The 115,343-nt window shown below is 60.3% G+C and carries 95 protein-coding genes and 4 pseudogenes (1 of these 99 only partly in view); 51 read left to right on the top strand and 48 right to left on the bottom strand.

Going from position 1 to position 115,343, the window contains the following annotated elements:
• The 6 genes from JNK74_06515 to JNK74_06490 all read right to left on the bottom strand — a co-directional run.
• Positions 1-597, bottom strand: partial view of an ABC transporter permease subunit gene (locus JNK74_06515; GenBank protein MBL7645829.1) — the 5' portion only. 279 nt of this gene lie to the left of the window's left edge; 597 of the gene's 876 nt are visible here — the first part of the coding sequence; it begins with the start codon at positions 595-597; its stop codon lies off the left edge, out of view.
• Positions 598-1,539, bottom strand: coding sequence for an ABC transporter ATP-binding protein (locus tag JNK74_06510; GenBank protein MBL7645828.1), 942 nt, complete (start codon positions 1,537-1,539; stop codon positions 598-600).
• Positions 1,540-1,758: 219 nt separating this feature from the next.
• Positions 1,759-4,743: a carboxypeptidase regulatory-like domain-containing protein gene (locus JNK74_06505; protein MBL7645827.1), complete on the bottom strand. Its 2,985-nt coding sequence runs from the start codon at positions 4,741-4,743 to the stop codon at positions 1,759-1,761.
• A 114-nt stretch (positions 4,744-4,857) separates the two neighbouring features.
• Positions 4,858-5,325, bottom strand: coding sequence for a hypothetical protein (locus tag JNK74_06500; GenBank protein ID MBL7645826.1), 468 nt, complete (start codon positions 5,323-5,325; stop codon positions 4,858-4,860).
• Positions 5,318-5,923 (bottom strand): RNA polymerase sigma factor, encoded by a 606-nt coding sequence (locus JNK74_06495; GenBank protein ID MBL7645825.1) that lies wholly within the window; start codon positions 5,921-5,923, stop codon positions 5,318-5,320. Before JNK74_06495 ends, JNK74_06500 begins: the two co-directional genes overlap by 8 nt.
• The gene (locus JNK74_06490) at positions 5,920-6,834 is read right to left on the bottom strand and encodes a DUF4097 family beta strand repeat protein (protein ID MBL7645824.1); all 915 of its coding nucleotides are present in this window, start codon (positions 6,832-6,834) and stop codon (positions 5,920-5,922) included. The genes JNK74_06495 and JNK74_06490 overlap by 4 nt, the downstream gene beginning before the upstream one ends.
• A gap of 162 nt (positions 6,835-6,996) precedes the next feature.
• Between JNK74_06490 and JNK74_06485 the strand changes: the two genes are divergently transcribed.
• Positions 6,997-7,416, top strand: coding sequence for a hypothetical protein (locus tag JNK74_06485; GenBank protein MBL7645823.1), 420 nt, complete (start codon positions 6,997-6,999; stop codon positions 7,414-7,416).
• A gap of 39 nt (positions 7,417-7,455) precedes the next feature.
• The gene (locus JNK74_06480; protein MBL7645822.1) at positions 7,456-9,441 is read left to right on the top strand and encodes a VCBS repeat-containing protein; all 1,986 of its coding nucleotides are present in this window, start codon (positions 7,456-7,458) and stop codon (positions 9,439-9,441) included.
• 141 nt (positions 9,442-9,582) lie between these two features.
• Here JNK74_06480 and JNK74_06475 read toward each other — a convergent pair whose 3' ends face one another.
• On the bottom strand, positions 9,583-10,380 hold the full coding sequence (locus tag JNK74_06475) for a PIG-L family deacetylase (protein ID MBL7645821.1): 798 nt from the start codon (positions 10,378-10,380) through the stop codon (positions 9,583-9,585).
• Between the two features lie 278 nt (positions 10,381-10,658).
• Here JNK74_06475 and JNK74_06470 point away from each other — a divergent pair, with 278 nt between their 5' ends.
• The 5 genes from JNK74_06470 (at position 10,659) to JNK74_06450 (ending at position 15,303) form a co-directional block, all read left to right on the top strand.
• On the top strand, positions 10,659-11,195 hold the full coding sequence (locus JNK74_06470; GenBank protein MBL7645820.1) for a dihydrofolate reductase: 537 nt from the start codon (positions 10,659-10,661) through the stop codon (positions 11,193-11,195).
• Between the two features lie 49 nt (positions 11,196-11,244).
• Positions 11,245-11,532 (top strand): hypothetical protein, encoded by a 288-nt coding sequence (locus tag JNK74_06465; GenBank protein MBL7645819.1) that lies wholly within the window; start codon positions 11,245-11,247, stop codon positions 11,530-11,532.
• A 31-nt stretch (positions 11,533-11,563) separates the two neighbouring features.
• Positions 11,564-11,929 carry a DUF1311 domain-containing protein gene (locus JNK74_06460; GenBank protein ID MBL7645818.1) on the top strand — a complete coding sequence of 122 codons (366 nt, stop codon included), beginning with the start codon at positions 11,564-11,566 and terminating at the stop codon, positions 11,927-11,929.
• Positions 11,930-12,071: 142 nt separating this feature from the next.
• A complete protein-coding gene (locus JNK74_06455; GenBank protein MBL7645817.1) occupies positions 12,072-12,854 on the top strand; it encodes a DUF3800 domain-containing protein in 783 nt (260 codons plus the stop codon).
• A 286-nt stretch (positions 12,855-13,140) separates the two neighbouring features.
• Positions 13,141-15,303 (top strand): sulfatase-like hydrolase/transferase, encoded by a 2,163-nt coding sequence (locus JNK74_06450; GenBank protein ID MBL7645816.1) that lies wholly within the window; start codon positions 13,141-13,143, stop codon positions 15,301-15,303.
• Positions 15,304-15,369: 66 nt separating this feature from the next.
• On the opposite strand, the gene JNK74_06445 is transcribed toward JNK74_06450, so the two are convergent.
• The 3 genes and pseudogenes from JNK74_06445 to JNK74_06435 all read right to left on the bottom strand — a co-directional run bounded on the left by JNK74_06445 (position 15,370) and on the right by JNK74_06435 (position 16,948).
• Entirely contained in the window at positions 15,370-15,759 is a 390-nt protein-coding gene (locus JNK74_06445; protein ID MBL7645815.1) for an ankyrin repeat domain-containing protein, read from the bottom strand.
• Between the two features lie 136 nt (positions 15,760-15,895).
• Positions 15,896-16,540, bottom strand: a complete 645-nt coding sequence (locus JNK74_06440) for a hypothetical protein (GenBank protein ID MBL7645814.1) — start codon at positions 16,538-16,540, stop codon at positions 15,896-15,898.
• 237 nt (positions 16,541-16,777) lie between these two features.
• Positions 16,778-16,948 (bottom strand): annotated as a pseudogene (locus JNK74_06435) (prepilin-type N-terminal cleavage/methylation domain-containing protein).
• Positions 16,949-17,526: 578 nt separating this feature from the next.
• Here JNK74_06435 and JNK74_06430 point away from each other — a divergent pair.
• From JNK74_06430 to JNK74_06415, 4 genes are all read left to right on the top strand, one after another.
• The gene (locus tag JNK74_06430; GenBank protein ID MBL7645813.1) at positions 17,527-18,492 is read left to right on the top strand and encodes a polysaccharide deacetylase family protein; all 966 of its coding nucleotides are present in this window, start codon (positions 17,527-17,529) and stop codon (positions 18,490-18,492) included.
• Between the two features lie 331 nt (positions 18,493-18,823).
• Entirely contained in the window at positions 18,824-20,770 is a 1,947-nt protein-coding gene (locus JNK74_06425) for a hypothetical protein (protein ID MBL7645812.1), read from the top strand.
• Between the two features lie 33 nt (positions 20,771-20,803).
• Entirely contained in the window at positions 20,804-22,081 is a 1,278-nt protein-coding gene (locus tag JNK74_06420) for an NAD(P)/FAD-dependent oxidoreductase (GenBank protein ID MBL7645811.1), read from the top strand.
• Between the two features lie 26 nt (positions 22,082-22,107).
• A complete protein-coding gene (locus tag JNK74_06415; protein MBL7645810.1) occupies positions 22,108-22,743 on the top strand; it encodes a class I SAM-dependent methyltransferase in 636 nt (211 codons plus the stop codon).
• Between the two features lie 73 nt (positions 22,744-22,816).
• Here the strand turns inward: JNK74_06415 and JNK74_06410 are convergent, their stop codons facing one another.
• Positions 22,817-26,059: a HEAT repeat domain-containing protein gene (locus tag JNK74_06410; GenBank protein MBL7645809.1), complete on the bottom strand. Its 3,243-nt coding sequence runs from the start codon at positions 26,057-26,059 to the stop codon at positions 22,817-22,819.
• Positions 26,060-26,293: 234 nt separating this feature from the next.
• Between JNK74_06410 and JNK74_06405 the strand changes: the two genes are divergently transcribed.
• The 8 genes from JNK74_06405 (at position 26,294) to JNK74_06370 (ending at position 38,421) form a co-directional block, all read left to right on the top strand.
• Positions 26,294-28,393, top strand: a complete 2,100-nt coding sequence (locus JNK74_06405) for a DUF1080 domain-containing protein (GenBank protein ID MBL7645808.1) — start codon at positions 26,294-26,296, stop codon at positions 28,391-28,393.
• 85 nt (positions 28,394-28,478) lie between these two features.
• Positions 28,479-29,837, top strand: a complete 1,359-nt coding sequence (locus tag JNK74_06400; protein MBL7645807.1) for a hypothetical protein — start codon at positions 28,479-28,481, stop codon at positions 29,835-29,837.
• A gap of 350 nt (positions 29,838-30,187) precedes the next feature.
• Positions 30,188-30,817, top strand: coding sequence for a transposase (locus tag JNK74_06395; protein MBL7645806.1), 630 nt, complete (start codon positions 30,188-30,190; stop codon positions 30,815-30,817).
• A 483-nt stretch (positions 30,818-31,300) separates the two neighbouring features.
• Complete coding sequence (gene pbpC, locus JNK74_06390; protein MBL7645805.1) at positions 31,301-33,586, top strand: penicillin-binding protein 1C; 2,286 nt, start codon at positions 31,301-31,303, stop codon at positions 33,584-33,586.
• Positions 33,587-33,730: 144 nt separating this feature from the next.
• Positions 33,731-35,668 (top strand): hypothetical protein, encoded by a 1,938-nt coding sequence (locus tag JNK74_06385; GenBank protein ID MBL7645804.1) that lies wholly within the window; start codon positions 33,731-33,733, stop codon positions 35,666-35,668.
• Between the two features lie 2 nt (positions 35,669-35,670).
• A complete protein-coding gene (locus JNK74_06380) occupies positions 35,671-36,378 on the top strand; it encodes a glycosyltransferase family 2 protein (GenBank protein MBL7645803.1) in 708 nt (235 codons plus the stop codon).
• Positions 36,379-36,380: 2 nt separating this feature from the next.
• Positions 36,381-37,478, top strand: a complete 1,098-nt coding sequence (locus JNK74_06375) for a DegT/DnrJ/EryC1/StrS family aminotransferase (protein MBL7645802.1) — start codon at positions 36,381-36,383, stop codon at positions 37,476-37,478.
• Between the two features lie 343 nt (positions 37,479-37,821).
• The gene (locus JNK74_06370; GenBank protein MBL7645801.1) at positions 37,822-38,421 is read left to right on the top strand and encodes a hypothetical protein; all 600 of its coding nucleotides are present in this window, start codon (positions 37,822-37,824) and stop codon (positions 38,419-38,421) included.
• Positions 38,422-38,427: 6 nt separating this feature from the next.
• Here the strand turns inward: JNK74_06370 and JNK74_06365 are convergent, their stop codons facing one another.
• A complete protein-coding gene (locus tag JNK74_06365; GenBank protein ID MBL7645800.1) occupies positions 38,428-39,225 on the bottom strand; it encodes an ankyrin repeat domain-containing protein in 798 nt (265 codons plus the stop codon).
• A gap of 92 nt (positions 39,226-39,317) precedes the next feature.
• On the opposite strand from JNK74_06365, the gene JNK74_06360 reads away from it, so the two are divergent.
• Complete coding sequence (locus JNK74_06360) at positions 39,318-40,043, top strand: class I SAM-dependent methyltransferase (protein MBL7645799.1); 726 nt, start codon at positions 39,318-39,320, stop codon at positions 40,041-40,043.
• Here JNK74_06360 and JNK74_06355 read toward each other — a convergent pair.
• The gene (locus JNK74_06355) at positions 40,040-40,954 is read right to left on the bottom strand and encodes a sulfatase-like hydrolase/transferase (GenBank protein ID MBL7645798.1); all 915 of its coding nucleotides are present in this window, start codon (positions 40,952-40,954) and stop codon (positions 40,040-40,042) included. The genes JNK74_06360 and JNK74_06355 overlap by 4 nt on opposite strands.
• 628 nt (positions 40,955-41,582) lie before the next feature.
• Here JNK74_06355 and ltrA point away from each other — a divergent pair.
• A complete protein-coding gene (ltrA, locus tag JNK74_06350; GenBank protein MBL7645797.1) occupies positions 41,583-42,824 on the top strand; it encodes a group II intron reverse transcriptase/maturase in 1,242 nt (413 codons plus the stop codon).
• Here ltrA and JNK74_06345 read toward each other — a convergent pair.
• Positions 42,788-43,753, bottom strand: coding sequence for a sulfatase-like hydrolase/transferase (locus tag JNK74_06345; protein ID MBL7645796.1), 966 nt, complete (start codon positions 43,751-43,753; stop codon positions 42,788-42,790). The two genes, ltrA and JNK74_06345, sit on opposite strands and share 37 nt — an antisense overlap.
• Positions 43,754-44,447: 694 nt before the next feature.
• Positions 44,448-45,071: a hypothetical protein gene (locus JNK74_06340; GenBank protein ID MBL7645795.1), complete on the bottom strand. Its 624-nt coding sequence runs from the start codon at positions 45,069-45,071 to the stop codon at positions 44,448-44,450.
• A 127-nt stretch (positions 45,072-45,198) separates the two neighbouring features.
• Between JNK74_06340 and JNK74_06335 the strand changes: the two genes are divergently transcribed.
• Complete coding sequence (locus tag JNK74_06335) at positions 45,199-46,215, top strand: hypothetical protein (GenBank protein ID MBL7645794.1); 1,017 nt, start codon at positions 45,199-45,201, stop codon at positions 46,213-46,215.
• A 24-nt stretch (positions 46,216-46,239) separates the two neighbouring features.
• Here JNK74_06335 and JNK74_06330 read toward each other — a convergent pair whose 3' ends face one another.
• Together JNK74_06330 and JNK74_06325 are read right to left on the bottom strand one after the other, a co-directional pair.
• Positions 46,240-47,433, bottom strand: coding sequence for a zf-HC2 domain-containing protein (locus JNK74_06330; protein MBL7645793.1), 1,194 nt, complete (start codon positions 47,431-47,433; stop codon positions 46,240-46,242).
• Between the two features lie 41 nt (positions 47,434-47,474).
• A complete protein-coding gene (locus JNK74_06325; protein ID MBL7645792.1) occupies positions 47,475-48,077 on the bottom strand; it encodes a sigma-70 family RNA polymerase sigma factor in 603 nt (200 codons plus the stop codon).
• A gap of 178 nt (positions 48,078-48,255) precedes the next feature.
• On the opposite strand from JNK74_06325, the pseudogene JNK74_06320 reads away from it, so the two are divergent.
• Positions 48,256-48,695 (top strand): annotated as a pseudogene (locus JNK74_06320) (DUF1016 family protein).
• A 348-nt stretch (positions 48,696-49,043) separates the two neighbouring features.
• The gene (locus JNK74_06315) at positions 49,044-50,174 is read left to right on the top strand and encodes a Fic family protein (GenBank protein MBL7645791.1); all 1,131 of its coding nucleotides are present in this window, start codon (positions 49,044-49,046) and stop codon (positions 50,172-50,174) included.
• A gap of 79 nt (positions 50,175-50,253) precedes the next feature.
• Here JNK74_06315 and JNK74_06310 read toward each other — a convergent pair whose 3' ends face one another.
• Entirely contained in the window at positions 50,254-51,831 is a 1,578-nt protein-coding gene (locus tag JNK74_06310; protein MBL7645790.1) for a sigma 54-interacting transcriptional regulator, read from the bottom strand.
• A gap of 219 nt (positions 51,832-52,050) precedes the next feature.
• Between JNK74_06310 and JNK74_06305 the strand changes: the two genes are divergently transcribed.
• From JNK74_06305 to JNK74_06285, 5 genes are all read left to right on the top strand, one after another.
• A complete protein-coding gene (locus JNK74_06305; GenBank protein MBL7645789.1) occupies positions 52,051-52,989 on the top strand; it encodes an alpha/beta hydrolase in 939 nt (312 codons plus the stop codon).
• Positions 52,990-53,060: 71 nt separating this feature from the next.
• On the top strand, positions 53,061-53,612 hold the full coding sequence (locus JNK74_06300) for a carboxymuconolactone decarboxylase family protein (protein ID MBL7645788.1): 552 nt from the start codon (positions 53,061-53,063) through the stop codon (positions 53,610-53,612).
• A gap of 51 nt (positions 53,613-53,663) precedes the next feature.
• On the top strand, positions 53,664-54,011 hold the full coding sequence (gene trxA, locus JNK74_06295; protein ID MBL7645787.1) for a thioredoxin: 348 nt from the start codon (positions 53,664-53,666) through the stop codon (positions 54,009-54,011).
• A gap of 119 nt (positions 54,012-54,130) precedes the next feature.
• Complete coding sequence (locus JNK74_06290; GenBank protein ID MBL7645786.1) at positions 54,131-54,394, top strand: type II toxin-antitoxin system HicA family toxin; 264 nt, start codon at positions 54,131-54,133, stop codon at positions 54,392-54,394.
• The gene (locus JNK74_06285; GenBank protein ID MBL7645785.1) at positions 54,391-54,744 is read left to right on the top strand and encodes a type II toxin-antitoxin system HicB family antitoxin; all 354 of its coding nucleotides are present in this window, start codon (positions 54,391-54,393) and stop codon (positions 54,742-54,744) included. The genes JNK74_06290 and JNK74_06285 overlap by 4 nt, the downstream gene beginning before the upstream one ends.
• Positions 54,745-54,748: 4 nt before the next feature.
• On the opposite strand, the gene JNK74_06280 is transcribed toward JNK74_06285, so the two are convergent.
• The 5 genes from JNK74_06280 to JNK74_06260 all read right to left on the bottom strand — a co-directional run bounded on the left by JNK74_06280 (position 54,749) and on the right by JNK74_06260 (position 61,551).
• The gene (locus JNK74_06280; protein ID MBL7645784.1) at positions 54,749-57,040 is read right to left on the bottom strand and encodes a copper-translocating P-type ATPase; all 2,292 of its coding nucleotides are present in this window, start codon (positions 57,038-57,040) and stop codon (positions 54,749-54,751) included.
• A 119-nt stretch (positions 57,041-57,159) separates the two neighbouring features.
• Positions 57,160-58,530 carry a dipeptidase gene (locus JNK74_06275; protein ID MBL7645783.1) on the bottom strand — a complete coding sequence of 457 codons (1,371 nt, stop codon included), beginning with the start codon at positions 58,528-58,530 and terminating at the stop codon, positions 57,160-57,162.
• Between the two features lie 78 nt (positions 58,531-58,608).
• The gene (locus tag JNK74_06270; GenBank protein MBL7645782.1) at positions 58,609-59,013 is read right to left on the bottom strand and encodes a hypothetical protein; all 405 of its coding nucleotides are present in this window, start codon (positions 59,011-59,013) and stop codon (positions 58,609-58,611) included.
• Positions 59,014-59,017: 4 nt separating this feature from the next.
• Positions 59,018-60,337 carry a Gfo/Idh/MocA family oxidoreductase gene (locus JNK74_06265; GenBank protein ID MBL7645781.1) on the bottom strand — a complete coding sequence of 440 codons (1,320 nt, stop codon included), beginning with the start codon at positions 60,335-60,337 and terminating at the stop codon, positions 59,018-59,020.
• A 182-nt stretch (positions 60,338-60,519) separates the two neighbouring features.
• Complete coding sequence (locus tag JNK74_06260; GenBank protein MBL7645780.1) at positions 60,520-61,551, bottom strand: virulence RhuM family protein; 1,032 nt, start codon at positions 61,549-61,551, stop codon at positions 60,520-60,522.
• A 200-nt stretch (positions 61,552-61,751) separates the two neighbouring features.
• Between JNK74_06260 and JNK74_06255 the strand changes: the two genes are divergently transcribed.
• Positions 61,752-62,333 carry a hypothetical protein gene (locus JNK74_06255; protein MBL7645779.1) on the top strand — a complete coding sequence of 194 codons (582 nt, stop codon included), beginning with the start codon at positions 61,752-61,754 and terminating at the stop codon, positions 62,331-62,333.
• Positions 62,334-62,405: 72 nt separating this feature from the next.
• Positions 62,406-64,241 carry a hypothetical protein gene (locus tag JNK74_06250; protein ID MBL7645778.1) on the top strand — a complete coding sequence of 612 codons (1,836 nt, stop codon included), beginning with the start codon at positions 62,406-62,408 and terminating at the stop codon, positions 64,239-64,241.
• 244 nt (positions 64,242-64,485) lie between these two features.
• Here JNK74_06250 and JNK74_06245 read toward each other — a convergent pair whose 3' ends face one another.
• Complete coding sequence (locus JNK74_06245; GenBank protein MBL7645777.1) at positions 64,486-65,061, bottom strand: hypothetical protein; 576 nt, start codon at positions 65,059-65,061, stop codon at positions 64,486-64,488.
• A 167-nt stretch (positions 65,062-65,228) separates the two neighbouring features.
• Here JNK74_06245 and JNK74_06240 point away from each other — a divergent pair, with 167 nt between their 5' ends.
• A complete protein-coding gene (locus tag JNK74_06240) occupies positions 65,229-67,943 on the top strand; it encodes a bifunctional YncE family protein/alkaline phosphatase family protein (GenBank protein MBL7645776.1) in 2,715 nt (904 codons plus the stop codon).
• A gap of 576 nt (positions 67,944-68,519) precedes the next feature.
• Here the strand turns inward: JNK74_06240 and JNK74_06235 are convergent.
• A complete protein-coding gene (locus tag JNK74_06235; GenBank protein ID MBL7645775.1) occupies positions 68,520-68,993 on the bottom strand; it encodes a GNAT family N-acetyltransferase in 474 nt (157 codons plus the stop codon).
• 399 nt (positions 68,994-69,392) lie between these two features.
• Here JNK74_06235 and JNK74_06230 point away from each other — a divergent pair, with 399 nt between their 5' ends.
• Complete coding sequence (locus tag JNK74_06230; protein ID MBL7645774.1) at positions 69,393-70,739, top strand: Gfo/Idh/MocA family oxidoreductase; 1,347 nt, start codon at positions 69,393-69,395, stop codon at positions 70,737-70,739.
• Positions 70,740-70,879: 140 nt separating this feature from the next.
• On the opposite strand, the gene JNK74_06225 is transcribed toward JNK74_06230, so the two are convergent.
• Positions 70,880-71,752, bottom strand: coding sequence for a DUF89 family protein (locus tag JNK74_06225; GenBank protein ID MBL7645773.1), 873 nt, complete (start codon positions 71,750-71,752; stop codon positions 70,880-70,882).
• Positions 71,753-71,976: 224 nt separating this feature from the next.
• Entirely contained in the window at positions 71,977-73,386 is a 1,410-nt protein-coding gene (locus JNK74_06220; protein ID MBL7645772.1) for a hypothetical protein, read from the bottom strand.
• Between the two features lie 930 nt (positions 73,387-74,316).
• Between JNK74_06220 and JNK74_06215 the strand changes: the two are divergent.
• From JNK74_06215 to JNK74_06200, 4 genes and pseudogenes are all read left to right on the top strand, one after another.
• Positions 74,317-74,661: pseudogene (locus tag JNK74_06215) on the top strand (prepilin-type N-terminal cleavage/methylation domain-containing protein).
• 57 nt (positions 74,662-74,718) lie between these two features.
• Complete coding sequence (locus tag JNK74_06210; protein ID MBL7645771.1) at positions 74,719-75,387, top strand: hypothetical protein; 669 nt, start codon at positions 74,719-74,721, stop codon at positions 75,385-75,387.
• A 267-nt stretch (positions 75,388-75,654) separates the two neighbouring features.
• On the top strand, positions 75,655-76,203 hold the full coding sequence (locus tag JNK74_06205; GenBank protein ID MBL7645770.1) for a DUF456 domain-containing protein: 549 nt from the start codon (positions 75,655-75,657) through the stop codon (positions 76,201-76,203).
• A 15-nt stretch (positions 76,204-76,218) separates the two neighbouring features.
• Positions 76,219-76,368 carry a hypothetical protein gene (locus JNK74_06200; GenBank protein MBL7645769.1) on the top strand — a complete coding sequence of 50 codons (150 nt, stop codon included), beginning with the start codon at positions 76,219-76,221 and terminating at the stop codon, positions 76,366-76,368.
• Positions 76,369-76,379: 11 nt separating this feature from the next.
• On the opposite strand, the pseudogene JNK74_06195 reads toward JNK74_06200, so the two are convergent.
• The 7 genes and pseudogenes from JNK74_06195 to JNK74_06165 all read right to left on the bottom strand — a co-directional run bounded on the left by JNK74_06195 (position 76,380) and on the right by JNK74_06165 (position 86,095).
• A pseudogene (locus JNK74_06195) lies at positions 76,380-76,490 on the bottom strand (hypothetical protein).
• Positions 76,491-76,554: 64 nt separating this feature from the next.
• Positions 76,555-79,164, bottom strand: a complete 2,610-nt coding sequence (locus tag JNK74_06190; GenBank protein MBL7645768.1) for a DEAD/DEAH box helicase — start codon at positions 79,162-79,164, stop codon at positions 76,555-76,557.
• A gap of 96 nt (positions 79,165-79,260) precedes the next feature.
• Positions 79,261-80,082, bottom strand: a complete 822-nt coding sequence (locus tag JNK74_06185) for a hypothetical protein (protein MBL7645767.1) — start codon at positions 80,080-80,082, stop codon at positions 79,261-79,263.
• Positions 80,083-80,365: 283 nt separating this feature from the next.
• Complete coding sequence (locus JNK74_06180) at positions 80,366-81,925, bottom strand: hypothetical protein (protein MBL7645766.1); 1,560 nt, start codon at positions 81,923-81,925, stop codon at positions 80,366-80,368.
• A 144-nt stretch (positions 81,926-82,069) separates the two neighbouring features.
• Positions 82,070-83,164 carry a hypothetical protein gene (locus JNK74_06175; protein ID MBL7645765.1) on the bottom strand — a complete coding sequence of 365 codons (1,095 nt, stop codon included), beginning with the start codon at positions 83,162-83,164 and terminating at the stop codon, positions 82,070-82,072.
• A gap of 301 nt (positions 83,165-83,465) precedes the next feature.
• Entirely contained in the window at positions 83,466-84,536 is a 1,071-nt protein-coding gene (locus JNK74_06170) for a family 10 glycosylhydrolase (GenBank protein ID MBL7645764.1), read from the bottom strand.
• Positions 84,533-86,095 (bottom strand): hypothetical protein, encoded by a 1,563-nt coding sequence (locus JNK74_06165; GenBank protein ID MBL7645763.1) that lies wholly within the window; start codon positions 86,093-86,095, stop codon positions 84,533-84,535. The genes JNK74_06170 and JNK74_06165 overlap by 4 nt, the downstream gene beginning before the upstream one ends.
• A 714-nt stretch (positions 86,096-86,809) precedes the next feature.
• Here JNK74_06165 and JNK74_06160 point away from each other — a divergent pair.
• The 3 genes from JNK74_06160 (at position 86,810) to JNK74_06150 (ending at position 89,013) form a co-directional block, all read left to right on the top strand.
• On the top strand, positions 86,810-87,208 hold the full coding sequence (locus tag JNK74_06160; protein MBL7645762.1) for a hypothetical protein: 399 nt from the start codon (positions 86,810-86,812) through the stop codon (positions 87,206-87,208).
• 94 nt (positions 87,209-87,302) lie between these two features.
• The gene (locus JNK74_06155) at positions 87,303-88,427 is read left to right on the top strand and encodes a hypothetical protein (protein MBL7645761.1); all 1,125 of its coding nucleotides are present in this window, start codon (positions 87,303-87,305) and stop codon (positions 88,425-88,427) included.
• Positions 88,428-88,455: 28 nt separating this feature from the next.
• Positions 88,456-89,013: an antibiotic biosynthesis monooxygenase gene (locus tag JNK74_06150; protein MBL7645760.1), complete on the top strand. Its 558-nt coding sequence runs from the start codon at positions 88,456-88,458 to the stop codon at positions 89,011-89,013.
• A 29-nt stretch (positions 89,014-89,042) separates the two neighbouring features.
• Here JNK74_06150 and JNK74_06145 read toward each other — a convergent pair whose 3' ends face one another.
• Positions 89,043-89,666: a GNAT family N-acetyltransferase gene (locus JNK74_06145; protein MBL7645759.1), complete on the bottom strand. Its 624-nt coding sequence runs from the start codon at positions 89,664-89,666 to the stop codon at positions 89,043-89,045.
• A 135-nt stretch (positions 89,667-89,801) separates the two neighbouring features.
• Between JNK74_06145 and JNK74_06140 the strand changes: the two genes are divergently transcribed.
• Positions 89,802-90,170, top strand: a complete 369-nt coding sequence (locus tag JNK74_06140) for a cupin domain-containing protein (GenBank protein MBL7645758.1) — start codon at positions 89,802-89,804, stop codon at positions 90,168-90,170.
• A gap of 8 nt (positions 90,171-90,178) precedes the next feature.
• Here the strand turns inward: JNK74_06140 and JNK74_06135 are convergent, their stop codons facing one another.
• Positions 90,179-90,577, bottom strand: a complete 399-nt coding sequence (locus tag JNK74_06135; protein ID MBL7645757.1) for a hypothetical protein — start codon at positions 90,575-90,577, stop codon at positions 90,179-90,181.
• 328 nt (positions 90,578-90,905) lie between these two features.
• On the opposite strand from JNK74_06135, the gene JNK74_06130 reads away from it, so the two are divergent.
• On the top strand, positions 90,906-92,780 hold the full coding sequence (locus tag JNK74_06130) for a sigma 54-interacting transcriptional regulator (GenBank protein ID MBL7645756.1): 1,875 nt from the start codon (positions 90,906-90,908) through the stop codon (positions 92,778-92,780).
• 185 nt (positions 92,781-92,965) lie between these two features.
• Here JNK74_06130 and JNK74_06125 read toward each other — a convergent pair whose 3' ends face one another.
• Entirely contained in the window at positions 92,966-93,634 is a 669-nt protein-coding gene (locus JNK74_06125; GenBank protein MBL7645755.1) for a hypothetical protein, read from the bottom strand.
• A 480-nt stretch (positions 93,635-94,114) separates the two neighbouring features.
• Here JNK74_06125 and JNK74_06120 point away from each other — a divergent pair, with 480 nt between their 5' ends.
• The 3 genes from JNK74_06120 to JNK74_06110 all read left to right on the top strand — a co-directional run bounded on the left by JNK74_06120 (position 94,115) and on the right by JNK74_06110 (position 97,307).
• Positions 94,115-95,635: a hypothetical protein gene (locus tag JNK74_06120; protein MBL7645754.1), complete on the top strand. Its 1,521-nt coding sequence runs from the start codon at positions 94,115-94,117 to the stop codon at positions 95,633-95,635.
• Between the two features lie 186 nt (positions 95,636-95,821).
• Complete coding sequence (locus JNK74_06115) at positions 95,822-96,847, top strand: C1 family peptidase (GenBank protein ID MBL7645753.1); 1,026 nt, start codon at positions 95,822-95,824, stop codon at positions 96,845-96,847.
• Between the two features lie 22 nt (positions 96,848-96,869).
• Positions 96,870-97,307, top strand: coding sequence for a hypothetical protein (locus tag JNK74_06110; GenBank protein ID MBL7645752.1), 438 nt, complete (start codon positions 96,870-96,872; stop codon positions 97,305-97,307).
• A gap of 19 nt (positions 97,308-97,326) precedes the next feature.
• Here the strand turns inward: JNK74_06110 and JNK74_06105 are convergent, their stop codons facing one another.
• The 5 genes from JNK74_06105 to JNK74_06085 all read right to left on the bottom strand — a co-directional run bounded on the left by JNK74_06105 (position 97,327) and on the right by JNK74_06085 (position 101,959).
• Entirely contained in the window at positions 97,327-97,701 is a 375-nt protein-coding gene (locus tag JNK74_06105; GenBank protein ID MBL7645751.1) for a hypothetical protein, read from the bottom strand.
• Positions 97,702-97,799: 98 nt separating this feature from the next.
• Complete coding sequence (locus JNK74_06100) at positions 97,800-98,534, bottom strand: hypothetical protein (protein ID MBL7645750.1); 735 nt, start codon at positions 98,532-98,534, stop codon at positions 97,800-97,802.
• A 275-nt stretch (positions 98,535-98,809) separates the two neighbouring features.
• The gene (locus JNK74_06095; GenBank protein MBL7645749.1) at positions 98,810-99,907 is read right to left on the bottom strand and encodes a hypothetical protein; all 1,098 of its coding nucleotides are present in this window, start codon (positions 99,905-99,907) and stop codon (positions 98,810-98,812) included.
• A gap of 49 nt (positions 99,908-99,956) precedes the next feature.
• Complete coding sequence (locus JNK74_06090; protein MBL7645748.1) at positions 99,957-100,226, bottom strand: hypothetical protein; 270 nt, start codon at positions 100,224-100,226, stop codon at positions 99,957-99,959.
• 293 nt (positions 100,227-100,519) lie between these two features.
• Positions 100,520-101,959, bottom strand: coding sequence for an ISNCY family transposase (locus tag JNK74_06085; protein MBL7645747.1), 1,440 nt, complete (start codon positions 101,957-101,959; stop codon positions 100,520-100,522).
• A 42-nt stretch (positions 101,960-102,001) separates the two neighbouring features.
• Between JNK74_06085 and JNK74_06080 the strand changes: the two genes are divergently transcribed.
• From JNK74_06080 to JNK74_06065, 4 genes are read left to right on the top strand one after another with little or no spacing between them, the layout of a single operon-like run.
• Entirely contained in the window at positions 102,002-102,538 is a 537-nt protein-coding gene (locus tag JNK74_06080; protein MBL7645746.1) for a CDP-alcohol phosphatidyltransferase family protein, read from the top strand.
• Positions 102,535-103,491: a phosphatidate cytidylyltransferase gene (locus tag JNK74_06075; protein MBL7645745.1), complete on the top strand. Its 957-nt coding sequence runs from the start codon at positions 102,535-102,537 to the stop codon at positions 103,489-103,491. Before JNK74_06080 ends, JNK74_06075 begins: the two co-directional genes overlap by 4 nt.
• A 9-nt stretch (positions 103,492-103,500) precedes the next feature.
• The gene (locus tag JNK74_06070) at positions 103,501-104,226 is read left to right on the top strand and encodes a 1-acyl-sn-glycerol-3-phosphate acyltransferase (protein ID MBL7645744.1); all 726 of its coding nucleotides are present in this window, start codon (positions 103,501-103,503) and stop codon (positions 104,224-104,226) included.
• Positions 104,219-105,391, top strand: a complete 1,173-nt coding sequence (locus tag JNK74_06065) for a DUF1016 family protein (protein ID MBL7645743.1) — start codon at positions 104,219-104,221, stop codon at positions 105,389-105,391. The genes JNK74_06070 and JNK74_06065 overlap by 8 nt, the downstream gene beginning before the upstream one ends.
• Positions 105,392-105,395: 4 nt before the next feature.
• Here the strand turns inward: JNK74_06065 and JNK74_06060 are convergent, their stop codons facing one another.
• The 3 genes from JNK74_06060 to JNK74_06050 all read right to left on the bottom strand — a co-directional run bounded on the left by JNK74_06060 (position 105,396) and on the right by JNK74_06050 (position 109,761).
• Positions 105,396-106,124 carry a response regulator gene (locus JNK74_06060; protein ID MBL7645742.1) on the bottom strand — a complete coding sequence of 243 codons (729 nt, stop codon included), beginning with the start codon at positions 106,122-106,124 and terminating at the stop codon, positions 105,396-105,398.
• A 1-nt stretch (position 106,125) separates the two neighbouring features.
• Positions 106,126-108,075: a HAMP domain-containing protein gene (locus JNK74_06055; GenBank protein ID MBL7645741.1), complete on the bottom strand. Its 1,950-nt coding sequence runs from the start codon at positions 108,073-108,075 to the stop codon at positions 106,126-106,128.
• Between the two features lie 297 nt (positions 108,076-108,372).
• The gene (locus tag JNK74_06050; GenBank protein ID MBL7645740.1) at positions 108,373-109,761 is read right to left on the bottom strand and encodes an IS1380 family transposase; all 1,389 of its coding nucleotides are present in this window, start codon (positions 109,759-109,761) and stop codon (positions 108,373-108,375) included.
• A 128-nt stretch (positions 109,762-109,889) separates the two neighbouring features.
• On the opposite strand from JNK74_06050, the gene JNK74_06045 reads away from it, so the two are divergent.
• Together JNK74_06045 and JNK74_06040 are read left to right on the top strand one after the other, a co-directional pair.
• Positions 109,890-111,443, top strand: a complete 1,554-nt coding sequence (locus JNK74_06045) for an alkaline phosphatase family protein (protein ID MBL7645739.1) — start codon at positions 109,890-109,892, stop codon at positions 111,441-111,443.
• 271 nt (positions 111,444-111,714) lie between these two features.
• Complete coding sequence (locus JNK74_06040; protein MBL7645738.1) at positions 111,715-112,827, top strand: glycosyltransferase family 4 protein; 1,113 nt, start codon at positions 111,715-111,717, stop codon at positions 112,825-112,827.
• Here the strand turns inward: JNK74_06040 and JNK74_06035 are convergent, their stop codons facing one another.
• The 3 genes from JNK74_06035 to JNK74_06025 form a co-directional block, all read right to left on the bottom strand.
• Complete coding sequence (locus JNK74_06035; protein ID MBL7645737.1) at positions 112,828-113,268, bottom strand: hypothetical protein; 441 nt, start codon at positions 113,266-113,268, stop codon at positions 112,828-112,830.
• Positions 113,269-113,468: 200 nt separating this feature from the next.
• Positions 113,469-114,848 (bottom strand): arylsulfatase, encoded by a 1,380-nt coding sequence (locus JNK74_06030; protein MBL7645736.1) that lies wholly within the window; start codon positions 114,846-114,848, stop codon positions 113,469-113,471.
• Between the two features lie 83 nt (positions 114,849-114,931).
• Entirely contained in the window at positions 114,932-115,276 is a 345-nt protein-coding gene (locus JNK74_06025) for a type II toxin-antitoxin system HicB family antitoxin (protein MBL7645735.1), read from the bottom strand.
• Between the last annotated feature and the right edge of the window lie 67 nt (positions 115,277-115,343).

Below are 115,343 nucleotides of genomic sequence, written 5' to 3'. Positions count from 1 at the left end.
GGCGGAGCAGGCCAGCACACCGAGGGCGCAAGGCACGACGAGCACCAGGGAAAATCCGGTGACTTCGAGGGGCCACCAAAAGGTTTCGGTGAACGTCTCCCAACTTGGGGCCAGCATGTTGTGCAGGACGACCAGCGACACGCCCGGCAGCGCGGTGAAGGCCAGGCCGATCAGGATGAGGCTGAGCACCTTACCCAGGGCGTAGTCCCGCCAGGTGATGGGTTTTGAGAAATAGACTTCCATGAGATTGTTGCGGAAATCGTTACAGATCATGCCGGAACCCGCGTAAAGGCAGGTCAGCAGGACCAGCGGGGCCTGGAAACGGAGGAAATCGAAGAAACTCTCCTCCTTCACCACGATGAACTGGGCCTGCTGCAACATGGCGGCCGCGGGATGGTTCGGGTCCTGCATGATGATGTCGTAGGACACAACCTGGAGGAGGCGTATGAGAAAGTGGAGGAATGCGCAGAGGCACAGAAACATGAAGATCTTGGTCTTGGCCAGGATACGCAGTTCCTGCTCCACGATGAGGGCCCACCGGGCGTGGCGCCTGAATTCGCCGTCGTAGTGACGGTAAGTGCGGGTATACACGGGCATCTAGGCGGCGTCCTTGTCGGTCGGCGCGGGCGCGCTCATGGCTTTCATGAAAACTTCCGCCAGGCTGCTCTTGGCGGGCTCGATGCGGCGGATCTGCGTGCTCGCCTCCTGCGCCGCCAGGAAGAGCACTTCGTTACCGTGGCCCTCGGGCACCTGGAGGAGCATCAGGTCGTCCTTATGGCGGATGCACTGGCCGCCCCGCTTTCCCAGAGCTTCCAGAAAGCTCTCCATGCCGCCGTTTACCTGCACCTCGTACTGGTTCTCCCGGGGCGCGGTCAATTCTTTGATGGTCCCGTCTTCCACGATGCGGCCATGTTGCACCATGATGACCCGCTCGCACACATGCTGCACGTCGGGCATGAGATGGGAGGAGAGCACTACGGTGACCTTGCGGTTCCGGCCGATATCCGCAATCAGATCCAGCATCTCCTGCCGTCCCTCGGGATCGAGGCCGTTGGTGGGTTCGTCCAGCAGGAGGAGTCGCGGATCGTGGATGAGGGCCTGGGCCAGTTTTACACGCTGGAGCATTCCGGTCGAGTAGGTCTCCATCTTGCGATAGCGGTTTTCCCCCAGGCCCACATAATTCAACACTTCATGGGTCCGCTCCATGGCGTCCACGCGGATCATGCCAAAGAGCCGGCCCACGTAGGTCAGGAAGGAGACCGCGCTGACTTTGGGGCTGACCACCTCGCGCTCGGGCATGTAGCCCAGCTCCTGTCGCACCCGCAGCGCGCTCTGGGGCATTTCGTGGCCCAGGATCTTGACCGAGCCGGCCGAGGCGCGATTGAAGCCCAGGAGGGTCTTCATCAGCGTGCTCTTACCCGCGCCATTGGGGCCCAGAAGGCCCACGGCCACGCCCTCTTCGATGGCGCAGGTCACGCCATTGAGGGCCTGGAAATCACCGTAGCGAACTTCCAGGTTTTCGATTTCTATCAGTGCCATGGTTTCCCCCGCGGTTGGGATGGTCAAAGGGTCTTATGGGTCTTATGGGTCTTATGGGTCTTATGGGTCTTATGGGTCTTATGGGTCTTATGGGTCTTATGGGTCTTATCGCCTGGGTTCATATTGACCCATAGGACCTATACGACCTATAAGACCCATTCCACTGCGGTGTGAGACGCCATTACCGAATTTTTCGAGAAATGTTTCGTCAATTGACTATCACTCAATAAATATCATCACATCAATCTCCGGTTCTTCACCCGTCACCTCCACGTCCTGGGTGCCTCGCCACCGGTAGGTGCCGTCCTGGGCCAGACTGTAGTAGTCCACACGCCACGATCCAATGGTGACATCGGGGATGGAAATCGTCCCGCCGATGACGGTGTAGTGATCGCCGGGAATCATACCCGCGTCGAGGCCCGTGCCTACGGCCGGGATGACGGTGGCCGGATTGAGGACCACGCGGCCGCCGAAGTTATCAAAGTTCGCGGGCAGTGTGGCGCCGGTGGATCCGCTCGCCACCGTGACGTTCACGGTGATGCCATTGAATTCACCGAAGTTGTGGAAGGTGGCCGAACCGCTGAAGATCGTCACCGGGTAACCTTGACCGTTCAGCGCATCCAGGCTGAGCCCCGCGGCGGGATTGTTCACAAAGGCCTGCCAGGTGCCCGCCGGAATATTCCGGACTTCGTAAGCCCCGTTCGCCGTGGAGGTGCCCGTGTAGGGCTGGCCATCGGCCACCACCGTAACAATGCGTCCTTCCACCGGTTTGCCCTGCTCGAATACAAAGCCTTCCAGTGAGCCGCCGGGTCCCATGATAATTTCCACGCCGCTCTGGGTGCCCTGGGCCTCCAGCACGATGGACGGGCTCATGGCCTGGGGATAGGAGGGGTGGCGGGCCACGGCGTAATAGGTGCCTTCGCCGAGACGCTCAAAAGTGAAAGCGCCGTCTTCGCCGACCTGCATGCTGTTCGTGCCGCCGCCGTCCTGGGCGAACGACGTGAGCGCCTGTGAGGCGGTGGACGCCTCAATGAGCGAGACCGTGGCGCCCTGGGGGCTCTGTCCGTCGGTGATCAGTACATTGCCTTCGATCGTGCCGCCGTCGGCATCGAGGATCAGGTCGATATTCTCCAGAACTTCGCCCGGTTGCAGGGTGATCTGCTTCCGCGCAGGGGCCAGGGGGGAGGCGCTGCCCTCCAGCAGCCACGTTCCCGAGGAAAGGGTCAGCTCATACGCGCCCGTCGTGTCGTTGAAACTCTCGCTCTTGTCGCCCGATTCCGCATTTTCCAGGAAAGAGAGGAACCCGTTGCTGTCGTCGGCCTCGAGGGTGTCGCTCTGGACCAGACTCGCGCTCACGGTATAGCCGTTCTCCGGGGCGGCATTGGTGGACTTCACGAGCACGCGCCCGCGCACGTAGGACGCGGCCTCCAGGACGACATCGTTCTGCTTGTCGAGGAGCACCTTGCTCACGGTCTTGCGCGCGAAGCCCTCCATATCGACTTTGAGCACATAGGTGCCGATTTCCACCCCGTCAAAATTGAAGTCGCCGCCGGGTCCGCTTTCGGTTTCTCGTTCCACGCCGCTGAGGCTTTCGGTGCCCAGACCCGAGAGGGCGACTTTGGCTCCCGAGAGGCCGTTGCCCGTGGAATCGGTGACCGTTCCGAAAACTCTATAGTTGCCGGCTTCGATGGAATCAATCACCACGCGGACATTCTTTACTTCGTGGTAGCCGTTTGAGTAGAGCGGGGTGCCGTTCAGGGTGTGCTTGTAGCCTTCCTTGTGCGCCATGACCTGATAGTTGCCCGCCGGAAGCTCTTTCAGCTCGAAATAACCTTCCTCGTCGCTGCGGCCGTCCCGGGCCACCTGGGGCTTGTCCATGGGGCTCATGAGCTGCGTGTAGCTCGGAAAACACGCGATCTGCGCGTCGGGCACGGGCTTGCCCCTGCCGTCCACGACCTGCCCGTAGACGTTGGAGCCCGTGAACATCGTGATGTCCACCCGGACTTCCTTTTCGCGCGGAGTGAGGACAAAGGCGTCCGCCAGTTGGGGCGCCGTGTCTTCCGCAGTGGCGTAAACGCGCCACTCCTCGTTCAGCGGCACCCCCGTCAATTCGTAATAGCCGTCTTCCTTGCTGGAATTGTCGTTGAGCGGCGGCGCCCGTTTCACCATGGCGGTCAGGGCCTGGGACAGGACACTGTCCGAAGTGCAGAGCACCACATCGGCCGCCACCGGTTTTTCATCGGGCGTGGTGACGTAGCCCCAGACCACCCCGCCTTTGTCGAGCTTGAAGTCGATGCCGCGAACGGCCTGGTCCGCCGAAGCGATGGAGGTGCGCTTGAAGGGGAGCACTTTGGTGACACGGTAGACGGTGTTTTCGATCTCGGCGACCACGCTGTAGTCGCCGGGGGACAAGCCGCCGACGGTGTAGTTGCCCTCTTCATCGGTGGTGGCTTCGTTCCGGTACTTGTCGGTTTCCTCGGTCGAGTACACCGTGATGCCGGGAATTCCCTTGTTGTCGAAGCTGTCCGTGATCCGGCCCGAAATGGTGGCGCCACTCTCCAGCTTCACGTCAATCTTCCATTCTGGACGGCTCTCGCCCACGAATTCCTTGTCCACCGTCGTCCGGAGGTGGCTTCTCGGCACGACCGTGATCTTGTACTCGCCCTCGTGCTCAATGGGAAGCTGGTACCGCCCCGCCGCGTCCGTACGGGCCGAAGCGTCCGCCCAGAGCCGCTGTTTCTCATCGATGACTGCGTCGATGTCTTCGCTGCGCTTTTCCTCAATGGCGATCCGGTCTTTCTCCCGGTAGGCGCTTTCCTCCGCCTCGGTGGGAACCCGGCTCGCGATGACACCCACATCGCGGACCGGCTCGCCGGTCTTTCCATCGGTCACGGTGCCCGAAATCGAATACAGGGCCTCCTCGACGCTCTCGACGGGTGTTTCCGAGTTGGACGCCGCGACGGCTTCCACGGCCCCGCCCTGTTTCGCAATTTCTTCCCGGTCACGTTCAAAGCGGCGCAGACGGAGGTCATCGTGCTGACGGCCTTCCGGGCGGGGCTCATAGCTCAGGGTGGAGACCGGGGGCGCGTCTTCCTTTTGAGGGGTGAGAAAAATAGCCATCACCACCACGACCCCGAGCAGAAAGAGGATCATCAATACGGATTGGAGGGTGGAAAAACTGCCTTTGCCCCGGCGATGCTTCATGAACGGACTGCCTTTCTTGCTGAAAATACGCCCACCCATGGGGCGGAAGCGCCAGACCTCGTACCGGGAGCCCGGCGCTCAAACGGGACCCTGGCAACGTCGCGAACCCCATGCTCAGGGGGTCTGAAAGGGACCTGGCGCCACGGGCTTGCGCGACTCCCGCCCATGGACGGCGTCAATCCACCGAAGCGGCATCAGGCCGGCCCAGACCGTGGCGCCGCCCAGGCCCAGCACCAGCGCCAGCGCGAAGGCCTCCAGGTAATAGGGCCAGGACAGGGCAAAGGTGGCCGCGTAGGAGTCCAACAGGCCCTGTCCGCCGGAAATGCCATGTTTCAGGAGCACATCAAACTTTGTAAACAGCACGAGCGCCGCCAGCGTCGCAATGATACTGACGGAAGCCGCGAAGCCGGACAAGAGGGCATTCCGGAATCGGGCCAGTTCCCGCTGCTGCAGCGCGGCCAACTGGATCCGTTCGCAAACCCTGGCGTGCAGATCCCGCGGCACGGGGAGGACGACATCCTCCGCGAGGGCGGCCTCGATCAGCGCGTCCAGCTCCGCATCGCTCGGCAGCCGTTCAACCATTGTTGAAGAGCTCCTTCTCCACGATCCGGCGCAGTTGCTTGCGGGCACGGAACATCCACGTCTTCAGGGTGCCCATGGGTATGTCCAGGGCCTCCGCGATCTCGTCGTAAGAAATACCCTTCAGGTAATAAAGTGTCACAATCTCCGCATAGCGATCAGACAACTTGGTAACGCATCGGCGGATGTGTTCCGGGAGGTCCCGACCGTCGGAGGGGTGGAGCGCGGCCGTGTTGTAGTGCACCGGCTTCAGTTCCACTTCACCCCGACGCTTGCGTCGGCCCAGCTCGGTGAGGCACACGCTGCAGGTGACGCGGTACAGCCACGTGCTGAAACTGCTGTCGCCCCGGAAACCGGCCAGCAAGCGGAAGGCTTTGATAAAGGCTTCCTGGGCCATATCCTCCGCAAGGGCGGGATCGCGCATGAAGCGATAGGCCAGGTTATAGGTCATCTGTTGATGGCGCCGCACCAGCTCCGAGAAGGCCTCGGTATGCCCCTGCTTGGTCAGCTCCACGAGTTCCAGATCGCTGGTCTCCACGCCGTCCGTATCTGCGGTGCCTGCGTACTGCGCCGGAATCGCCAGTCGGGCTGCTGGTATCATGGTTCGCTCCTCGCGATGTTGATGTCGCCATTTCGGGAATAGAGGGTGGCGCGGGTCCGGCCAATGCCCTGGGTGCCGATGATCTTCCGGCGCCGGGGGTAGCCCTCCGCGTACTCCAGCGGCAGCGTTGCGTTCACTGTGCCGCTGTCCGTGGTGGCTTCCAGTGCCAATTCGCAGGATTCCACCGCGCAAAGTGTAATGCCTCCATTCAGGGACGTCAAGTCGCACGAGGTCGTTTCTCCGTCGGAAAGATCCACCTTCACCGTGCCATTGGTGGTCTCCGCCCGCAGGCGCCCACCGCGCATGCGGGCGTAAATGTTGCCATTAATGGTCTTAAGCTCGGTCTCGCCGGGAGCGTTCTCCACTTTGATTCGACCATTGTTGGTCTCCGCCCGGACCGCGGCACCGGGGCTGACAATCCTGATATCGGTGTTGTTTCCGGTGATGTAAATGGCGCCACAACCCTCGCGGACGAGTACGTTGCCGTTCACGCCCTCGACGGAGAGGTTGGTTCCGCGTGGAACCGTAAGTACGTAGTCCGTGCGTAGATCGAGCGGCTCCGGGCGCTGGCCGGACTCCGTCTGGATCCGGATGCCACCCCCATCTTTCACGCCCGTGACCATCGTATCCATGTACGCCACCGCCTCGTCCCGGAGTCGGTCCCGACCGTAGGCGCGAATTTCCGCCTGAACGAGAAACTGGGGCGCGTTGTGGGTAAAGACTTCCACCGAGCCGTCGCTGTGGGCCAGACGCAGGAAATTGCCCCCCTCAAAGTGGAGGGAGCGGCTGGCCTGGGCCAGGGGCGGGCTGGCCTCGCGGGGCAGCACATCACACAGCAGCCCCATGGTGAAGGCGTGGACGCCCACGGCGATGCCGAGGGCGGTGACGATACTGCGTTGAAACGTATTCATATTGGCCGGACTCGTGTGAATGTTTGGACCGGCGCGTGCGCCGAAGGGTTTCCCGGCGTTACAATGGCCCGCGCCCGTCGGGCGGATTGTCGAAACCCTTGTGGCCGGGGCCGCTGTCCAAGTAGTGGGGGCCAACGACAGGAATAAACGGGAGCGAATTCTTTGGAAACCTTCTTCATACTTGCCCCCTTGCTCGTGGGTATTATAGCACTCGGGTATGTCATCGCCGCGAATCTGCTTCGCGTGTGGCTCAAGCACCGTCTGAAATTGGCGCTGCTCGAAAAACTTCAACACGATCCGTCGCACGGGGAGACACTGGAAGAATTACAGGCGCTGCTGGACGAGAGCGCTTCGACAACCGGCGGATCTGTCCGTGTCGATTATCGGATACTCGGCGTTACGCTGGCCGCCCTCGGCTTGCTGAGCCTGCTTGCAGCCTGGCTTTTCGGCGAACCGGAGTGGATGACCGGCCTTTACTTCGGTGGGGTGATCTGTCTGGCGGCAGGGTTTATCCTCGCCTTGCTCGGGCTGGTGGTCCGGTATGTGGAAAGGATCGTGGCGGAGCCGCTGCATAAGATGTGAGAACGGGCGGCATCGCCCTCGATTCCGGGAGTGTGATTGGTGATTCGATTCATTTTCCTGCTGGCGGGCGGTCTGGCCCTCTCGGTTCATGGCGGGGCCTGGCGGAGCGGGGAGCAGATCCCCGTGGGTACGGCCGATGGCATCGGCCCTCTGGCGCCCCATGCGGTCATGTCCGTGCCCCTGGGTGCGATCCGGTTGACCGAAGCCCCCAATCCCGAGATTGTCGTCGCCACCACGAAATACGGAACCGAATCGGGGATCTGGCGTTATCGGTGGAGCGGCGAGCGTGACGGTGTTCCCATCTTCGAAAAAGTCCACCGCATCACCCACCCTTTTGCGGATCCCTGGCCGCCTCCAGGCTGCGTCGTGCAGCGCCGGAGTGGCGAAATCTTCGGGCTTTGGCTCTCCGACGGGATGCTGGTCTGGACGCGCTACGACCGGGATGCGAAGTCCTTCGTGGAGCCCAGGCCCCTGGCCCTGAGCGGTCTGCCCCGAAGCCCCGACGCGGTGGGAGCCGCCGAGAAGCCCGACGGCACGTGGGCGGTCTACCTGGGCGTAGGGGATGGAACACCTTACAAGACTTCGAAGGCGGGTTCACGCGACGGCGATTATTTTCCCTACGATGGCGCGGGCATCTGGCATGGCGGCCAGCCCTACAGCGCCCTGTATACCCTGACGGTCTCGGACGACGGCAGCGCGCAGCTCGGCGACGCGGTGCGCGCCTCTCACCGAGATCGGGACGTTCGTATGGGCATGAACCAGATCGCGGCGGTCCACTTTGGGGCCGACGCGGCGATTGTCAGTGGTTCATGCTTTGGCGAACTCCATGTATTCCAAGAAAAGGCGACGGGGGACTGGGCGCCCCGTGCCATGGCCGTCGGCGAGGACGGAATTACGCTGCGGCATCCGACCATTTACCCCCGCCCCATGACCTACCCGAATGGGGACGGAAACTGGTGCGATCTGCTGGTGGGTGGCGAGGGAGGACTCTATTACTATGCCTGGACCGGCCGCACGATGGAGCATGGCCAGCCCGTGTATACCCAGCCGACGTTCGCGCTGGAGGCCAACGCGAAGCTCTATGGGGGGACCCTCCCCGTGACCAATGTGGTGGACTGGGACGGCGACGGTGACCTCGACCTGGTGGCCGGGAATTCCGAGGGGCTGGTGCAGTTCTTCGAGAACACGGGCGACAACGAAGTGCCCGCCCTGCTCCCGGGCGTGCCCCTTCATGCGGGGGACGAGATGATCCACGTGCAGCCCGGATACAAGCTCGATATTCAGGGGCCGGGCGAGGCGCGCTGGGGCTATACCTGTCCCACCGTGATCGATTGGAACAGCGACGGGACGCTCGATATCGTGATGAGCGACAGCACGGCGCGCCATCATGTTTATCTGAATGTTGGGTCCGCAACGGCGCCGAAACTGGCCCCGGCCCGCGCGCTGTACTACGAAGGGCTGGACATGCACGGCACCTGGCGCGTGCAACCCGCCGCGGGCAGGCTCGATGGGCGCATGGCCTATATAGCCCTGGACGAGGAAGACCAGTTTCACCTGTACTGGCAGGTGGACGCCTTCAACCTGCTCGACGGCGGGAAGCTCCTGCTGGATACGGGCGAGCCAATCTTCGCGAACTACCTGAAGGCGGGCGGAACGGGACGGTTGAAGCTCTCCCTCGTGGACTGGGATCGGGACGGCGCGCAGGACCTCCTGGTGGGTACGCCCCGCCATGCTTCCGTACCTCACCCGAAGACGGGTCTGCCCCAATCCCTGGGGCTTCCCGGGGCTGCGGTATTGCTGCTCAAGAATACCGGAACGGACGCCGCGCCGAAATTTGCATTTCCCAAACTCATGGCCTTCAAAGGCAAGCCCATCTTTCTCGGGCAGCACGCCTGTGGCCCCGCGATTGCTCCCTTTCGCGGGATGGACAACGCCGATCTGATCGTGGCCGAAGAAGAAGGGCGCTTTCGCTACTACCGGCGCGAGGACTTGAGCCTGATGGACGCGAGCGCAGTTGACAATTGACAGGTGATAGTTGACGCTGGACCGAGACACTTGCAGCCCAGCCCGCCGATGGATCCGTTAATGCAGCGACGGACAGGACCAAACGTGTTGGGCCTGTCCGTCGGGCTTTTCTGAATGTTTCGTTGTCAATTGTCCATTGAATTACGGCCATTCGACGCGGCGGAATTTCTCCACCATCTTACCGTCTTCCTCGCTGAGTTTTGTCATCCAGTCCTTCACCGCATTGAAGGCGTCTTCGCCCATCTCGGGGGTGTACTTGCTGAGGGAGGGTTCGAACTGGCTGGTATGAGCGGCGGAGGCCTTCACCTTGAAGTCGAAGACCTTTGTAATATCAATGGTCACGTTGGGCTCGACCGTGTAGTAAAAATACGCGAGGGGCACGTGGTAGGGCTTGAGGTTTTCGTCCAGCAGGTGCTGCGGATAGTACAGGTGCCACTCGGAGGCGATAAAGGCGTCCTGGGTGATGAAGGCGGCCATACGGTGGTCGGTCTTGATCCAACGCTCGTGGGTGGAGCCCGGATCAATGCTGAAGACCGCGTCGGGCCGGTGCAACTTCATCTGACGCGCGACTTCACCGCGAACGCGCTGGGGATCGGCGTACTCCAGATTGCCGTCCTCATAGCCCAGCCACGTGATGTTCTTCTTGGGCACGCCCAGGATTTCGCAGGCCTTTTCCTCTTCCGCGCGACGGATTCGGGCCAGTTGCTCACTGGTCATTTCGAGGTCCAGCGAACCCTTGTCGTCGTTGGTGAATATAACGATCTGTACATTGTTTCCGTTGTCCGCAAGGATCTTGATGATACCGGCGCACTGGAAGGTCTCGTCATCGGGGTGGGGCGTAAAGAAGAGGACGGTCTTGCCTTTCCACGTCTCAATCGGGGTGCTTTCAGGCTCGGCGGCGGTGGCCGTTGCACTGAGCGAAACAAAGATTGCAGCCAATGAAAGAAGAATCCTGATCATGTGTCGGGCCTTTCTGGTAAGAGTTTCCAATACTATACGACAAGACCCATTGGGTTTGAAAGTCGTTTCGCGGCGCCATGGCCCGGAACGGTCAACCCCGCCCGCGTCGCGCCACAGCGTTCGCACGTTATTGGCATGTAATTGCTAGTAGAGAACAGAGATGTCATTTTAATCGCGATTCGGGTAGGATAGGGACACAGATTCCGGTGGTATCCGCGCGTGGCTGCGTGCGGGCAAGGCAGTGAATGAGGTGCCCGATGAAAAGAGTGGTGTATTACGCGGCGTGCTCGCTGGATGGGTATATCGCGGGAAGAAACGGCGACATCAGCATGTTCGTGAAGAAAGGTTCGGTCTCCGAGCACTATCGACGGGAAATGGAATGCTTCGACACGGTCATCATGTGCCGGCAGACCTACGAGTTCGGCTACGGCTACGGACTCCGGCCGGGCCAGCCCGCCTGTGAGAACATGAAACACTTCATCTTTTCCAATTCCCTCACCTTTGACGAAGCCCATCCCGATGTAAAGGTGCTCCCGCCTACTCCGGAAGCGGTCGCGTTACTCAAAGAAGGCGCCGGGCGGGACATCTACCTCTGCGGCGGCGGCCCCTTCGCGGGCTGGCTGCTCGAGAGCGGCCTGATCGACGTGTTGAAGCTGCGCGTGAACCCCGTCATACTGGGCGGCGGTGCGCCGCTTTTCGGCAACTCACCAAAAACGGCGCGCCTCGATCTCGTCCGCTCGATCGCCTGCGACCACGGCGTGCAGATCAACGAATACCGGGTGACGGCCTCGTAAGGGGCTCAGGGCACTCGGGTCGGTCAAGGTTCAGCGAAAGGGCGTCATCATGGTGAGAGTCAAGCGTTTTGGAGTCGTGCGGACGGCAAAGGTAGTTGCGGCGCTTTACTTCGCCGTGACGGTCGTCATCGGTGTGCCGCTCGGATTGGTTCTCCTGCTCACCGGTCTGCTGCTCGGTCAAGGCGAGAGCATTCTGTCGGGACTCGCGGCCATGTTTATCATGCCCGTGCTTTATGGCGTATTTGCGTTCATCGGAGGCATTATCATCTGCTTGGTCTACAACTTCGTAGCCCGGTACACAGGGGGCATCGAAATCGAATTGGAACCTGAAAGGTGAACACCGCGACGTCAAGTCGCAAGGAGGAACGGTGGTACAGAAAGTTGTTGCCGGCGCACTGGTAGTGGGTATCGTGGCCGCGGCCTTTGCATTCGCCCAGACCACGGCGGACATGGAAAAGGATGCCGGGGCGGCGCTGGAAAAGGCCGATGCCGAGCTCAATAAGGTCTACAAGCAACTCCGCGAAACGCTCACCGAGGAGGAGCAGGCGCGACTGAAGGAAGTGCAGAAGCTCTGGATTACCTTCCGCGACAAGGAGGCGGAGTTTGCGGCATCGCTTTATGAAGGTGGCAGCATCGCGGGCATGGTGAAAGTTAACACCATGACCACGGCGACGGAGGCCCGCGTGCAGGGCTTGAAGAATCTGTTCCTTGAAGGCTATCCGGAAGGGCAATAGTCGCGTTGAATGCCGGCACTGAGTGATGATGGGTTACTTCGAGCAGTCGTTGGTCGCAACCGATGGGGCGGAACCACATAGCTCTGCAGATTCTCGCAGCTTAATGGGTCTGAATTATCGACGCTGACGGAAAGTTGGGGCAATGAAATATCGAATGTATATCGACGAGGTTGGCACCTCGGACATGAAATCTTCGAGCAACCCCAACCATCGCTTCCTAAGCCTTACGGGTGTGATCATGGAGTTGGAGCATGTACGGACCGATGTGTTCCAGCGCCTTGAGGGCCTCAAATCAAGGTACTTTGAATCTCATCCCGATGAACCTCTGGTGCTTCACCGGAAGGAATTGGTCAATAAGCGGGAGCCTTTCGGGGCTCTTCGGGATCCGATCGTCGAGGCGAGCTTCAATGGGGACCTCCTGAAGCTCCTGCATGAACTGGAGTACACCGTGGTCACCGTGGTGATTGACAAGCAGGCCCACGGCGAGAAGTATACGGTCTGGAAATATGAGCCCTATCACTATTGCCTCGCCATGCTCGTAGAGCGCTACACCCGCTGGCTTACACGTCGAGGGGGGACCGGAGACGTGATGGCGGAATCCCGCGGCGGGAAAGAAGACATGCGACTCAAGAAGTCCTTTCGGGGGCTGCTGGAACAGGGGACGAGCTTCATGGATGCATCGCAAATTCGGGGCCCGCTTACGTCGATCGAACTCAAAGTGAAGCCGAAATCGAACAATATCGCCGGGCTTAAATTGGCCGATCTGCTGGCGCACCCGTCCTACAGCTTCTTAAGAGCCCAATACGACGGGCAGCCCCGGCCCACAAATTTCGGAGGAAAATTGACCGATATCCTGCGGGCATCAAAATATGACCGTTCAAGCAGAGGTGAGATTGAGGGGTGGGGGATCAAATGGCTACCATAAAAAAGGCCCCCCGGGGATAAACCCTGGGAGCCTTCGAAGGCAATGCCTTCCACCTCCAGATAACTGGATTGGCTCTAGTTTATCAGCGTGGGGTCGGGAGGTCAAGAATAACGAGGAGCGCGCGCCCACATCACGGTCTCCCTCTGAGTTTGTTGTAGTACCATAGTGGTGAAAGACAGTGTCGACCATTCTCTGGTGGAATGATTGTTCCTGATGAAGAGGAGAGTGGCGGATCGTGGTACGATACGGGACCGAAGTTGATCGACAACCTGCGGGGAACTTACCCATGCGCCGTCGTACGTTCTTGAAATCTGGAATTGCATCCGCCGCGCTGCTCGCGGGCAGCGGCGAGCTCCACGCCCAGGAGGCGCCCCTCAAGCCGCCGAATATCCTGTGGTTGAGCGCGGAAGACCTGAGCCCGGATCTCGGCTGTTATGGCGATACCTATGCGACCACGCCGAATCTGGACGCTTTCGCGAAGCGCGCGATTCGTTATGATCGCGCCTTTTCTCATGCGGGCGTGTGCGCCCCGAGCCGTTCCGGCCTCATCACGGGGATGTACCCGACCACCATCGGGACCCAGCACATGCGTTGCTCCGGTATTCCCCCGGCGGGCGTGAAATGCTTTCCAGAGTATTTGCGGGCCGCGGGCTATTACTGTACGAACAACAGCAAGACGGACTATCAGTTCGAGCCCCCCTTGAGCGCCTGGGACGAGAACAGCAAGAAAGCGCATTGGAAAAACCGTCCTGAGGGCGCACCCTTCTTCTCGGTCTTTAATTCTGTGACGACCCATGAAGGACAGGTGCGGAGTCGCGATCCCGAGCGGCTTGCCCAGATTGAGGCCCTGGGCGACCTGCGGCATGATCCGGCGGGCGTCACCCTGCCACCCTACCACGCCGACACGCCGGCGACCCGAAAGGACTGGGCCCAGTATCACGACTTGATCACCCTCATGGATCGGGAAGTGGGGGAGGCGCTGGCGGAGTTGGAAGCGGCGGGCCTGGCGGAAGACACTATCATTTGGTTCTGGGGCGATCACGGCCGTGGCCTCACGCGGTGCAAGCGCTGGCTCTATGATTCGGGCACGCGGGTTCCGCTGCTGGTTCACGTGCCGGAAAAGTACCGCGCCTGGGTATGTCCCGATGCGCCGGATTCGCTGGCTCCCGGCAACACGGACCGGCTTGTGAGCTTCATTGATTTTGCGCCGACCATTCTTTCGATCGCGGGGGTTGCGCTTCCGGGGCACTTCCAGGGGCAGGCCTTTCTCGGCAAGGAAACGGCTCCACCCCGCGAGTATGTTTTTGGCGCGCGGGACCGGATGGACGAGGCCTATGACTGCATCCGTACCGTTCGCGACAAGCGCTTCCGTTATTTCCGAAACTACATGCCCTGGCTGACCTACGCGCAGCGCATCGAATACATGGACCAGATGCCCATGGCGCAGGATCTTCGCCGACTGCATGGGGAGGGGAAACTGGACGCCGTGCAGTCGCTGTGGTTCGCCGGAACGAAGCCGGAGGAGGAGCTGTATGACCTCGACGCCGATCCCCACGAGATCAACAATCTTGCCGGAGATCCGGCATTTGAGGGAGAGCTCCAACGGCTGCGAAAGGTTCACCTCGAATGGGCGCATGAAACGAAGGATTTGGGGTACTTGCCCGAGCCTGAAATGGACGCGTTGAAATGGCCCGGAGGCAGGGCGCCGCGATGCGCCCGGCCGGCTTTGTGGGAGACGCCGACGGGTCTTGCCCTGGCTTCGGGGACGCCGGGATCTTCCGTGTTATATCGGTTGAAGGGAGAATCCAGTGGCTGGCGGTTATACACCACGCCGCTGGATTTCGCGCTCGGCGACGGTCTTCTCGCGGTCGCCTGCCGGATCGGCTTCGAAGACAGCGAGGCGGTGACTTTTGCGCCTCAGTCCATCGGTGTGTTCGGACCACCCACACAACGGGTTGACGAGTGGAACGCCTCGTTGCAGAGCGGCTTTCAATCCTGCCCGCTGCTTAACCCGTGGCGTTGCGAACAGTCGCGCAAGCCTATTGCGGATTTCGCGCGTCGGTTCCTTGGATCTTCGGTCGCCGCCGACCGCTATTGGGCCGTCGTCAGTCTGCATCGGCGGGGATGGTCGACGAGCGAGGACCAATCGGAACTGCTCCGCCTTCTTGATGATCCCAGCCCGGTGGTTCGCATTGCGGCGGCCCAGGCGGTGCATGATGGGGAAAAGAGTGACCTCGCCTTACCCGTGCTGATCGCCGGGCTCGCCGACCCCAGCCAGAGCGTGCGGCTTCATGCCGCCATTGCGCTCCGCGATCTGGGAAAAGACGCGCTGCCCGCGCTGGATGCGTTGAAGGCGGCCACGAAAGATCCCTGGACCTACGTGGCGCGCGTGAGTCTGGACGCTGTTGCGGCGCTTGAGCCCGAACGGGAGTCTGAAATCACGCAATAAAACGCCCCCCAAAGGCAACAGACGTTGCACGGTGGAGGGCTTCAAACTGCGAGATAGTGTAAGCGGTTACTGGGCGGGCTGCAGCAGCGCTAGAACGTCCTCGCCCAGCCCGGCGGCGCGCCCTTTATCAACGGGATACTCCCCTTCGTCATTCTGCACGGCGGGGATGGCTCCCTTGTCCAGGAGCAACTTCACCATGGCGGCATTCCCGGAGGCCGCTGCGACGTGCAGGGGGTATTGTGAGCCCACCGGAAGTGGCTCGTTCAATAACAGAGGCTCCGTATTCAGCAGTTCATTTACTTTCGCCTCGTCCCCCGCCGAAATGGCCTGGGCAAAGTCATCCCGGAGATCGCCCATACCTTCGGGGGGCGGCGGCAGGCTCTTGTCCATGCACCCCGCGAGGAGCGCCGTGACGGCGAGAACATACATCAATATAGCAGAACGACCCAGACTCATCTTGGATACTCCGGATAATACGTTGAACGGATAAAGGCAGGTGGACCCAATGTATAAGATTGGGAGGGCTTTGCAGCCCTCCCAATGTCGTTTAGAGGTGTTCAGACGTTGCGCGCCACAAAGGCGCATAACGGGATCACGGTCCGAGAGAGTTACCGTCTTTGTGCGCTTCCTGGGTCATCATCCAGGCTTTGCTGCCGATGGGCTGGGGATACTTCGCCCATTCCACGTGGCCGTCCATGTACAGCACATTCGCGCCGCCGGGAACGTGGTTGAAGCTGTTCATGTCCGTAAGGGCGCCTTCGTTCGTGTAGGAGTTATCCCACATGACCGCGGCATCCGTCTGGGCGGAAGAGCTGGCGCCCGCATTGTTGATGTCGGTAATAACGAAGCGCTCGATACCTTCGCGCAACGCCAGCATGGTCACGGCGCGGCCCGTCGAAGGCATGGTGAAGGCCGCGGGCTGTTCGCGGTTCGCCACCCAGCCACGACCCTGCGTACAGGCGGCGGCGCGGCAGTCGAGAGACTGGGGCGCGGCGATGGCCGCGTTCGAGCTGAAGACCCACGTGAAGTCGGCGGCCGTATTGAAGTACTTGCCTTCAATCATGTAGCCCCAGTAGTTGTAGGACCAGTAGCCGCCGTGGTAGTAGCAGTTCAACGCCGGGTTAAACAGGGCCGGATCGCAGTACTGGCTGCCACCGCCCGCCGGAGAGACTTTCTGCTTCACCAGGGCATCGTTGGACGTATCCCAGCCGGTACCGATGGTCCGGTGCAGCTTCATACCAACCGTGGGGCTCCAGGTATAATCCTTCTGCTGTGAGCGGGGATAGTCGCCGTCCGAGGGGCAGAACTGGATCTGGAGGTCGGTAACGTATTCGGGATACAACTGTTCGAGCTCGTAGGCCCGTTCCAGCGAAGCGCCAAAGCCAACCGCGGCGCTGCTGTAGTTGTTCCAGAAGCGGGTGCCGCGGCGGGGCCACGCTTCACCCTTGCTCTCATTTGCAAACATTTTGAAGATGACGCCATGCTGCTTCAGATTGTTCTGGCAGCTTGCCCGGCGCGCTGCTTCCCGCGCACGGGCGAGGGCCGGGAGAAGAATGGCCGCAAGGATACCTATGATTGCAATCACCACCAGCAATTCGATCAGGGTAAAGCCTTTGCGGTATTTATGGGGTACAGCTTTAATCATAATTGCATTTCCTCAACGTTGTCGTAGATTGCCAATGAAAAACACGACCCGGGCATCGCTCCCGATGCCTCCTTGCACCTCCCTTCGTTCAGCGTGGGTTGCATTACGACCGACCCCCGGATCGGACGAAGGTCCGACACCGGGATATTGCAGACCGGCGGATATGGAATATAAATGCCGGGGCAAGAACGGAATAAAACGAAACGACTCCACAAACTGCGACTACCCTGCGGGAACCACGCCTGTTCCCTCGAACGCCAACTGACCGCTCGGAACTGCCACCCGGCGTCCTGCGCAAATTGCTCATTGCGTTCGAATGACTTTCTTATATTCAATTAAATCTCGTTTGTCAACCCCTTTATGCTTTGTTGCAGTATCCACACCTTTGCGAAACTCTCAGTAGACGGCCGGGGCCATTTTCAGGAAGCCCCGCTTTTAAAGCCCGAACGCCAATTCAGACGGACATTACACACCGATTCTATCGGGTCGCCCCCCGCGCGCCGCGATCTGCTACAATAGCCCTCTCCGCCCCGCCGGGGGCCCCATCAAACCATGTACTCACACGGAGAATACCATTCATGCTCAAGCCTTGCCTGGCGCTCGCCCCGCTCTTCCTGCTTTTCGCCATCGATGGACAAAGCGCCGAAAAAACCTATGCCGAACGTCTTGGCTGGCCCGAAGGCGCACGGGTCGTCATATTCCACAGCGACGACCTCGGCATGAGCCACCAAACCAACCAGGGCACCATCAAGTCCCTGAAGGAAGGGGTGGTCACCTCCACGAGCACCATGATGCCCACACCCTGGGTCCCCGGATGGCACGCCTTTCTGGAAACCAGCCCCGACACCGACAACGGCCTGCACCTCACATTGACCTCGGAGTGGGACCACTACCGCTGGGGGCCCGTGGCGGGCAAGCCGGCGGTGCCGACGCTGGTGGACAAGCAGGGATGTCTCTGGGACAATGTCGGCCTGGTGAATCAGCACGGCACGCCGGACGATGTGGAGCGGGAGATCCGCGCACAGATCGACAAGGCGCTGGAGATGGGGCTCATCGTGACCCACATGGACTCCCACATGGGAACGCTCTTTTCCAATCTGGAGTTCTACAAGCGCTACGTGAAGGTGGGCATCGAGTACAAGATCCCCATGCTGATCACGGGGCCAAACGGCTATCTCATGACCAAGTACGAGGGCGACCTCGCCCAGACGCTCACCGCCGAAGCGCTTCACGAGAAGGTCTGGGCGGCGGGTCTGCCGGTCATCGACGACGCCACGGGACAATCCTACAGTTGGAAGACATTTGAAGAGAAGAAGAAGATGTTCATGGAGACGATCAAGGAGATCAGGCCGGGCGTGACCGAGATCATTGTCCACTGCACCATCCGTGACGAAAACTTTGATGCGATCTCGCCCTCGGGCGAGACGCGCCAGGCGGATTTGGACGTGACGACGGACCCGGAGATTATTCAGCTCGTGAAAGACGAGGGAATCATCTTGACGACATGGCGTGAGTTGAAAGAACGCCGCGACAAGGTGAAATAGGCGATTTCGCCGCTGGAAACGCAAAGCGCGCAAAGAGGGTGTTGCAACGGGACGGTCCTGAACGCAAGGGCACCCAAGCAACGGGGCTTGATCGCGAATCAGCCGGGCGAACATCAGCGCGCCGCAGCTTGCTTGGCGTTCGGGACCGTCCCGCGCTTTAGAAATCGGGGGACGGTCCCGCACGTTGGGGTGTGCCGCTTTCGGGCGTAGGATTCCCGCACGCGGCAATGCACTTTTGCGGATCGAGTGCCCTTACGTGCAGGACGGTCCCCCTGGGGCCGCGCGACTTTCCTTGCAGATATGTTTATACTCTGCACTGGAAGGAAGTCTCGTGCTGGATAAAGCAACTTCATTACAATCTAATATTTATCCCGTGTGGCGCGGTGCGGGGGCCTGTGTGTTGTTTACCGTCGTCGCGGTGGCGGTGCGCGGCGTTCGGTGGGACGAGACCTGGGAGCATGCGCAGATTCTAACGGGGCAGGTGGTGTATCCCGAGGGGCATCCGCTGGCCCTCTACGTGCACAACGCCTTCAGTCTCCAGACTTATATTTCGGCAGGGATGCTTTACGCGGGGGCGGGTCCGGCGCTGGTTTGCGGATTCCGGAATGTACTGTTTCTGCTCGCGAGCGTGCTTCCGGTCTACGCCCTGACCGCCACGCTGACCCGCTCGGTTCTGGCGGGCCTCCTCGCGGCTCTGCTCATGATGCAGGGGGTAATGCTGGAGTTTGACGGCAGCTACCCGACCATGGTCTGGCCGGAGATCTACTCCAATGGTCACATCGGGGGTGGTGTCGTGCTGCTGGCTCTCGCGGCGCTCGTGGCCGGGCGATTTCGCAGGGCTTTCTTCCTGCTCGGTCTTATTCCCTGTATACACGTGGGCCAGTGGCCGCCGCTCGCGGTGACGGTGGGCCTCTTCGGCGGGCATGCGCTGATGGTGAGTAAAAAGGCGGCCGCGCCTCGTGCGGTGCGCTGGGCGGGCGTGTTTCTTCTCGGTCTTTGCCTGACCGCGTTGTTCTGGGTGGTTCATCGCCAGTTCACCCTTCCCCTGCCCGCGTCCGGTCCTTTTGCGGCGGGCGGTGATACGGAAGCAGTCTGGCGGGGTTACACCACGCTACACGATCCCCACCGTCGCTTTCCGCCGGGCAACGGCCACGTCATTCTCGCCGGGACGATCCTGCTGGCCTGGCTACTCGCAATCTGGGGAGGGGAGCATCGACTGCGCCGCACCGGGCTTGGCCTCGCGCTTTACACCAGCATCATTGGACTGGTCGTATGGGGCACCATGGCGGTTCATGCGGTGCTTGGCCCCGATATTCCTTTTCTGCTGATCGCGTGGATGCCGTACCGAATGATTAACCACGTGCCCGCCATCGCGCTTTCCCTGATGGTTGCCCTGATCCTTACCCGCTGGCCGACGCGGGGCTGGCGCCTGCTCGCCGGTGCGGCGGCGATTGGCATGCTGCAGCCCCTGTGGCCGTGGGTGGTGGGGGAGACTTTCCATCGCCGCTATCTGGCCGGCGGCGAGTGCGTTCCCTTCTTGCTGTACGGAGCGTCGCTCTTCGCTGTTCTGGTCGTCGCGGTGGGCCAGGGGGCGCGCTGGAGGGCCATCGCCCTCGCGGCGGCACCGATCATGCCCCTGGCCATGTATCACCGCTTTGGTGCGGCCTGCGTGGTGGCGGGAATCTTCATCGCCTTCGCGCTGGACCGGAAGTTCGAGTCCATTGCGGGATTCCCGAAATTCTATCGAAGCGGCCGATGGGCAATCTGGAAGCAGGCGGCGAGGCGCAGCAGGTTCAGGATTCCCGTCCCGCTGATCGTGGCGGGCTGCGCCCTGATCCTGATTCACCAGGCCGGCCACCGCCAGCAACTGCCCGCTTCCGCTCTTCAGGAGAGAATGGAATCCGCGCTTTTCGCCCGGGGTGACGTCTGTCTTCTCGCGCCGCCGGATAGTCTGTTACTACAGGCCACGACCAACTATCCCGTGCTTGCGGATGTGGCGACACCTTCGCTTATTAGCTACGTACCGGCGATTGGTCCTTCGATTGAATCCATGTATAGCGATATCTACGGCATAAGCTTCCGCCTGCCCGAGCCCGGCATGCGCCAGGAGCCAACCACGCCCTGGCAAAGGCTGTGGCGGGAACGGGATCAGGCAACGTGGGTTGAACTTTCCAGACGCTATGAATTTACCCTTGTGCTGGCACCGGTCGATTTGCCGCTGCAACTGACCGAAATACTTGCCGACGAGAGCTACGCGCTGTATGCTGTGGGCCGTTGAATGAGGAATGACGCAGAAAGCAGGACGTAACGCATGCGCGTAGGCATTATAGGCGCCGGGATTTCCGGTTTGAGCACGGCTCTGGCCCTGGCAAAGGCCGGCCACGAGGTGGACATCTATCAGCGCGAGAACGAGCTCGGCGGGCTTATCGCCACCTTCGACTTCGGCGGCTTTGATATCGAGCACTTCTACCACTTTCTCTGCACCTCCGATATTGGCTATTTCCGGCTCTGCCAGGAGCTTGAAATTGCAGATCAGTTGCGCTTTGAGGAGACCACCACGGGCTTCTACTACAACGGCACCTCCTACAGCTTCTGCACGCCGCTTGATCTCATTACCTTTCCCGGAATCTCCTTTCGCGACCGTATTCGCCTGGGACTTTTCGCGCTGGATGCGCGCAAGCGCAAGGACTGGCGCGCGCTCGATGCCGTGGCCGCGAAACCCTGGCTGATTGAACAACTGGGCGAAAATACCTACAACGTCATCTGGAAGCCCCTGCTGGAGATGAAATTCGGTGCCTTCCACGATCAGGTGTCGGCGGCGTGGATCTGGCACCGTGTTCACCGCGTGGCGAAATCGCGGGGCAAGCTGGGCTACCTGAAAGGCGGCACGAAGCTGCTGCTGGACACGCTCCACGCGCGCTTGAACGAGCTCGGCGTGCGTATCCACCCGGGCCAGCCGGTGAAGCGGATCCTGGCGAAGGAGGGCCGAGTCACGGGCCTCTCCTTCGACGGTCACGAGGCTGTGGACTGTGATCGCGTCGTTTCCACCGTGCCCCTTTCGGTGCTGGCGAAGCTGCTGCCCGCGGGCTGGGAAGAATATGCGGCCGAACTATCGCGCATCGACTACATCGGTGTGGTCTGCGCCTGTTTCAAACTGCGGCGTCGGGTTTCGCCCCATTTCTGGTACAACGTGCACGATCCCCGAATCCCCTTCAACGGGATTATCGAATACACCAACTTGAATCCGATGCCGGAGCACGACCACAGCATCGTCTATGTGCCCTACTACGTGGCCACCAGCCACCCCACCTTTGTAATGCCGGACGAGGCCGTGGTCGAGCAGTCGTGGTCGGCCTTGAAGCTCATGAATCCCGCCCTGGTCGATGAAGATCTCGTGGACAGCCATGTGGCCCGAACGCCCTTTGCCCAGGCGGTCTGTCCCACGAACTTCTTGAATCTGCTTCCCGACCACCTGTCGCCGCTCCAGGGGCTTCGCCTGTTGGATTCCACATTTCTTTACCCCGAAGATCGCACGCAGGCGGGACATATTCGCCTGGCCAACGAGTGCGCACTCCACATCGAGGCTTGATGACGACCGGGCACCGCGCGGAAGACGTGCGCGCACATTACGCGACGTTGGCCAAAACCTACGACGATAAGGCCAATCGCGCCTGCAAACGCTATTATGAACAATTGATCGCCCGCAGCCTCGGCGGATGCCGCCGCGTACTCGAAATTGGCGCCGGGTCGAGTCCCTCGTTGGAGGTGTTGTCGTCATCGTTCGGAGTCGCGTGTGACCTTTCCCTGCCCATGCTGGCGACGCGTCGTGCCGCTCCTGAGCGGCCCCGGGTCGTGGCCAATGGCCAGCAGCTTCCCTTTCGCGATGGTGTGTTCGACGGCGTCTTCTGCGTGAACGTGCTGGAGCACGCGCCCGAACCCGCGATGCTCGTGGCGGAGGCCGCGCGGGTGCTGTCTCCCGGCGGACGGTTTCTCGCCATCACGCCCAACGGCGACGCCGAACGACTCCTCGATCTGCTGGAGCGCTTGAAACTGAAGTTACCTGAAGGCCCCCACCAATTTGTGACCTTCGGAGGTCTCGCCGCACTCGCGGGGGACGACTTCACGCTGGTGGAGCACCGCAAATGCCTCGCCTTTCCCGCCGGCCCCGAAGCGCTGGTGCGCTGGGTGGACAACCTCGGCGGCGAGCCCGGCTGGGGGCTTTTTCAGTATGCGGTGATGCGAAAGCGCTGAAGGGGTTCATGGGTCGTATGGGGCCGGCGACATACGACCCACACGACCCATAAGACCCATAAGACCCATTCACTCAGTTCCGCGCCACCGGTATGAGCCAGTCGTCGTTGTTCAGCGATTTCAGGAAGGTAATCAGATCGATCAGCTCCTCCCGCGAGATGGCCAGATCCAGGCCCTCGGGCATTTTCGAGATCGGAGACGGCGTCATCGATGTAATATCGCTGCGATTGATGCGCACTTCCTCGCCCACGCCCGTTTTCAGCGTGATGGCGTCGTTATCCTGACGGGCGATGATGCCGTCATAGGTCTGCCAGTCCGTCTCTACGGTGTAGGTTTCATAGTCCTGCACCAGGCTCGCATTGGGGAAGAGCACCGACTCCAGGATATCGTGGGAGGTGCGGACCACGCCGACAGTCGTCAGATCGGGACCGAGGTGACCGCCTTCATCCCCAATGGCGTGGCAGGTGTAGCAGGCGGCCTTCTCGCCGAAGAAAACGCGGCGGCCCCGGCCCACATCGCCCGACATGGCCAGGGGCTCGAGATCGAGAAGCTTGGCCACGCGGGCCTCTTCTTCCGCCTTCTGCTGGGCCAGGAGCGGCTCAGCCGCGGCGCGTACCTCTTCAGGGAAGGCGGCGAGGACCGGCTCCAGGATGGCGGGGGTGCGCATGTGGGCCGGGAAGCTGGGGCTGCCCAGGCTCGCCACGAGCGCCTGACCCACGGCGGGATCCTGCTTGCCGTTGAACGCCTTCAGCAGGTTTGGCACGGTAAGCACGTCGGCATCGCTCAGGATGTCGGAGGCGATGGTGAAAAGCTGGGCGTCGCTGAGGTGAGACGCCGCGAGAATGCGCCCGGCGGATTGGCGCAGCGCGGGGTCGCCCTCCCGGTCCTTCAGCACACCGAGGATTAACTCCGCCGATGCGGGATCCAGCTCGGGCATGCGCCCGGCGATGGTGCTGAGCGCGTGGAGTCGGTAGCCGATGGGCAGGGCTGCGTCCGCCGCCTGCTGCGCGAGAATCGCATCGTGTTCCGCCAGATTGCGGCTCTGCACAAGACCGACAGCGGGCCAGCGAAGCTCTTCAGGGCCCTGGGCAATAAGCGTGCCCAGCACCGAAATCCACGCCTCGGGCAACTTGTCCAGCGGGGCGGCCTCTACGATTTCGAGTAGGAACAGTTTGCGGCTCGTATCGATTTCAGCGTCGCTCAGAAGACCGGCGATGGCCTCCTGGGCCGGTCCGGACGTGGCGTAGGTCAGCAGGATGGACCGGAGCCCACTTGCGCTCCCCGGCTCGAAGGACGGGCTCCTGAGGACGCCGGTCATTTGCTCCAGCAGGCGCTCCGACCATTCGGAATGGCGGGAAGCGATGAACAGCGCCGTCTCGCGCAGGGAATCGTCCCGCGAGGCGAGCAAGGGCAGCACATCGTCCACCGCGATGAGTTCTTTGCCCATCTGGTCGAGACTTATGGCCGCGGCGGACTGAATCCTGGGATTGGTGTGCTTCAACAGGTTCTTCGCAACTTTATCCATGTGCATCTGGATTGCGGCCATCGTGATTGCGTGGGTTTCGAAAGGATCGACCGCATGGGCGGCCGCCATGTACAAGGGGAAGACGGACTCGATGGCGCGGAGCGAACCGAGGCTGGACGCGGCCTGGCGGCGCACGGCGGGCTCCGGATCAAAAAGCAGATTGGTCAATGCGGGGCCCGCGTCGCGGTCCCCCGTGAGGCCGGAAATCCGTGCCGCGGCGATGCGAATATCGGGATTCTCGTCGCGCAGTGCAAAGCGGATGGCGTAACCCGCGTCCTCGCCGCCCAATTGGCCGATGGCCCAGACCGCCTGAAGCCGGATGTTGTCGCCGCCGCTCAGCGCGGGATTGGGCTTGTAGAGACGTTCGGGGCCGCCGTGCTCCTCTTCCTCCTCCTCGTCGATTGGAACGCCGGAGGCCTTTCGCTGGGCTTCAACTTCCGCCTCGCGCTTCTTGTCTTCCACCTCCAGCTTCAGCAGTTCCGCCAGGGGCGCGACAGCGCCCTCGCCCTGGGCGATGAGCAAACTGAAGGCCTGGCACCGCACCTGGGGGCGTTCATCGCCAAGATAGTGAACAAGCTCCTCGACCGGCAGGGCGCCAAGCCCGAGGTCACGGCCCCAGGGGTCGGCCACCGGGGTCGCGTCCGCCTTGCGCACGCGGTAGATACCGCCCACAATCTCGGGCTTGGATATGCGGGATACCGGACACGCGTCCACATACCAGCCGCCGGTATCGCAAACGAGCAGGCTGCCGTCGGCGTCCTGCATCACGTCCGTCGGGTGAAAGTCAGGATGCGACGAGGTGAGGAAGTCGCTGTCCTCGGTGCGATAGGTCGCGCCATCCCGGAAGAGCTTGTGGCGCTGCACGCGGTGGGGGTTGAACTGGGCGCTGAAAAGATTGTTGGTGTATTCCTCGCCCCAGACGGCGCCTTCAAAGCGCACGAGGCCCGCGGGCGCGATACGGGCGAATTTGGTCATGGTGGGGAGCAGCGGGCCGGTGCGGACGAACTCGGACATGCTCGGGCCGGGTTTGGGGAAAACACCACCTTCCACCCAGTGCATGAGGGCGTCGCGCTGACCCTGAGCGGGGTCGCGGAAGTAGGTCATGGTGCCGATGGTCTCGCCGGCGGGAGTGAAGATGATTTCCACGGGGTTGTCGAAAGCGCCGCCCGCCATGCGCTCAAGCTGGGTACCGTCGGGGCGGCAACGCCAGATGCGCGAAGCTTCGCCCTGGAGGCGTTCGCCTTCTTTTGTGGTGATGTCGTAGCCATGGCGGCCGTGGGTCAGGTAGAGCCAGCCGTCGGGGCCGAGGAAGGGGCCGTGGAGGCTTGCCGAATTCCGCATGTTCCAGCCGGTGAGGATGACTTCCCGTTCGTCGGCCACGCCATCCTGATCGGTGTCTTTCAGGCGGACCAGATCCGGCGGCGCGGATACATAGACCGAGCCCTGGTGGCAGAGCACGCCCATGGGAAAGGTCAGTTTGTCGGCGAAGACACTCTTGGAATCGTACACGCCGTCCTTGTCCGTATCCGAGAGGCGCAGGATCATGAACGACGGATTGGCGATCATCGCGGCGGCCTTCATGTCGCTGCCGGTGGACTCCGCCGTATAAAGGTTGCCGGCTTCGTCGAATTCCATGAACATGGGATAGGACGAGAGGCCCGGTGTGGCGGCGAGCTCCACCGTGAATCCCTCGGGCACCGTGATGGATTCAAGTCCAGTGGGGGACTCGGCCCGCGCGGTGGCGGAGAGCAACACAAGGCCGAAGGCGGCAATCGCTGTACTTCTGGTCATAAGTCTATTCCCTTGTTACATGGCAGCATCGCCCGAGGGGCGCCGGGGGGTTAACGGGTCGCCCATCTTAGCACAACCCAAGTCACTTTTCTTCCCGGCAGGGGCCGGAGGCGGCGGCCGATTTCTCAGAATCATCACCTGCCGAAAAGACTTGCCCCTCCGGCCGGAACTCCGCATAATCAAGGGCTGTTGTCGCCTGCGGAGGGCGGCGCGAACGCTGAGGATTCATTGATTATGCATTGCACTTCCATGTTTCGGGCCGGTCTGCTCGCTGGACTGGCCCTGACCGGCTCGCTGGCGCGGGCGGAGGTCCGGCAGGTGACCGAACCCATTGCCCTGTTTAACGGCAAGGACCTGACCGGTTTCTACACCTACCTGCGCGATCACGGCGCGAACAACGATCCGAACAAGGTGTTTACGGTGCACGACGGGATGATCCACATCTCCGGGCAGGACTACGGCTGCATCACCAGCCACGATTCCTTCGACCGCTACAAGATCGTCATGGAATTCAAGTGGGGCCAGAAGACCTGGGGGGATCGGGAGAAGGCCACGCGGGACAGCGGGCTGCTCGTGCACTCCGTGGGCGAGGATGGCGGTTACAGCGGCATCTGGAAACACTCCATCGAGGTGCAGTTGATCGAGGGGGGCACGGGCGACTTTATTGTCGTGGGCGATGGCACCGACACCTACAACCTGACGGCCAACGTGGCGGAGGAGAAGCAGGGCAGCAGCCATGTCTTCAAAGAAAAGGGCAAGCCGGTCACGGTAAACAGCGGACGCATCAACTGGTGGGGACGCTCGCCCGATTGGACAGATACCCTCGGCTTTCGCGGCGAGCATGACGTGGAAAAGCCCGTGGGCGAATGGAACACGCTGGAAGTGACGGTGGACGGCGGGAAGATCGACACCTTCCTCAATGGCATTCGGGTGAACGCTTCCATCGATGCGAATCCGAAGAGCGGCCAGATTCAAATTCAATCGGAAGGCGCGGAACTTTTCGTGCGCAAGGTGGACCTGCTGCCACTGGAGGACGTGGGCAAGCAATCGCGCAATGCCGCGAGCCCCGAGCGGGTTGCCGCCGTCGCCAATGGCGCGAAGGAGGTAGCCAACGTCGGCTGGTGGGGTTTTAATGAACCGGACTCGACCGCGGCCATCCAGGGCGCGATCGATTCCGGGGCAAAAAAAGTGATCGTGCCCTTCGTGGGTAAACCCTGGATTGTCAGTCCCCTCACGCTGCGCAGCGACCTCGAGCTCTTTCTGGAGCCCGGGGTGCTGCTGCTGGCGAAGCGGGGCGAGTTTCAGGGGGGAGGCGACTCCCTCCTGTCGGCCAATGACGCCGAGAATCTAATCATCCGCGGCTACGGCGCGACCCTGCGCATGTGGAAGAAGGACTACCAGAATCCGCCCTACACCAGGGCCGAATGGCGCATGGGCATCCGCCTCATGGGCTGCAAGAATGTGCTGATTGAGGGCGTGCGCGTGGAGTCCTCCGGGGGCGACGGAATCTACGTGGACGGCGGCGGCGACCGGCGCTGGGGCGAGGACATCACCATTCGCAATGTGGTCTGCGATGATCATCACCGCCAGGGCATCAGCATCATCAGCGCGCAGAATCTGCTGATCGAGAATAGCACCTTCTCCAATACCGGCGGAACGCCTCCGGAAGCGGGCATCGACTTCGAGCCCGACAGCGCGGACCAGCGCTTCGTCAACTGTATGGTGCGCAATTGCACCTTTGAGAACAACGCCGGACACCAGATTCTCGTCTATCTCAACCCCATGGACATCACCAGCGAGAAGGTGAGCATTCGCTTCGAAAATTGCGTGTCCCGCATGGGCAAACCGGGCATGACCCTGGCCGATTTCAAGGACATGGATCAAAGGGGTTGGGCCGGCATGTCCGTGGGCACCTGCAATGACAACGGGCCACAAGGAACCATTGAGTTTGTGGATTGCACCACGGAAAACACCGGCAAAGAAGGCGCCAAAGTGTACGACGTATCCGCCAACAGCGTGGATGTGCGCTTCATCCGCTGCACCTGGGCGAATCCGTGGGTGTCGGCCTTCCGAGAATATGGCGGGCCCCGCGTGCCCGTGTTGATCTACGCGCGCCGCCCCAGCCTCGTCGGGCGCAATGGCGGCGTGTATTTCGAAGACTGCGAAGTGTACGATTGGGCACAGCGCCCGGCGGTGCAGTTTTACGAAGATCAAAGCAACAACGGATTCTACGACATCAGTGGACAGATCACGGTGCACAGTTCCCACGGCGCAATTAAGGCCTTTGGGGATAAGCTGGAGAATGTGACGCTGAAAGTGGTGTCGGGCAATTAATAGGACGGACAGGACCGATACGACGGATTGAAATCGGTCCTGTCCGTCGTATCGGTCTCAATACTGAATGGAGAACAAGCCGACCATGAATCGCACCATCGCCATTGTATTAGCTTTCTGCTTTGTCGCCCTCAGCGCCCAGGCCGAGTTCACCCTCGCCGCCTTCACCGCCGACGTCACCTCGCCTCTGGGTCATCCCGGCATGGCCGGCGGCATTGAGTCTGCAAAGGAGATCGTCGATCCGCTCTTCGCCAAGGGTATCGTGCTCATCGGCGGCGAGAAACCCGTGGTCTGGTTGTCCATAGACTGGTGCGAGATCCGCAACGACGCATACAACCGCTGGCGCGACGTCATCGCGGAAGCGGCGGGCACCACGCCGCAACACGTGCTGCTGGCGGCGATTCATCAGCACGACACCCCCGTGGCCGATCTCACCGCGCAGAAATTACTCGATGAAGTGGGCCTGGAGAAGTCCCTCTGCTTTGTCGACTTCCACGAAGAGGCGGTGCAGCGCACAGCCCAAGCCCTGCGCGATGCCCTGCCCACGGCGCAGCCCGTCACCCACTACGGCATGGGCGTGGCCCAGGTGATGGAGATCACCTCCAACCGTCGCCTGGTTCACCCCGATGGAAAGATCGACTTCGGTCGCAACAGCTCCAGCCCGGCCGAAATTGGCGCGCTGCCCATTGATCTGGTGGATCCCTGGCTCCGCAGCCTGAGCTTCTGGAATGGCGACACCCCCGTTGCCGTGCTGAGCAGCTACGCGGTGCACCCCATGAGCCACTACGGGAAGGGAAGCGTCACCGCAGACTTCCCCGGCATGGCCCGGGCCATGCGCGAAAAGGACATGCCCGGCGTGCAGCAAATGTACTTCTCGGGGTGCAGCGGCGACGTAACCGCGGGCAAGTTTAACGACGGCAAGCCGGAGAATCGCCCCGTCCTCGCGAAGAAGCTCTACAACGGCATGAAAGCGGCCTTTGAAGACACGGAGAAGTTCGCCCTCGAAAAAGCAGACTTCCGCACCACGCCTCTCTTCCTCCCGCCGCGCAGCGACAAGGGCTACACCGAGGAAGAACTCTACGCGACCCTGCGCGACACCACTCAGAAGACCTTCGACCGCAATCTTGCCGCCATGGGCCTGAGCTGGCTGAAGCGCTGCCAGGCCGGTATTCCCATCGACGTATGCGCGGTCGATTTCGGCGAGGCGGTGTTCCTGCTCATGCCCGCCGAATCCTTCGTGCAATACCAGATCACAGCGCAGGGCATGCGCCCCGACGTCTCGGTCGTGATCGCGGGCTACGGCGAAAGCGCCCCCGGCTACATCCCCTCCGCCGCCGCCACCGAAGATCTCTTCAACGAACACCACAACTGGCTCTGGGTGGACAAGAACGTCGAACCGCTGATGAACATGGCCGTGCAGAAGGTGCTGCTGCCAGAGTTGTAGGGACTGACGCGGACACGTGCCCTGCGGTAGCGACAGCGACTTCAGATTGGAGTCAACCGCACCCAAGCGAAGTTGATTCCAACGTCCGTGTCTGTCCCGTCGTGGCCCGGGCGCACGCGGTGCAATCACAACGCCCGTATTGCGGGTCAGTGTCGCGGATTGCGTGGGCAACGAACGCCCTCGCTCACCTCCCTCACGACGGGACAGCCACGCGCGTTAGAGGGCCCATCCCATGTGCGGTGCCTCTTCATTGACCATGGCGTCGCTCGCGCGGATAGAATGGGCCCGTGCGCGTCAGTCCCTGTGACCTCCCTCTTGACACTATACAACAGTTGCGTTAGTGTAGTGACATGCCCAGAACAGCACGAATTGTTATTCCCGGGGCGGCGCATCACATAACGCAGCGGGGCAACGACCGGCAATCGGTCTTCTTCGATGACGAGGATCATCGAAAATATCTCGAGTTGCTGCGGCTCTTCGGCGAAGAATTCTCCCTTCGGGTGATCGCCTACTGCCTCATGAAGAATCACGTGCACGTGGTGGCGGTACCCGGTTTCGAATCATCCCTTGCCGACACCATCGGTCGAACGCACCAGCAATATACCGCCTATTTTCAGGAAAAGTATTCACGCAGTGGGCACTTGTGGCAGAGCCGGTTTTTCTCGTGTCCGATGGACGAATCGCATGCGATGAATGCGCTGGCCTACGTAGAACTCAACCCAGTTCGCGCGGGAATTGAGGTCGAGCCCTGGTTGTATCCATGGTCCAGTGCGCAAGCCCATGCAGGTTTGCGGGGCGATCGACTTCTCGATCTAACGCGGTGGTTTGGCCAGTTTACAGTGGAGGGATGGGTCGAGACATTGGGCGGGAAGCGAGAGGACACGGACCTCGTGCGGGATATTCGCCGACACACCCAGCGTGGCAAGCCCTGGGGTTCCGATCCAAGCTTCCTCAAAAAAGCGAGGAAGTGCGGCGCGTAGGGACTGACGCGGACAAGTGCCCTACGGTAGCTGCAGCGAATTTGTCTCGAAAGCGACTTTACTCGGGCGAAGTTAATGTCAACGTCCGTGGCTGTCCCGTCGTGGCCGAGGCGCACGTGAACAGACACGACGCCCTTATCAAGGGTCAGTATCGCGGATCGCGTGGGCGTTGAATGCCCTCGATCACCTCCCTCACGACGGGACAGCCACGCGCATTGGCGGGCCCGCCGCTTTTTGTGGTGTTGCTGCTTCGTTCGAGGATGATGCCGTTCGTTTGAGCGGACCAGCGCGCGTCAGTCCCTTCTCGCCCCCAATCCGCCATCGATCCTTGCAAATTATCCACGCCGTGGATGATTTGCAAGGATGACGGGAGGTTTTGGGGCGAAAAGTAAGAAATTTGACGATCGATTTGGCTTCAGGTGACACACCCGAGTTCACCGAATGGTACAATGCTCAACGATACCTTTTCCCGAGTCCGAGTCCATGAAATTCTCCCTGCGACCCATCCTTAAGCCCAAACGCCTGCTGGCCGCCGCTGTAGCTGTCGTGCTTGCCGCCGTGCTCGGTGGATGGCTGGGCTGGTATCTCCTGCCGCCGCTGGATCCCGCACCGTACACGCGTACGGTGTCGTCCGGGCAGATTCTGGACCGCCATGGAGAGCGTCTCCTGGTTTCCTTGAGCGGTGACGAGACGTGGTCGCTGCCGCGGGCCTATGGCGAGTTGAGCCCCTTTCTGCTTCAGGCGACGCAGTCGGCGGAGGATCAGCGTTTCTGGCGGCACCGGGGTGTGGACCCGGTGGCGGTGTTGCGGGCGGTGGTGCAGAATGTGACGGAGGTGGGGGTGGCGTCCGGCGCGTCGACATTGACCATGCAGGTGGTGAAGCTGGGCGGGCACGACAGCCGATCGATATCCGGTAAGGTCGGTCAGGCTATCGGCGCGCTGCGGCTGGAGAAGTCGCTCGCCAAGGAAGAGATCCTCAGCGCCTACCTGAGTCGCGCGCCCTACGGGATGAATCTCGTTGGGGTCGAGGCCGCTTCCTGGCGCTATTTCGGGAAGTCGGCCCAGACGCTGAACCTGCCCGAGGCCGCGTTGCTCGCGGGCCTGCCCAAAGCGCCAAGTCGCTTGAACCCATTGGAGCACCCGGAGCGGGCGAAGCTGCGGCGGGACTACGTCCTCCGGCGCATGCATGATGATGGTTTTATTGACGTGGAAAAACGCGACTGGGCCCTCGCCACGCCCGTCAGCGCCGAGTGGCACGACTTCCCGCGCCTGGCGCCCCACCTGGCCGTGCCTTTGTCGGCGGAGCTTGACCGGGGCGAATCTATTCGACTCACGCTGGACGCCACCTTGCAGTCGCGGCTCGAAAGGGATCTGCCCCACCACCTGAAGCAGTTCAACGGCACCATCACCAATGGCGCCCTGCTGGTGGCGGATGTGCAGACGGGCAACATCCTGGCGCGGGTGGGCTCGGCAAACTTTGAGAACACGCCGGGCGGGGGGCACGTGGACGCGTGCCGTTCGCCGCGGTCGCCAGGCTCGACGCTGAAGCCCTTCCTCTATGGCTGGGCCATGGCGCAACAGCAGCTCTATCCGAGCGAGGTGCTGCTCGACGATGTGGCGGACTATGGCGGGTATAATCCGGGCAATTTCGACGGTTCTTTCAATGGCGTGGTGACGGCGACGGAGGCCCTGCGCTATTCATTGAACGTGCCGGCGGTGGCGCTGCTTGGGCGCGTGGGCGTGCCGGGCTTTCTCGGCTACCTTCAAGGGGCGGGCCTGGGCACGATCACCCGTGACGCCGACGACTACGGCCTTGGCCTGGCCATCGGCAATTGCGAGGTGCGCCTGGAAGAGCTCGCCCGGCTGTATCTGTCGCTGGCCAGTCTGGGTGAGCAAAATGTGTTGCGGTGGCGCGAAGGCGCAGCGGCGGCCAACGGCGGACCGGTCTTTTCTCCAGCGGTTTGCCGCATGCTCTACGACATGCTGGCCCAGCCCTTCCCGAGCGAGGTGGCGCCCGGGCTGACGCGCACCAGCGGCAACCTCAACCCCGTGTGCTGGAAGACGGGCACCTCCACGGGCTACCACGATGCCTGGACCTTCGCCTTTAACCGTCACTATCTCGTGGCGGTATGGCTCGGGAACAATTCGGGGCAGGAGTCGCGTCAGCTTATCGGCGCACGGGCCGCATTGCCCCTGGCCGAGAATGTCTTTCGCAGTCTGCCGCCAAAATCCACGCCCGCATGGCCCGGGGCTGACCCCTCCGATGTTTCCATTGACGTATGCACGCGGTCGGGTTTGCCAGCGGCGGAGCATTGTCCCGAGACGGCGAGCGTGGTGCTGCCCGCATCAATCTGGCTGCACCGGCGCTGCACGCTTCACCCTGCGTCGCAGGCCGGCATCACCGTGGCGGCCGCCCAACCCGCCGACGCGACCCGCTGGGATCTCTCGGCGTTGTCGGCGGCGAAGGCCAATCTTGCCGACCTCGAAGCGCGGAGTCTCGCCATTGCCGTCCCGGCGCAAAGTGCCGAGTATGTGCTCAGCGGCGTGGCCGGGGGGGACCAACTGCGACTTACATCTTCACTCGGCGAGACGGTGGCACTCCACTGGTATATGGACGATCAGTATCTGGGCCAATCGGGGCCGGACAGTCCGGTTTACTGGCAACTATCCCTGGGCGAGCATCGCGCGACCTGCGTGTCGCTGGATGGCGCGACGAGTACTGTGCGCTTTTCCGTGGTGCGTCCGTCGGGCGGCGTGCCTATTCGGTGACCTTGGGGAAGATGAGGCTTATGGGGCCAATGTTCTTGTGCGATCCACGCAACTCATAGGTCCCATAAGACCCATAAAACATCGCATACTGTCACCACCACATCGAGCGCTGCTATACTCCGACGGAAATCAGGACCTGCCCAAGTGACACAACCATGCGACAACACCGAAGCCTGCGGACCACTCGCGCAGCTTCGTTGCACCTCGGAGGATGTTTTGCGGGCTGTCGCGGTGATTACGCTGGTGTGCGCGTCATTCACTGCGGTGGCGTCCCTGGTGCTGGTGGCCTACACCCGTGCCCACCCCGAACTCGACTTCATCGATGCGCCCGGCGGACTCTGGCTCCGCGCAGGACTCTTTTCAGCGCTTACTTTCATTGCGGTCGTGCTCCTCGTGCGGTGGCGCGGGACTGGCGTGTCGCTCCAGGTTTCCGAGCCGCGCGAAGGACTTTCCCGAAGCGCCTTCGTGGGGTTAATGGCGCTCCTGCTCGCGATAGTACTCGTGCTGGGCCTTCGGCTCGGGGACTATCCCTTCGCTGCGCCGGACGAGGTGCACCACCTTATTGTGGCGCGGAACCTGGCCGAGTTCGGGGCCTATGCTTCCGGGCATCCGGAGTCGGGCTTCAAGTACTTCGACTCCTTCGACTCCGTGGGACCCGTGGTGCTGGGACCGATTGCGATGGCCTTTAAGACTTTCGGCACGAGCCTGGCCGTCGCCCGGGGCGTCATGGTGGCATTCTTCGCCGGGCTGTGTCTCGCGACCTGGGGCTTCACCCGGGGACTCTTCGGAACGAGAGCGGCCTTGGCATCCGTGGTGCTCCTGTTGGGGACCTATTCTTCGATCTATCTCGGGCGCACGCTCTACGGGGAAGTGCCGGCGTACTTCTTTCTGTTGCTGGGTTTGCTGGCGTGGCGAAGGGCGTTGCAAAGTGGGAGGGGGGCGACGGATCGAATGGAGGGTTTCGCAATTGGGTGTGCGGCGCAGAATTCGGAGTCGGGACTTGGCGTCTTGGTCCCCCCCCCTTGCGGGGGGGCAGGGGGGGTAAACTCCGAATCTGACTTTGGTGGTGCGAGTCTTCCTACGGTGTGTACCCACTCTACCCCCCCGCAAGCGGGGGGGACCTGTGAGCTTGGGGGAGCCGCTTCGAAATCGTCGTCCACCTGGGGCCTACTTGCCGGGGCGCTCGTCGGCTGCGCGATTCTGGCCAAGACCATCATCATTCTGGTCGCCTTCAGTTTCCTCGGGGCCTGGGTTTATGACCGGGTGACCCATCGACGGATTGGCTGGCGGCAGGTGGTGTTTCCCGTGATCGGCGGCGTGCTGGTGCTGGGCTGCTGGACCGTGTTTCAGAGGCTTCACGGCAACGGCGTTGCCGAAACCGGCGGTGTGCTCGCCATCTACCAGCACTACCTGCTCTTTGGCGTTTCAAGTTTCTTTGGGGCCATCGAGCACGCCGTCCTGCCCCATCCCATGGCCCATCTCGCGTGGCTTGGGTTGCTGATGGCCAGCGTACCGGTGCTCTTTCGTCACCGTCATGATCCGCCCGCAATCGCGCTCTACCTCTATGCGATCTTCCTGCTCTACTGGTGGTTCTTCTTTACGCCCGGCCATCTTCATCGCTATTTGTGGAATGCTTACGCCATTCTGGTCATCTTCGCGGCCCCGTGGCTGGTCCATGCGCTGGGGCGGATGGTGACTCCCGCGCGGCCCCGTGTGAAACGCGCGATCGCCCTGGGCGTGGTGGTCATGCTGGCGTGGCCGGGAATGGAGTGGACCCTCTTTCAGACGAGGGAAATTACTTCCAATCAGGAAATGGTGCCCGAGCATGCGCTGATCGACGCGGTGATGGCGCTGCCGCCAACTACCCGCATCGGAACCGACGTGGATCGCTTGCCGGGGCTTCTCAACTTCTTCGGCGACCGCGTGGTCGAGACGGGGCGGGATCCCCTGGCGTTGCTGGGCCAATTCGACACGGTAATCACGCGGGACACGCCATCGCTTCGTGCGACCCTGCCCCCAGACTGCGGGGTGCAACCCGCGGGTAATTTTGTGCTACTGTCTACTCCGAAAACGACGGAGTGAACATGGCAAGCGTCTCTATTTTCTATCCTTGTTACAACGACTGGGGCACCATGGGCAGCATGGTCATGCTGACTATCCGCACGGCGGAGCGTCTCGGTCTGGACTATGACATCACCCTTATCGATGACGGCAGTGGCGATCACACACTGGACCTGCTGGAAGAGATCGAGCGGCACTTTCCCCAAGTGCGCGTCAAGCGCCACGAAGCAAACCGGGGCTACGGCGGTGCGCTCCGCAGCGGCTTCGCCTCCGCCACGAAGGAGTGGATCTTCTACACCGACGGCGATGCCCAGTACGACGTGCGCGAGCTGGATCGGCTGGTGGAGAAGATTTCGGACGATATCGATGTGGTCCAGGGCTACAAAATCACCCGCCACGACCCGCTCCACCGCATCATCATCGGCCGGATCTATCACCACCTCGTCAAAACGGCTTTCGGACTCAAGATTCGTGATGTGGATTGTGATTTTCGGTTAATCCGGCGCAGCGTCTTCGACAAGGTGGAGCTCAAGAGCGACAGTGGCGTGATCTGCGCCGAAATGATGACCAAGATCCAGCGGGCGGGCTGCCGCGTGACGGAGGTGCCCGTCCATCACTACGACCGGCACCACGGCAAGTCACAGTTCTTCAATTTTTCCCGGATCTTCCGTGTCGCGCGCAATCTGACCGGACTCTGGGTGCGGATGGTGCTTCTGGGAAAGGACGGCTGAACGTGGTCCCCTTTGTGGAGCTTCAATCCCAGTTTCGCGCGATTGAAGCGGAGGTGCGCGAAGCCATCGACCGGGTGTTGAATCGCTCGTGGTATGTGCTGGGCGAAGAATGCGCCGGATTTGAGACGGAATTCGCCGCCTGGGTGGGGACGCGATACGCCGTCGGTGTCGGCTCTGGTACCGAGGCCATTCATCTGGCCCTGCGTGCGGTCGGTGTGGGTCATGGCGATGAAGTCATTACGGTGGCCAATACCTGCGTGCCCACCATCGCCGGCATCGGGGCAAGCGGCGCGACGCCTGTGCTGGTCGATGCCCACCCGGAAACGCTCACCCTTGATCCGGAGAAGCTGGCGGCCGTGCTCAGCAAGCGGACCCGCGCCATCGTTCCGGTGCACCTCTACGGGCACCCCTGCGATATGGATCCAATCATGGCCTTTGCCGGGGAACATGGATTGACCGTCGTCGAGGACTGTGCTCAGGCTCATGGCGCGCTGTACAAGGGACGTCCTTGCGGCACCCTGGGGCATCTGGCGGCCTTCAGCTTTTACCCTTCGAAGAATCTCGGGGCCTACGGCGACGCCGGGGCCGTCACAACGGACGACCCGACGCTGGATGCCGCCCTGCGCATGCTCCGGAACTATGGCGAGGAAACCCGCTATCACCACGTGGTGCCGGGCTTTAACAGTCGCCTCGACGAGATTCAGGCGGCTATCCTCCGGGCCAAGCTTCCCCATGTGGACACGTGGAATGAGCAGCGCCGCGTTCTGGCGGCACGCTACGCGACCGGACTCGCCGGACTTCCAATTCAATTGCCCCCGCAGGCCGGCTGGGCGGTGTCGAACCACCACCTCTATCCGGTGCGTTGTGAACGGCGCGATGAATTGCAAGCCTTTCTGAGGGAGCAGGGGGTGCAGACCCTGATGCACTATCCCATCCCGGTGCACCTGCAACCGGCCTATGGCTTTCTGGGGTATGGCCCGGGCGATTTTCCTGTGGCGGAGCAGCGTTGCTCTGCCGTGCTTTCCCTGCCACTCTACCCCGAAATGGAACTGACCGCCGTCGACGAGGTGGTTGTTGCCATCCGGCGCTTCTTTCCGTAGAAATGCAAGAATTGAAGTTGCGTTATTAGGGTTTTGGTGCTATCCTGTTATTCAGTGAGCTACTGATCGGGCACCCTGGTGCCGGGAGATTCTTACCATGCGCCGACGTACTGGCTTTACTCTGATCGAATTGCTGGTGGTGGTGGCGATTATCAGTATTCTGGCCGCCATGTTGTTACCCGGCCTGGCCCGAGCCCGCGAAGCCGCGCGTCGCGCGAGTTGCTCCAACAACATTCGCCAGATGGGGCTGGCCTTTAAAATGTACGCCAGCGAGAGCAATGGGGACTTTCCGCCGATACACAGCTATGTCGGCCCCAATTGCGATGTGAAAAACACGCGTACCATGATGTTCGATGGGAAGGCGATCTATCCCGAATATCTAGCCGACGCCCGCGTCCTTGTTTGCCCTTCGGGCTTCAACGCTATTCAAGAAGAGCGATCAGGCCGCTGGAACCGTCCCGACGGCCCCGGCGGCACCCGGGAGGGCGGTTCGGCCAACCCGTGCCTGTTCGACCAGCTTTCCTACTTTTACACGGGCTTCATTTTCAAAACCAAGTGGATCGAGGAGGAAGGCACCCGCGATGTGAGCGAGCCTTTCCTCAACGGCTTCTTGGCGGTTCTGGACGACCCAAGTCCGGAGCGATTGAAGAGCCCCTGGTCCTTCACCGACGATTTCGGCGAGACCCATCAGGTGTTTCGTATCCGGGAGGGGGTCGAGCGGTTCCAGATTACCGACATCAACAACCCGTCGGCCGCGGACATCTCGCAGACCAGTGTCGCCGTCGTCTATGATCGCATCGACCTCAACCCCCAGGGCTTCAATCACCTGCCGGGCGGGGCCAACGTCCTCTATATGGACGGCCATGTGGAATGGGTCAAGTATCCGGGCCCCTTCCCCGTGAATCGGGCGTGGGCCGATCTGGTGGACCGGATCGGAATCTGAGGGCGACTACTGGAGGCCGCCCGCCGCGAGAATAATCTGGGCCATGGGGACGTTGTTCTGCTCCGCGCAGAGCGTGTAGGGCGTTTTTCCCGCGCCATTGCGCGCATTTGCGTCGGCCCCTTGCGAAACCATCAGTCGAACGAGCTCCACATCACCCGACGGAATGGCCAGATGGAGCGGCGTGCTCCCATCCTTGTCGGCAATGTTGAGCTTGGCCCGTTTCATTACGAGGAAATTGGCCATCTGCAACTTCCCCTGCTTCAGTGCTAGGTGTATCGGGGCGTTCCCATCTTTGTCCAGATCATCCAGCGAAGGCCGCTCCGTGGTCTGGTAGGCGGGCCAGTCGCGGTTGATGGCGTCGAGGACCGGAATGTTGCCCTTGAAGGCCGCCATGTGGACCACGGTCCAGCCCCGATCCGTCTTGCGGTTGGCCGTGGCGCCGAAGCTGAGGAGTAGATTCACCATTTCCGGATGCTCGCGCCAGGCGGCCAGGTGAAGGGCGTCCCAGCCCTCCTCGGTCAAGATAGTGGCGTCGGCGTGGTTCTTCAGCAGGAGGGTGGCAAGGTCGAGGAAGTTATTTTTCGCGGCGGAATGAAGCGGCGTCATGCCGTCCATATCGGTCAGATTGACCTTGGCCCCTTCCTGGATGAGCTTCTGGGCCAGCGCCACATTGCCTTCGCGGGCGGCCTTGTGAAGTTCCAGAAAGCCGTAGTTGTCCCGCTCCCGGTTGACCCGGGCTTCGCAGCCCCAGAGGGAGGTCCCAAACGCCATCAGCAACAAAGCTGCTGCAAGTCCGTGTCTCATGCCCAAAGATCCTTGATTCCGCGCCCGTCAGACGCGACAATACGCCCCGCATCGGGGTCATGGTAGCACGGAACGAGGAGGAGCGCAAAACCGTGAATACGGAAGAGTACGCGTGCATGCGCGCCGTCGAAGACGCCCACTGGTGGTATCGCGGGCTCCACACGCTCGTGCTCCACGCGCTCGCGCGCCACGCGCCTTCCGCGTCTCGCATCGTGGATATCGGCTGCGGAACGGGCGGTATGGCGTCCCGTCTTTTCGGCAAGCGGCTGGTCGCGGCGCTTGATTTCAACCCCGACGCGTTGACGTTCTGCCGCGCGCGGGGCATTGTGCCTCTGGTTCGGGGGGATGGCACTTCTCTTCCCATCGCGACCGGGTGCGCGGATGTGGCGCTGGTGCTGGATGTGCTCTATCACAAGAACGTGGCCGACCCCGGGAGGGTGTTGAGCGAGCTTCGGCGGGTGCTGACGCCGGGCGGCGTGGTGGTGATCAATGTGCCGGCCTACCAGTGGCTCTACTCATCGCATGATGTGGCCGTGCAGACGGGGCGGCGCTTCACCCGGGGCCAGATCAATGGACTGCTGCGCGAAGCGGGCTTCGATGTGGTCGAGTCGACCTATTGGAACACGGCCCTCTTCCCCGCAATCTGCGCCGTGCGCCTGCTGCGGCGCTGGGTTCCGCCCGGCACGTCCGATGTGAAGGCGGGGAACCTGATCATCAATCGCCTGCTCGGTGCGCTGCTGGCCGTGGAGCGGGCCTGTATGCGGTGGCGCCCGCTGCCCTTCGGGGTGTCGGTTTTCGTGGTGGCGCGTGTTCGCTAGGACACGCGCTCAGCGACAACATAGTAAGCCCCCCGTTCCTTGCCGTCATCGCAGGTGAACTCGGTCCTTAGTCGCGTCTCGCCCTTCTCCAGCATCATCGTGAAGCGCGTCGCGTGATCGGCCTCGCCCACGGGTGCGGACAGTGCCTGATCGCCGATGGAAATTTCGGCCTGGCTAATCGCCAGCGCCGCACCGCCTTCCAGTGCGCCCCGGATCGGCGCACTTGCTTCCGTGGGCCAGCGGCGCAGGTCGAACTGGTAGGCCCCCGCCTCGGCAATTTCAATGGCCCAGAAGCCATTGCCCGCCGCGCCCTTCAATATCTGATTCTGGTTCCAGGCAGGATGCTCGCCATGCCAGTCGTGGCTGCTGAGCACAGCGGGTCCCTGACCCGGCGCGCCGATGAGGATGGGGCAGTACTGGTCAAAACTCGGGGAAACATCCGACCACCAGGCTTCGTAGTCGTTGCGGAGCCGCGCTAAGTGATCGGGGAACTCGGCGGCGCGATCAACCTGTTGTGCGGGATCGGTCTGGACGTCGTAAAGCTCCTTTCCGTTGACAAGCCGCCAGTTCTTCTCCAGCACCGCCGACTTGCGCCACTTCTCCGGATGCTCAATCCGTTGAGAATCCACGATGATCGATCGGCCCGGCTCCTGTGCCTGCGGGTCTTCCAGCCAGGGCCGGAGACTGATCCCGTCGAAGGACGCATCGTCCTTGGCGGGCACACCGCAAAGATCGAGGAGTGTGGGGAGAAGGTCAAAGTGGGCCGAGACCATGGGCACGTCGCGGCCTTTGGAGAGATTGCCTCCGGGCCATCGGATGAAGCAGGGTACGCGGTGGCCGCCCTCGTATTCGCTGCCTTTCTGATCGCGCATGTTCGCGCGATCACCCGCCGCCGTGCCGTTGTCCGTCATGAAGATGACGATCGTGGTATGCCTTCGGGCGTACATCGCCAGAGTGGTGCGAGTCCACTCCTGAATGGCGTCTTACCTCAGTAACCAAACGTAACTGCGTCGACCGCGAGGCGAGGTGGGGAATAACGCGAGGTGAACGACCAGTCCGCAGGATGACGAACTCGATTCGGCCATGCAGTCCGGCGAGCCTGCCACGATAAGGCGAAGCCCGGAACAGGCCGGCCACGCTGATGGCTTAAAAGAAAAACTGCTGACTCCACCCCGGAAGGGGCAAGGCGTCCAGGCAGGTGCCAGCAAGACGAATGTAAAAGCGATGGTCGGGGACTGTGGGGTGATTGGAGGTGGAATGGTTGGAAGACGGTGTACGTGAAGAAGGGAGAGCTGAGGGGGGCAAGAGCGGTGTTCATGCTCCGATGAGCCGAAGAGCCGCCCCTTCAGCAGTCAGAGCGCCCGTAGTAGTGATGAAGCGGGGTAATGCCCGTGGAGCGAAGGCGGCGCAGGAAGGTGGATAGTGGAAAGAACAGAAGGACCGGAATTGAGAGACGCGCCAGTGTCGGCAACGGCTACGCAAGCGTCAGACATCCGCGCCCGGTGGGCATGGGTGGAACCGGCTGTCTGGACCGACCGCATGCTATCGGCACTCGAAGAGGGTGTGAAAGGAGACGTATGGTTCAGCCTCATTGACAAGGTCTACCGTCCGAAGAACCTCGCCGCCGCAGCCAGAAAGGTCATCGCGAACAAGGGTGCGCCGGGTGTGGATAACGTAACGGTCCAACAGTACGAACGGTTTCAGGACCAATACCTGGAGCAGCTGTCGGAAGCACTACGGGAAAGCACCTACACGCCCAAGGCGATCAAGCGGCGGTATATTCCCAAACCGGGCAGTGCGGAAAAGCGGCCTCTGGGTATCCCCTGCGTGGGTGACCGGGTGGTCCAGACCGCATTGCGCAACGTCCTCGAGCCGATATTCGAGCGAGAGTTCCACGAGAACAGCTTTGGATTTCGACCGGGCCGTGGCTGCAAGGATGCGCTACGCGTAGTGGACCGAAGCCTCAAAGCGGGCAGTCTCTACGTTGTGGACGCGGACATCCGCAAGTGCTTTGACACGATCTCTCACGAAATACTGATGGGTCGGGTCGAAGAGCGCATAGCGGACAGCCGAGTTCTTGCGCTGATACGAACCTTCCTGAATCAGGAGGTCATGGAAGATGCGGGCGCTTGGACCCCGGAAGAAGGCACCCCGCAAGGGGCCGTCATCAGTCCCCTGCTGGCGAACATCTACCTGAACCCGCTGGACCATCTCATGGCCCGACACGGCCACCGGATGGTTCGATACGCCGACGACAGCGTCATTGTCTGCGACAGTCAGGACGAGGCGCAAGCCGCGCTGGAACTGCTACGGCAATGGTGCGAGGAGCAGGGGCTCTCCCTGCATCCGGAGAAAACCCGAATCGCCAACCTTAACGAGGTGGGAGAGGGGTTTGATTTTCTCGGCTATCGATTCCAGCAGACCCGCGCCAAGAAGATACGGCGATGGGCAGGGAGAAAGGCCAGTACCAAACTGCGCGACCGGGTGCGGCTGTTAACACGACGCACCAATGGCCATAGCATGGAGACCATAATCACCCTGTTGAACCCGATTCTCCGGGGTTGGTTTGGCTACTTCAAGCACAGCAACACTTCGAGCCTGCGAACCATGGATAGCTGGATACGAAGTCGACTGCGCAGCATACTCAGGGGACGACAGGGACGTAGAGGAAGAAGTCGAGGGTGGAGAGACCATTTGAACTGGCCAAACCGATTCTTTGCGAAACTTGGGCTGTATTCTCTTGCTCAGCTCCAAGCCGACGCCAGAAAGTCATTTAGATGAAACCACCGACCGGAGAGCCGTATGCGGGAGAACCGCACGTACGGTTCGGAGGGAGGGGAGGCTGGGTGACCGGCCTTCCCTACCCCTATTTTTTCTGTCAAATTCAATTCGTTTAGTCGCTTGAGCATGCGGCCCACATTGTCGTCGATGTTCTGGACCATGCCATGGAAATTGGCTTGGTCGTCCGACAGGCCCTTGTCCTTGAAGGGCTGGCTGTACTCGGGCGCGACGCGATAGGGCGAATGGGGGGCGTTGGTGGGTAGGTAGCAGAAAAAGGGCTTATCGCGGTGGGCCTCGATGAACCGGGCAGCATTTTCGAACCACACATCCGTGCAATAGCCCTTGAAGGGTTTGGGCGCCCCATTGTGAAGATAGGTGTCGTCGAAATAGTCATTGCCCCAGAAATCCGGGGCCTGTCCCACGCCGCCGCCGCCATGGACCAGGCACTCCTGAAAGCCGCGCTCCTGCGGGCGGTAGGGATAGTTGTCGCCCAGATGCCACTTGCCGAAAATCCCGGTCTTGTACCCCGCGTCCGAAAAATAGTCCGCCATCGTCACCTCGCCGCGCCGAAGGATTGATCGCCCCATGATGGTGTGCCATACCCCCACGCGATTGTTGTAACGGCCGGTCAGCAGGGCGGCGCGCGTCGGGGCGCAGGTGGGGCTGACATGAAAGTTGCTCAGGCGCGTGCTTTCGGCGTGGAGCGCGTCCAGATGCGGCGTTTCGATGTGGGGGCTGCCAAGACACGAGAGATCGCCATAGCCCTGGTCGTCGGTCATGATGAGGAGGATATTGGGCGGCTTAAGCGGCGTGTCCAACGCACGCGCGCCGCGTGGCAGTGAGAGCGTACCCAGACCGACACCCGCGGCGCTGAGGAAGGCCCGTCGGGAAATGGGGTGGGGATTGCGTGACGCGGAACGGCTGTGCATGGCGTATTTCTTCACAAGAGTGGAAACGATTCTAGGACGAACTACTACCGATCGCACCGGTCAAATCAAGCTTAAGACTCGTCTCCGCGTTACAGGCTTTCCCGCCTCCTGTAGACAACAATTGAACGCGATGCATCGGGCCAGGAGATTTCCCCACTAGAGATTTTAATTTCAAACTCATACGTGGTCTGAGCCAATTGCAGAGATTCGAATTCTGTCCTAAGGTCTTCAATTTCTTCGAAATCTTGGTCAGACTCTTGTTCCAGAACAAAACTGACCACAACCATATCCTCGACTGATGTGATCCATACCATTCTAAAGTTTGAAGAGATAACACCCAGCAAAGACTGCATCAGTGTTAACGCTTGACACTGTAGGTATGCGTAAGTTCTATCCTTCATGTCTTAACTCGCCGAACTGGTGCCCATCCATTGAGGAAGGGAAATACGGGAATCAATTTCCTCGAATGAGGTTTGGCGAGCATAAGATTTGGTGGGCTACGACGCAACTGGATGCGCTCGCCGATACGCTGCCAGAATGGCGCGTGCTTTTTCTGCGTCGTCCAGTGACATGATTATGGTACAGGATTCGTACTCGGGGTCGCTCGGAGGCACTTCCTTGACTAGGCTGGTCATCATGTTCTCATCGCCTGCCCCATATACCGCCTGTATGTTTCCGTTTGGGAGTAGCTTGTTCATGTTCGCAGGGTAACCTTCATGATGAACTCATAGTAATCGTGACTGAAGTTGGCTCTCAGTGCGTCTGGACTTAGTATACCAAGGCCCACGGTTTCTGCAAAGAATTCTTTGCAGCCCGTGGCGCTCAAGCGTCTATTGGGATAGTATGCGCTGTTCTTGCCGAAAATGCCGTTCAATTGGGCCTTGTACTCGCGTTGGAGTATTTCCGATAAGTCGTAACTTAGCAAGTGTCCCAAAGCATGTCCTACTTCGTGCGTTGCCGTGCCACTGTAGCCGTGGCGACCCGTCCCCAGAATTACTTCTCTCCGACCTGCGATGTACGCGCCCCGCGCGTCATCCCAAGTCACCCCACGCGGTGCGGTGGGAATCTGTATGCCTTGGTATTCCTCAAAGCCCGGAAAACCCGCCACCCCACCTTTTCCGATCTGGATGCGGGCAAGTCCGTGGGACCGTAGTTTAGAAAGAACGCCCGCGGGCACGGCCAGCAGTCCCGCCACGTGCTCGTGAATAATAGCGGCCTCCTGCGTGTTTATCCTCGCGTCGATGACGCGCAGGCCATCGCCAAGCGCTTCCGAAAGCCGACTGTAGTCTGAAATCGATATCGAATCTAAGAGCCGCATGCCGCCCCCAAAATAGTCCGAACTGAGAAGTTGTTTCTACCGGAGCGCGATTATATGCTTTCCACGAAGGCTCGGCAACGAGGATTTCGCGTAAAGGCCCCCAGTATCCCCGGTTGGAGCATCCAATATGTCGTGTCTTATTCCCTTCGTGGTCCCTGTTTTGCTTTTCCTCTTCGCCGGCTGTGCCACCCTGTCCAATCCCGCGCCGGAAGCGCGCACCTGGCAGGTTCACCCCGTCATTCCCGGCGGGCGCATCGATGCCATCGCCGATCTGGGCGAGGGCGTTGTCATTGCCGGGTCCAGGAATCCAAAGCCGGGTCATATTTTCCGGAGCACCGACTGCGGCGAGTCCTGGACGGATCTGGGGAACCTGCTTGGGGAGGAACTGCACACGGGGAGCGTGACGTGCCTCGCCTCCGCAGGTCACGGTGTGGCCTATCTGCTCACGGGCGATGCCCATGCATGGAAGTCGGAGGACTGGGGGGTGAACTGGCGACCGCTGGGTCAGGTTTCGAACATGCCGCGCCATGCCCAGTTTCACCACAGCTACAGCATGACCGTGTTGCCCAGCGGCACGGTGCTCGTGAGCAACACGAATCCAACTGGCGGGCATGTTTTCCGCTCCGAAGATGGCGGGGCGACCTGGCAGGATCTCGGTGCTGTTTCACCCATGGCGCTCTATCGCTTTGAAAAGGTAAAGGACGGCGTGCTTGTGAACGGTTGGGCGGGCCGGGTCTATCGGAGCACCGATGATGGCCGTACGTGGCGCGATTGCGGGCAGCTCAGCGAGAAGGCCCTCTACGCAACGGAGTACCTGGGCCAGGGCATTGCCTTGCAAGGCGGGGAGGACGGGCGGCTCTTCCGAAGCACGGACGATGGCGATACCTGGGCGGAGGTGGCGCGCTTTCCCGATTCCGCGGATGATTTCGTGCAGGTCGGCGATGGGGTTATCATCTACACCACCTACACCGGCGAGAAGAACCTCTATCTTTCGAAGGACTATGGGCGGACTTGGGAAAACATCGGGCCGGTGCCATCGGGTGCCGAGGGGGATACGTGGGACCATGCGGTGCCCGTGCGCTGTGGGAATAAAGTGGTTTCCGCAGGGGGAACGTCGACCGGACGCATCGTGACGTGGCGGTGAGGCTGCGCGCAATCGAAAAAGGGATCAGCGCGCAGGATTTCCCGGGGTCGGCGCCTTCGCAATCGAGTACCACACCTCGCCCAACTTGACGATGACCGGCTCGTCCCGGTCGCACAGTGTGTTCAGGGCGGTGTACCGGTCCAGCAGGCCGTTCCATTCCGGCGACGGAATGGAGACCTTCGTGAGCGTTTCCCCGGCATAGCCCGCCTGTCGCCAGGTTCCGCCGGACAGGGTGAACTCAAGGTCGTTCCAGCGCAGCAATGTCACCGGTGCGGGAGAGGCGGGCGGAGCAGCCGCGGGCATTGCCGAATCGGCGACTACCGCCGGGGCGGACTCGGTCGCCTCGCTGCGCATGGCCGACTGACTGACGACACGCTCTTCTTTGTCGCGATTGGCGACGCCCAGCGCCGGCTGGTCCGATTCCGCGGGCGCGGACTTCAATGCGACCGCGTCACTGGCCGTGCGTCGCGCCATTTCCGGTACCGGGGTCTCCACCGGCGTCGCAGTGGCGGCTTCGGGCGCTGCCGCCGGGGCAGCTTTGGGCATGGCCACACCGCCAAAGCCACCGCCTCCACCACCGAATCCACCGCCACCCGTTTCAGGTACTGCGGCCACTTTGGCCTTGTCTTCACCCTTCAAGCCAGCTTCTGATTCGACCGCAGCCGTGGACGTGATCTCATTAAGCGCGGGGCCGGTGCCGGAGGCACCCAGGCTCTCCTGCGCGGGGACAGGCGCAGCTTCGACCGACGCGGCGGCACTTTCCTGCATCATGACGTCCGGGGCAACTGCCTCGGCGGGCGCCTGGAACCTCATCGCCCGGGGCGCGTCCGCGGGCGGCGGCGATTCCGGCGCGGGGGAGTTCAGGGCGAGCTCCGAAATGGCGGATTGCTTCAGGGTGAACTGAGACTGCCAGAACGCGAGGCCCGCAATCAGCGTGAAGCCTGCGGCGGCGGCCAGCGTCCAACGCTGCCAGTTGTGGTTGCGCTTGCGCCCGATGGGCGCAATGGCCGCATGAAACCGCGCCTCGAAATCCTCGGGGGCCTTCACCGGGTGATGATAGCGGTAGGCGTCGGATACGACCTTGTAGCCGTGAAGCTCCCGGAGGCACTCCGAACAGTCGGAAAGATGCTCCTCCACCAGTTCCCGGTCTTCCGGGTTCAGCTCATTGTCGAGCAGGGCGGAGAATTCATTCCGTATTTGGTCGCATTCCAGGGGCATGGTCGGTGCTTATTTTTGGGGCAATCCCGTTTTGATTTCCGTTACAACAATCCGCGGCGGGAAAGGCATTCTTTGAGCAGCTTTCGGGCCTGATTCAGCCGCGATTTCACGGTGCCCTCGGGGCAATCGGAGGACGCGGCGATATCGGTATAACTCAAATTGTCAAAAGTCCGGAGTATAAAGGCCATACGGTACGTCTCCGGCAATCCATCCAGGCAGAGGCGCAGGCCCTCGTCCAGCTCGCGCTTCTGGGCCAGGTGGCTTGGCGACACGTTGCTTGCGGTCGCCTGCTGGGCCACGCCGGGCGACTCCTCCGCCAGCGCCTCATACGACACGCCCATGTTTCGTCCCTTCCGGCTCCGGTCGCGCAGCCGGTTTCGGCACACATTCGCGGCGATACTGTAGAGCCAGGTATAGACCTGAGCATGGCCCTGATACGTGTCCAGATTCCGGTAAGCTCGGACAAACACCTCCAGCGACGCGTCCAGACTGTCCTCGCGATGGCCGAGATAGCGGTAGACCACGTTATACACCCGATCCTTGTAGCGGCGCAGCAACTCATCAAAAGCCTTTTCTTCGCCTCTCAGGCAGGCTTCCACAAGTTCCGCGTCGGACGATTTGCGGGTTTCTTCGAGTAGTTCCACGAGCGCTTTCGCTCCACCAGCTACAGACTTAGACACCAAATCAGGGAGTGGGTTCGGACTTCCCTATTGTAACCCGAAATCGTCGATAGTTGATAGTTGACAACCGTCCTGACTTACCAGAGCGAGAGCGGCCCCCACCTCCGCGAAGGACGGAACCGTCGCCAATTCTGAGGCCACCCTGCCCGCGCCCCTGCCCGACCTGGCCCGCGAAACGCTGAAAGACCCCTGTACCTTCGATTTCCTCACGTTGACCGAGCGCTACGACGAACGGGAACTGGAAAATGCCCTGCTGGACCACCTGACGCGATTCCTCCTGGAATTGGGCACGGGCTTCGCCTCCACCGCCACGTGGTGGTGGAGCCGAAACCCGTCAAGTTCATCCCGGAGTTCGCGGGAAAGCTAGACTTCTACGTCGCCTCGAAACGTCGCATCCCGCTCCCACGTGTTGTACGCATAGCTCAGCCCAAGAAAGGGGACCAGAAAAATAATCGTCTGAAAAACTATTTCGGCCCACGCTTCGTTCGTTGCGGGATACCCATACCAGCATATCCCGCCGAGAGTTATGGCCACGACGAAGGCCCGCAACTGGGTCCGCTCAAATCGGTGCCCCTCGGGTGACGTGACGAACGTGATGCCCTCGATAGAAGGATGTGCCGCATTCATAGTTGCCTCCAAATTGGTCACAACCGCCGTCGGAACACCGCAGATTGACCACTCGAATGCTATCATAAGTATAAGGCAGGGACAAGACGCAGACAGGTCATCGCTGCTTACTCCCGCGCGATCCCCATTGCCTTCATCCTTGAGGCGAGCGTTGTAGGTTTTCATCCCCAGCAGCTTCGCGGCGCCGCCAGGAGATTTCACGAATCAACTCAGGATTAAGGAGAGTAAATTTGGATTTTCTTTATTTTACTTAATTACAATAAAGTAAAATAAAGCAAATCCTATTTTACTTTGGGGAAGCACATGGACATCAAGAACTTTAAGGCGGGCGCCTACCGGAAGGGCTACGCTTATCGCTACTTCGTGCCTGAGAAAATCAACCATGGCTTTGTCTGGACCGATGACGCCATCAACGAACTGCTTGAGCGGGCCTCGCTGAAGTTGGGCGAATTGAACTCCTTCTCCCGTCTCGTGCCGGACACCGACAGGTTCATTCGCATGCACACAATCAAGGAAGCAGTCGAGTCCAGCAGCATCGAGGGCACCCAGACCACGATGGAAGAGGCACTCATCAACGAAGAGGACATCAACCCGGAACGGCGCGATGATTGGCGCGAGGTCAACAACTATGTGGCCGCCATGAACTCCGCCCTGGATGAGCTGAAAACACTTCCCCTGTCGAACCGACTCATCCGCAACGCGCACCAGGTCATCCTCGCCAGCGCGCGGGGCGAGCACAAGAGTCCGGGGGAATTCCGCACCTCACAAAACTGGATCGGCGGCACCAGTCCGTCCGATGCCGCCTTCATACCTCCGCTACACACCGAGGTTCCCGATCTTATGACGGACTTGGAGCGCTTTCTTCACAATACGGATATCAAGGTGCCGCACCTCGTGCGGATTGCCATCGTCCACTACCAGTTTGAAACGATCCACCCCTTCCTGGATGGTAATGGGCGCATCGGGCGACTGCTCATCACCCTCTATCTCGTTTCCAGCGGGGTACTCGACAAGCCGATGCTCTATCTTTCCGATTTCTTCGAGCACAACAAATCGCTCTACTACGACAACCTCACCGGGGTCCGCACCAAAGATGATCTTGCGCAGTGGATCAGGTTCTTCCTGACCGGCGTTGCCGAGACCGCCGATGCGGCCGTCGTGACCCTGCAACGGATCATTAAGCTGAAAGAGTCCACCGAAAAAGGCCGCATCATGACCTTAGGAAGACGCGCCACAGTCGGGATGGAACTCCTGTCTCAACTGTTCAAGCGACCCGTGGTCGCCGTGAAGGATGTACAAAGCATGACCGGCCTGTCGGCCAAAGCCGCCAACGACCTCGTCCAGGCTTTTGTTGAAAAAGGTATCCTCGCCGAAATCACTGGCCAGCAGCGGAATAGACTTTTCGTATTTCACGAATACATCAAGTTGTTTTGAAGGCCTGCCGGCCGAAACTGGCAACCGAGTGCTGAAGCAGGCGGAGCCTATCGCGGCGGAAATGGCCGGGACCTGACCCCTACCCCCGCGCGATCCCCATCACCTTCATCCTTGAGGCGAGCGTGGTTGGTTTCATCCCCAGCAGTTTCGCCGCGCCACCATCGCCGCCGACTTTCCAGTCGGTGGCTTCGAGTGCGCGGAGGATGTTGTCGCACTCGAAGGTTTTCATCTCGGCTTCGGTGTAGATTCGTTCGGTGTCGGCGGGCGCGGTGGTTGCGGGAATAGTGGGCGTGGCGTGGAGTTCGAACTCGAGATCGCGGCCCTGGGTGGTGATGACCGCGCGCTCGACGACGTTTTGAAGTTCGCGGATGTTGCCGGGCCAGTCGTAGGCTTGCAGTTCCTGGACGTGACGTTGCTTGAGCGTCGCGGGCGGGAGGCCGAAGCGCTTGCTGGCCGACGCGAGAAAGTGGAGCGCGAGCTCGGGGATGTCGTCGCGCCGTTCGCGCAGGGGCGGCACCTGGATGGGGAAGACGCTGAGGCGGTAGTAGAGGTCGGGACGAAAGCGCGTGGCCGTACTGTCGTTGACCAGGCTGCGGTTGGTCGCGGCGATGACGCGCACGTCCGCGCTTTGGGTGCGGTCGTCGCCCACGGGCTCAAACTGACCCTCCTGCAGGACACGGAGCAGCTTGCTCTGGAGTTCGATGGGGATCTCGCCCACTTCGTCGAGGAAGAGGGTGCCGCCATCGGCCAGGGCGAAGCGTCCGGCGCGATCCCGCGCGGCCCCGGTGAAGGCCCCGCGCACGTGGCCGAAGAATTCGCTCTCGAAGAGTTCGCGCGGTACGGCGGCGCAGTTCACGCGCACGAGGGGACGGCCCGCGCGCGAACTCTTTTCATGAATCGCACGGGCGATGAGTTCCTTGCCGGTGCCCGATTCGCCCTGGATGAGCACGGTGGCATCGGTGCGGGCGACGAGCTCGATTTGCTCCATCAACCGGCGTAGTGCGGCGCTCGAGCCCACGATGTCGCCGTAGTCTCCTCCGCGCGCCTCTTCGCGAAGGTATTCATTCTCCTGCTCCAGCTTCGCGCGGAGGCGATCAATCTCTTCAAAAGCGCGGGCGTTGGCAATGGCGGCCGCGGCCTGATCGGCGAAGGTGCGCAATATGGCGAGACAGTGATCCCCCATTTCCTCGCGTGAGAATACCGCGAGCACCCCGAGCACTTCCCCGCGAAAGAGCAGGGGTTGCCCCGCGAAACAGCGAATTTCCTCTTCCTGAATCCAGTCCTGATTGAAGGCCCATTCGCGGTTCGTCGCGAGATCATTCAGCATCAGGGCCTCGCCCTGGGCCGCGATCCAGCCCACTTTGCGAATGCCGATGGGAAACCGCTGGTAGTCGCCTTCGATCCGGTCCCATCGCTGTTCGGTTTCGATTCGGCTCGCCCCATCGCTCGCCGCGAGGTGCAGACAGCGCACCTGATCGGGACATTCCGGACGCATGCGGCAGGTGGCGCAGATGTCGCCCGATCGTATCAGCCAGATGCGCGCGAGGGCCGCCTCGGCTTCCTGCACCAATCCACGAACGAGGGCATCGAGCACGCGATCGACAGAATACTCGCCGGACACAGAGAGCACGATATTTTGGAGCGCCTGAAGTTTCATATCGGAATAATAAACGAAATTTCGTAATTATGCAAACGAAATTTCGCTTGCTACGAAATTTCGGAGGTGTCCTTCAATAGGGATTATTTCATAACTTGTTTAATTAGAACATCTTAAAAACACAGTTACTTTTGGCACGAGTCTGGCCTTATGGATGAACAGGTACCGCAACGGCGGGCCGGAAGGCTGACTGGATTGAACCAAAGGAGAACCTGAACGATGTATAGAACCCTGTTGAAGCGCGTGGTGGCGACCACTTTGATATTTTCGGGAGCGGTTTGGGCGGAGGCACAGACCGCGGCTATCCGTTACCGCACTCAGGATGTGGAAGGCCTGAAGATCTTCTACCGCGAAGCGGGTGACCCGGCGAAGCCCACGGTGCTGCTGCTCCATGGTTTCCCCACGTCGTCCCACATGTTCCGTAACCTGATTCCGGCCTTGTCGGATCGCTACCACGTGGTGGCGCCGGACTATCCCGGCTTTGGCAACAGCTCGGCTCCATCGACGACCGAATTTGAGTACACCTTCGACAACGTGGCGCGGGTCATGGGCCGGTTCGTCGACTCAATCGGGCTGAAGTCCTACAGCCTCTACCTGATGGACTATGGCGCACCGGTGGGTTACCGGCTGGCGACGGCCCATCCCGAACGTGTTCAGACGCTCATCATCCAGAACGGCAATGCCTATGAAGAGGGCCTGCAGGATTTCTGGATCCCCATCAAGGCCTATTGGAAGGAACAGAGCCCTGCGAATGCGGATGCACTGCGCGGCTTCCTGAAGCTGGAGGCGACCCAGTGGCAGTACACCCACGGCACCCGGAATCCGGACGCAATCAGCCCGGACAACTGGAACGTGGATCAGCCCCTGCTGGACCGTCCGGGAAACCAGGAAATCCAATTGGCGATGTTCCTCTCGTACGGCAGCAACCCGCCGCTCTACCCCGCGTGGCAGGCCTACCTGCGCGAGCACCAGCCCCCCACGCTGATTGTCTGGGGCAAGAACGACACCATCTTCCCCGAGTCGGGCGCTCACCCGTACAAGCGAGATTTGAAGAACGTGGAATTTCACTTGCTCGACACGGGGCACTTCGCCCTGGAAGAGGAGGGAGAAACGATAGCCGGACTGATGCGGGACTTTCTCGCTCGTAAGGTGCACTAAAACCGAGTACGACGGCACGACGCATGGGCGGCGGCCGAACAAACCGAAACGAAAAAATGGAGGATTGAACCATGGCACGATTGAACCTGATTGAACGCGAAGCGGCCACCGGCCCGGCGAAGGAACTGCTCGAAGGCGTACAGAAGGCGCTGGGCGTAACACCCAACCTGATGAAGGTGCTGGCCAATGCGCCCGGCGTACTGAAGAGTTATCTCGATACGAACGGCGCGCTCGCCGCCGGTCTGCTGGGCCCGCAGACCCGAGAGCGGATCGCTCTCCGCGTCGCTGAATTGAATCGATGCGAGTACTGTCTCGCGGCCCACTCCTACCTGGGCACCCATGCGGGACTCTCGGAGGAGGAAGTACTTGCGAATCGCGAAGGCACCTCGTCCGAGCCCAAGGCCAACGCCGTGCTGGCCCTGGTGACCGCTGTGGTGAAGAAGCAGGGCCGTGTTTCGCGAAGCGAAATGGACGCCGCCCGGAGCGCGGGCCTGAGTGATGGCGAGATCGTGGAGGTGGTCGCCAACACGGCACTCAACATTTTGACGAACTACATGAACAATGTGGCCGGAACGGAAGTGGACTTCCCCCGAGTCGAGCTCTTCGCCGCCGCGACAAATTGAGCACGGAAACTGGCGGTCGGACACCGACCACCGAGAAAAGGAGTAATGTTTATGGCAACCTTGAAACATCTCGACAACAGCAACTTCGACCTGACGATCAAGAACTCGGGTACGCCAGTACTGGTGGACTTCTACGCGGATTGGTGCGGCCCGTGTAAGGCCCTGGCCCCGACGCTGGAGGCCGTGGCCGAGGAGCAGGCCGGCAACCTCGCGGTGGTCAAAGTCGATATCGACGACAACTCCGAACTGGCTACGCGCTTCGACATCCAGAGCATCCCCACGCTGATCGTGTTCGACGGCGGGGAAGCAAAGAAGACGCTGAAGGGCCTGTTGCCCAAACGCGCCCTGCTGGACGAACTGGCTCCCTTCCTGGCGAAGGCGGAGGCGGTGGCAAGCTAGTCGATTAGCCGCGAAAGAACGCATAGAGCGCAAAGAGGGAGACTTCTGTGCGCTCTTTACGTTCAATTCGCGGCAGGTCGAGCTTGATGATGTTGATTTCACCTCAGAATTCGTGCTGAATATGGCATAATGAACAGCAAGCACACACGGCACTTGTCTCCATATTCAGCTCCAACCCGGGCAACAATATTCGTTGGGACGATGTAGAATCGGTGCTCCGAGCGCTGGGTGCAGAAATCTCAGAAGGGCGAGGCTCACGCTTTGGGGTTAAACTCAATGACGAGAGAATCGTCTTTCACCGCCCCCATCCGGCACCGACGATCAACAAAGGTGTCGTGCAAGCGATACGCGTTTTCCTGGAACGAGCAGGGATCAGGCCATGACGGATACCATGGAATATAAAGGCTACATTGCCCGTATAGAGTACGACGGCGACAATAAGCTTTTCTACGGGATCGTGCAAGACACGCGCGACACAATTCATTTCGAGGGCACAAGCGCCCACGAACTGGAAGATGCTTTTCGTGAATCGGTGGAGGCTTACTTTGAGTTCTGCGAACAGTGTGGCGATGAGCCCAACGTCCCCGCACCCAACAAGCTTTGGATAGAGCTCGATCCGAAGCTCCAGCAACGTGTGGCGTTGTCAGCGCAGAAAACAGGAAAATCAGTTGACGCTATTCTGAGCACTATCGTGGAGGCTTGGTACAGTGAACAGGATCGCGCGGAGAGCTAAGCCCCTACATCCGCATGATTTCCTTCGTCACCGCCTCGGGATCGAAGTTTCGGAGGCGCAGCGAATTTCCGATGACGTTCAGCGAGCTTAGGGCCATGCAGGCCTCGGCGATCATGGGGTGGAGCAGCCCTATCATCGCCAACGGTACAAACAGAAGGTTGTAACCGAAAGCCCAGAAGAGGTTCTGCACGATCTTGTTGTAGGTCGCCTTGCCAAGCTGAATCACCGTCACCAGCGCTATGAGATCGCCCTGAATGAGCGTCACGTCGCCCGCCTCAATGGCGATGTCCGTCCCCGTGCCCAGGGCGATGCCCACGTCGGCGGCGGCCAGCGCGGCGGCGTCATTGATGCCATCGCCCACCATACCCACCGCGCCGATGGTCTCCCGCTTCAGGTTTCCAATCGCCTTCGCTTTGTCCTGGGGCAACACGTTGGCCACAACCCGATCAATGCCCACCTGCGCCGCGACCACCTCGGCGGTCGCCTGGTTATCGCCGGTGATCATAATGCACTTGATGCCCATGCGCTTGAGAATCTTGATGGCGCGCACGGATTCCGGCTTGAGGGTGTCGGCGATGCCGATGACGCCAATGGCCTTGCCGCCCCGGGCAACCGCCGCCACGGTCTTGGCCTCGTGTTGCATGCGATAGAGCGTATGCTCAATCGGCTTGATATCCACGCCCTCTTCGCGCAGGAAGTCCGGCTTGCCCACGAGCACCACGGCACCATCCACCATGGCCCGCGCGCCTTTGCCGGGCACCGCATCGAAATCGCCCGCCGGCACCAGATCGCAGCGTTCCTGCTTGGCCTTTTCCAGGATGGCGTGAGACAGGGGATGCTCCGAAAAGAGCGACACCGCCGCAGCCCAGGTGAGGAGGGCTTTGCGATCGGTTCCATCCACAGCTTCGATCTCCGTGACCTTTGGACGACCGTGCGTAATCGTGCCAGTCTTGTCGAGTGCGAGGATGGTGATCTCTTTCAGGCGCTGGATGGCCGCGCCCTCGCGGATGAGGAGTCCGCGCTGCGCGGCGATGCCCGTGCCGACCATGATGGCGGTGGGCGTGGCCAGGCCCATGGCGCAAGGGCACGAGATCATCAGGACCGCTACAGCGGAGAATATGGCCATGCTCAAGTTCGACGCGCCTTCGGCGGGGGACCAGGGCAGCCACGGCGCGGCCCAGCCACTGAGGCTCTGCATCATCTCCGGCACCATGAGCCAGAATACTGCCGTAATGAGGGCGACACCCAGCACGAGCGGCACAAAGATGGTTGTCATCTGATCGGCGAAGCCCTGGATGGCCGGTTTGGACGCCTGGGCCTCTTGCACCAGCTTCGCCACCTGCGCGAGAAAGGTGTCGCCGCCTATACGCGTCGCGCGAACTTCCAGCGCGCCGGTGGTGTTGACCGTCGCGCCGATGACCGTGTCGCCGGGGGCCTTGTCCGAGGGGATCGGCTCGCCCGTGGCCATGGATTCGTCCACGGCGCTTCGCCCTTCGGTGACGATGCCATCTGTGGGAATCTTCTCGCCGGGCTTGATAATGAGAATGTCGCCGACCCGAACTTCTTCGATGGGGAGTTCTACGACTTCTCCTGCCCGGCGCACTCGGGCCGTTCTCGCGCCGAGTTCGAGGAGCTTGCGAATCGCTTCGGAGGCCTTGCCCCGCGCGCGCGCTTCGAGATAGCGCCCGGTCAGGTGAAAGGCCATGATCATGGCTGAAACCGCCGCAAAACTTTCCACCTTCATCCCAAGCAATTGCATCACGCCCGTGCTCCAGGCAGCCACCGTGCCGATAGCGATGAGGGCATCCATGTTGGGGGCTTTAGCCCGGAGCGTGCGGAAGCCTTTCTTCATGGTCTCCGCACCCGCGATGGCGAGGACGGGCGCGGCGAGTAGCAGCTCCAGCCAGGCGCCATTGTGGAGGTGCCAGAGCCCGGTCATATGGAGGAGCATCAGCATCGCCACCGGGCCCGTCAGCGCCCACGCGATCAGGAAGCGCTTCCAGGCCGCGTGCATATTGTCGAGGGCCACATCGATGACGAAATCGTCGTTGCCGGGGTCCTTGCGCTTGGCTTCATAGCCAATGGCGCCGACGGCCTGCTCGATAGCCTCGGGCGTGAGTTGTGCGGGGTCGTAGCTGACCACGGCTTCTTCGGTCATCAGGTTGACCGTGGCGGAATTGACGCCGTCGAGCGTCGCTAGCCCGGTTTCCACGCGGCGCACGCAGCCGGCGCAGGTCATGCCGGTGACGCGGAAGGTGTCCTGGGCGAGTTTGGGATCTGTGACTGGTTGAGGCATGCTCAATTCTCGATAGGACGGATAAGACCGATAGGACCGATATATCGGACGTATCCGTCCTATCCGTCTTATCTCTCAGGGGCATCGCTACTCGTGGCTGAAACTAGGTCATCCAGCGACTATTTCCCCAACAAATATAGGTAGTGAATATACGTTTCGATTCCGCGAAAGAAATTGGGCAGGTATTGCTTTTCATTCGGGCCGTGGATGCCATCGTCTGGCAAGGCGAAGCCGAGCATGACGGAATCGACACCGAGCTTCTTCTGAAGCAGGCCGACGATGGGCACGCTGCCGCCTTCGCGCTTGAACACGGGCGGACGGCCAAACACGGTCTTCAGGGCGTCGCCCGCCGCCGCCATATAGAGCGACTTGCGATCCATGGTGGAGCCGGGGCCTGCGGAGTGCTTGTGAAGCGACCAGGATACGTCGGCGGGGAGGTGTTCCGCCAGGAAGGCGCGCAATTGGCCTTCGACCGCTTCGGGATCCTGATCGGCCACCAGGCGCGTGCTGATCTTCGCGTTGGCCCGCGCGGGCAGGACGGTTTTCGCGCCCTCGCCGGTGAAGCCGCCCCAGACGCCATTGACTTCGAGCGTGGGCCGTGCGCCTATGCGTTCAACGGTCGTGTAACCTTCTTCGCCGAAGCAAAGCTGCGTGCCCGCCATCTCCGTCCATGCGGCGTCGGAGTAGGGCACCTGCTTGAGCAGTTCCCGCTCTTCGTCGTCCAGCGGGCGAACTTTTTCGTAGAATCCGGGCAGCGTGACGTGACCCTTGTCGTCGTGCATCGCCGAGATCACATCGGCCAGCACATGGAGGGGATTACGGACCGAGCCGCCGAACATCCCGCTGTGGAGATCTTTTTTCGCCGTGCGAATTTCCAGCTCGAAATAGGCCAGTCCACGCAGGGAGTACATGATCGCGGGCGTGTCCTTGTCGTGGATGCCTGCGTCGCAGTTCAGCACCGCGTCGCAGCGCAAGAGGTCTTTGTGCTCGTCGATGAAGGCGGGCAGGCTGGGTGAGCCAATCTCTTCCTCGCCCTCCAGCAGGTACTTGATGTTAACGGGATAGTCGCCATTCGCAATGATGCTTTCCATGGCCTTGAGCTGGGCGAAGATCTGTCCTTTCATATCCGAAGCGCCACGCGCATATATGAAGTCGCCCCGAATCTCGGCGCCGAAGGGGTCCGACTCCCACTCGTTGAGCGGGTCCACGGGCTGCACGTCGTAGTGACCATAGACCAGGATTGTCGGCTTGCCGGGGGCCTTGAGCCATTCGCCATAGACGATAGGGTTGCCGGGCGTGAGCATGATCTCCACCCGCTCCATTTTCAGTTGCTTGAGTTGCTCTGCGAGCCAATGGGCGGCCCGGAGCACGTCGGCCTTGTTCTCTTTCAGCGTGGAGATGCTGGGTATGGAAATCAGTTCGCGGTACTCCGCCAGGTGGCGGTCTTTATGGGTACGGGCATGGGCCAGGGCATTGTCAATCGGGGGCATGCAAAGTCTCCAGAAGTTTTCCGGCGCATAGCATAACTTAATTCACTTGACCGTTGACAGTTGATCAGGGGAATGGAATCAAGAATCAGGGAGTTCGGGCGTATGGAGCGAGGGCTTTCCAGCGCCCGTGTAGTGCAACGCGGTTGCACAAAATGAAGAAAGTGGGCGGGATTGCCCCCTCTCCAGATTTTCACCAGCCTTATAAGCAATTAAGAGGCGTTCCAGTGCGATTGCCCTGAACAGTTGATAGACGGGGCGCGACGACATCTCTTGGAGGGGATTTCGGGCGTAAGGTATTGCTTCATAGGAATTTGCGGGCTTCTGGGGTGTGGCTGCCATGGTGCCGCTACGGTTTCTCTTGCGCAGTTCTCTATCGATTGCGAAGCAGTCTGCTGCGCAATTGAGCGACAGGTCGTTGCCCAACTGGATCACGTCGTGAATACCGAGCCGCCTCCGATCTCCGGAGGCGGCGCTTCTGTTCACAATCCTACGCTTCCAGCTTCCAGTCGCCACGATACTTCCGGGTCAACATGCCGTTGAGGGCCGGGTTGTCGGTGATGGTCTCCGTCTTTGGATCCCACTTGAAGGAGCCGCCGAGCATGCAGGCGATCTTGCCCAGGTGGCCGATGGAGGCGGATCGGTGGCCGGCGTTGACGGGGGCGATGGTTTCTTCGCGGCTGACAATGCAGTTGAGCCAGTCGGTCATGTGGTTCTTTTCTTCGCGGAACTGGAAATCGCCTTTGGCGGGCGTCATTTCGAGCAGCTTGGGGTCGCTGGCCTTGATGCCGCTGCGGTCGACCCAGAGCCAGCGGCCGCGGGTGCCTTCGAAAAGTGTCCCCAGGCTCCCGGGGCTGGGCCACTGGGACGGCATGTCCTTCGCATTGGCCACGGTGAGGGTCGTGCCGCCCTTGTATTCGCAATTGAACCAGTAGCGCGCGGGGGCGTCATAGAGGTTGTTGCGCGCGGCCGGGGCCTCCCAGCGGATGCCTTCCACATGCTTCGGACCGGTGTGATCCCAGTCCATCGCCATGTAGGCGATGTCGCCGTGGTGGCCGATCCAGTCCATCATCTGACCGCCACCAAAACCCATCCACCAGCGCCAGTCCCAGTGATTGCGTTTTTCGTGGTAGGGCGCCCACTCCGCCGGGCCGACCCACATCTCGTAGTCCAGCGTGGCGGGCGGGGCGGGCCACTGGTCGACCCACAGGGCCTTGTCGAAGTCGGGCAGGGAGACGTAGATCTGTTTGATATCGCCAATATAGCCATTGCGAACGAGGGCGCAGCCCTGCTTGAAGGTCGGATTGGAGCGCTGCATGCTGCCCACCTGGAAGATGCGCTTGTTGTCCTGCACCGCCTTCACCACGGCCCGGCCTTCGCCGAGGGACCAGGTGAGGGGCTTCTCGCAGTAAATATCTTTTCCGCGCCTGGCCGCTTCAATGCATACCAGGGCGTGCCAGTGATCCGGCGTGGCCACGATGACGGCGTCGATATCGGGCCGCGCGAGGAGTTCCCGGAAATCGTGGTGCGTGGCGCAGGCGGTGTCGCCGTAAAAGCCGTCTATCTTCGTCTTTGCCTCGGCCAGACGCATCTGATCCACGTCGCACAATGCGACAATACGCACGTTGGCGTGTTTGATGGCATTTTCCATGAGGCCGCCGGCCTGGCTGCCCGTGCCGACCACGCCGATGTTGATGCGGTTGCTCGGGGCCGTGGCGCCATCGGCCCCCATGGCCGTGGACGGAATGATGTACGACGCAGCGGCGGCCACGCCCACACTGCCCAGAAATCTTCTGCGGGATAACGTCATGATCGGGTCTCCTCTCCACTTGGGATGTTGGCCGGCCGAGTTGGGGTCGGCAATCGGAAGAGTATAGGAGATTTGGGGGGTGGAGGCAATGGGGGAGGAGGAGGAGAGGTGGGTCTGGATTCTGAAGGGGGGTTTGCTTGAACTACCGAGCAATCCTCGCAGGTTGCTTGTTGACTTCATTATTAATCGCGAGCAGAATCAGTGGGCTTTCCTTGGATACGCCGGACTTCCCGGTCGAAATCTGAAATATAATCGCGATCTTGTTTGACGCGGTAGGTCTCGTATTCCTGTTCGGCCTTCAATTTGGCCTCCTCGGCGCTGATTCGGCCTCGGTCCTGAAGAATGGGGTAGTTGGACAATTCGAGAAAGCCGTTCAAGAAACTCGCCCAGTCCTCCATTCGCATTAAGATCTGCCGCCGCGCGCGGTTTTCCGCCAGGTCGAGATAGGCCGATACGATTTGATTCAATTCTCGTACGTGGGCCTCACTCAAGTAATTCTTGGCGGTGGCCACGTCCGATTTCAGGATCTTCCCCTTCGGTGCGTGCTTCCAGGTGGTCAAGCCCATATGAATCGTGTCGGCGTCGGCGGAATCATAGATGAGTTCGGCTGCAGTCTTGCTCGTGATGGCCCAGTGAAGCTTGTTCTGAACGGAGGCAAAGAACTCCTTTGTCTCGGGCAGGTCCTTATTGTAGTCCGAGGAGAGGGCGTAGATGTCGGTGATTTTCTGGTAGAAGCGTCGCTCGCTGGCGCGGATTTCCCGTATCCGTTCCAGGAGCTCGTCGAAATAGTCCTTGCCGAAAAGCCGCTTCCCCTGCTTCAGCCGCTCATCGTCCAGCGCGAAGCCCTTAATCAGAAATTCCTTCAACGTGCGCGTGGCCCAGATGCGGAACTGTGTGGCCTGCCTGGAGTTAACGCGGTAGCCAACGGAGATAATGGCGTCCAGGTTGTAGTACTTGGTATTGTATGTTTTGCCGTCGGCGGCAGTATGTGCAAAAATTGCACATACTGAATCCTCAACCAATTCGCTGTCCTTGAATATGTTGCGCAAGTGCTTCGTGATGACGCTGCGCTCGGCTCCAAACAGTTCGCCAATTGCCCGCTGTGTCAGCCAGACAGTCTCGCCATTCAGGAACACCTCAACGCTGACGTTTCCGCTTTCATCATTGTAAAGCAAGAAGTTCGCTTGTTCGTTGGGCTGTATGCTGCCGCTCATGGGGCCTGCCTCCTCCGGTCGAGGGCCACTGCATCGCAATCGATACATACCTGATATTTTATTCAGTTTTACTTAAAAAAAGCAAGTATTATAAACCTCTGCCAAATTTTTGGCCCGCCGTTGTTTTCTTAAAGCGATTCCACGCACACTATGCGGGTGCGAAGTCGCATGAGGCGGAGTCTCAATATGTGGGAGGCAATTTGGAAACTGTAAGCGGTGAAATCGAGGGACACACGTTCACAACAACCGCCAACGGTACCCGACTCTACTGTATGCGGGCGCAGGTATATGGCTCCTTCCTGTTGGTGTGCCTCATCAGGCAGGCTACCAATGGGGGATCGAGAACGACAGAAGAACTCAATTTTTGCATGTCGATCATCGTCGGTTACTTGTTCATCGTGCTGATGATCTATCACTTTTTTCCGCCGACCAGGCTGCGTACGCGGATGACGGTCAATGGCGATCAGGTGAACTTAGTCGGATTTGCTAAAAACATAACGGTGCCTGTTGCCTCGCTGCGCCGAATAGATATCGCGCGCAGTTGGATGGGGCGGCATCGGATTATTCGGATATGGGATGCGCACGGGACTATTTATACCCTTGTAAGTCCCAAGAATGGCCAAGTGTTGGAATGGTGGGCCACGGAATTCGCGGCCCTTGAAGGCGTGCCGGTGGAGTGCCGCGTGTCGTGGTACCTGACACTTGAGCCAATTTCGACTTTCCTGCTAACACTTCTTGTCGGTGGTCTTATTAGCGGGCTGTTTATCACCAATGGTTTTTAGGTGTACTTCTACATCAGTGCAATTTAAAGTGCCCTTTGAGTGGCAAAGTTCGCAGGAGAAGTGAGGTGGCCCTTGATTAAATTGCCCCTATGCATTATCCAACTGAGCGCCTTGATCTGCTTCGCGCCTGTCGCGTTCGGTGAGACGAGTCCCGGCCCCATTCGCGCGGAAAAGCTTCTCCCCACCGGCGAGCGCTATACCGCCACCGTGCCCGACACGTTGGACCTCGCCGAGCGCGGACGGCTGGCGGTGCATGGGCTGACCTCCTTCCTCAATGTGGAGGCGGGCTACGCGCCCTATGGCCACACCTACTTCAACGGCAACCCGGCCTACCTCTCCGACATGCCGGGCGGTCCGCCGAACTGGGGCAAGATCGCCGAGAGCCTGGTGATGGCGCGGCTGATGTGCGGCAGTGTGGAAAACGCGGAGGTGGACGCGAAGACTTTCGAGGGCATGCTGGCGTCGCACTGGATGATCATCAACCCCGCCGCGCCCACGCCCGTGTCCCGCGCGATGCTGGCCCTCATGGCCCTCTACCAACTTGATCCAAATCCCGAGTTGAAGGCGATCATCGACAAAATGGCGCAGGAGCACATCACGATTGCACAGCAGGCCGAGGGCAGGGCCTGGTATTACGACGATGTACCCGATGAGCGCGAGACGGCCCTGGGCGTTTTCGGCACCTGGCTCCAGGCCTTTATCCACGGCTGCGCGATTCGCCCCCTCGTGCGCTGGAGCGATCATGGCGGGGATCCGGCCTACACCGCGTTCGCGGGCAAGATCGGCAGCTTCCTGCTGGAGCCAAAGCTCTGGCGGGCCGAGGCCGCGCCGAAGGTGGTGGTGGATGCGGAGCACGCGCAATTCACCGGCCACCATCATTCCTATACCCAGGCGCTCATGGGCTTGCTGTGGCAGGCCGAAGCCACGAACGACGCGAAACTGAAAACCTTCGTGCGCGAGGGCTATGAATACATGCGCACCTTCGGCATCGCCCGCATTGGCCTTTTCGGCGAGGGTTGCACCACGGGCGACATGACGTACCTGGCCTTGAAGCTAAGCGAGCTGGGTGTCGGAGATTACTGGGACGACGCGGACGGCTACATTCGCAATCACCTCGCGGAATTGCAGATTACCGATGGTGCGAAGCTGCAGCAGGCCATCGATACCATGCCGGCAGGCCGCGGCAAGAACGACACGACCACCGGTCCCTATGATCCAACCGGAGAAAGCAACGTCAATATTGCCGAGCGCAATGTGGGCGTCTTCCTTTCCGACAGCACCCACCCGACGCTGATCCCCGAACTATCTTTTCTCTACACGATCTGCTGCACGGGCAACTGCACCCCCGCGATGTACGCCGCGTGGGATTCCATCGTGCGCTTCAAGGACGGCACGGCCCACGTGAACCTGCTGCTCAACCGCGCCTCGCCCTGGCTCGATATCGACAGCTACCTGCCCTACGAAGGGCGCGTGGTCATCCGCAACAAGCAGGCGTCGACCGTCGCCCTGCGCATGCCCGGCTGGGTGAACGATGGCGCGGTGACCTGCACCGTAAATGGCGCAGCGGTGAAGCCCGGTGCGATCGGCGGGCGCCTGGTCTTTGGTGGACTGAAGGCGGGCGACGAGATCGTGATCACCTTCCCCGTCGTGGAAACAACGGAGCAGTACACGCTCAAATGGCGCCAGACGGAGTTCTGGAAAGAATCCACCGACCCCGGTCCCAACTGGGTGGCGGACGAGCAGCCGAAGCAACTCACGATGAAGTTTCGCGGCAATACCCTGGTAGATATTTCCCCGCGCGACGAAGGACTCGGCTTTCCGCTCTACCAGCGTGCAAACCTGAGCGCGACCGCCGCACCGATGAAGGAAGTCGAGCGCTATATCGCGCCGCTGTTGGTAAAATGGTGACCCTATGGGACTGTCCAGCAGGGCACACGGCGAATTCGAACGGCCCCACGACGTACACCTGCGATTGATCACCTGACGGTAGTCGTCGAATGGGACTGTCCCACGCTTTTGAGCCAGCAAAGTGAACCACGGGTGCCACCCTCAAGCGGGGGAGCTTGTGGGTGATGAGACCAAGGCATGAGACGAGTTTGAGTCCCTTCGTGCCCGGTCCGTTGTGCCAAGGGCAAATCTTGTTTGCCCGCCCTCAAAAAAATCCGAAAAAGCTCGTTGCGTGCAAGACCACCAGCAGGAGACAGCAAGACAGAAAGGTCCACAGTGGCTCACCATTCAAATAGAAGCGACTTAGAATCCTGACTTTGACGCCGGCAGACTGCGCCACCTCCACCGCCCAGGCCTCAAAATGCTCGCCCTGCTCCGGGTCCAGCAAGGTGAACAGCCTGCCTCCGCGCGCACGGATGTAGAATTTACGCCGGTGCCCCGATGCGGAACGGTCGATACGGATGTACAGTAGTTCCGGCCAGGGTACCTGCGCCACGTCGTCCCCATCTTCAACGTCAAGGCCGCCCGCGACAACCGTAACGGTCGAACGGAACACTTCGCGCGTCGTACGGCCCCGGAAGAGGAAAAAGACAAGAAATAACCCAACCGCAAAGAAGAGCGAGTCGGCTCGGTCAACTTCATGCTGCTCGATAATATTGGTAAGCAGTACGATGATCAGGACTGACAACAACGCCATGTATCGGTTGAGTTGTACGAAATGAAGCCCCCGATAAGATGAAGAAAAAGTTTGCCCCTCATAGAAATCCAGACTTGATTTCACGATACTTCCTCCAGGCGCGAATCAAATAGTCCTTGCGCCTCAACTATTTTCATAGTAGCACAAGTACTGGGATTACAGTTGAGATTGTGAAGATGCCCCAACTACACGGGACGGTCCCGCTGATCTGTGCTATAGTTTCTCCCAAACCAATCCTGGAGGAGAGTTCCATGCGCTGGATTTATTTGTTGCCGTTCCTGGCATTGTCGGTCGCGGGTTGCGTGACCACCCCCGAACACGAAGATGAAGGCGAGGACTTCGTCTCCGAAAGTCCCACGGACTTCCTCGAGCAGGCCGTGGTCGGGCCGAATGGCGACGGGACCTATGTGGTCCCCACGACCCAGCTCATCGATCCCGCCGGCGAGACGATTCTCTTTCCCGGTCGTCCGGTGAACATCGTGCGCCACCCCGCCGCGCCCGTGCTGGCGGTCAAGGGTAAGGCCGACGTGATCCTCATCGACGCGGGGACGCGGGCGATCCTCCAGACCATGCCCCTGCCGCGCGACGGCAGCAGTTTCAACGGCCTCGTGTGGAATGGCGATGGAAGCTCTTTCTGGGTGACCTCGTCGAAGCGCTACCTACACCGCGCGTCGCGGCAGGAAGGCGGCGCCTATGCCTGGGATCTGGAAGTTGAGCTGCCGGGACCGGGGGGTAAGGGCGACTGCGCGCCGGGCGGCATCGCCCTCGATGAAAAGCGTGGACTGGCCTTCGTCTGTCTCAGTCGCAACAACACCATCGGCGTGATTGATATTGCCACGGCAAAAGTCGTGGAAGAAATTTCCGTGGGCGTCGCGCCCTTCGACATCAAGATTCAGCGTGATTTTGCCTTCGTCACCAACTGGGGCGGGAGCCGTCCCGGTGAAGGCGTGCCCACTTCCGACTCCTCCGGCACCCCGGTCGCCATCGACGAGCGCGGCATTGCCAACACGGGCAGCATCACCGTCATCCAGCTTCAGCAGGTGGCCGCGGTAAAAGTGAAGGACGGCACCAGCGCCGAGGTGGTGGCGGAGATGGATACCCACGTGACGCCGATGAATGAAGCGCGGGGCTGGACGAGTTTCGACGTGCCCGTGGGCCTCCACCCCAGCGGCATGGCCTTATCGCCCGACGGCGGCAAGCTCTATGTGGCCAATGCGAACAGCGACACGATTTCAGTGCTGAACGCGGCGGCCGTTACGCCGGAATCTCTTGCCGTGGCGGACACATGGATCGCGAAGCCCAAGGCGACCCTGCCCTTCGGCAGCGCGCCAAACGCCCTCGCCGTGTCGGCCGATGGCAAGACGCTCTACGCGGCCCTCGGTGGAAACAACTGCATCGCGGTCATGAGCACGAAGGACGGCGCGGTGCAGGGTCTCATCCCCACGGGCTGGTACCCCGGCGCGCTCGCCTTCGACGCCGCCTCGAACCAGCTCTATGTGGCCAACACCAAAGGCGTCGGCTCGCGCTTTGAAGAATCGGAAGTAGTCGCTAAGCGCCTGAAAGACTATCAGGGTGGCGAGGTTCCTCCCGGCACCTACCTGAATTCCCACTCGCACCTGGGGAGTGTATCCTTCATCCCCGTACCGGGTCGCGAAGAACTCGCGGACTATACCCTGCGCGTCGCGGAGAACATGCGCCTCCCCCTCATTGAAGCCGAGCTCGGCGACAAGCGCCCCGGCACGCGCGAGACGCCCGTGCCCACGCGGCCCGGCGAGGTATCGCCCTTCAAGCATGTGTTCTACATCATCAAGGAAAACCGCACCTACGATCAGGTCTTCGGCGATCTGCCCCAGGGCAAAGGCGACCCGAACCTGTGCCATTTTCCGCGCGAAGTCACGCCGAACCACCATGCGCTCGCGGAAGAGTTTGTGCTGCTGGACAATTTCTATTGCAACGGCGTGCTGAGCGCCGACGGCCACCAGTGGGTCGCCGAGGGCTATGTCACCGACTATATCGAGAAGCAGTTCGGCGGTTTCACGCGCAGCTATCCCTACGACGGCGATGACGCCCTGGCCTACGCCTCCTCCGGCTTCATCTGGGATCAGGTCCTGGCGAAGGGACTCACCTTCCGCAACTACGGTGAGATGGTGAAGGCGACGATCACACCCAGCGACGCCACCTGGGCGCAGATCTATGAGCAATACAAGAACGGCGGCGACGCGATCAAGATCGAAGCCTCGGCCCACATCCCGCGCGTGCAGCAGTACCTTTGTCCCGATTTCATCGGTTTCCCCGGCAAGGTGCAGGACGTGTACCGCGCAAAGATCTTCCTGAAGGAATTCGCGGAGTTCGAGAAGGCGGGCAACCTGCCCAATTTCATCACCATGCTTCTGCCCAACGACCACACCTCCGGCACACGCGAAGACATGCCCACGCCCCGTGCCTGTGTGGCGGACAACGACCTGGCCCTGGGCCAGATCGTGGACGCCATCACCCACAGTTCCTACTGGCCCGAGTCGGTCATCTTCGTGGTGGAAGACGATCCCCAGGCGGGGCTGGACCATGTGGACGGCCACCGCACCGTGGCGCTGTGCATCAGCCCCTACACCAGGCGCGGCCAGGTCGTCAGCAAGCACTACAACCAGAGCAGCATGCTCCGCACGATGGAGCTGATCCTCGGCCTCGACCCGGTCAACCAGCTCACCCTCGCGGCCAACCCCATGACCGATTGCTTCAACCAGTCCCCCGACCTCACGCCCTACACCGTGCGCCCCAACACCATCCCCCTGGACGAAATGAACCCGCCCGTCTCCGCCACCCGCGGCCTGCAGCGCCACTACGCGAAGCAGTCCATGAAAATGCCCCTCGACGACATCGACGAAGCCGACGAAGGATTGTTTAACCGCGTCCTGTGGCATTCGGTGAAGGGCTACGACGTGCCCTATCCTGTGTTGCGGAGGGAATAGGGAAAAAGTCTGGAGTCTGGAGTCCGGAGGGCGTGCATTCGTCCCCAACATTTCACCAGATACCGCAGGTGCCACCCTCAAGCGGGGCGGCTCCGCGGCGGGAGCTTGTGGGTGAGGGGACGATACTGAAGGCCGTTCTCCCGCATCCCCGCGCCCACCCTGCGTCGTGCCACGCGATCCGGCAACGCCGGTTCGTGTGCTTGGGGCGGAGTTCACCGCACGCATCATCGATAACCCAACGGGGCCTTGTGCACGTGGACCCAACCCTTCAGCACCCTCCCCTCACCAGACAAGCCGCTCGATCAGGACGATCATCAAGCCCACGGCCACTTGATCCAGGGCACACGAACCGCCCTTTCGGGCGGATCGCGTGGCACGACAGACGATAGCCATGAGGTGCCGGGATGGCCACGCTATTTCCATATCCCATCACCAGATGCCGCCAGAGAAACACCGATTCTGAATCCGCTCGTTTCTTCCACGAACCCCCGCTAAAAAGCGGTCACGACTTGTGGGTGATGTGACGTGGGCATAAACCAATCTTCTGCTCCACTATCGCCAGGTTGTCTATAGTCACTACCGCACCAACCGAAACCCCAGCCGCCCATACAGCGCAATCGCGCGCGTGTTGTGCGAATCCGTGGTGAGGTAGGCCGCCGTCTCGCCGAGGGCTTCGAAGCGGGCGGCCACCGCCCCGACGAGGGCAGAAGCGACGCCCATCCGCTGTGCGGTGGGGACCACGGCGACCCAGTGCAGGCGCCCGCCGGGAAGGCTGTGCGCGGGATCATTAAACCACGCGGTGGCCGTGGCGATGTCGCGGCCCTCGGTATCGACCACGAAGAGCTGACGCTCCGCCAGGGCCGTGTCGTCGCGTCCGAACTCCCGCTCGTGCAGGCCAGGTGGGAGCGCGCCGTAGAATCTGGTGTCTTCGTGGATTCGCGTCCACGTTGCGGCATCGCCAGGACGATACGCCCGAACAGACATGCCCGATGGAAATTCGGGCCGGGGAATATCGGCGAGCCGCGTCGCGGCCATGAATACGTCGCCCATGCGATGGGTACCTCCTTTGTCGGTGCTACTTTATCGGTACGCAACATGGACTTCAACCACGTGGAATTCCGGAGCAGTCTCCGGTTGCAACCAGATTTTTCACCACGAAGGCCACGAAGTGCACGAAGAAAAAAGAGGGAAGAGAGTATATTGACCATGGAAGGTCACGGAATTTCACCGAACGAAATGCAAATAGAGCCTCGCCCTGCCATGCAAACTGACCCTTCGAGATCGTCTACCTCTTCTCTGTGCGGATCTGTGTAGATCTGTGGGAAAATCTTCCTCTACCAGCCGTGAATAGTGCGGCAATCCCGTGTCTGCCTTCTTGCCTCAGTGTCCGACTGATTCGTATAGTATCGCCCTGCGGCAATACCGCCGCTGAGGAGCCGCAGTTCCCCCATGAAATTGTCCCGCCGCACCTTCGCAAAATCCGCCCTGGCCGCCGCCGCGCCATTCATCCTCCCATCGCGCGCACGGGGCGACGATACCACACCGCCCCCGAGCGAACGCATCACCGTCGGCGTCATCGGTCTGGGCGGGCTGGGCATGGGGCACATCGGGCGCTTTCTCCAATCGCCCCAGTCCCAGGTAGTGGCCGCGTGCGACGTCCATGCGCTCCACTACCGCGATGCGGAGTGGGGGAAGCGCAGCCCCTGCGGGCGCGATGCGGCGAAGGCGGTGGTGGAGGATTTCTATGCGGAGCAAGTGCGCAGCGGCGCTTACAAGGGCTGCGACACGTACATCGATTATCGCGAGCTTTGCGCGCGGGCGGACATCGACGCGGTGGTCATCGCCACGCCGGATCACTGGCACGCCCTCATCACGCTGGAGGCCCTGAGCAATGGCAAGGATGTCTATTGCGAAAAGCCGGTGACCCACCTTTTCCGCGAGGGCCAATTGGTCTATCAGGAAGTGGCGAAGCGCAAGGCGATCTTCCAGACCGGCTCGCAGCACCGCTCCAATGCGAACATTCGGCGCTGTGTCGAGCTGGTGCAAAACGGGCACATCGGCAAGCTGCTCCGCGTCGAAGTGGGCCTGCCCCAGGGTCCCAGCACGGCCCAGGGCGACCCGACGATCACCGAGCCACCCGAGGGCCTGGACTACGACCTCTGGTGCGGCCCCTCGGAGAAGCTGCCCTACATGCGCGCGCGCCATCACCGCTGGTGGCGCTGGCACCGGGCCTATGGCGGCGGCAATATCATGGACTGGATCGGCCACTTCAACGACATCGCCCACTGGGGTATGGGCACGGAGCGGATCGGCCCGGTGGAAGTAGACGCCACCGGCGATTGGACCTGGGCGACCTTCGAGGGCTACAACACCCCCGTGGACTATGACATCCAGTTCCGCTATGCCAATGGCGTCTCGACCAGCATCGGCAACAAGTATGCGAACGGCGCGAAGTGGATCGGGGACGAGGGCTGGATTCTGGCCAGCCCGGAAAAACAGGAGGCCTCCAACCCGGCCCTCCTCGCTGAAGACTTCGACCCCGGTCCCATCAAGGCCTACGCCTCGAAATCTCACCACGACAATTTCCTCGACGGCATCCGCACGCGGACGGAATGCATCGCCCCGGCGGAGGTGGCCCACCGCTCGATCACGCCCGGCCACCTCGCCTATGTGTCGCAGGAACTCGGGCGCAAGCTGAACTGGGATCCCGAGAAGGAAATCATCGTGGGCGACGAGGAAGCGGACCGATTGCTCAAGGCGGTGAACTACCGTGCGCCGTGGGCGCTGGATGTCTGATTGCATGTGATAGTGTCGTTCAGCGGGAGCACGGACTTTCCAGTCCGTGTCTTTCGTGCGACGAAGTCGCACAATACGCGGGTAAGAAAACCCGCGCTCCCGAATCCGCGCTCGAGTTCACAACCGCCGACAGTAGCCCCTCAGCTCCCCGCCGCGCGTTGTCGCGTGGAGATCAGCCCCACCTGATTCAACTTCACGCCCATGTGCTCCGCAACGACCTCGCACTTGGCCCGGAGAATCAGAAACACATTGCCGTCGAAGTCGTCGATAGTCTCGTAGTTGCCCTGGCCCTTGCCAATGATGACATCGGCCGCGGCCATGCGCTCCAGGAAGTGCCGCGGGACGTGGCGCAGGGGAGAGCCGATGAACCCACCGCCATTGTCGATGACGTCGCAGATCTTCGTCAGGCCCACGAACTCCGCATCCTCCATGAGCACGTCATTGATCATGGGCGCGCCCTTGACCACCGCCGTCACCGTGGTGTGCTTCTGGAGCTCTTCGATCAGCAATTTGTCGAAAACGACCTCGCCGGCGTTGTCGAGGAGAAAGAGCAGATCCTTGCAGTCGGCAAGAGAGGCCTTCAGCGCCGCCGTGTGGTCCACGGCGAACTTCTGATCCAGCACTTCTTCAATCACCTTCTCGATATCGATCTCATGGGTGTGGAGGATGCCCAGATCAATCACATTGCCGGCCGCGGAGATATGGAGGGCCGTCTCCAGCGGATCGGCGCTCTGGCATATCCGCGCGCGCATGGAATCTTCCAGGGCGAGAGCGGCCTCGTTCTGCTCCCGCTTCAGCGCGCGGTAGGGGTCGTGCTTCCCCGAATGTTGCGACGCCAGATCATAAGCCTGCATGGAGAGCCAGGCCGGAGAATCGTCCAGATCCATCCCGAAAATGCGGGACGCCGTATCGTCAAGAATTCGTCGTTGGACTTCGGGGTCGGTGGTGGCGATGCGGGCGGCGCGCAGAGACTGTTTAACGATACATTCGAGGCAATCAAGGGTGGACTTCATGGGTGGGGGTACTTCCTGATCGAGACTGGGTACTACTGGTGCATGGGGCAACCGCGACGGAATTATACGCGACGCGGGGATGGGCGGGCCAGTTGTCGAATCGAGAAGTTGCGTCACCACTAAGGAAGGATCGCGTCGGATACTACATATTTGGTTGAGAAAAAAGCTGTGCCGCATCCAATTGGGAGGCGGCACAGCTTGTGCGGAGCGAAGAGAGAGTACGACTACTCGACCTCGTAACTGACTGCCACCTCGCTTCCGTGTAGTGAAGTGTACAGGCTTACGGTATTTCCACCTTCTCCATCGACTCCGATACTCTTAGAGCCTGGGCGCGACAACACACTGGAAGTGTCGGTTATAACATTGTCTATTGTGTAGCTCGTTCCACTGCTATGACGGAGGACCGTGGCGATATTCGGATCGTAGCTTGCGGGCGCCCAGCAGAAAACGTCGAAAGCATCGGAGCTTGCATTAGGATTCGCAGCCGCAGCGATGGGTTCGCCATAGATCGCCTCATAGCCCCAAGGTCCGCTAGCCACGGGTTGGTGCGTGCTCCACGAGTTTACTGCGCTGCTGGTTGCGCAATAGAGCCAGTTCGGAGTGGGTGGGGTTGAGATGTATTGGTAGACAACATGACGCTTGTTTGCATTCGTTGTTACAAGCGCGAAGTAAGGGACGTAAGTGTTCTTGATAATTGAGTCAAGTTCCACTTCGTCATTATTAAGTCCTGAAACTTCTTTGTAGTGGAAGGCCTTCAGTTGTTGAGCTATGGGAGCGCCTGTGCTTCCGTATGAAGTCGCGGCATTGTATACCAAAGTTGATGGGCTTGAACTCGAATTGCCCACCTTGTAGCTGAAAGGTACTGGACCCGACAACTCGGGCTCATCGTCGTCGAAATCGGAGTAAACTGCCTGGTTCAGTACCTTTACTGCCTGATCTGACCCGTCCTTCATATACAAACGATAGCGCCAATAGTATTCCGACGTGCTAGTCGCTTGACTCCAGAAAGATCCCCCAAAAACCCAGTGCTCCAAGTCGTAAATCTGTACGTCAAATGGGCCAACTTCATAGCCGTAGCCGTGTAGATTGGGTCCCGGCCAAATCACATTAGTACTGCCCCACTTACTATTTACGCCATCGTACTTATACGCATAAATATTGACTCTTTTGTTAGTCGAGTCGCTAAAGAACACTGCAAAGGCAGCGTAGGCATCGCCCGAGGGAGTAATTGAGAGCGAGGGGGTGGAAATGATGGAGTACGAAGATGTGGCGGTGTTTTTGAACTTGGCCACGGGTTTGATAACCGAACCGATATTTGTCTTAACTTCAAAATAGTACGGTACCGTTGGATTTGTCGGATGTGCTACATAGATAATCGCTGGTGTACCAAGTGAGGATGATTGATTCTCGGCGACGCCTACGTGACTTATCGAGCCATAGCTCGGATCCGCTACGCCGTCATGCGCCCACCACCAGACTGCGGATGTATCACATTCGCCCGGGTCGGGATCTTCCAATTCGCAGTCGGGATGTACGTTCCACTCCCAGGCCGATGCAGGAACCAGTCCCTGCAATAGGAGCGCCGCCATCACCGACAATTTCCCCGCAGTTGAGTTGCCGCTAAATATGTTCATACCTTCATTCCTCCACGAGAGTTCTTGCCCTCAAGTTTCAGGCATGACGCGCCAATCGCGTCGAGCCTTTGGTTGGTGCATTCATCATGGAGAACGCCACAAAAAAGTGAATGGAAGGAGGATATGTAAACTACCCAGCCCCACAGGCATCACTAAGAACTACGAGTGCCGCTCTCTAGTCTCGGTATTCGTGCGCGCCACCTGGAAAAGGCATGCACAACAACTGGAGCCTATCATCATTCGAGGATACTGTCAATAGGATAGTAGTGGTTGGTGAATTGAAAGCTATAATGAGAGAGGGTGACACTGTTTGTTGGGTGCGGGATATGACTTGTATGACTATGCGGCCATAGAGCATCGTTGGAAGATGTTTGCGGACGATAGGATTTGAGTGTGCGTCGGTTTTCCTTCGCGGAGGCAATTGGTGCTCCATGTGAGGCGATGAGATTCCTACAAAGGTCGGACCGTTTCTGTGAAGAAAGCGCGACGAGTGACGCGAAATCCCTTTAAATATGCAAGTTAGTACTTACCGGTCCGTATAACCCGATTTGTGAGTATATCGTGAGAAAATCATTGACATTTTTGCCCGTAAGTGCGAGGATGAAGGAGTCACGCAGGCAGTCTCTTGGAGTGGCGTGACGAGAGAAAGGAAGAATGCGGTAAGGTTGCGCGGCGTGGTCAATGGGATTCCTGAGTGGTTACCCTCGGGCAGTTCTATAGTGGTCGCGTCGTGTCGGAGGGTTGCCTATGGTGTGAATGGCATTGTATGGACAATGGAACGGCAGTTTTTTGTGGGCTCGGGGTCCCGGCAGTTCTCCTCATTCAGGTTATAGACCTTGTAAGGCCACGTTTTATGCGCTTGGTTGCGTAGAGTAATTGTGCGCAAAAAGTAATTGTGAAAAGTCTTAACCATGAAAAGGTATCCATATCATGAATGTAATACGCACTAGAAAGGGTTTCACCCTTATTGAATTGCTGGTGGTGATTGCCATCATCGGAATTTTGGCGGCCATTCTTCTGCCCGCGCTGGCGCGTGCGCGCGAGGCGGCACGCCGTGCCAGTTGCGCGAACAACTTGAAGCAGCACGGCACCATCTTCAAAATGTTCGCGAACGAGAGCAAGGGCGAGAAATTTCCCAGTCGCGGCGTCCGCTACTGGCAGGATTATCCCGGCGGCACTGTCGGTACCGGCGTCACACTGGAACGCGCCTACTCCACCGAGGACGTGTATCCCGAGTACCTGACCGATATTCAGATCCAGTTCTGCCCATCGGACGGCGACTACCCGAAGTCACAGGTGCAGAATTACCTTTGGTCGACGAACGGAGCCAAAATGCAACGGACTGTAGGGACGGGCTGGGCTACCTCCGGCAATCCGCAGGTTGTAAGTAAGGTTTCCCCTTCGATCGGGGGCAACAAGAATTGTGACCCGAGCGTAGTCGACCCCAAGCTCAACTGCTACATGCACGGCGGCTATTGGTCGTACAACTATTGGGGCTATGTTGTTGATGGTAGTTGGTTCAAGGAAGTAAATGATTTCGCCATCATGTTCGGCGATCGAATCGACTACGGCGCGGGCAACCAGTCCCTCGACTGCAAGCCCGTTCCCGATGCGGGCGGTGGCTGTCATCCCGAGAGCCGTGGTTGGTATGCCAACCTTGGCAAAGACGCCACCTTCGTACTTTCCGGTGGTCGGTCAGTGACCGCCGTAGGCCTGCGCGAGGGCGCGGAGCGATTTTTGATTACCGATATCAACAACGCCGGGGCCAGCGCCTCGGCCCAGTCGAGTTCGGCTATCATGTGGGACAATTCGTTTTCGGGTTATGGTGGTACCGCCGGTGCTCTACGGGGTGTCGACAATTTCAATCACGTTCCTGGCGGCGCGAACGTGCTTTACATGGACGGGCATGTGGAGTTCGCGAAGTATCCACAGCCTATCGGCAGCAAGGCTTATGTGATGATCAAAGAAGCTCAGATGGATCAGACCTGGGAATCGCCGTGAGTTGACCTGACCGGATGCGTCGTGGGTATGCGGCCTCAGGCCGTAACGCTGTGACCGCCGGGAACGGTACGAAATGAATCCCCTTTCTCGTCGGGGAGGGCCGCAGCCGAAGTCGCGGGCCTCCCCGGCGCTTTTTGTCTCGGGTTGGACATGAATGAATAAATTCTGCTCTAATCGGTATTCTTCCTGGCAGCCTTCTGCCGAGGCTGGCGCTCGGCATGTGCCCACGGCGCTCACGATATAAAACGCAACACAAGGTGGTTTTTCATGGGTGGCTTTATTGACGGTGTGGTGGGGTTGATGGACAACGCGCTGGTGGCGACGGGGTGGAGCCTCTTCGGCCTGGCCATCATCGCCGGGTTGGGCCTTGATCTGGTCGGGCTCTTCGGCAACTGGATTATTCTGGCCGCGGTGGCTCTCGCCTGGGTGGCCACAGGCTTTGATAACTTCGGCATCGTGGGGCTGGGCTGCATGGCCGGTTTTGCCGTCCTCGGCGAGGTACTGGAAACCGCCCTCGCGGGCTACGGAGCCCGAAAGTTTGGCGGGAGCAAGGGCAGCATGGTGGCGGCGCTCGTGGGCTGTCTGCTCGGCACCATACCCGGCACGGCCGTGCTCCCCATCATCGGCACCCTCATCGGCGCATGCCTCGGAGCGTTTGTGGGCGCGGCCCTCTATGAGTACATCAAACTGGAAAAAAAAGCCGGCGAGGCCCTGTGGACCGGCCTGGGCGCCGCCATCGGCAAGGTGGGCGGCGTTTTCGCCAAGCTCTTCTGCGGCATGGCCATGCTGATTATTGCGTATTTCACCTATAGCTGAGGGGGGCTTCCCCGAGTGGGGTCGTTGCGTGGATTAGGGCGCTCTCGCAGATTCCAGGGACAGAAGGGACAGAAGGGACAGGAAGGACAGAAGGGACAGAAGGGACAGAAGGGACAGAAGGGACAGAAGGGACAGGAAGGCCTTACAATAGCATATATATTCTGATGTCGTTGCCGTCCTTTACGTCCTTTACGTCCTTTACGTCCTTTACGTCCTTTACGTCCTTTACGTCCTTTACGTCCTTTACGTCCTTTAGGCCCTTTAGGTCCTTTAGGTCCTTTATGTCCCTGAAGCCTCTATCCGATCTTCGTTGCCACAGATTCCAATCCCTTCAGCCTGACTCCCAATTTCCTACACCCCCACCGCCGCCTCCCGCCGCACGTGGCGCACCGCTTCCGGCTCCAGCGCCAGCACAAAGCCGCACTTGTTCCTTGTCTCAATGAGGCGGTCCTCCCAATCCGGACAATGCTCCCGAACCCGTTGCAGCAAGGTTCGCTTCTGGTAGTGAATCTGGTTCTGCTCCACGATCGTCTCCCCCCAGAGTTCGGTGTAGATTGTCTCGTAGGGCACGCAATCCCCGGGGCTCTCCGCGAGCAGACGAAGCAACTGGAATTGCTTCTTCTGAAGGGGGATGGCCCGCCCTTCGAGCCGGACCTCGTTGGGCCGACGCTCATCCACCACAAGGATGGGCCCGTCTCCGGCGAGGAGTTCCGAGAACACGGGGGCGGTGCCCGCGGTCCGATTGGCGGCGGCCCACGCGCGCAACGCGGCCACGTGCTCCCGCGGCACGAGGCGCTGCAAGACCGCGTCGGAGGTCTCCAGGACCGCATCGGCCTCATCCAGCCCCGCGTCCGCAAGATTAAGGCATTCGCTCCGGCTCAGCCCAGTCGCCACGGCCAGATCCGCTCGCCCGGGGCTCAGTCCGAGGGCCACGCGCCGTGCGAGGATTCCCAATCGCGACGTCGAACCCATTTCCAGCCCCAATGCCATTGTCATGGCGTCGGTTGCGTCCAGAAGCCAGCTCAGTTGCGCCGCAGCCGCAAGAATCTGCCCCGCCATCGTGTTGTAGCGCTCTTCAATGGTGCACACGGGTGCCTCCGCCAACCAGTCCATCAGAAAGAGGGTCACTTTGATAGCCCGCACCTCTTCGAAAAAGGGCTGGAGCCGCGAAGCGCGGATGCGGTTCAGGGGCACATCCGCATCGCTCGGCTCGTCCCAGGTCAGCGCCTTGAGCTTGGCGGAGTAGTCCGCCTCGTCATACTCCCGGGTCGTAAGCATCACCTGGGCCTGACGTCCATCGGGCGTGCTCGCCAACGCCAGCAGCACATCCGCCTCGCACCAGGAGCGCGAGGACGAAGCGGCGATCCACGCGTGAATTTCCCGCGCCGTGGCCAGGGAGATGCCCTTGCTCGCCACGGCCAGGCCGAGGGGCGTCGCTTGAAGGAGCGCGTCGTCATCCGCGCTGAGGTCGGCGACCATCCCCGCTTCCACACAGCGGTGCAGCGCCGCGCGGACCCGCCCCGCCACTTCCTCCAGCGGACAAGTCTCGGCCCACACCCAGCGACCCGACAGGGTGCGCTCCAGCAAGCCAACGAGTTCACAAACCGAGCGGCAATGGCGCGAAGCCACGAGGCGCAGCACATGATCCTCCAGTGGAGATCGTGCGAGCTGTGGATCGATAACCTCTCGCTCACCCTCCACATATTTGCGCCAGCAGGCCTCTTGCTCGAAGGGGGAGGAGGCCACGAGAATCGAGCGGCCGAACTCGTGTCCCGCGCCGAAACGGCCCGCGCGCCCGCCCATGTTTTCATATTCCATGTGGAGCACGGGTGTTTTCCAGGGCATGCCCAGCCGCTCGTCGTAGCACCATTTTTCGGTGGTGACGAAAACATTGCGCGCGGGAAGGTTCAACCCGACAGCGAGGGTGCTGGTGGACACCATGATGAGGGCCTCCCCATTCCTAAAGGCCTCCTCCACTACGTGTCGCTCGTCCGGCGACAGATCGGAGTTGTGAAAAGCCACGCCGTGCTCCAGCACCGCGATGAGGCCATCCCGCGAGCGCGTGGGCTCCAGCAGTTCGAGCGCCGCGACGGCCTTCACTGCCGGCGGCAGGTCCACCTGCGCCGCGATGCGATCCGCGCCCCGCCGGGAGTCGTGCTTCGCGCGCACAAAGACGATGGAGCTCTCGCCCCGCCTGGCAAAGGTCTCCACATTCAGGAGCAGCGCCTCCTCCGCGGATTCGCTGCACGCGTCCACCAGCTCCTCAACGCCTTCACCCGGCCTGTTGTAGGTCCTGTAGCGAAAGCGCCCCTCATGGAGCACGCCGTAGCGCAACTCCACGGGGCGCTGGTCCGATTGAAGCAAGTCCGCCCCCATCCACTGCGCCAGCTTCTCCGCACCGCCGATGACCGCCGACAGCCCAATTAACCGGCACCGTCCCTGCAACAACCGTGTGAGCAGGAGCTCCACCCCGGCGCCCCGCTCAGAATCGGAGAGGATTTCCAGCTCATCCGCAATGACCAGATCGATCTCCACACCGCGCTCCGGTCGCCGCACCAGGAGCTGGGAGAGTTTTTCATAGACCACGACGGCGATGGAGAAATCACCCCGTTCCAGATCGCCATCGAAGTCCCGATGGTCCCGGGTGGAGATGATGACCTTGAGGCCGTAGGCGGAGTACTTTTCGGAGAAGGAGCGGTACTTCTCCTCCGCCAGCGCCTTAAGCGGTACCAGGTAGACCACCTGTTTCTGCCGCAGCGCCGTATGGATCGCCGCCATCTCGCCCACAAAGGTCTTGCCCGAGCTCGTGGGCGCCTGGATCAGCAGGTTGCCCCCGCCAAAGAGGTCCTTGCGCTTCACCGCGGCCTCCTGGAGCGGCAGCAACTCCCCGCTTTCCGTCCGCCGCCACAGATCCACCACCGCCTCGGGAATGTCGTAACGAATCAACCCTTCGATTTTCATAGCGCCTCCCTTTCAGGTTTAAAGGAAGGATACTGGAAATTCATTCAGGTGTCAAGGGCTTTTTGTAGAACGAAGGACCTAAGGGACGGAAAGGACTTAAAGGACGGAAGGACCAGGGTATAGATCCCCGTATAACGCTGGTCGCCGGTCACCGAACAAGTCATTGCGCCCCGCGATGAGCTTGCTGTCGGCGCAGGCCGGATCGAGCGTGGCAACGCCCAGCGATTCACCGTCTGTCGCCGCACTGACGAGTGTCTCGCCTTTCGTGTTCAGGATCTGGCTGCCGCCGGTGAAGGTGAGGCTGCGGTCGGTGCGCGCTTCGGTCCCGATGCGGTTGCACGTGATCGTGTGCACCGCATTTTCCAGGCTGCGGGCGAACATGGCGCGCTGGCACCAGGGCAGCACCAAGTTGCTCGGGTGGGCGATGATCTGGGCGCCGGCCAGGGCCAGGCAGCGTGCCGTCTCCGGGAAAAACCAGTCGAAGCATATCATCATGCCGATACGGCCCGCCGGCGTGTCCACCACGGTGGGCGGCGCGTCGCCGGGCAGGAAGACATCCTGCTCGCGGTTAAAGAGGTGGATCTTGCGGTAGTTGTGGGCCGCGCCACCGGGGCAGACCAGCATAGCGGAATTATAGCAACCTTCGGGCGCGCGCTCGGCATAGCCCGCGACGATCACGGCATCGCGCTCGCGGGCGAGTCCGCAGAGAAGCGAGGCGGTGGGGCCGTCTTGGAAGGGCTCGGCGAGAGCGTGTAGCTCGTCGCGGTCGCGGAAGTCGTAGCCGGAGAAAGCGAGCTCGGGCAGCACCAGTAGGTCGAAATCGGGCGCATCGGACAGCAGTCGACGAACGGTGGCGGCGTTGGCGGCGTGATCGCCAAAGGCGACTTCGTATTGGAGAAAAGAGGCGGTGATGGACATGGAATACCTCGTACAGGAGAAAGAGTTCAATCGTAACAGGACACCATCAACACTTAATGAGGTGGGCCGAAGGTGGGTTAAGCTTCCAGCTTGACACAAAAGCGACGATGCTGTTGGAAGGACCACTGCGTTTTGTTGGACAGATTGTGGACGATATACACATTCCTGGGGCCGCTTTCCACCGACATGCGCTTCGTGTCAAGCTGGAAGCTTAACCCACATTCGGAACCACAAGCTACGCCAAGGATACTCCTTCGACCTGTGGCTCATGGAAAACTGGAATCTATTCCGAGGGGCGAATGACGAGACTGCCTGTCTCGGCACCTTCTGGAACCACCACTTGGACCTCAGCCCAGTTGCCTGCACTATTCATTACAGCGGCGAGCCCGTCTGTCTTGAGTTCGAGCGTCTTTTTGGACCACGCTTCCGGGAAGCGAATACTTATGCTGAGTCCCGAGTTGCCATCGTAGGTCGCTGAAAAAGACGTGTCCGTGAAGCGATAGTCAAGTCTCCGCCCTCGCCAGGCGAGGGTTTGGCCGAAGCCCTTCTCCCAATAGTCCGCCGGCACATTCGGCGCCAGCGCAACCGAACCGTCGAGGCGATACACCACACCCATCACAAAGCGCTGCACCACGCGGATCAGGTTGGCGGGATACTCGCAATACTTCTCCACCCCGAATCCGCCGTCGGCGTTGTACCGCTCGCGCCAGTAGTAGCCATTTTCTCGGCCCACCTTGCACACCGCGCGAATGGCGTCCGCGAGGCCATCGGCATCGCCCATGTTGGCGCGGGCATGGCACTCGATGTACCACACGCGGCCCATGGCGGCGAGGTCCATGCGATCGTCGTGGCTGAACTCCCAGGACTCGTAGGTCTCCGGTAGCGTGGCGATGCCCGTGGGCACGCCGGCGTAGCGAAACTTCATTTCGTGCTGAAGCTGGGGCCACAGCTTCGCCTTCTGCTCCTCGGTTGCCACCTTCATGGCAATGGCGGTCCAGTCGGTGTCGGTAAGTCCGTGATTCGATATGGCGCCATGTTGCGGGTGGATGTACTCCGCGAAATGCTCGCTCGCCCAGAACTTCGTCTGGAAGTGAGCCTCGACACGTTCCGCAAGTACGCGCCAGCGTTTCGCGGCGTCGCTGTCGTCCGCGATCTCGTTGAGGTCCGCGAGGCGGCGATAGGCATCCACCGCATGGCCCTGGGTCACGCCATCGTACTCCACGCGCGTCGGCCGCTCCACATAATAGCCCGCGCCGCCCACCGCGCCTTCGGGCGTGGTCATGCCCGCGAGATAGTCGGCCGCGAGATTGACCGACGGCAGGTTTTCCTTGAGCCAGGCAAGGTCGCCCGTGATGCGATAGAGCACATCGGCATTCTGTATATACGTCGTGTAGCCCAGCGCGCGCAGGGGATTGTCCGGCACCCAGTGCGTGTAGAGACCCCCATTGGGATCGACCGAAATGCCGCCTTCCGGCGGACCAATCGGCTTTCCGGCGGACGCGGGCAAGATGGCGAAGGGGAGTTGTCCATCGGGGCGCTGGAAGGACTTCACATAGTTCCAATTCAGCTTCACGGTCTCTACCTCGCCAAGATAGAGCAGCGCATCCGCCATCTGATGCCCGTCCAGCGCGGGAAAGGTGTTGCCATGGCCGTGGCCGATGCCATCGGCACAGACGGACCAGTAGCCGGGAAAGATAGCGGGGTTCACTGCGGCAAGGACGTTCTGCGTGGCGGCGGCTTCGTAGGCGGCTGCAGTTTCGGGATCGGGGAGATCAATGCGGGGGGAAACGGGTGCTTCCGCACGGGCTATCGATGTAGCAAAGGGCACGAGGAAGAGAACCACGAATGAACACGAATAGACACGAATAACGAACCTACACCTCGTCCTCATAGTGAACGTTTCAGCGGGCAAACTGCGCAAAATCATCGCGCGATGTGCTCCTTCTTCCCATTCGTGTGAATTAGTGTTCATTCGTGGTTTAGCTCCCTATTCCGCTGGATTCACATTGCCACGCCGGTGCTCCACCGTCGAATTCTCCATGATGTTGTCCTTGATTATAATTGGCTTCTGCGCCTCCGTTTCATCCGCGACGATCAGGGTCACATTTTCAAAGACATTCCCCGTCACCACGGCATTACCCGCCGTGATGTAGAGCGGCAGCGGCGCTTCGTTCGCATTGAAAACGCTATTGCCCGTGATGGCCGTCTCCGTGCCGCGAATATCCATCGCGCGGCCCATTTTGCCTCCCTTTTCCACGCGGATGACGTTGCCGTTGATCGCGTGGTGCTTGGAGTTTGACCAGGTGCGGAAACCAATGTCGATATCGCCGATAGGGGTTACGTTGATGATGTTGTCCGCCATGATGATGTGGTTGCCCCGATCCGAGCCAAAGGCCACGTGGGTGCGGCCCGTGATCTCCGCATAGTTCCCGCGCATTTCGCCGGGCCCGGTGAGTATCTCCACCACGTCGGAGGTGGCATTCCCCAGGAAGTTGTCCACCACGTTCATGTTCGGGCCTTCAAGCATGATGCCCAGGCGGCGCGCATTCACCACATGGCAGTTGCGGATGGTGATGTCGTGGGTGTCCTCGCCGCTGGGTCCGCCGGGGAAGGTGCGATAGGCCTTGATACCGCAAAACTCAAAACGCGCGTGAGAAACGTTTTCAGCGCCCTCGCCGAGGGGGTTGCCGTCGCGATTGGCGTCCACGTAGAGATCGCGGATGGTGACGTGGCCCACGCCCATGCCGATGATACGGATGACGTTGGTTTCCTGCTCCGGGGCCTGGATGAGCTTCGTGGAGGCGCCCCGGCCTGCGAGCGTCACATTGCTGCGCTCGATAAGCACGCCGCCGAGAGCGCCCTCCACACGGCGGATATCGAAAGTGCCTTCGGTCAATTGCACCGTGCCGCCGGACTCAGGCAGCGCGCGGATGGCCGCGTTGATTTCTTCCTGATCTCCCTCCCCATCCGCTACATAGTCGGCGGCGGCTTTGACCTTGTCCGAGGCATTGTGCGCGGCTACGACAAGGGTGTCTGCGAATACCGGAAGGCAGAGAAACGCGAGGGCGAGTAAACGTAACATGGGGCACTCCAAAGACTGATACGGTTCACGACTTGGCTGGCGAATAAGCGAAACTCAATGGAGTATAACCAAAACGAGGCACGGGATCGCATCACAGGGACAGGGTCGGACCCACGACTTGGAACGCGATGTTAGTGTCGATTGGCCAAAGGCACCAAATCCAGGGGCGCGTGTACAAGGTCCGGGCCTGTCCTGTTGTATGACGTAGCGACGTTAAACTACAGGACAGGCCCGCCCGTTGCGAACATGTCGTCTGTACGGTTGCATTGGGTTGGTGATTGGGCGTATCCGCAACGCGAAGTCATGGGGGCGACCCTGTCCCTGAGAGCTCACCCAGGGTATTCAACGTAAAATACGCCACACCCTCGATACCCGCTTCCTTCGCGGCGGCGATGTACTCCGGAATCTCCGAGGCCGACTTGATCTTACCGTGACTCGTCACCACGCCGAGGCAGAAGGTGAATCGCGCATCGCTCTCTTCCGGTTTCACGAGCGCACGGGCGTCCGCGAGGCGCTGGCGAAATACTTCCAAGTATTTCTCGCCATAGTTGTCCGTGTAGCAATAGCCGGAAACATTCACGATATCGAGATAGCCCGCCTTCGCCCAGTCGGCCCAGCGCTGCCCCACGTAATGACCGCTGGCCACGTGGGGCCCCCAGCAATAAAGCGCCAGCGTCGTGTCTGGCAGGGCGGCCTTGATATCCGCCATCAGCATCGTGAGCTGGGATTCTTTGAAACGCTGCCAGGGTGTGTCGCCGCGATCCGTGATGGCGTGTTTTCCGTCCGGATTCGCCGCAGCGAAGGCCGCCGCACCGACGGGATCGAGGTCCACGGGCTTGTTCGGGTAGCGCAGATAATCCAGCAGCACACCCTCGAGTTGATAGCGTGCCACGACCTCCTTCAGCATCCCGGTGATCCATGCACGCGCCTCGGGATTCGCGGCGGAAATGTAGCCGCCGAGTGCGCCGTCCTTCTCGCGCAGCGCCCACTCGGGATGTCTTAACAGAATGCCCGCGGGCGCATCGTGTCCACAGATCAGCACGGGTACTGCGGGGTATACGGTCAGGCCTGCGGCCCGCGCCGCATTGATATAGGCCCCGAGCGCGTCCCAGTCGCCATAGAGCGATTCGGGATGATACGTGCCGGGGTAATACGAGCGGCCCGACGAATCCGCCGCATAGGGCATAAGAATATTGAGCCCCGCGCGCTTGGCATTTGCAATGCTCTTGTCAATATCGGCGAGGCGCTTCTCCAACGAGTCGCCGGGAATAGCCACGCGGTGAAGATGTACATAGGCCGCGCGGAACGGTGCTTCGGCATAGGCGGACACGGTTGATAACAGTGCCGTCACCAGAAGGATGAAGCGAATCATCGATCCACCGCCGCAAAGGAAGTCAGCGACACGGTCCCTGTGCAGGGCCCGTAGACGCCATTGGCGAGGGCTAGATTGTCCTGATTGAACGTGCTGAGATTGGGCGTAGAACTGATTTCCGCATTACCGATGCCAACGCCATCCTGGGAGATAAGCATCTTCCCTTCAGCCATGGTGAATGTCAATTCAGTCTTCTCCTTCCACGTGAACGGCGCAGCCACCTGCCCTGGTGCGGTGAGCTTGTGCACCACGCCATACTCCGCCACGGCGGATTCCGGAATCACCGCCTGGACTTCCGGAATCCAGGGCGTGCCGCCTTTGTTCATCGTGGCAATGTACATGGAATCGTCAAAATTGCTCAGGCTGACGATGCGCTGACCCCAGGCGTTGTACGCGGGTGGCTTATCCTTCATCGCGCGAGCGTAGGGCTCCTGATCTTCGATGCTCAATTCGGGTTGGGTGAAGACCCGCGTGACGAAGGTCCAGGTTCCTGCCTCATGGTCAAAGCGCCACAACTCGCCCCAGGGCCACACGCCGACATACAGATAGCCGCCATAAATGGCCAGCGTCTGGGCCTCGCGCGCATTCGCCGACACGCCCTCGGGCACGGGAATCGCCGGTTCGAAAGGTTTCAGGCCCTCTTTATCGTATTGGAAGAGAGAACCGGTCGGGTATTGGCCGATGAGCACCTTGTCGTAGAAGCGGATCATGCTGTAGCCCTGCCAGCTCTTGCCGTCGGTAACGCGGTGGGTCGTCAGTTGGCCATCGCGATAGCTGTAGAACTCGCCCACGTTCGTGGTGATGAGTATCTCGCCGTCGTAGTTGCCCAGGGTGAACACGCTGCCGACAATGGGGAAAGACTTCGCGTTTTCCAAGGCAATCGTCTCACCGGGTTTCCAAGGCGCGACGTAGAGCATGTCGGGTTTCACATGGCAGACGACCATCTGGCCGTTCACATAATAGTAGCGCCCCGCGCCGAGGGTGGAGGTATAGATCGCCTCGCCGTTGTACGTGATGCGCTCGTTCTCAAAGATCAGGCGACCGTTGTTGACAAACTGCACACCGCCATAGGTTTCCGCCTGCGTGGCCCATTCGGCATCAATGGGTTTCCAGCCGCCATTGCTGTCCGGCGTGAGGTAGGGCGCGCGTCGACCGTAATTCCCCACCGCTACCAGCGTGTCGCCATCCACCTGGAGGCGCGCGGCGTTGTTATCCGATCCAAAAGGTTTGCCCAGGGGCGTGACGGTGGCTTCGGGCGCGGGGGATTTGTAGAAAAAAACCAACTGACGGTTATTGTCGCGCATGTACGTCGAATGCGCATCGTCGAAGCCCGCGCCGAGAATCATCCCTTTCTCTCCGAACTTGAGCTCGAAGAGCGTACCCACGCCCTGGCCGCGATCGGGGCCGGGTTGGAAGTTGAGTGAAATCGATACGCTTGGGTTGTCGAAATTGCCCGCATTGCGGACAGTCACGCCCGATCCGACCTCAACATTCTGCAACTCGGCGGGACACAAGCCAGCGAGGGCAAGGGCGACAGTGACGGCCAACAGATAGCGCATGGATTACTCCTTGATTGGGAGGGGACGGTGCAATGGGTACAACACACGCCTAACGATAGGGAAAGCCTGGGCGCCGGGTCAACTCTGGGGGGGAAGGGCCCCGGAGCATTGAAATAGCTCCCAGGGCCAATAGTATCCACAATCAGCGCCACTCGACATCGCGAGACTTACCGCGACCCTCGCGGGTACCGTGACACCAGGAGCGGCGCCAACGTGGCTTAGGCTTCCAGCCTGAGACAATGTCTACGCTAGCCACCAAAGTGCGCCTCAATCTGTTGGTGTACCGAGATCACTAAACACAAGACTCGGTGTCTTGACCAATGCAGGCACTGTCTCAGGCTGGAAGCCTAAGCCACGTTGGCGCGCGATTACCTTCCGCGTTGGCATGCAGATGATAGGGTTGTGCAGTGAACGCAGGTTCACAGTCCACCTCGAATGAATCGGCGCGCTGAATGGTAATCAAGATGTGCCACACATCTTGAGCCCGGTGTGCCACGATTCCATAAGACCCATACGACCCATACGACCCATAAGACCCATAAGACCCATAAGACCCATAAGACCCATAAGACCCATAAGACCCATAAGACCCATAAGACCCATAAGCACTCCCTCATCAACTTTGAACTATCAACTATCAACTGGAAAAAATGCTACACTCTCCCTGAAGCACGGCAGTTCCATCAGAAAATCGGTCACCACGAGGGCAACCACATGAGTATCAGCCAAGTCATCATCGGCACCTACCCGGAGGCCACAGCGGCCCACCTCGCCCGCGTGCGACTCGACGCCGAGGGTATTGAATCGTGGCTTGTCGACGAAAACTTCGCATCGACCTACCCCTTCTACACGCAGGTGATTGGCGGCGTGAAGCTGGCCGTCCGCGAGGACGATGCCCTCGCCGCGACGAGCGTCATTCAAGGCTTGGACGCCACGCAGCAAGCGCGCTACCAACAGAATCTCTCCCAGTGCCCCATGTGCGGCTCGAAAAACGTGGGGGAGAACGCCATGCGCTTCTTCTGGCTTCTGTTATTGACGTTTATGACCTGCGGGCTGTATCTCCCACTTTTCTATCGGCGCCACAAGTGCCAGGATTGCGGGCGCGTATGGTAGATGTGTGCGATAGCATTCTTTGCGTCTTCGCGCCTTTGCGTGGCATTCTGCTTTTCGCATACATAGGGGCTGGACCAGTTGTGAGGACTACACAGTGAGAATACTCTTGGTTTTACTGCTCGTGATGGTTGCCGTTGTTTCGGGCACCCAATCCCACGCCTGTTCCATGTTCACCCTCGTCCGCGACGGCATGGTGCTCATGGGCAATAACGAGGACTACGTCGAACCGGGCTATGTCTGGTTTGTCCCCGCGGCGGAGGGGCGGCTGGGGCGGGTCAATTTCGGTTTCAAGGATCGTTTCGCCCAGGGCGGCATGAATGAAAAAGGCCTCTGTTTCGATGCCGCCGTGACCGCCGAGGTGCCCTGGGCGCCCGACCCGGCAAAGAAAGATACGAAGAACCTCCTCGAACTCATTATGGACACCTGCGCTACGGTGGATGAGGCCGCAACCCTTTTCGAGGAGTACAACTGCAGGCACCTCGCCGGCGGACACTTCATGCTGGCCGATGCATCGGGGGCGTCCATCGTGGTCACGTGGCTCCCGGAGTCGGGCCTGAACATCGTGCTGCGCGAGGGCGACCATCAGCTCATCACCAACACCCGCCTGGCGGCCTCGGGTTTTCGTTGCGAGCGATTCGTGCTCGCGGAGCGCGTGCTGCGCGGTGAGCCGGGCGCGCCCGTGGACGTGGCAAAGAAGGCCCTGGACACCATCCACCAGCGCGGCCCCAAAGCCTTCACGAGCTATTCCAACATCTTCGATCTGAAAGCGCGCAAGGTGCACGTATTCAATCTCGCGAACTACGACGAGATGATTACCCTCGATCTCGCCGAAGAACTCGCAAAGGGTGAGCATCGGAATGCGCTGAAAGATCTTTTCCAGCACAGCCCGAAGCTGAAAAGCATCACCAGCGCCACGCCCCGAGTCTATGACACCCGCATCCAAATGTCCGACGAAGCGCTGACGCCCTTCCTGGGGCGCTATTCGGTGCTGGACGGCAAGACCATCATCACCATCGAGCGCGGGGAAGCGGGGCTGCTGCTGAATCCCGGCACGGGCAAGTCAGCCCACCTTTTCCCCGAAAGTGAAACGACTTTCCGGATTGTGGAGGGCGGCCAGATCACCTTTACGCGGTCGGCAGCGGGCGCGGTGGACGGGTTTGTCATGTATCGGAACGGCGATCACAAGGGTGTGCGGCTGTCCGGTGACTTGTCCGAGTAAAACGCAACGCAGACCCCAGGAGTGCGCAATGGAGCCGGTTCACGTAGCCATTACCCGATTGGTACAACCCGGAAAGGAAGCGGCGTTTGAGAAGGCCATGTATGCCTTCATCGAGCGTTCCATCGGCGTACACGGTGTCACCGGGGTACACCTGCTGCGGCCGGCGCCCGGCGCGGACAGCCGCGAATACGGCATCCTGCGCTCCTTCGAAAGCCGCGAGGCGCGCGACGCGTTCTACGCTTCCGACCTCTTCGCGGCGTGGGAAGAAGAAGTCGCGCCCCTGGTCGAGAGCGGCTGCAGCAAGCGAGAATTGCACGGACTCGAAGCCTTCTTTCAGCGGGGGGCCATTGGCGCACCGCCGCGATGGAAAATGGCGCTGCTCACATGGATGGGGGTGTTTCCCTCGGTGGTGGTGTGGTCCGCGATTTTACGCCCACCGCTCCACGCCTTGCCCGTGGTCGCCACCACCGCCGTGATCACCGGCTTCGTGGTGTTGACGCTGGCCTGGGGCGTGATGCCCGTGTTGACGAGAGCCTTCGCCCCATGGCTGAGGGCGGGCGACGCGTCGCCCATTTCGATGAAATAGTCAAAGCGCGCCAAGTCATACATTTCTATTCACAATTCCAGCTCCATCCGCCGGTGATCCGCCACCCGGCCCGCCGCGTTGACCAGCCTGCTCGGATTCTCCTTCACCACGCGATAGCCCAGTTGCGTGTAGAGCGCCTGAGCGCGGGGATTCTCCGCGGAAACGTCGAGCGCGCACAGGGTAGCGCCGAGGTCACGGCCTTCCGCGTGCATGTGCGCCATGATCCGCCGCCCAATGCCCCGGCCGCGCAGCGCGGGCAGCACGGCGACATTGCCGATATAGAACATATCCTGGCGCGACGGCGGCACGATGATTTTCTCGATTTGCAGCCCGCGCCGGATGACGCGGACAGCCCCGATGAGGCCATAGCAGTGAAAGATATGCCCCACGGCGGGCCAGAGAAAAGCCTTCGCCATGGCCCCGGTGTAGCCGACGGCCGTGCCCACGACTTCGCCATCCAGCTCCGCCACGCGATGGTAGCGCCAACTGAATTCGCCGCGCTCGCTCTTGAAAGCGTGGGCGATGAAGCCCTCGGCTCCGAGGCGTGTGCGATGGGAAAAGACAAAGTTGAAGGCGCTTGGTCCCGCGCTGAAGATAAGCGGTGCGGCCTGGGCCGCGTCTTCGCGGCGGGCGGGGCGAATTCTCACGGTCATGGCGCGTTCACCGGCACGGAGCTTTCCCCCGAGACTTGGCAACCAGATTGCATCGTCGCGGGTCTTGTTCTATAGTTGTGGAATGCATCCGCCGTAGGCGGGCGGATTCCCGTTATGTGAATTGGAGCGAGCGCCATGCCCAAGTATATCCCCTTTCCTTCCATCAGCGAGGCGGCGGGCAACAAGCCCAAGATCATCCGCGAGTATGTGGGGCTGGCCAACACCGGCACCGAGCACCTCAGCATCGCCCACATGAAGAGCCCTTCCGGCTGGGTGGAGCCGGGGCAGCGACCGGAGTTCGCGGAGTATACCGTAGTCCTCCATGGCCAGCTCCACGTCACCGACGAATCCGGCGAGACCGCCGTGGTCTCCGCGGGCGAGGCCATCATCACCTACAAGGGCGAGTGGATACAATACAGCACCCCCGGCGCGGAGGGCGCCGAGTATATCGCCGTGTGCATTCCCGCTTTCTCGCCCGACACCGTTCACCGCGACGGCGAATAGCCGACGTTTCACTTCCCTTCGATGTTTCGCGCGGGGCCAGGCTGCCCGGCCTTGTCCGCGAGGGCGCGGGCCGCGCGATCGCGAATCTGATCCAGCCCGGAGGAGGCCAGCACCGCGCCGCCCACAAGGGTGCCGCAGATGGGGAAGGGCAGGCCCACCACAATACCGCCCAGCAGGCCCTTGAAAAGCGCGCGGCTCCAGCGCTCCCGCGCCCAGTGGCGCTGAATCAGGCAGGTGCCCAGGCCGCCCACGGTGAAGCCCAGCACCACCGCAATCGGCAACGCCACCGCACCGGACACCACGGCCCCGGAGAAAAGCAGCCAGTCCAGCCCCAGGATCAGCCCGCCTGTGGCCGGGTGCAGAAAAGAGCCTCCGCCGTATTCCTGCTGCGATTGTTTCGTATCCATCCACGTACCTTCAGGTTAAGGGGAACTTCAAACCGAACCCCAGTATAGCGCTGGCGGCACTACAACGGGGAATGGTGGAATATTCACCCGTCGGACGCGGTGGCGGCACGCATGGCGTTGATGTCCTGTAGTATAAAGTTGCATAACACGCTAAAAATGGTAATACTTAGAATCCGGTAGTTGTTTCAGCGCAACAGTGGGGCCTTTTCGGCAGCACACGCGGAATTTCACGCCGTGTCCAAGGGTGTCCTACCCGTCCGGGGGACGACCTCGGGAGTTTCATGGACAGGGGCGCGCGGCGCGCGGGTTTCAAGGTGAGGAAGAGACCATGGGTTGGATTCTGACAGCGAAGTCTGGGGTGCATCGAGGTGTCCACTGGGCGATCGCGCCCGAACCCCTGGTTATCGGGCGGGGTCTGGGCTGCGATATCGTCATCAGCGATCCCGTCGTCTCGCGACGCCACTGCCGGGTCTACCAGCGCGACGACGCCGTCCACGTGGAGGATCTGGGCAGCAGCCACCTGACGCTCATCAACGGCGAAGCCGTGGAGAAGGGTGTCGTCGGTCCTGGAGACACCATCACCCTGGGCAACGCCGTCTTCATGGTTACTCGGGGCAAGGCGCCGGCCCGGCCGCCCGCCGGCAGCGAGCTGGGCGATGTCACCCTGAGCCTTTTCGATCACGCCGTGGAGTTTAACCGCGAAGACCTCTCCGCCACCCTGCTGGAGGGTAAGCCCCAGTCCCTCGCGGGTCTGGTGGAACTCTTCAAACTTGGTCGCGCCCTGAGCCAGTGCACCCGCCGCGCCGAACTCCACGAGCACTGCCTGGCGGCCATCGCACAGGCCCTGAGTCCCGACAGCACGGGAATCGCCTTGCGCGATGCGCCGCCCAAGGCCGCCAACCCGGATGCCGCCCCCCAGGGCCCCATCCACTGGCACCCGGAGCATATCGACCGCGACGGGTGCTTCCTCTCCGCCCTGGATAAAGTCCTGGGTGACAGGAAGGCTTTTCTCACGCCCATCCGCACCAAAGAGCAGGGGGCCCGGCGCCTGGACCTCATCATGGCCGCGCCCCTCTGCATCGGCGGGGAAGCCATCGGCGCGTTCATCGTCCGCAGCGCCGCGCGACAGCGCCCCTACGACGAAAGCGACCTCCACCTTTTCTTGTCCGTCGCACAGATTGCCGCGCCCTACTACAAGACCCTCGGCCACGTGGACGCGCTGAAGGACGAGGTCGCCGCGCTGGATGAAAGCCCCGCCGGGGGCTGGCCGCTGCTGGGCAAAAGCCGCGCCATCAAAGAGGCCCGGGGCCTCATCCGCGACATGGCCCGCACGCCGCTGAATGTCCTCATCACCGGCGAGACCGGCACGGGCAAAGAGCTGGCCGCTCAAATGCTCCACGAGGGCTCCCCCCGCGCCGCCGGACCCCTTATCTCGGTCAACTGCGCGGCCATCCCCGATCACCTCTTCGAGAGCGAGATGTTCGGCCACGAAAAAGGCGCCTTCACCTCCGCCGACAAGAAACGCCTCGGCCGATTCCCCCTGGCCCACCAGGGCACGCTCTTTCTCGATGAAATCGGTGAACTCTCCCTGGAAAACCAGGCCCGCCTCCTCCGCGTCCTCGAACGGGGCGTCTTTCACCCCGTCGGTGCCGAGCGCGAGTCCCACGCCGACGTCCGCGTCATCGCCGCCACCAACCGCGACCTCAAACGCGCCATCCACGACGGACGCTTCCGCCGCGACCTCTACCACCGCATCTGCGCCGTCGAAATCGAGCTGCCGCCCCTCCGCCAGCGCCCCAGCGATATCCCCCTCCTCGCCCAGCACTTCTTCCACGACTACACCACGCGCAACAAGCAGACCCGCCTCGGCATCAGCCCCGAAGCCATGGAACGCCTCGAAAAAGCGCCCTGGCCCGGCAACGTCCGGGAACTCCGCAACGCCATCGAGCGGGCCACGGCCCTCGCCAAAGGCGAACACATCACCCCCCACGACCTGGCCTTCCTCAACCACGCCGCCCAGCCCAACGACGACCTCGACCACCCCCACGGCAACGCACTGCTGCCCCTCGCCGAAGTCGAGCGCAAGCACATCGTGAAAGTCCTCGAAGCCTGCGGGTTCAACGTCAGCGCGGCGGCCCGAGTGCTCGGCGTGCACCGGAACACGCTACACAACAAGATCGCGGAGTATGGGATCGGGGGGTAGGGGGTTCGAAGCGTTCGGCGGTTGCGCAGGAAGTCGATTGGTATCGTCATTCGGCCCGAAGGGCCAGCGCAGTTTCCAGCCCCAGGCAACGCCTGGGGATATGAGATCATCCCATTTATTCGCCCTGAAAGGGCAAGGCAGTTCCCGATGGAAGGTCTGCGGCGCCAAGTAACTGCACTGCCCTTTCAGGGCGAGAACGAGAGCTGGCTACTTTTCCCTGGGCGTTGCCCAGGGCTGAAAGCTGCGCTGGCCCTTCGGGCCGAATAAGCACGCCTCATCAGGTCAACTATTGAGCCGCGCCCAGGCGTGAGATAGGCCTGGTTGCGAAGGATGTACGGGGTACCTTCAACTTCCTTTCCCACATCCATGTGTACGGGCACGGGAACGGAACGCCTACCGGTCTCGCAAGGGCGCAGGGCGGTGTATCGCGACCTGACATAGGCCCTGCTGTGGCGAGGGTGACCCCACGGGGCGTCGTGACCCATGTGCCCGGCGCTGAGGGGGCGTTCGTCGTCCGCGTGTGCTTCCGAAAGGTGCTGCTTACCCTGGGGCGCGAAGATTTCTGGGAACTCGGCGAGGAGGACCTCCAGGGCGGTCGGGCGGCAATCCGACGCGGACGCCGGCGCCAGCACGGGCACCGCCTCAGGGGCGGCGTTCTCCCGCGTCGCGGGCGCCTGGGCCACGGATTCCGCCGGGACGGGAACGTCCACCGGCGCGGCGGGCGTCTCGGCCCGGAATCGCAGGCTCCGGAGATTCTCCAACGGCGTGGCGCGGGCTCGGCGCTCCTCCTCGGTCAGCTTGGGGACAAAGATCTTGGCTTTGTAGCGCGGGTCGTAGGGCTGGTTGATGGGCATGGTGGATCTCCGTGGTTGGTAGGATTCCGGGTGCGGGGCGTGATGGATCCCCCACTATAAGATAGGATGAGACGTTGCACTTTTGGGTGGGGAAGGGGTAGGCGGGGAGGGGGGGAATTCATGAGTAGTTCCCCATACATCGAGAAAGCCCCTTGAGATCGAATCCTACTCCGGACTTAAGACTGCGCGGCGCACAAATATTGTGCACTGGTTCTGCATGCTTTCGAGGCACTTGAATGTTTCAAAAGGGCGACTCGATTCACGACCTATGGCATGCGGACGCAAAAATGTAGTGGAGTGCGGCTGTGGTAGTTGATGTTCGGACTGCTTAATCCGCCCAAGCTTAGTCCCAGACAAGTACATTCTGGCTCGGCACACTTCCTGCTGTCCTGCTGCGGTGAAGTGCTATACAAAGAGGCGCACTGGCTTGACGCTTTCTCAACAAGACGGTCACTGTGCTTTAACTTGAGGAGTCAACAAATGAAACTCTCACGCCGTCTAATTCGCCTCGCGTCCACCACCATCGTCCCACTCGTCATTCTTGCTGGGTGCGCGAGCTTTAACGTCCGAAAGATACCCAATGAGTCGCAATATTCGGACGCGTACTGGAACGACAAGAAGCAGCAGCAGGCAGATCGGATAAATGGATTTCGCTACTACTTGCCGCGACCCTATGTAGCAGTCAAACAGGAGTTTCCAGTCTCTGGCGGCGAATTTTTTGTGACGGGTACGGTTTCGTCCGATGATGAGTTGATAAGCATAAATACGAAAAGTCTGAGTGAAGAGGGAAAATCAGCTTTAGGAACTGTTGGGGCTACAGACGCGGATGGATGCATCAGACTAAGCACTAGCTCGATTGGATTTGCCTCATTCTCTGGCGAGCAGGGACTGCTTCAGCGAGAGTCAGAAATGAATAGTAGTGCCGATTACAGTGCAGAACTGACGTCAACAGGGACACCCGCAAAAGCGATAGCGGCACAGGCCGAACACCTGGCAGCCACAGTCAGTCCAGGAACCATGGCGCCAGACTCCAAAGCGGTGAGTCTCTCAGCGACAATCGTGGCAAGCGCCCCATTTGTCGGGAAGTTGGCGAATGTACAATTGGCGCTCGTTCCACTTGATGCAAGCGGCGTACCCCTTCCGGCCGAAGCGATTCGGCTAACAAGCACAAAAGAGAACAAAGTATATGAAGCTGACAAATCGCCAGGTGAATACGCTGCGACCGCCGACAGGGACACGGTAAAAAGCGACAAGACGAGATACTTTGCAGTGGGAGTGATTATGAAAGCCACAGAACGCGGCAAGACCGAAGCCACGGAGGTGCTGTTTCATCGGACGGGATATGACCTTACAGTGATTGCGGCACCCGCCAAGAAGGGAGATGAAAACAAGGAAGACACTCCGCCCCTCTCCACCGTTACGGGTGAAACCTCAGGTGACCCTACTACGAGCCCGCTTATCAAACTCGATGGTAACAACTTCTTCGATGTGCTTCTTCTGCCTGACTTCGAGGAGCAGTATGCGATGAAGACGCGCGGAATAAAGCAAAGCGTCAACTTCGGTTTCGAAAATGGCTGGATGGTCGAGAAGGCGAACTACCAAGTCGATAACAGCAAGCTTGCCGAGTTCCTCACAACTACAGCCCAGAAGGTACTGAGCGCGGGTGCCGGAGGCGCGCCAGGACTCTTCGGGGGACTTGGAAAAGAGCTGATCGGTCAGACTCTAAAGGACAAACTCATGAACCTTAAGAGGCCGAACGGTTTGTCCCCCTCTTTTGAAGTATCTGAAGTGACTGCAGAGAGAACCGTGACTCTAAAGGTATCGTGGGTGGCGACCGCAGCCCCTGGACTCTATCCGATTCTAAAGCTTAACGAGAACTTTCGTGAACAGGCTTGGGAAAACCCCGAACACATCGAGATTCCGTTTCGCCCTTACACCCGCATTGCATTCAACGTGAAGCGAACAGTTGATATCACGGCAGTAGGCGTCGGTGCGCCGTGAGAAATTCTCACTTTCGGAGTCTTAGCAGAGTCGGAGCAATGTGGCGAAAAGCAAAGAACGACTCAACGCAGGGAGGTGCCGGTACACCATGTTCTGGATGACATAAGCTAGTCGGCAGTGAAATTCTCGAATAGAACCGAGTTGCCTGAAACCCCCTTAGCGACTCTCAACGATTGGAGCTTTGTAATGAAAGTAAGTGACGTCAAAGACCTCAGTGACTTCAAAGAAGCCTTGGAGGCTTTGGGTTTCAGTGGGGAAACCAGTTTGGAACAGTTTATCGGGGCAGCTCAAGTTGCCGGGCCAGAGTTGGCTAAATACTTGGGAGTATCGGTAAGCACATTGGTCAACACGGCGAATACGATCATGGGATCTGCGAATGCTATTCCCCAATCCGCACTGAACTCGATCAGTCACGCGACATATTCGTTGGGAGTTGCCATCGACCACGTGCCGTTACCCAGTACCGCTCCCAGTGTCATACTACCGCTCGCTACACCAGTGAGCAGTGTGAACTTGATACCGCAATTGCCTCCGGTACGCAACCAAGAGTCACGTGGCACGTGTGTCGCACATGCGGCACTTGCCGCTCATGAACATTTTCTGACGGTTGAGGGCGCTTTTCATGAACTTTCGGAACAGTTCCTGTATTGGAATTGTAAGCGTAATGATGGAATTCCCAACACTGAGGGAACTTGGCTGGCCGTTGCTCTTCCACTGCTTCAGCTAGAGGGAGCTTGCTTGGAATCTACGTGGCCCTATAATCCCACGCCCATTCCAGGCAATGAAGGGCAAGGTCCTCCACCAGGAGGAGCCCAGCTTGAAGCCCTTACCTATCGTGCGCCGACCTACAAGCGTATCGCGCCAACTTCTGTCTCTGATATTAAGAATGAACTGGCCAACGGGCGCTGTGTAGCTTTCTCCGTCCCGGTGTTCAATTCGTGGCTGAGAAGCCAGTGGGTGGCCTACAGCGGAGATATTACAATGCCAGTTCCGGGCGAAGTACGTTCGGGAGGTCACGCCATGTGTATGGTCGGTTATATAGACTTGCCAAATCCAGGACTTGGGGGAGGGCGATTTATCATCCGCAACAGCTGGGGAACAAACTGGGGCATTAACGCGTCCAATGGCGGCGTTCCAACGCCCGGCTATGGAACGATTCCATATGCCTATATTGACAGGATGGGCTCGGAGGCGTACTCTATCAGTAACTAGTCTCTTGTAGGGTAAGCTCGCCATGTACGATGATTTTGTGGTCACTCTGCCTCTGTCTGCTCAAGAAAAGGAGGTCATATATCGCCTGGGCGCGCCTAACGCAGCCGCGCTCTTGTCGATGATGCGAGCGACTCCCGAGTCGTTTGATGCACTACTCGGTTCGGAGCGCACTCGGGAGCTGCAGAACGTGTTGGAGGGTTCGGTCAGTCAAGCGGAAAGAGATATAGTTGACGCCCCGTTGGAACCGACTTTCTACACCGGTGCGCTCGTGGATCGAGAACCGCCGTCGATACCTCGACCCAGATTCAACGTCAAAGAAAGAGACTATCTTTTTGATCAGCTCCAACATTTGAGAAGCCAAGAAGAACACTCCGCAAGTACAAAGCAGCACATTACCGAGATCGAGCAAAAGCTGAACTCTATGTTAGAAGATCATAAACCTACCAAGGGCGAAGCTTAATAACTTCGCCCTTGGTGCTTCAATATCCGTGCCATACGATTATTTCCCGTTCCCAAGCGTCGTTAAGCTCCGCTTGGGAATGCGGTCCTCGGCGCTCCGCCCCGAAGATTTCAGGTTGAGGGCGCGTCTCATTTCCTCCTGTCAAGCCCTCATGCAGTCCAAACAAAAGCTCCAAGCGCTCGCGCTTAGTCTGGAATTTCACCCTCCGATAGCAGCGGTCTACGGCGCGGTCGAGGTACTGGTGGGCCTTTAACAGGGGAGCGGGCATGTAGAGCCGGGCGTAGAGGTCGGCGAGGGTGGCGCCGTTGTCGAGGTGGGGCTGGCGGGCGTCGAGGACGCTCTGGGCGTATTCTTCTACTTCTGACTTGTTCCCAAGCTCCGCTTGGGAATGCATGTTCCGAAGCTCTGCTTCGATCACCCGAAGTATAGTCTTGGTGAGTCCGGATGGACAGCGTGTTGCGGAGCGGAGCGTCGACGACTGCAACCCGGACCCTACTCCGATTGCTCTGTTCCAAGGTCAATACATGTGATGAGATTCTCCCAGTTTCTTTGTAGCTCATACTTCTGCGTCCGTCTCTCCCCGGTCGTGTCGACGTACTCTATTCGGAAAGTCGCAGTCGGCCAATTCTCCGGCCCGTTCCAGTTCGTTGTGCTGTTGTCCTTTGTAAAGGCTATAGAGAGTTTCGCTTCGGTAGGTAGGATGGGGCATGGATCCGTTATCAGCCCTCCCACTGTTATGCCCGACTCCAGGAATACTTTCACTTCAGTTACCATTGATCCGAGATTCGTTGCTGAGAATCTCCAGGCTTCGATGCCTTCGATGTGGTGGTCTCCATCGTGTCGTTTCCAAGGATACAAGGTAAGGGTCGCGGCCCGCCGTTCCCGTGCCTCGCGTGCGCACTTCTCTGATTTGGTTAGTTCCAATATCGCCTGCTGCGCCGCGGCTGTTTTCTCGAATTCTTTTCGACTCTTTTCCAGCTCCTCGAATTGAAGTTTCAATTCTTCGCGCTGCATGAGGACGGTGACAATGAGGGCCGCAAATGCCAATCCTGAGAACAGCGTATTGATTGCCCCGAACATGTCGCCGAACGAACCACGCTGCTGATCACCCTGCCAGGCCTGGATTCCAATGTACCCTCCAACTTGGACTATCAGCACGAAAGCTACTATCCAGCAAAAGGTTCGCAGCCACTTTCTCTCGATCGATTCTTGACTATCGTTCGCCATGTTCACCTTTTCTCCCATTGGATGCCTTTGTCTACCATTGCTGGTTCAATTCGTCATTTCCTCATACAACCCAAACAAAAACTCCACGCGTTCCCTTTCCGTATCGAATTTTCTTTGCGGTAGCAGCGGTCTACGGCGCGGTCGAGGTTCTGGTGGGCTTTGAGGAGGGGTGCGGGCATGTAGAGGGGGGCGTAGAGATCGGGGAGGGTGGCGCCGTTGTCCAGGTGGGGCTGGCGGGCGTCGAGGACGCTCTGGGCGAATTCTTCTACGCAACTTCACTCCTTTCTTACGAATTTCAACGACCTTGAAAGGTCCGTGGCCCATTCTTCATCGGCAGAGTCGGAAACTATATCCGTGCCATCAACACACTGCCGTCGCTCTAGTCTGTTTAGCGCCTCCGGAAATTGACCATTGAAACGTGGATGGCAGTAGAGTACCGGACCGTACACGGAGGTATAGCCAACACGGTAGGCGAGGATGCCCGCGAATGTAGGCTCAACTTCACTGTTGCCCGCGAACAACCCGCCATTTCTGAAATGAGAAATAATTCTACCCGAGGAATCGAACGATTCGGTCGTACGTCCATACAGCGCTGAATCAAAATCATCTAGTGCGTCATCCCATATGTATTGGACCGCGAGCAAAGCCGGTAGAGACTCGCCTATTTTCTGTTTTATCTGATTCCGCTTTTCCCGAAATTTCTGCTCAAGAATTGCTTCGAAATTAGAGAGGTAGGCAGCGGAACCTTCTGCCAAGACTGGTGGTGAATTACGTGGACGCGGGATCAAACGAAATCGAATGAGTCCGGTCGGAAGTTTGTCTTGAAGATACAGATCAACCCCGGGTTCGGGAGGTGGAAGGGTTGCCATAATCCTTTTGACCCTCGCCCTAAATTCACGCTTCGAATCGTTCGGACCAACGTTCGGAAGCTGAGCTATCATGACGCTCCAGCCATCGGGTACGAAGCTCTCAACGATGTCGGTCAACGGGTTTCGAAGCTTAAACTCTTCACCGAATGGAGCGTCAAAGTTTGGGCTAACAGCCTCTACAATTATAGTGCCATCCGGGAAGTGGGCGTGAAAATCGGGTCGTCTGCCACTGCTAAGCTGTTTTTCAACCTCAATCGTTGCCCCAACGGTCTGCAACGTGCGCCCGACGATTAACTCAAAGAACGCACTGAAATATCGGGAACAAAGCGCATCGTAGGTGCCCTTCTGGGCTTCGGCTGGTAGCATCGAGATGTTTTCATTCAGAAAACGACGTGTCTCACGGGCTCGATGTCTTGTGGAGCGAGCGAGATATTGGACTGGATCTTCACCTCTGCGCAATGCAGAGTCGTCTAGAGCGTTCGGCTCTGGAAACCAAATTTGCATGCCTTTTCTCGATTCTATTGGTCCGGTCAAGTTTTTGCCGTGGGTTCTCTCAGCAATTTGTCATCTCCTCATATAACCCAAACAAAAACTCCACGCGCTCGCGCTCGGTCTCGAATTTCTCTTTTCTGTTGCAGCGGTCCACGGTGCGGTCGAGGTTTTGGTGGATCTTTAACAGGGGTGCGGGCATGTAGAGGGGGGCGTAGAGGTCGGCGAGGGTTGCGCCGTTGTCGAGGTGGGGCTGGCGGGCGTCGAGGACGCTCTTGGTGCATTCTGAGACTTTGACGCGTTGGCGGATTTCGTTCCAGGATAGACTGGGCACGGATGGGGCTCCCCTTTGGTGATTGCCGGTTTATTACTGCTACAGAAGGGTACAGGATATGGGGGGCGGGCGCAAGGGAATTGAGAATTATGAATTACGAATTATGAATTAGTTTCTGTGTCGAATAGCCGTTTCTGGCGCATCCTTCGGAGTTTTTCTCATTCCTAGTTCAGTGTAGCTCTTCTGGATGGCGTCCATAATGCTGCATTTCGTCATCGAACGTCGATTTCCGACGCCTCGGGACGCATCCCTCCGTCGCCCCGCGTTAACCATTCAAAATCGAAGCCGATTTTCTATGTCTCTGCGAGCAGAACGAGGTTGTGGCAGAACACCGCACAGCCCACGCTCGACGCAAAATTCTTATAACCCTTAAAAAGGCATCGATTCAGCTTGAAGGCGCGTTTTAACACGGATATCGTCCCTTCGACACCGGCGCGGAAGGCTTGGCCTGCCTTGAACTCTTCACCGTGCTCTCGCTCTTCCTCTTTCTTGGTCCGCCGGCCCTTCTTGCAGATGGATACGGTCGTGATCTTCTTCTCAAGCCCTTTCAGTTGTTCGACACTCGCATAGAATCCTTTGTCGGCAGCAAGCGTGTCGGGTAGCTTGCCGAACAAGGAGCGATGGGCCTCGAGCGTCGCCTCCAAGAGGTCTTTGTCCTCCTCGCGCTCCGGCATCACTTTGTAGTGGGTGATGAACTTCTCGCCCGTCTGAGCGATCAACACCTTATGACCAAACTCGACCGGCTTCCCGGCCTTGCCCCGCTTCAAGAGTTCGGTGTGCTCCTCAAAGAGGCTGTAGACCTTCTCGTTCGAAGGAACAATCTCGCCATCGAATATGCGGCGCTGGGCCTGGTCGACGATTCGCTCGGCGACGGGGGTGTACAGGACAAGTTCCGACACCTCAAGGATTGCGTGCGCGAATAGCTTTTGAACTTCGTTGCTGATCCCGGCAATCCACGCCACCCGCTCTATGAGGAGTCGATAAGTGCGTTTCACCTGTCGCTGCGTTGCCTTGCTGCGGCTCTTGGCGTTGCGGGCGATGTAGAAGGCGAGTTTCTTGACCTTTTTGTCGTGGTAGCGGTGCGTAAGGCCCAATTTCGGGCACGCCTTTTGAAGGCGGCGCAGCGTACGGCACAGAACCCGGAAACTGTCCCACAAGAGCGAAGAATCGGTGGGGTAGTGAATATTGGACTCATACGCCGTCGAGTCCGTGCGCAACTTCTCGCCACTGATCCACGCCTTCTTCTTCGCGTGCCGCGCCAACGACTGGTTCACCGCATGCCAGGTTTCCCCTGACAACGCGGCAAAAGCCTTGCCCACAAAGGAAAAATCCATCATCGGCTTCGCGAAACCCAGCCCCACGAAGCTGCGTAGGAAATCACTATTCTCGATCCGAACCACCACGTCCCGGTAACTGTCCTGCTCCACAAACATCACCACCAGGCATCGTAGAATCTCTTCAGAAGTATAACCGCTGCAACGGCCCTTTTCAGAAGTCGAGAGCCATCGGCAGAAATCCGAATGCACCAAATCAAGCACCGCCGGGTTCGCCAGCAACAGCGCATTGATGGACCCGTACTTCTTGCGGTACGACGCCACCACTTTCGTCGGGCTTGACGGAAGCTCAAAATCCAGGTAAATTTGACGCACAGTCTTCATTCGCATGGCCTGCTCCTTTCTGTGATTGCCGTCACAGATGTTTTGTCCAAAGGGAGTAGGCCATTCGTTTATCATTTTGTCAATTCAGCTTTCCGCCACAGAAACTATCTATCCGTCGTGGCGGCGGCCCTGGCGGGGCTTTGTTTCTGGCAGGCGGCGAGTTATCCCTGGCTGCTGATGGCGGGCTCGTTTTTTTGCTATGCGCGGCTGTGGTTCAACATGCTCGATGGTATGGTGGCGCTGGCCTCTGGCAAGGCGAGCCTGAACGGCGAGATCGTGAATGAAGTACCGGACCGCGTGTCCGATGTGATGATCTTCGCGGGTGTGGCGCATAGTGGGTTGTGCCTGGTGCCTTTGGGCTATTGGGCGGCGATCCTGGCGGTGTTCACGGCGTATATCGGTATTTTTGGCCAGGCCGTTGGTGTGCAGCGGGAGTTCAGCGGCATCATGGCCAAGCCGTGGCGCATGGTGACGCTCCACATTGGCGCGACGATCCTGCTGCTCCAGCTTTGGGGCGGGTGGCATCTGCCCACGGTGTGGAATCTGACCGTGATGGACTGGACGCTGATCGTCGTGATTGCGGGCTGCCTGCAGACGGTTGTTGTTCGCCTGCGGCGTATCATCGACGCGCTCAACCGCAAGGCGGCGTCATGAATTTCCAAGCCGCGCTGCACGACCCGAGTGTTCGCTTCCTCGGCGGTTTCATCTTTGGCGCGCTCATTGTCGCGGGTCTGGCTTTGCTGCTGCTGAAGTACGCCCTCGGGAAGAACGTCACGTCCGTGTGGCGCATCTACCAGGGCTGGCTGATCATGATCCCGACGGTGCTGGCGGCCGTTTTGTTCGGGCGCGAGGCCACCATCACACTTTTCTCCATTGTGGCCTTCATCGGCTTTCGCGAGTTCGCCCGGGCCACGGGACTCTACCGCGACTGGTGGATGACGGGCTCGGTCTATGTGTCCATCGGCGCGATTTTTTTTATCGCAATCCTTACCGATCCCTACAATGGTCGCCCCGGCTGGTTCGGCATGTTCCGCACGTTGCCGGTCTATGCCATCGCGCTGATACTGACGATCCCGATTCTGCGCAACCGCAGCAAAGGCCAGTTGCAAATGGTGTCGCTCGCGATGGTGGGCTTCGTGTATATCGCGTGGATGTTTGGTCACTTGACCTTCCTCGCGAATGCCGACCGGCCCTACGCCTATCTGCTCTTTCTCATTGTGGCGGTGGAGATCAACGACATTGCGGCCTTCTGCTTCGGCAAGGCCTTTGGTCGCCACAAACTGCGCGACCAAATCAGTCCGAACAAGACGTGGGAAGGCTCTCTCGGCGCGCTCGCCGTATCCATGGTTTTTCCGTGGATCGCCGCACCGTGCCTGCCCCACTTTGGGTCACTGCAACTGATCATCACGGGACTCATCGTAGGCATCGGCGGGCAATTGGGCGATCTTTCCATCAGTGTCATCAAGCGCGACATCAACATCAAGGACACGGGCGCGCTCATACCCGGTCACGGGGGGATCCTGGATCGCATTGACAGCCTGATCTTCACCGCGCCCCTCTTCCTGCACATGGTGAACTGGTTCTACGGCCTCTACGGCGTGCGATAGGAGCCCGCTATGGATGAATGGCACTACGATAGCGCGCGCGATCTGGACAAGAATCTGGCGGATGGACTGCGCGACTTTCCCCGCGAGCCGTCCATGTGGATCTTCGCCACGCGATCCGCCGCGGGACTGTTTATTCGCGGTTGCCTGAAGCTCTTCCATGGCTTTCGCGTCACCGGACTGGAGAATATTCCAAACGACTCCGCCTTCGTCCTCGTGGCCAACCATTCGAGTCACTGGGACGCGATTTGTCTAATCTCCATGCTGCCCTTTCGCATGCGCCACCGCATCTTTCCGGCGGCGGCGGCCGACTACTTCTTCACCGCCCTCCCGCGCGTCATGTTTTCCTCGATCATTGTAAACGCTTTGCCTTTTCACCGGACGGCGGGCCCGCAGCAGAGCCTGAAGATCTGCCAGCAGTTGCTCAAGACGCCGGGCAACGTATTGATCCTCTTTCCCGAGGGCACGCGATCCAGGTCGGGGGCGTTGGGCGAGTTTAAGCCCGGTATCGGTCTCCTACTGCGCGGTTGTGCCGTGCCTGTGCTGCCCTGCGCGATCAAGGGGGCCTTTGAAAGCTGGCCCAAGGGACGGCGGCTGCCAAGGCTCACGCGGTTGAGCGTGGTCGTTGGGAAGCCCATGAGTTTCGATCAGGTGGCACCAGGCAAAGGCGGGGCCAAAGAGATAGCACAACAACTGCAGGGGGCGGTTCAGGACCTGCTGGAGGCTGAAGATGACTGAGCATGGCGATACCGGTTTGGGAATCTATCGCGACCTGTTGGGTGACATCAAGAGCCGCGTCCGCGCCGCGCAGGGTCGTGCGGCTCTGTCCGCAAATGCAGAGATGATTCTGCTGTATTGGGATGTGGGACGAATGATCTTAGAGCGCCAAGAGCGAGAGGGGTGGGGTACAAATGTTATTCCACGTTTGGCCGTTGATTTGAAGAACGAATTGCCGGAGGAGAAAGGGTTTTCAGAGCGCAATCTCGGCTACATGATTCAGTTTGCGCGTGAATACGGACCACCGTCAATTTTGCAGCAGGCTGCTGCAAAATTGACTTTTCAAGAAGATGAAAGTGATAAAAGTGAGCAAAAGTCTTCATTGCCAATTTTGCAGCAGCCTGCTGCAAAAATACGACACCTCCCGGAGAGCCCCCTCATTTCTACGAAGCTGGCAGTCGGGTTGCCGTGGTTTCACCATGTTGTATTGATTCAGAAGATAAAAGATCTCCCGACTCGCCTGTGGTACGCCCAGCAGGCCCTGGAACAAGGCTGGAGCCGGGCCACGCTGACAACCCAAATCAAAAACTGCGCCCACGAACGCCAAGGCGGCGCGGTGACCAATTTTGACCGGACCCTGCCCGCTGCGCATGCGGAAATTGCCACCCAGCTCTTAAAAGACCCCTATGTGTTCGATTTTCTGACCTTGGCGGAGCCCTTCCAAGAGCGGGAGCTGGAGGTGGGCCTGTTGACCCATATTCAGAAGTTCCTGCTGGAGTTGGGGCGTGGCTTTGCCTTTGTCGGGCGACAGTACCGGCTGGACGTGGGCGAGAAGGAGTTCTATCTTGACCTCCTTTTCTACCACCTCCATGTGCGCTGCTTCGTCGCTATCGATTTGAAGAAGGGCGACTTCAAGCCGGAGTACGCAGGCAAGATGAATTTCTACTGCTCGGCGGTGGATGACCAACTCCGTCATGAACACGATGCGCCTACCGTGGGTCTCATTCTCTGCCAGAACAAAGACCGCGTGGTCGCGGAGTATGCCCTACGCGATATTCACAAGCCCATTGGCGTTGCGGACTACGAACTCACCCGCGCGCTTCCGGCCAACCTGGCCTCCAGCCTGCCGAGTATCGAAGAGATCGAGGCGGAGCTGACGGAAACCTTGCGGAATGAGGCTGATTGAAGTTTCAACCCACACCCGGGACCTGCTCCAGCATACGTAGGAGGCTGTCTGGGCTGAAAGGCTTATGGAGCACGCTCTTGAGGTCAATCTTGCCTTTCTCATGCGCAGTTGCTATGGCCTCCTCATCAAATCCAGAGATGGGAACAATTCGCAGGTCGGGTCGTGCTTCGCGCACGGCGCTGAATACCTCCGCGCCGCTGGCACCGGGGAGGCGCAGGTCGAGGACCATGGCGTCGAAGGGTTCTTCCAGACAGCGCCGAATCGCCGTCTTCCCGTCGAAGCAGGAGCGCACAGAGAAGCCTGCCACCTCGAGCACGTCGCGGACTTCTCTCGCGAAATCCACGTCGTCGTCCACGATGAGCACGCGGGCGTCCTGTCGCACGCGGTTCAGCAGGGCCTCGACTTCGCCAAAGGCGAGGGGCTTGTGAAAGGAGCCGATCACACCGGTCTCGGTGGCCACGTCCATGAGGTTGTCGAGGCTGTAGGCGGTCATCATGACGACCTTTGCGCCCGGGAAGCGCCGACGGAATTCCCGGAAGCTTTCGACGCCGTTCCAGCCGGGCAGCTTCACATCCATGAAGGTCACGTCGAATTCGCTTTCGGTAAACAGTTCCAGCGCTTCTTCGCCGGAATGGGCCACGGCGGTTTCGTGGCCATGGAGTTGCAGCACGTCGGCCACGCCCTCGGCGAAGTCGCGGTCGTCATCCACCACCAATATGCGAAGATTCTTCATGTCATGTTTTCTCCAGTACCGATGCGGGGAACCACAACGTTGCCGTGGTTCCGCGATTCAGTTCGCTTACAATCTCGACGTTGCCGCCGTGCTGTTCCATGGTTTTCTTTACAATCGGCAGACCCAGGCCCACGCCGAAGGTGCGCGTGCTGAACATGGGCTCAAATATCTTATCGAGAATTTCCGGGGCGATTCCCGGCCCGGTATCGTTCACGCGGACTTCCACCCGGGAGCCTGTGTCTTCAGACTCGATGCGGAGTATGCACGGCGTCCGCCCGTCCTGTCGCTCCATCATGGACTGGCAGGCGTTGCTAAGCAAATTCACGATGCAGCCTTGAATGTGATTTCGGTCGATGGGCAGGGTTGCGCCCGAACTCAGCGAACATGATACCGCCACACCCGTGGGAAAATTGAAATCGTCCAGCACTTGCGCCAGCCAGGAGTCGAGGGGCGTTTCCACACGGTTGGGCGCGCGGGTGCGGGTGTAGTCCAGCAACTCGCCGATGATTCGATTACACCGCACTATACTCCGGTCGGCGCGGTCGAGCGAGCTGGAAACAGCATCGCTTTGATCGCCGAGTCGCTTGCGCAGGGCGTAGATCGAGGTTTGGATGGTGCCAAGGGGATTGCGAATCTCGTGGCTGACCGTGGCGATGACCTGGCCCAGGGTGGCGAGGCGCTCATTGCGGAGCAACTCCGCCTCCAGGGCTTGGCGCTGCCGCACCTGCTCTTGGAGTTTCTCGGCCATCGCGTCAAACTTGGCGCCCAGCGCGCCCAGCTCATCGGCGGCGCCGAGGTTGAGCCGGTGGGCGAAATCTCCCGCGCCGACACGTTCCGTCCCCGCGCGAAGCTGGTCCAGGGAACGAAGCATGGAGCGAACGGTGTGGAACGCGCCCGCGACGGTGGCGAGCAGGACGGCGCAAATCACGGCTATGCCGCCCGCGCCCGCCGACGCGGTGGAACTGGAAAGTTCCAACAGCATATTCCGCAGTTCGGCGACTTCCGAGTTCAGACTCTCCTCGAGGATTGGCAGCAGTTCATTCTGGAGCGCAGGCATCCAGGTCTCGGCGGCTCGTGTACGCGCATCGTCGATGCGTCCGTGGCGCTCATCCTCCAGGAGCAGATTGACATGCTCCTGGAGCATTCTGTTGGCGACGACGAATTTTTCGTAGTGAGGTGGCGCGGGTTCGCCGGAGACCTCCACATAGGCTTCCGTGGCCCTGAGCCAGGCTCCCATCGTTTCATTCAGGGAAACGGTGGTGCTGATTATCTCACGGTCGATTTCAGGCGAGGCGTCGGCCAGGAGCAAGGCGATGCGGCTGGCTTGGCGCTGGAGGCGATCCCGCACCAGGTGCGCGGCGCGGATTTCGGCGAGGGTGGCGCGGGCCGTGGCAAGCTGACCTGGACCGATTCGAGCGATCCAGGGGGTGGTGCCCATGCTGAGCAATATTCCGTCAAAGGCGGTGCTCATCTCGCCAAGATCGTCAACAAAGAGTACCCGTACGCCCGAATCCAGGAGTTGGTCGAAGACGGCGGGATCCGGCGCAGCCTTAGCGTCGAGTGCCGTTCGGAGCCTCTCGAGCTCCGTTTGAAAATCCTGTGCCAGGACTTTAATTTGTGCCAGGTCGTCGGCTTCGTCTCCAATGCCTGCTTGAATCGCGAGGTCTGACGCGGCACTCCAGGCATCAAATGCACGCTCGCAGCCCAGGGCCAGCTCCTCTACTTCGCCGGGTGCGCCGGCGCCGGTGCTCTGCCGATAGAGCACCAGGAGCCGCAGTCGGGCAATTGCCGCCGAAGTGCCCGCCGCCCGTACAAGCTCGTCGAGGACAACATCGGCCTCGCGAAGTCGCTGGCGCGTGTCCAGGTAGGCCGATGCGAGGTAGACGAGCACGGTGGCCGAGATGAGCACGAGCGCGGAGACGAGCAGGAGGAGCCGATAACGGATGCTCATGGTGGATTGAACCTCTCCAGGGGAACGGAGAATTCTACGTGGTGTGGCATGGGGTGGCTCCTTCCAGGTTCGCAACCATGGTACCACGAAGGTTAGCCCGGATATTTCACCACCCGGGGAGCCATCGCGCTTGTAGGTCGTTTTTTTGATTTTGATGCGGATTTTTGGGCGGCGGGTGGCCTCTCGGTCGCTTTGTATCGGCGTATTGACACACCTCCCCCTACCCCCACAGGTTCTTATCGCGCCGGCCGGTCGATTTTGTCGACCTTGGCCCCTGGGGGTGGCGCTGGCGGGTGGCTATGCCGCGCGAGGCCGTGCCTGAAGGGCTTCCCACGCCTTGACGAAGATCTCCTGGAAGGGGCAGGCGTCGGGCATCTGAAGGACGATGCGTCGCACGCTCACCTTGAGACTTACGGCTATTTTGAATAGCTTGAGACGAATGGTTCCGCAAGTCGCGCTGGCCATTTCCGTCGCGGCCAGCGTGGTGGCGCGCATTCGGTTCATGAGGATGTAGGCCATGCTGGAGAACCACAGGCGCAGTTGATTGGCCCGCATGGTGTGGGTGCTGGTGCGGTCGGCGAACAGGTCGAGCTGTTGTTCCTTAATCCGGTTCTCCATATCGCCACGGGCACAGTAGTGCTTCTCGTAGAGGGCGTCGGGCGTTGCATAGTCTTCGGGCAGGTTGGTGACGATGAAGCGGGGATTGGTTTTGCCGGACAACTGTTCGGCCTTGCCAACAACGCGTCGGGCACGATTCCAGGAATTCAGGGTCTGATAGTCGAAGCAGACGTACTCACGGCAGGCCACGCCGGTCAGGCGGTGGCGCAAAGCGGCTTTGAACAAGGCCGGCTCCAGGAATCTGATGAGCCGCGCGTTTTTGGCCAGTCCCAGCAGATAGTAGACGTTGTTCATCTCGCACCATGCCATGATTTCCTCGCGGCAGAAGCCCGAATCGCCGCGCATGATGATGCGCGTGCGGGGAAACTTCGCGCGAATGGCCGTCACCAGTCGTTCCAGTTCCGGCACGGTCCCGTCGCAGGCGTCGATGTTGGAGCGGCGCAACTTGGCCACCAGCAGCTCGTCGCCGCAGGTCACGTAGAGCGGAAGGTAGCAGTAGTGCCCATAGTAACCATGGAAGAACCGGCCTTCCTGATTGCCGTGAAGCGGGTCGTCCGTCGCATCGAAGTCCAGAATGAGCTCGTCCGGCGGTGTCTTGAAGGATTCCAGGAAGAATTCCACCATCAGCGCCTCGATACGCTCCGGGTGATACACAAGCTTCTTGTAGCGCGAACTCGCATTCGCGTCTTCCGGTGTAAGCTCGAGACGATTGAGTGTACTGGGAGAGGCCAGCGGCTTGCCGTGATCGGCTTCGTGCAGGCGTTCCTTACCTTCAAGGTCCTCCCGACCCGACGCCAGGGCAATCAAGGGGTCAAGCCGAAGACGGTCGTGATCATTCAAGTCTTCATAGCCCAGTGCGAGACCGAAGACCCGCTGCCTGAGCAGTGTCGGGAGTGTGTGCTCAACGAGTTCGGCGTCCCGATGATCCGTGAAACAGGCCGCGAGGCGGTCGATGATGTTCAAGCGGGAATCCAGCTCCCGAAGCAGAAGCACACCGCCATCAGAAGAAAGGTGACCGCCATCGAAGGAAGCCACCACCTTGCGCTTTCCAAGACCTTGGAATTCCATCTGAATCGGTGTACACTCTGTATTCACTGGGCCGCTCCTCAAGGGGTTGTTAAGTTGTTGTTCCTTAACTATTTAACACCCTGAGCGGCCCAACTATTTCATGGGGCCGTGAAATTTCCGGGCTAAGCATGGCACGATTCTTACTCATAGGGCTTGATGGCGCGGAACCGTCGCTGGTGGGGCCGTGGATGGACGCGGGGCTTCTGCCGAATCTTGCGGCGTTGCGGGCGCGGGGCGCCTTTCTCCCCCTGGCCAGCACGCAACCGCCGGTGACCTTTCCCGCATGGACCACGTGCGTCACGGGGGTCAACCCCGGTCGCCATGGTATCTTCGATTTCACCGAGATTACACCGGAGCGCGGGCTGCGCTTCGTCAACAGCGGCGACCGCGCCGCGCCCGCGCTGTGGAATATGCTGGACGCCGCGGGCAAGCGCTCGTGTGTCCTCGGTGTACCGGGCACCTATCCGCCGGAGCCAATCAACGGGCTGATGGTCTCGGGTTTCGATTCGCCCGTGACCACCGGGGTGGATCGCAGTTTTGTCTATCCGCCGGAACGTTATGTCGCTGTGCGGGATTGGCCTTTCGCCGATTTTCAGGAACATCACATCGGGCCCGGCTGGCACGCCATGGCGCCGGAAAAGTTGCTCGCGGGCGTGGAGCGGAAGTGCGCCATTGCCGAGTCGCTGCTGCGCGAGGAACCCTGGGATTTCTTCATGGCCGTCTTCGGCGAATCGGACACGGTGTCGCACCATTTCTGGCTCTTTCACGACCCTGAATCGCCGCGCCACCGCCCCGGATTTGAATCGGCGATTTTGCAGGTCTACCAACGACTCGACGCGGCGGTGGGGCGCCTGATCGCGGCTGCGGGCGAGGATGTGGTCGTGGGCATTGTTTCCGATCACGGCTTTGGCGGCGCGGGCACCGGGGTGGTGCATTTGAACAACTGGCTGGCGGAAAAGGGCTATCTGCGTTGGAACGCGGCGGGCCGTGATAGCCTGCTGAAGCGTGCCGCGCTGGGTCTCGTGCCGGAGCGGTGGCGTGGTCATCTCTTTCGTCGATTTGCCGGCCTTGCCGCGAAGGCCGAGGCCCAATCCCGCCTGGGGCGCATCGATTGGAGCCGCACAACAGCGTGGTCGGAAGAGTTAAACTACTTCCCCTCGATTCGGTTGAACGAAGCAGATCCGACCCGGCGCATCGCGCTTGCCGAGCACTTGTGCAGCCAACTGGAGTCGTGGGACTGTGTACGCCATGCCTGGCGGCGCGAAGCCATCTTCAGCGGCCCCGAGGTGCATCGCGCGCCGGACATTATCCTGGAGCTCGCGCTGGAGAATGGCTACGCCCATTCCTGCCTTAGAAGCACGCCGGGCGGCCCCCCCTTCCGCCGCATCCGCGACGATGAGCACCTTGGCGGCAAGGAACGCGGTATGAATGGCACGCACCGCGACACAGGGGTGCTGCTGCTCTCCGAGCGTACGCGCGCAACAGCCGCGTCGCTGGCGGATATCGCGCCTACCGTGCTGGCGGTGCTCGGGGCGCCGGGTCCGGCAATGGACGGGCGATCCCTGCTGGGCGAAGGCTTCGACTCTCGCAAGATCGCGTACGAACGGGGCTCTTCTTCCTATACCGAGGAGGAAGAAGCCATCATGGTGGAGCGCATGCGCGCACTGGGGTATTTGGAATGAACTGCGTTAGAAAAGTGAGCCACGGGGTGCCACCCGTACGCGGCGGAGCGCAGCGGGGGAGCTTACGGGTGACGGGACTACGACACCTGACGACACCACGGGTTCCTCTGCCAGGATTCCTCGCTTCGGTAATTGAAGGGTGCTCAGTCCACTCCCGCCGCACGGCACCCGCAAACTTGGTCGCTTTGGCTCCCGCGTGTGGGGGTGACACCCCCGAGACACATTTGGATACTTCCCGTCGCGCGGCCACATTCGTACGTGGCACCCGCCTATGAAGCTTCGCATCGCACTCGTGGGCGCTTGTCCCTTTCCGGTGCCCCAGGGCTCGCAGGTGTTCATCCGCGACAACGCCCTCGCCCTGCAGGACCGGGGCCACGAAGTTCATCTGGTGGTGTATGGCTATGGTGAGGGCCGGGACACGAGCGGCCTGACGATCCACCGATGTCGCCGGATCCCCGGCGAGGGCAAGACGGCGGCGGGCCCTTCACTGGCGAAGCCCTTCCAGGATCTCGCCATGGTGTTGAAACTGCGGCGGGTGGTGGAGCGCCATCGCATCGATGCGGTGATCGCCCACAACTACGAAGCCCTCCTGGTGGGCCTGGCGGCGGGAAAACGCCCGCTGATCTATCACGCCCACAACGCCATGTCGGACGAGCTCCCCTACTATTTCCGCTGGACGGCGGCCCCGGCGAAACTGGGGCGCTGGCTGGATCGCACCTTTCCGCGGCGGGCCGATCGCGTCATCGCGCCGCACCAGCGCCTGGCGGGGCACCTGGTGGTGCGGGGCTGCGCCCACGATAAAGTCACCGTCATTCCCCCGCCGCTGGACGCCCGGGATTTCGAGGTCTGCGCCGTTGGCGAAGCCCTGCCGCCCGTGCTGTATACGGGCAATCTGGACGCCTACCAGAATCTCGGGCTGCTCTTTGCTTCGATGGAGCGCGTGCGCAGGCGTTTCCCCGAGGCGCGGCTGCGCATTGCCACGGCGGAAGAGGCCAGCTTCCCCGATGCGGACGTGGTGTCCGTGAAGGGCTTCGATTCACTCCATCGCGTGCTGGCGGAAGATTCCGTGCTCGCGCTGCCGCGGGTGTCGTGGTCGGGCTATCCGATCAAACTGCTCAACGCCATGGCGGCGGGCAAGGCCATCGTGGCGTGCCAGAGCGCCGCCTATCCGCTGACCCACGAGGTGGACGCGCTCATCGTGCCGGATGACGACCTCACCGCCTTCACCGACGCCCTGATCCGCCTCATGCTGGATCCAAAGCTGCGCCGCCGACTGGGCGCGGCGGCCCGGGCCAAAGTGGAGCGGGAGCATGAGCCTGAGGCCGTTGGGCGGCAATTGGAGGCTGTGGTGTTGGACGCGATTGGAAAGGAGAAAGCTCCGTGATCAACGCCGGCTCTTGAGCAGGCGCTTCTCCTCGCGTTCTTCTTCTTCGACAAGATTCTGCAGAACCTCGCGCAGCCGCTCGGGAACGGCCTGGCGGATGAGCATGCGGTAGACCGAGATCAGGCTCTCGTCCATTTCCAGCGCCTTGTCGATGACTTCGTCCACCGTGGCGTCGGGGGCGAACTCCAGATCCGCGGGCTGCTTCACCGCGCGCAATTCCGGCGCCACCTTGAACCACGCATCCAGAATCGCCTGGGGTGCGTCGTCCTCATAGGCCTCGATAATCTCGGCAAGGGAGCCCTCGTGACGGGAAAGATACTGGAGCAGGGTTTCCACCTCCGGGGAAAGAACTTCCTTGCTCTTGCGCTCATAAAACTCGCGCAGATCCTTGTGGAATTCCGCCGCCCACCGGAGGAAAAAGAGAAATTGCCGCGGTGCCATGGTGCTCTCCTTTCGCCGGCGGGCCGCATTGGCTGGGACCCGGGCGCTTCACCCGCACGGCGTCGTGCTGTCGGGTCGCGCTCCTGAGCGCGGCAAGCGGCAGCGGCCCGTGTACGGGCTCTACAGCTATTATCCCTCGCATGAATGAATTTTGTAAAGGTTATTGTCCAGCCCCTCTGTGATATCTGGAAACGAAATACTCACGGCGCTCGCTGATAGATCTCGCCGATCGGGTAATCCGGCGAAGGTGTCACCGCACCGGCCATGACGGCCTCCACCGCGCGCACCACCTCCGGGTTCGCCGCCGCGACGTCCTTCGATTCGCCGGTATCGCTTTTCAGATCGTAGAGTTCCATCGGCGCGTCTTTCCCGTTGCGCACGGCCTTCCAGTCGCCCAGGCGGACCGCCTGCAGGTAGGTTTCGCGGCAGTGGCCGTAGTCCCAGTAGAGAAACTCGTGCTGCGCTTTTTGCTCCTCGCCCGTAAGGGCTGGGCGCATGGAGATACCGTCGACGCCCTCTGGCGCGCCCAGCCCCGCAAGCTCGGCCAGGGTGGGCAGGAGGTCGTAGTGGGCCCAGACCTGCTCGCTCGTCCTGCCTGCCGGCACCCGGCCGGGCCAGCGCGCGATCATGGGCACGCGGACGCCACCCTCGTACAGATCGCGCTTGTGGCCGCGCAGGGCGGCGTTGCTGTCGAAGAATTCCACATCATGGCTGTCGCTGGGGTCGGGCCCGTTATCGCTGGTGAAGAGGATCAGGGTGTTGCTGTCGAGGCCCAGCCGCTGTACCAGGTCTGCGATGCGGCCCACATCGCGATCCATGCGCGTAATCATGGCGGCGAAGTTTTTCTCGGTCTGGGGCCAGGTTTCGCCGGTGTAGGGTTCATCGGATGGGACAATCTGTGACTCCGGAGTTTTCTTGGGATAGTCGGAGCTGTGGGGAATGGTGTAGGGCAGATAGAGGAAAAAGGGCCGGTCCTTGTTCGCCTCGATAAACCCGAGGGCTTTCTTCGTGAAGAAATCGTGTGTATAGTCGACCGTCTTGCCTCCGCGGTTGCCGCGCAACTCTACGATGCGATCATTCTCCCAGAGGTAATCGGGGTAATAGAAATGGGCCTGATCCTGATCAAGGTGGCCGTAGAAATAGTCGAAGCCCTGCCAGTTCGCCACGCCCCACGAGCCAGGGTTGCCCAGACTCCACTTGCCAATCGCGCCCGTGGTGTAGCCGGCCTGTTTGAGCACTTCGGCCACGGTGACGTCGTCCGGGCGAAGGAAAATTCCATGGGGGATGTTGTCGCGCACGCGATTGTGACCATTGTGCATGCCGGTCATCAAGGAGCATCGGCTCGGCGCGCACACGGAAGAACCGGCATAGAACTGGGTGAAGCGCGTGCCCTCCGCCGCCAGACGGTCCAGGTGGGGCGTCTGAATACGCTGCTGGCCATAGCTGCCGAGATCGCCATAGCCCAGATCGTCCGCCATGATTAGGATAATGTTCGGCCGCATGCCGGGGCCAGCTTCGGCGCAGGCGAGAGCGGCGGGCAGCACGAGCAGCACGATGAGAAGTCGGGAGAAAGCGTTCATGGACGGATTCCTGAAATGGCCGGAGATTTATCTGCCGTTCAAACTAGGGAAATCCGACACGGAAGTCAAGATCCGCCGACAACCTAAGGCGTCTTCAATGAGCCGGAATTTTGCAGCACCCGCGTGGCGAAGGCATTCAGGCTTTCGTTGGCCTCCCGGGCCGATTCCGCCAACCGCCGGTGAAGCTCCGGTGGCACCCGCAATACGAACTTGCCTGAATAGGGCTTGTTGGGATCCTTCCCTATTTTCTTGCAGTGCTTCAGGTAGACCTCAACGGAGTTCTTGAACTCGTCGCGCAGTTCCTTGATGGACCGGCCCTGAAAGTGAATTGTGTCCTGGATGTTGGTGACAATGCCGAAGAACGAATCATCCTCGGCGTCATACTCCAGTTTGGCTTCGTAGCCGTTGTAAGTGAGGTAATCTTTCATGGTACGACTCCAGTCGCCTGCAGGAACTTACGCAGCGCGGCAACGACACCCCGACGAATGGTGGGTT

The organism is Candidatus Hydrogenedentota bacterium (assembly GCA_016791475.1).
Classification (GTDB): Bacteria; Hydrogenedentota; Hydrogenedentia; order Hydrogenedentales; family JAEUWI01; genus JAEUWI01.
Note: the sequence above shows the minus strand (reverse complement) of the source record. Positions and strands in the feature narration are given on the sequence as shown.

Bases quoted from the DNA above. Each gene is read 5' to 3' on its own strand.
- JNK74_06225 (MBL7645773.1), bottom strand. From the start codon at position 71,752: ATGAAGTCCACCCTTGATTGCCTCGAATGTATCGTTAAACAGTCTCTG.
- JNK74_06330 (MBL7645793.1), bottom strand. From the start codon at position 47,433: ATGCCCCTGGAATGCGACCAAATACGGAATGAATTCTCCGCCCTGCTC.
- JNK74_06265 (MBL7645781.1), bottom strand. From the start codon at position 60,337: ATGACGTTATCCCGCAGAAGATTTCTGGGCAGTGTGGGCGTGGCCGCC.
- JNK74_06505 (MBL7645827.1), bottom strand. From the start codon at position 4,743: ATGAAGCATCGCCGGGGCAAAGGCAGTTTTTCCACCCTCCAATCCGTA.
- JNK74_06365 (MBL7645800.1), bottom strand. From the start codon at position 39,225: ATGAGACACGGACTTGCAGCAGCTTTGTTGCTGATGGCGTTTGGGACC.
- JNK74_06305 (MBL7645789.1), top strand. From the start codon at position 52,051: ATGTATAGAACCCTGTTGAAGCGCGTGGTGGCGACCACTTTGATATTT.
- ltrA (MBL7645797.1), top strand. From the start codon at position 41,583: ATGCTATCGGCACTCGAAGAGGGTGTGAAAGGAGACGTATGGTTCAGC.
- JNK74_06130 (MBL7645756.1), top strand. From the start codon at position 90,906: ATGGGTTGGATTCTGACAGCGAAGTCTGGGGTGCATCGAGGTGTCCAC.
- JNK74_06510 (MBL7645828.1), bottom strand. From the start codon at position 1,539: ATGGCACTGATAGAAATCGAAAACCTGGAAGTTCGCTACGGTGATTTC.
- JNK74_06095 (MBL7645749.1), bottom strand. From the start codon at position 99,907: ATGCAAATTTGGTTTCCAGAGCCGAACGCTCTAGACGACTCTGCATTG.
- JNK74_06055 (MBL7645741.1), bottom strand. From the start codon at position 108,075: ATGAGCATCCGTTATCGGCTCCTCCTGCTCGTCTCCGCGCTCGTGCTC.
- JNK74_06070 (MBL7645744.1), top strand. From the start codon at position 103,501: ATGGATGAATGGCACTACGATAGCGCGCGCGATCTGGACAAGAATCTG.
- JNK74_06500 (MBL7645826.1), bottom strand. From the start codon at position 5,325: ATGGTTGAACGGCTGCCGAGCGATGCGGAGCTGGACGCGCTGATCGAG.
- JNK74_06120 (MBL7645754.1), top strand. From the start codon at position 94,115: ATGAAACTCTCACGCCGTCTAATTCGCCTCGCGTCCACCACCATCGTC.
- JNK74_06470 (MBL7645820.1), top strand. From the start codon at position 10,659: ATGAAAAGAGTGGTGTATTACGCGGCGTGCTCGCTGGATGGGTATATC.
- JNK74_06040 (MBL7645738.1), top strand. From the start codon at position 111,715: ATGAAGCTTCGCATCGCACTCGTGGGCGCTTGTCCCTTTCCGGTGCCC.
- JNK74_06410 (MBL7645809.1), bottom strand. From the start codon at position 26,059: ATGACCAGAAGTACAGCGATTGCCGCCTTCGGCCTTGTGTTGCTCTCC.
- JNK74_06285 (MBL7645785.1), top strand. From the start codon at position 54,391: ATGACGGATACCATGGAATATAAAGGCTACATTGCCCGTATAGAGTAC.
- JNK74_06115 (MBL7645753.1), top strand. From the start codon at position 95,822: ATGAAAGTAAGTGACGTCAAAGACCTCAGTGACTTCAAAGAAGCCTTG.
- JNK74_06145 (MBL7645759.1), bottom strand. From the start codon at position 89,666: ATGACCGTGAGAATTCGCCCCGCCCGCCGCGAAGACGCGGCCCAGGCC.
- JNK74_06405 (MBL7645808.1), top strand. From the start codon at position 26,294: ATGCATTGCACTTCCATGTTTCGGGCCGGTCTGCTCGCTGGACTGGCC.
- JNK74_06185 (MBL7645767.1), bottom strand. From the start codon at position 80,082: ATGTCCATCACCGCCTCTTTTCTCCAATACGAAGTCGCCTTTGGCGAT.
- JNK74_06060 (MBL7645742.1), bottom strand. From the start codon at position 106,124: ATGAAGAATCTTCGCATATTGGTGGTGGATGACGACCGCGACTTCGCC.
- JNK74_06035 (MBL7645737.1), bottom strand. From the start codon at position 113,268: ATGGCACCGCGGCAATTTCTCTTTTTCCTCCGGTGGGCGGCGGAATTC.
- JNK74_06135 (MBL7645757.1), bottom strand. From the start codon at position 90,577: ATGGATACGAAACAATCGCAGCAGGAATACGGCGGAGGCTCTTTTCTG.
- JNK74_06065 (MBL7645743.1), top strand. From the start codon at position 104,219: ATGACTGAGCATGGCGATACCGGTTTGGGAATCTATCGCGACCTGTTG.
- JNK74_06150 (MBL7645760.1), top strand. From the start codon at position 88,456: ATGGAGCCGGTTCACGTAGCCATTACCCGATTGGTACAACCCGGAAAG.
- JNK74_06310 (MBL7645790.1), bottom strand. From the start codon at position 51,831: ATGAAACTTCAGGCGCTCCAAAATATCGTGCTCTCTGTGTCCGGCGAG.
- JNK74_06100 (MBL7645750.1), bottom strand. From the start codon at position 98,534: ATGGCGAACGATAGTCAAGAATCGATCGAGAGAAAGTGGCTGCGAACC.
- JNK74_06050 (MBL7645740.1), bottom strand. From the start codon at position 109,761: ATGGAATTCCAAGGTCTTGGAAAGCGCAAGGTGGTGGCTTCCTTCGAT.
- JNK74_06465 (MBL7645819.1), top strand. From the start codon at position 11,245: ATGGTGAGAGTCAAGCGTTTTGGAGTCGTGCGGACGGCAAAGGTAGTT.
- JNK74_06355 (MBL7645798.1), bottom strand. From the start codon at position 40,954: ATGACGGACAACGGCACGGCGGCGGGTGATCGCGCGAACATGCGCGAT.
- JNK74_06160 (MBL7645762.1), top strand. From the start codon at position 86,810: ATGAGTATCAGCCAAGTCATCATCGGCACCTACCCGGAGGCCACAGCG.
- JNK74_06175 (MBL7645765.1), bottom strand. From the start codon at position 83,164: ATGTTACGTTTACTCGCCCTCGCGTTTCTCTGCCTTCCGGTATTCGCA.
- JNK74_06085 (MBL7645747.1), bottom strand. From the start codon at position 101,959: ATGATAAACGAATGGCCTACTCCCTTTGGACAAAACATCTGTGACGGC.
- JNK74_06455 (MBL7645817.1), top strand. From the start codon at position 12,072: ATGAAATATCGAATGTATATCGACGAGGTTGGCACCTCGGACATGAAA.
- JNK74_06300 (MBL7645788.1), top strand. From the start codon at position 53,061: ATGGCACGATTGAACCTGATTGAACGCGAAGCGGCCACCGGCCCGGCG.
- JNK74_06110 (MBL7645752.1), top strand. From the start codon at position 96,870: ATGTACGATGATTTTGTGGTCACTCTGCCTCTGTCTGCTCAAGAAAAG.
- JNK74_06340 (MBL7645795.1), bottom strand. From the start codon at position 45,071: ATGCGGCTCTTAGATTCGATATCGATTTCAGACTACAGTCGGCTTTCG.
- JNK74_06280 (MBL7645784.1), bottom strand. From the start codon at position 57,040: ATGCCTCAACCAGTCACAGATCCCAAACTCGCCCAGGACACCTTCCGC.
- JNK74_06030 (MBL7645736.1), bottom strand. From the start codon at position 114,848: ATGAACGCTTTCTCCCGACTTCTCATCGTGCTGCTCGTGCTGCCCGCC.
- JNK74_06445 (MBL7645815.1), bottom strand. From the start codon at position 15,759: ATGAGTCTGGGTCGTTCTGCTATATTGATGTATGTTCTCGCCGTCACG.
- JNK74_06275 (MBL7645783.1), bottom strand. From the start codon at position 58,530: ATGCCCCCGATTGACAATGCCCTGGCCCATGCCCGTACCCATAAAGAC.
- pbpC (MBL7645805.1), top strand. From the start codon at position 31,301: ATGAAATTCTCCCTGCGACCCATCCTTAAGCCCAAACGCCTGCTGGCC.
- JNK74_06075 (MBL7645745.1), top strand. From the start codon at position 102,535: ATGAATTTCCAAGCCGCGCTGCACGACCCGAGTGTTCGCTTCCTCGGC.
- JNK74_06400 (MBL7645807.1), top strand. From the start codon at position 28,479: ATGAATCGCACCATCGCCATTGTATTAGCTTTCTGCTTTGTCGCCCTC.
- JNK74_06210 (MBL7645771.1), top strand. From the start codon at position 74,719: ATGCAACGGACTGTAGGGACGGGCTGGGCTACCTCCGGCAATCCGCAG.
- JNK74_06190 (MBL7645768.1), bottom strand. From the start codon at position 79,164: ATGAAAATCGAAGGGTTGATTCGTTACGACATTCCCGAGGCGGTGGTG.
- JNK74_06260 (MBL7645780.1), bottom strand. From the start codon at position 61,551: ATGAGCGGCAGCATACAGCCCAACGAACAAGCGAACTTCTTGCTTTAC.
- JNK74_06105 (MBL7645751.1), bottom strand. From the start codon at position 97,701: ATGCATTCCCAAGCGGAGCTTGGGAACAAGTCAGAAGTAGAAGAATAC.
- JNK74_06220 (MBL7645772.1), bottom strand. From the start codon at position 73,386: ATGAACATATTTAGCGGCAACTCAACTGCGGGGAAATTGTCGGTGATG.
- JNK74_06345 (MBL7645796.1), bottom strand. From the start codon at position 43,753: ATGCACAGCCGTTCCGCGTCACGCAATCCCCACCCCATTTCCCGACGG.
- JNK74_06380 (MBL7645803.1), top strand. From the start codon at position 35,671: ATGGCAAGCGTCTCTATTTTCTATCCTTGTTACAACGACTGGGGCACC.
- JNK74_06495 (MBL7645825.1), bottom strand. From the start codon at position 5,923: ATGATACCAGCAGCCCGACTGGCGATTCCGGCGCAGTACGCAGGCACC.
- JNK74_06240 (MBL7645776.1), top strand. From the start codon at position 65,229: ATGCGCTGGATTTATTTGTTGCCGTTCCTGGCATTGTCGGTCGCGGGT.
- JNK74_06440 (MBL7645814.1), bottom strand. From the start codon at position 16,540: ATGAAGCTGCACCGGACCATCGGTACCGGCTGGGATACGTCCAACGAT.
- JNK74_06490 (MBL7645824.1), bottom strand. From the start codon at position 6,834: ATGAATACGTTTCAACGCAGTATCGTCACCGCCCTCGGCATCGCCGTG.
- JNK74_06430 (MBL7645813.1), top strand. From the start codon at position 17,527: ATGCTCAAGCCTTGCCTGGCGCTCGCCCCGCTCTTCCTGCTTTTCGCC.
- JNK74_06420 (MBL7645811.1), top strand. From the start codon at position 20,804: ATGCGCGTAGGCATTATAGGCGCCGGGATTTCCGGTTTGAGCACGGCT.
- JNK74_06370 (MBL7645801.1), top strand. From the start codon at position 37,822: ATGATGTTCGATGGGAAGGCGATCTATCCCGAATATCTAGCCGACGCC.
- JNK74_06045 (MBL7645739.1), top strand. From the start codon at position 109,890: ATGGCACGATTCTTACTCATAGGGCTTGATGGCGCGGAACCGTCGCTG.
- JNK74_06335 (MBL7645794.1), top strand. From the start codon at position 45,199: ATGTCGTGTCTTATTCCCTTCGTGGTCCCTGTTTTGCTTTTCCTCTTC.
- JNK74_06025 (MBL7645735.1), bottom strand. From the start codon at position 115,276: ATGAAAGATTACCTCACTTACAACGGCTACGAAGCCAAACTGGAGTAT.
- trxA (MBL7645787.1), top strand. From the start codon at position 53,664: ATGGCAACCTTGAAACATCTCGACAACAGCAACTTCGACCTGACGATC.
- JNK74_06125 (MBL7645755.1), bottom strand. From the start codon at position 93,634: ATGCCCATCAACCAGCCCTACGACCCGCGCTACAAAGCCAAGATCTTT.
- JNK74_06140 (MBL7645758.1), top strand. From the start codon at position 89,802: ATGCCCAAGTATATCCCCTTTCCTTCCATCAGCGAGGCGGCGGGCAAC.
- JNK74_06450 (MBL7645816.1), top strand. From the start codon at position 13,141: ATGCGCCGTCGTACGTTCTTGAAATCTGGAATTGCATCCGCCGCGCTG.
- JNK74_06170 (MBL7645764.1), bottom strand. From the start codon at position 84,536: ATGATTCGCTTCATCCTTCTGGTGACGGCACTGTTATCAACCGTGTCC.
- JNK74_06315 (MBL7645791.1), top strand. From the start codon at position 49,044: ATGGACATCAAGAACTTTAAGGCGGGCGCCTACCGGAAGGGCTACGCT.
- JNK74_06235 (MBL7645775.1), bottom strand. From the start codon at position 68,993: ATGGGCGACGTATTCATGGCCGCGACGCGGCTCGCCGATATTCCCCGG.
- JNK74_06165 (MBL7645763.1), bottom strand. From the start codon at position 86,095: ATGCGCTATCTGTTGGCCGTCACTGTCGCCCTTGCCCTCGCTGGCTTG.
- JNK74_06205 (MBL7645770.1), top strand. From the start codon at position 75,655: ATGGGTGGCTTTATTGACGGTGTGGTGGGGTTGATGGACAACGCGCTG.
- JNK74_06395 (MBL7645806.1), top strand. From the start codon at position 30,188: ATGCCCAGAACAGCACGAATTGTTATTCCCGGGGCGGCGCATCACATA.
- JNK74_06230 (MBL7645774.1), top strand. From the start codon at position 69,393: ATGAAATTGTCCCGCCGCACCTTCGCAAAATCCGCCCTGGCCGCCGCC.